This window comes from Streptomyces sp. NPDC001410, from assembly GCF_042895235.1.
GTDB lineage: Bacteria > Actinomycetota > Actinomycetes > Streptomycetales > Streptomycetaceae > Streptomyces.
This window is the reverse complement of sequence record NZ_JBIAWE010000018.1, coordinates 114,284-226,177: the sequence shown is the minus strand read 5'-3', so window position 1 is coordinate 226,177 and position 111,894 is coordinate 114,284. Positions and strand designations below refer to the sequence as shown.

105 protein-coding genes, 1 tRNA gene and 8 pseudogenes (2 of these 114 only partly in view) are annotated in these 111,894 nt (G+C 71.6%); 62 read left to right on the top strand and 52 right to left on the bottom strand.

The window, feature by feature from the left end:
* On the bottom strand, window positions 1-196 hold part of the coding region annotated (locus tag ACFY3C_RS34505) for a maltotransferase domain-containing protein (RefSeq protein WP_386578862.1) (this coding region is incomplete at its 3' end). 400 nt of the annotated region lie to the left of the window's left edge; 196 of 596 annotated nt are visible.
* Between the two features lie 108 nt (window positions 197-304).
* Window positions 305-601: a DUF5133 domain-containing protein gene (locus ACFY3C_RS34500; RefSeq protein WP_386578860.1), complete on the bottom strand. Its 297-nt coding sequence runs from the start codon at window positions 599-601 to the stop codon at window positions 305-307.
* A gap of 303 nt (window positions 602-904) precedes the next feature.
* Between ACFY3C_RS34500 and ACFY3C_RS34495 the strand changes: the two genes are divergently transcribed.
* The 3 genes from ACFY3C_RS34495 to ACFY3C_RS34485 are packed head-to-tail and all read left to right on the top strand — an operon-like array spanning window position 905 to window position 3,884.
* Window positions 905-1,417: a pep a2 gene (locus ACFY3C_RS34495; protein WP_386578858.1), complete on the top strand. Its 513-nt coding sequence runs from the start codon at window positions 905-907 to the stop codon at window positions 1,415-1,417.
* A 23-nt stretch (window positions 1,418-1,440) separates the two neighbouring features.
* Window positions 1,441-3,588, top strand: a complete 2,148-nt coding sequence (gene glgX / locus ACFY3C_RS34490; RefSeq protein ID WP_390773601.1) for a glycogen debranching protein GlgX — start codon at window positions 1,441-1,443, stop codon at window positions 3,586-3,588.
* Window positions 3,589-3,602: 14 nt separating this feature from the next.
* A complete protein-coding gene (locus ACFY3C_RS34485; RefSeq protein ID WP_390773593.1) occupies window positions 3,603-3,884 on the top strand; it encodes a hypothetical protein in 282 nt (93 codons plus the stop codon).
* A gap of 6 nt (window positions 3,885-3,890) precedes the next feature.
* On the opposite strand, the gene ACFY3C_RS34480 is transcribed toward ACFY3C_RS34485, so the two are convergent.
* Window positions 3,891-4,700, bottom strand: a complete 810-nt coding sequence (locus tag ACFY3C_RS34480) for a VOC family protein (protein WP_386578854.1) — start codon at window positions 4,698-4,700, stop codon at window positions 3,891-3,893.
* A gap of 127 nt (window positions 4,701-4,827) precedes the next feature.
* On the opposite strand from ACFY3C_RS34480, the gene ACFY3C_RS34475 reads away from it, so the two are divergent.
* Window positions 4,828-5,184 carry an ANTAR domain-containing protein gene (locus tag ACFY3C_RS34475; RefSeq protein WP_390773592.1) on the top strand — a complete coding sequence of 119 codons (357 nt, stop codon included), beginning with the start codon at window positions 4,828-4,830 and terminating at the stop codon, window positions 5,182-5,184.
* A 47-nt stretch (window positions 5,185-5,231) separates the two neighbouring features.
* On the opposite strand, the gene ACFY3C_RS34470 is transcribed toward ACFY3C_RS34475, so the two are convergent.
* Window positions 5,232-6,047 carry an RNA polymerase sigma factor SigF gene (locus ACFY3C_RS34470; protein ID WP_386578850.1) on the bottom strand — a complete coding sequence of 272 codons (816 nt, stop codon included), beginning with the start codon at window positions 6,045-6,047 and terminating at the stop codon, window positions 5,232-5,234.
* Window positions 6,048-6,197: 150 nt separating this feature from the next.
* Here ACFY3C_RS34470 and ACFY3C_RS34465 point away from each other — a divergent pair, with 150 nt between their 5' ends.
* The 4 genes from ACFY3C_RS34465 (at window position 6,198) to ACFY3C_RS34450 (ending at window position 9,031) form a co-directional block, all read left to right on the top strand.
* A complete protein-coding gene (locus ACFY3C_RS34465) occupies window positions 6,198-6,650 on the top strand; it encodes a MarR family winged helix-turn-helix transcriptional regulator (RefSeq protein WP_390773591.1) in 453 nt (150 codons plus the stop codon).
* Window positions 6,647-7,486: an ABC transporter ATP-binding protein gene (locus tag ACFY3C_RS34460; protein WP_390773590.1), complete on the top strand. Its 840-nt coding sequence runs from the start codon at window positions 6,647-6,649 to the stop codon at window positions 7,484-7,486. Before ACFY3C_RS34465 ends, ACFY3C_RS34460 begins: the two co-directional genes overlap by 4 nt.
* Window positions 7,446-8,303 carry an ABC transporter permease gene (locus ACFY3C_RS34455; RefSeq protein ID WP_386578845.1) on the top strand — a complete coding sequence of 286 codons (858 nt, stop codon included), beginning with the start codon at window positions 7,446-7,448 and terminating at the stop codon, window positions 8,301-8,303. Before ACFY3C_RS34460 ends, ACFY3C_RS34455 begins: the two co-directional genes overlap by 41 nt.
* A gap of 188 nt (window positions 8,304-8,491) precedes the next feature.
* Window positions 8,492-9,031: a hypothetical protein gene (locus ACFY3C_RS34450; protein ID WP_390773589.1), complete on the top strand. Its 540-nt coding sequence runs from the start codon at window positions 8,492-8,494 to the stop codon at window positions 9,029-9,031.
* A gap of 5 nt (window positions 9,032-9,036) precedes the next feature.
* Here the strand turns inward: ACFY3C_RS34450 and hemC are convergent, their stop codons facing one another.
* From hemC to ACFY3C_RS34425, 5 genes are all read right to left on the bottom strand, one after another.
* Entirely contained in the window at window positions 9,037-9,972 is a 936-nt protein-coding gene (gene hemC, locus ACFY3C_RS34445) for a hydroxymethylbilane synthase (protein ID WP_390773588.1), read from the bottom strand.
* Between the two features lie 73 nt (window positions 9,973-10,045).
* Window positions 10,046-10,822: an NPP1 family protein gene (locus ACFY3C_RS34440; RefSeq protein WP_390773587.1), complete on the bottom strand. Its 777-nt coding sequence runs from the start codon at window positions 10,820-10,822 to the stop codon at window positions 10,046-10,048.
* Between the two features lie 106 nt (window positions 10,823-10,928).
* The gene (locus ACFY3C_RS34435; RefSeq protein ID WP_386578867.1) at window positions 10,929-11,906 is read right to left on the bottom strand and encodes an ATP-dependent DNA ligase; all 978 of its coding nucleotides are present in this window, start codon (window positions 11,904-11,906) and stop codon (window positions 10,929-10,931) included.
* Between the two features lie 149 nt (window positions 11,907-12,055).
* On the bottom strand, window positions 12,056-12,700 hold the full coding sequence (locus tag ACFY3C_RS34430) for a LuxR C-terminal-related transcriptional regulator (protein WP_390773586.1): 645 nt from the start codon (window positions 12,698-12,700) through the stop codon (window positions 12,056-12,058).
* 394 nt (window positions 12,701-13,094) lie between these two features.
* Window positions 13,095-14,567: an MFS transporter gene (locus ACFY3C_RS34425; RefSeq protein WP_390773585.1), complete on the bottom strand. Its 1,473-nt coding sequence runs from the start codon at window positions 14,565-14,567 to the stop codon at window positions 13,095-13,097.
* 223 nt (window positions 14,568-14,790) lie between these two features.
* Between ACFY3C_RS34425 and ACFY3C_RS34420 the strand changes: the two genes are divergently transcribed.
* Complete coding sequence (locus tag ACFY3C_RS34420) at window positions 14,791-15,441, top strand: TetR/AcrR family transcriptional regulator (protein ID WP_390773584.1); 651 nt, start codon at window positions 14,791-14,793, stop codon at window positions 15,439-15,441.
* A 4-nt stretch (window positions 15,442-15,445) separates the two neighbouring features.
* Here the strand turns inward: ACFY3C_RS34420 and ACFY3C_RS34415 are convergent, their stop codons facing one another.
* Complete coding sequence (locus ACFY3C_RS34415; RefSeq protein WP_390773583.1) at window positions 15,446-16,489, bottom strand: zinc-binding dehydrogenase; 1,044 nt, start codon at window positions 16,487-16,489, stop codon at window positions 15,446-15,448.
* A gap of 102 nt (window positions 16,490-16,591) precedes the next feature.
* Here ACFY3C_RS34415 and ACFY3C_RS34410 point away from each other — a divergent pair.
* Window positions 16,592-17,152: pseudogene (locus ACFY3C_RS34410) on the top strand (FAD-dependent oxidoreductase); the annotation flags it as partial.
* A 372-nt stretch (window positions 17,153-17,524) separates the two neighbouring features.
* On the opposite strand, the gene ACFY3C_RS34405 reads toward ACFY3C_RS34410, so the two are convergent.
* Window positions 17,525-18,337 carry a DMT family transporter gene (locus ACFY3C_RS34405; RefSeq protein ID WP_390773600.1) on the bottom strand — a complete coding sequence of 271 codons (813 nt, stop codon included), beginning with the start codon at window positions 18,335-18,337 and terminating at the stop codon, window positions 17,525-17,527.
* Window positions 18,338-18,504: 167 nt separating this feature from the next.
* On the opposite strand from ACFY3C_RS34405, the gene ACFY3C_RS34400 reads away from it, so the two are divergent.
* From ACFY3C_RS34400 to ACFY3C_RS34370, 7 genes and pseudogenes are all read left to right on the top strand, one after another.
* Window positions 18,505-19,368, top strand: a complete 864-nt coding sequence (locus ACFY3C_RS34400) for a LysR family transcriptional regulator (RefSeq protein WP_390773582.1) — start codon at window positions 18,505-18,507, stop codon at window positions 19,366-19,368.
* Window positions 19,369-19,455: 87 nt separating this feature from the next.
* Window positions 19,456-20,106: a GntR family transcriptional regulator gene (locus ACFY3C_RS34395; protein WP_390773581.1), complete on the top strand. Its 651-nt coding sequence runs from the start codon at window positions 19,456-19,458 to the stop codon at window positions 20,104-20,106.
* A 128-nt stretch (window positions 20,107-20,234) separates the two neighbouring features.
* A complete protein-coding gene (locus tag ACFY3C_RS34390; protein WP_390773580.1) occupies window positions 20,235-20,972 on the top strand; it encodes a PIG-L deacetylase family protein in 738 nt (245 codons plus the stop codon).
* The gene (locus ACFY3C_RS34385; RefSeq protein ID WP_390773579.1) at window positions 20,969-21,715 is read left to right on the top strand and encodes a 4-carboxy-4-hydroxy-2-oxoadipate aldolase/oxaloacetate decarboxylase; all 747 of its coding nucleotides are present in this window, start codon (window positions 20,969-20,971) and stop codon (window positions 21,713-21,715) included. The genes ACFY3C_RS34390 and ACFY3C_RS34385 overlap by 4 nt, the downstream gene beginning before the upstream one ends.
* Window positions 21,712-22,827, top strand: a complete 1,116-nt coding sequence (locus ACFY3C_RS34380; protein ID WP_390773578.1) for a 4-oxalomesaconate tautomerase — start codon at window positions 21,712-21,714, stop codon at window positions 22,825-22,827. Before ACFY3C_RS34385 ends, ACFY3C_RS34380 begins: the two co-directional genes overlap by 4 nt.
* Window positions 22,808-23,758 carry a VOC family protein gene (locus tag ACFY3C_RS34375; protein ID WP_390773577.1) on the top strand — a complete coding sequence of 317 codons (951 nt, stop codon included), beginning with the start codon at window positions 22,808-22,810 and terminating at the stop codon, window positions 23,756-23,758. The genes ACFY3C_RS34380 and ACFY3C_RS34375 overlap by 20 nt, the downstream gene beginning before the upstream one ends.
* Window positions 23,759-23,907: 149 nt before the next feature.
* A pseudogene (locus tag ACFY3C_RS34370) lies at window positions 23,908-25,229 on the top strand (MFS transporter).
* A 47-nt stretch (window positions 25,230-25,276) separates the two neighbouring features.
* On the opposite strand, the gene ACFY3C_RS34365 reads toward ACFY3C_RS34370, so the two are convergent.
* Window positions 25,277-26,035 carry an XRE family transcriptional regulator gene (locus ACFY3C_RS34365; RefSeq protein ID WP_386578832.1) on the bottom strand — a complete coding sequence of 253 codons (759 nt, stop codon included), beginning with the start codon at window positions 26,033-26,035 and terminating at the stop codon, window positions 25,277-25,279.
* A gap of 195 nt (window positions 26,036-26,230) precedes the next feature.
* Window positions 26,231-26,773 carry a hypothetical protein gene (locus ACFY3C_RS34360; RefSeq protein WP_390773576.1) on the bottom strand — a complete coding sequence of 181 codons (543 nt, stop codon included), beginning with the start codon at window positions 26,771-26,773 and terminating at the stop codon, window positions 26,231-26,233.
* Window positions 26,774-27,045: 272 nt separating this feature from the next.
* On the opposite strand from ACFY3C_RS34360, the gene ACFY3C_RS34355 reads away from it, so the two are divergent.
* The 4 genes and pseudogenes from ACFY3C_RS34355 to ACFY3C_RS34340 form a co-directional block, all read left to right on the top strand.
* A complete protein-coding gene (locus ACFY3C_RS34355) occupies window positions 27,046-27,570 on the top strand; it encodes a MarR family winged helix-turn-helix transcriptional regulator (RefSeq protein ID WP_386578830.1) in 525 nt (174 codons plus the stop codon).
* A gap of 198 nt (window positions 27,571-27,768) precedes the next feature.
* Entirely contained in the window at window positions 27,769-28,149 is a 381-nt protein-coding gene (locus ACFY3C_RS34350; RefSeq protein WP_386578829.1) for a hypothetical protein, read from the top strand.
* The gene (locus ACFY3C_RS34345) at window positions 28,146-28,613 is read left to right on the top strand and encodes a peroxiredoxin (RefSeq protein WP_386578828.1); all 468 of its coding nucleotides are present in this window, start codon (window positions 28,146-28,148) and stop codon (window positions 28,611-28,613) included. The genes ACFY3C_RS34350 and ACFY3C_RS34345 overlap by 4 nt, the downstream gene beginning before the upstream one ends.
* Window positions 28,614-28,615: 2 nt before the next feature.
* Window positions 28,616-30,000 (top strand): annotated as a pseudogene (locus ACFY3C_RS34340) (SpoIIE family protein phosphatase); the annotation flags it as partial.
* Here the strand turns inward: ACFY3C_RS34340 and ACFY3C_RS34335 are convergent.
* The 4 genes from ACFY3C_RS34335 to ACFY3C_RS34320 form a co-directional block, all read right to left on the bottom strand.
* Window positions 30,001-30,435, bottom strand: coding sequence for a cupin domain-containing protein (locus tag ACFY3C_RS34335; RefSeq protein ID WP_386578827.1), 435 nt, complete (start codon window positions 30,433-30,435; stop codon window positions 30,001-30,003).
* 155 nt (window positions 30,436-30,590) lie between these two features.
* Window positions 30,591-31,367, bottom strand: coding sequence for a DUF6461 domain-containing protein (locus ACFY3C_RS34330; protein WP_390773575.1), 777 nt, complete (start codon window positions 31,365-31,367; stop codon window positions 30,591-30,593).
* Window positions 31,368-31,640: 273 nt separating this feature from the next.
* Window positions 31,641-31,713 (bottom strand) — tRNA-Gln (locus ACFY3C_RS34325).
* A 76-nt stretch (window positions 31,714-31,789) separates the two neighbouring features.
* Entirely contained in the window at window positions 31,790-33,163 is a 1,374-nt protein-coding gene (locus ACFY3C_RS34320) for a hypothetical protein (protein WP_390773574.1), read from the bottom strand.
* A gap of 245 nt (window positions 33,164-33,408) precedes the next feature.
* Between ACFY3C_RS34320 and ACFY3C_RS34315 the strand changes: the two genes are divergently transcribed.
* Window positions 33,409-33,552, top strand: coding sequence for a hypothetical protein (locus tag ACFY3C_RS34315; protein ID WP_386578824.1), 144 nt, complete (start codon window positions 33,409-33,411; stop codon window positions 33,550-33,552).
* A 51-nt stretch (window positions 33,553-33,603) separates the two neighbouring features.
* Here the strand turns inward: ACFY3C_RS34315 and ACFY3C_RS34310 are convergent, their stop codons facing one another.
* Entirely contained in the window at window positions 33,604-34,215 is a 612-nt protein-coding gene (locus tag ACFY3C_RS34310; protein ID WP_390773573.1) for a DNA polymerase ligase N-terminal domain-containing protein, read from the bottom strand.
* Window positions 34,216-34,269: 54 nt separating this feature from the next.
* On the bottom strand, window positions 34,270-35,133 hold the full coding sequence (locus ACFY3C_RS34305; protein ID WP_386578822.1) for an oxidoreductase: 864 nt from the start codon (window positions 35,131-35,133) through the stop codon (window positions 34,270-34,272).
* Between the two features lie 149 nt (window positions 35,134-35,282).
* Between ACFY3C_RS34305 and ACFY3C_RS34300 the strand changes: the two genes are divergently transcribed.
* Window positions 35,283-36,158: a helix-turn-helix domain-containing protein gene (locus ACFY3C_RS34300; RefSeq protein ID WP_390773572.1), complete on the top strand. Its 876-nt coding sequence runs from the start codon at window positions 35,283-35,285 to the stop codon at window positions 36,156-36,158.
* Window positions 36,159-36,208: 50 nt separating this feature from the next.
* Here ACFY3C_RS34300 and ACFY3C_RS34295 read toward each other — a convergent pair whose 3' ends face one another.
* From ACFY3C_RS34295 to ACFY3C_RS34285, 3 genes and pseudogenes are all read right to left on the bottom strand, one after another.
* Window positions 36,209-36,706: a DUF6083 domain-containing protein gene (locus tag ACFY3C_RS34295; protein WP_390773571.1), complete on the bottom strand. Its 498-nt coding sequence runs from the start codon at window positions 36,704-36,706 to the stop codon at window positions 36,209-36,211.
* A gap of 164 nt (window positions 36,707-36,870) precedes the next feature.
* Window positions 36,871-37,897: pseudogene (locus tag ACFY3C_RS34290) on the bottom strand (LLM class flavin-dependent oxidoreductase).
* Between the two features lie 113 nt (window positions 37,898-38,010).
* Entirely contained in the window at window positions 38,011-39,513 is a 1,503-nt protein-coding gene (locus ACFY3C_RS34285; protein ID WP_390773570.1) for a metallophosphoesterase family protein, read from the bottom strand.
* 111 nt (window positions 39,514-39,624) lie between these two features.
* On the opposite strand from ACFY3C_RS34285, the gene ACFY3C_RS34280 reads away from it, so the two are divergent.
* Complete coding sequence (locus tag ACFY3C_RS34280) at window positions 39,625-41,922, top strand: zinc-dependent metalloprotease (RefSeq protein WP_390773569.1); 2,298 nt, start codon at window positions 39,625-39,627, stop codon at window positions 41,920-41,922.
* Window positions 41,923-41,966: 44 nt separating this feature from the next.
* On the opposite strand, the gene ACFY3C_RS34275 is transcribed toward ACFY3C_RS34280, so the two are convergent.
* From ACFY3C_RS34275 to ACFY3C_RS34265, 3 genes are all read right to left on the bottom strand, one after another.
* Complete coding sequence (locus ACFY3C_RS34275) at window positions 41,967-43,769, bottom strand: alkaline phosphatase family protein (protein WP_390773568.1); 1,803 nt, start codon at window positions 43,767-43,769, stop codon at window positions 41,967-41,969.
* 150 nt (window positions 43,770-43,919) lie between these two features.
* Window positions 43,920-44,312, bottom strand: coding sequence for a MerR family transcriptional regulator (locus ACFY3C_RS34270; protein WP_390773567.1), 393 nt, complete (start codon window positions 44,310-44,312; stop codon window positions 43,920-43,922).
* A 24-nt stretch (window positions 44,313-44,336) separates the two neighbouring features.
* Window positions 44,337-45,410, bottom strand: a complete 1,074-nt coding sequence (locus ACFY3C_RS34265) for an NADP-dependent oxidoreductase (protein WP_390773566.1) — start codon at window positions 45,408-45,410, stop codon at window positions 44,337-44,339.
* A gap of 137 nt (window positions 45,411-45,547) precedes the next feature.
* Here ACFY3C_RS34265 and ACFY3C_RS34260 point away from each other — a divergent pair, with 137 nt between their 5' ends.
* The 3 genes from ACFY3C_RS34260 to ACFY3C_RS34250 all read left to right on the top strand — a co-directional run bounded on the left by ACFY3C_RS34260 (window position 45,548) and on the right by ACFY3C_RS34250 (window position 50,204).
* On the top strand, window positions 45,548-46,666 hold the full coding sequence (locus tag ACFY3C_RS34260) for a DPP IV N-terminal domain-containing protein (protein ID WP_390773565.1): 1,119 nt from the start codon (window positions 45,548-45,550) through the stop codon (window positions 46,664-46,666).
* A gap of 151 nt (window positions 46,667-46,817) precedes the next feature.
* Window positions 46,818-47,615 carry an alpha/beta hydrolase family protein gene (locus tag ACFY3C_RS34255; RefSeq protein ID WP_390773564.1) on the top strand — a complete coding sequence of 266 codons (798 nt, stop codon included), beginning with the start codon at window positions 46,818-46,820 and terminating at the stop codon, window positions 47,613-47,615.
* A gap of 192 nt (window positions 47,616-47,807) precedes the next feature.
* Window positions 47,808-50,204, top strand: a complete 2,397-nt coding sequence (locus tag ACFY3C_RS34250; protein WP_390773563.1) for a M4 family metallopeptidase — start codon at window positions 47,808-47,810, stop codon at window positions 50,202-50,204.
* 54 nt (window positions 50,205-50,258) lie between these two features.
* Here ACFY3C_RS34250 and ACFY3C_RS34245 read toward each other — a convergent pair whose 3' ends face one another.
* From ACFY3C_RS34245 to ACFY3C_RS34235, 3 genes are all read right to left on the bottom strand, one after another.
* The gene (locus tag ACFY3C_RS34245) at window positions 50,259-51,458 is read right to left on the bottom strand and encodes a glycoside hydrolase family 64 protein (RefSeq protein WP_390773562.1); all 1,200 of its coding nucleotides are present in this window, start codon (window positions 51,456-51,458) and stop codon (window positions 50,259-50,261) included.
* 148 nt (window positions 51,459-51,606) lie between these two features.
* Window positions 51,607-52,362: a dienelactone hydrolase family protein gene (locus tag ACFY3C_RS34240; RefSeq protein ID WP_390773561.1), complete on the bottom strand. Its 756-nt coding sequence runs from the start codon at window positions 52,360-52,362 to the stop codon at window positions 51,607-51,609.
* Window positions 52,363-52,482: 120 nt separating this feature from the next.
* On the bottom strand, window positions 52,483-53,103 hold the full coding sequence (locus ACFY3C_RS34235; protein WP_390773560.1) for an L-threonylcarbamoyladenylate synthase: 621 nt from the start codon (window positions 53,101-53,103) through the stop codon (window positions 52,483-52,485).
* 317 nt (window positions 53,104-53,420) lie between these two features.
* On the opposite strand from ACFY3C_RS34235, the gene ACFY3C_RS34230 reads away from it, so the two are divergent.
* Window positions 53,421-54,959, top strand: a complete 1,539-nt coding sequence (locus tag ACFY3C_RS34230; protein WP_390773559.1) for a helix-turn-helix domain-containing protein — start codon at window positions 53,421-53,423, stop codon at window positions 54,957-54,959.
* A gap of 118 nt (window positions 54,960-55,077) precedes the next feature.
* Here the strand turns inward: ACFY3C_RS34230 and ACFY3C_RS34225 are convergent.
* Together ACFY3C_RS34225 and ACFY3C_RS34220 are read right to left on the bottom strand one after the other, a co-directional pair.
* A pseudogene (locus ACFY3C_RS34225) lies at window positions 55,078-56,309 on the bottom strand (cytochrome P450).
* 116 nt (window positions 56,310-56,425) lie between these two features.
* Window positions 56,426-57,676: a serine hydrolase domain-containing protein gene (locus tag ACFY3C_RS34220; protein ID WP_390773558.1), complete on the bottom strand. Its 1,251-nt coding sequence runs from the start codon at window positions 57,674-57,676 to the stop codon at window positions 56,426-56,428.
* Window positions 57,677-57,923: 247 nt separating this feature from the next.
* Between ACFY3C_RS34220 and ACFY3C_RS34215 the strand changes: the two genes are divergently transcribed.
* Window positions 57,924-58,133, top strand: coding sequence for a hypothetical protein (locus tag ACFY3C_RS34215; protein WP_390773557.1), 210 nt, complete (start codon window positions 57,924-57,926; stop codon window positions 58,131-58,133).
* Window positions 58,134-58,137: 4 nt separating this feature from the next.
* Here ACFY3C_RS34215 and ACFY3C_RS34210 read toward each other — a convergent pair whose 3' ends face one another.
* A complete protein-coding gene (locus tag ACFY3C_RS34210) occupies window positions 58,138-58,605 on the bottom strand; it encodes a hypothetical protein (RefSeq protein ID WP_386578805.1) in 468 nt (155 codons plus the stop codon).
* 279 nt (window positions 58,606-58,884) lie between these two features.
* Between ACFY3C_RS34210 and ACFY3C_RS34205 the strand changes: the two genes are divergently transcribed.
* Entirely contained in the window at window positions 58,885-60,234 is a 1,350-nt protein-coding gene (locus ACFY3C_RS34205; RefSeq protein ID WP_386578804.1) for a transaminase, read from the top strand.
* A gap of 43 nt (window positions 60,235-60,277) precedes the next feature.
* Complete coding sequence (locus ACFY3C_RS34200; protein WP_145887395.1) at window positions 60,278-60,718, top strand: Lrp/AsnC family transcriptional regulator; 441 nt, start codon at window positions 60,278-60,280, stop codon at window positions 60,716-60,718.
* 34 nt (window positions 60,719-60,752) lie between these two features.
* Here ACFY3C_RS34200 and ACFY3C_RS34195 read toward each other — a convergent pair whose 3' ends face one another.
* A complete protein-coding gene (locus ACFY3C_RS34195; RefSeq protein WP_390773556.1) occupies window positions 60,753-61,859 on the bottom strand; it encodes a PP2C family protein-serine/threonine phosphatase in 1,107 nt (368 codons plus the stop codon).
* 228 nt (window positions 61,860-62,087) lie between these two features.
* On the opposite strand from ACFY3C_RS34195, the gene ACFY3C_RS34190 reads away from it, so the two are divergent.
* Both ACFY3C_RS34190 and ACFY3C_RS34185 read left to right on the top strand, forming a co-directional pair.
* Entirely contained in the window at window positions 62,088-62,996 is a 909-nt protein-coding gene (locus tag ACFY3C_RS34190; protein ID WP_390773555.1) for a GNAT family N-acetyltransferase, read from the top strand.
* Between the two features lie 44 nt (window positions 62,997-63,040).
* A pseudogene (locus ACFY3C_RS34185) lies at window positions 63,041-63,366 on the top strand (hypothetical protein).
* A gap of 9 nt (window positions 63,367-63,375) precedes the next feature.
* Here ACFY3C_RS34185 and ACFY3C_RS34180 read toward each other — a convergent pair.
* The 4 genes from ACFY3C_RS34180 to ACFY3C_RS34165 form a co-directional block, all read right to left on the bottom strand.
* The gene (locus ACFY3C_RS34180) at window positions 63,376-64,272 is read right to left on the bottom strand and encodes a Gfo/Idh/MocA family protein (protein ID WP_390773554.1); all 897 of its coding nucleotides are present in this window, start codon (window positions 64,270-64,272) and stop codon (window positions 63,376-63,378) included.
* 35 nt (window positions 64,273-64,307) lie between these two features.
* The gene (gene tgmB / locus ACFY3C_RS34175) at window positions 64,308-65,291 is read right to left on the bottom strand and encodes an ATP-grasp ribosomal peptide maturase (RefSeq protein ID WP_390773553.1); all 984 of its coding nucleotides are present in this window, start codon (window positions 65,289-65,291) and stop codon (window positions 64,308-64,310) included.
* A 17-nt stretch (window positions 65,292-65,308) separates the two neighbouring features.
* Window positions 65,309-65,500 (bottom strand): putative ATP-grasp-modified RiPP, encoded by a 192-nt coding sequence (gene tgmA, locus ACFY3C_RS34170; RefSeq protein WP_189893498.1) that lies wholly within the window; start codon window positions 65,498-65,500, stop codon window positions 65,309-65,311.
* Window positions 65,501-65,679: 179 nt separating this feature from the next.
* Window positions 65,680-66,546: a fructosamine kinase family protein gene (locus tag ACFY3C_RS34165; protein ID WP_390773552.1), complete on the bottom strand. Its 867-nt coding sequence runs from the start codon at window positions 66,544-66,546 to the stop codon at window positions 65,680-65,682.
* A 190-nt stretch (window positions 66,547-66,736) separates the two neighbouring features.
* On the opposite strand from ACFY3C_RS34165, the gene ACFY3C_RS34160 reads away from it, so the two are divergent.
* Together ACFY3C_RS34160 and ACFY3C_RS34155 are read left to right on the top strand one after the other, a co-directional pair.
* A complete protein-coding gene (locus ACFY3C_RS34160) occupies window positions 66,737-67,447 on the top strand; it encodes a tRNA-dependent cyclodipeptide synthase (protein WP_386578798.1) in 711 nt (236 codons plus the stop codon).
* A complete protein-coding gene (locus tag ACFY3C_RS34155; protein ID WP_390773551.1) occupies window positions 67,444-68,652 on the top strand; it encodes a cytochrome P450 in 1,209 nt (402 codons plus the stop codon). The genes ACFY3C_RS34160 and ACFY3C_RS34155 overlap by 4 nt, the downstream gene beginning before the upstream one ends.
* Before the next feature lie 75 nt (window positions 68,653-68,727).
* On the opposite strand, the gene ACFY3C_RS34150 is transcribed toward ACFY3C_RS34155, so the two are convergent.
* Together ACFY3C_RS34150 and ACFY3C_RS34145 are read right to left on the bottom strand one after the other, a co-directional pair.
* Complete coding sequence (locus ACFY3C_RS34150) at window positions 68,728-69,603, bottom strand: hypothetical protein (protein WP_390773550.1); 876 nt, start codon at window positions 69,601-69,603, stop codon at window positions 68,728-68,730.
* 101 nt (window positions 69,604-69,704) lie between these two features.
* On the bottom strand, window positions 69,705-70,706 hold the full coding sequence (locus tag ACFY3C_RS34145) for a hypothetical protein (RefSeq protein WP_390773549.1): 1,002 nt from the start codon (window positions 70,704-70,706) through the stop codon (window positions 69,705-69,707).
* Between the two features lie 278 nt (window positions 70,707-70,984).
* Here ACFY3C_RS34145 and ACFY3C_RS34140 point away from each other — a divergent pair, with 278 nt between their 5' ends.
* The 3 genes from ACFY3C_RS34140 (at window position 70,985) to ACFY3C_RS34130 (ending at window position 73,981) form a co-directional block, all read left to right on the top strand.
* Window positions 70,985-72,388 (top strand): glycoside hydrolase family 43 protein, encoded by a 1,404-nt coding sequence (locus ACFY3C_RS34140; RefSeq protein WP_390773548.1) that lies wholly within the window; start codon window positions 70,985-70,987, stop codon window positions 72,386-72,388.
* A 215-nt stretch (window positions 72,389-72,603) separates the two neighbouring features.
* Complete coding sequence (locus ACFY3C_RS34135; protein ID WP_390773547.1) at window positions 72,604-73,200, top strand: hypothetical protein; 597 nt, start codon at window positions 72,604-72,606, stop codon at window positions 73,198-73,200.
* Between the two features lie 109 nt (window positions 73,201-73,309).
* The gene (locus ACFY3C_RS34130; protein ID WP_390773546.1) at window positions 73,310-73,981 is read left to right on the top strand and encodes a class F sortase; all 672 of its coding nucleotides are present in this window, start codon (window positions 73,310-73,312) and stop codon (window positions 73,979-73,981) included.
* A gap of 22 nt (window positions 73,982-74,003) precedes the next feature.
* On the opposite strand, the gene ACFY3C_RS34125 is transcribed toward ACFY3C_RS34130, so the two are convergent.
* The 6 genes from ACFY3C_RS34125 to ACFY3C_RS34100 form a co-directional block, all read right to left on the bottom strand.
* The gene (locus tag ACFY3C_RS34125) at window positions 74,004-75,185 is read right to left on the bottom strand and encodes a GDSL-type esterase/lipase family protein (RefSeq protein ID WP_390773545.1); all 1,182 of its coding nucleotides are present in this window, start codon (window positions 75,183-75,185) and stop codon (window positions 74,004-74,006) included.
* 37 nt (window positions 75,186-75,222) lie between these two features.
* Window positions 75,223-75,792 carry a TetR/AcrR family transcriptional regulator gene (locus tag ACFY3C_RS34120; RefSeq protein WP_386578790.1) on the bottom strand — a complete coding sequence of 190 codons (570 nt, stop codon included), beginning with the start codon at window positions 75,790-75,792 and terminating at the stop codon, window positions 75,223-75,225.
* A gap of 100 nt (window positions 75,793-75,892) precedes the next feature.
* The gene (locus ACFY3C_RS34115; protein ID WP_390773544.1) at window positions 75,893-76,897 is read right to left on the bottom strand and encodes a LacI family DNA-binding transcriptional regulator; all 1,005 of its coding nucleotides are present in this window, start codon (window positions 76,895-76,897) and stop codon (window positions 75,893-75,895) included.
* A 2-nt stretch (window positions 76,898-76,899) separates the two neighbouring features.
* Window positions 76,900-78,192 (bottom strand): glycoside hydrolase family 27 protein, encoded by a 1,293-nt coding sequence (locus ACFY3C_RS34110; RefSeq protein ID WP_390773543.1) that lies wholly within the window; start codon window positions 78,190-78,192, stop codon window positions 76,900-76,902.
* Window positions 78,193-78,204: 12 nt separating this feature from the next.
* On the bottom strand, window positions 78,205-79,731 hold the full coding sequence (locus ACFY3C_RS34105) for an alpha-N-arabinofuranosidase (RefSeq protein ID WP_390773542.1): 1,527 nt from the start codon (window positions 79,729-79,731) through the stop codon (window positions 78,205-78,207).
* Between the two features lie 196 nt (window positions 79,732-79,927).
* Complete coding sequence (locus ACFY3C_RS34100) at window positions 79,928-80,278, bottom strand: winged helix-turn-helix transcriptional regulator (protein WP_386578786.1); 351 nt, start codon at window positions 80,276-80,278, stop codon at window positions 79,928-79,930.
* A 107-nt stretch (window positions 80,279-80,385) separates the two neighbouring features.
* Here ACFY3C_RS34100 and ACFY3C_RS34095 point away from each other — a divergent pair, with 107 nt between their 5' ends.
* The 3 genes from ACFY3C_RS34095 to ACFY3C_RS34085 all read left to right on the top strand — a co-directional run bounded on the left by ACFY3C_RS34095 (window position 80,386) and on the right by ACFY3C_RS34085 (window position 84,527).
* Window positions 80,386-81,282, top strand: a complete 897-nt coding sequence (locus ACFY3C_RS34095; RefSeq protein WP_386578785.1) for an NAD(P)-dependent oxidoreductase — start codon at window positions 80,386-80,388, stop codon at window positions 81,280-81,282.
* Between the two features lie 197 nt (window positions 81,283-81,479).
* Window positions 81,480-82,433, top strand: a complete 954-nt coding sequence (locus ACFY3C_RS34090; protein WP_390773541.1) for a LysR family transcriptional regulator — start codon at window positions 81,480-81,482, stop codon at window positions 82,431-82,433.
* A gap of 156 nt (window positions 82,434-82,589) precedes the next feature.
* Window positions 82,590-84,527, top strand: coding sequence for a collagenase (locus ACFY3C_RS34085; protein WP_390773540.1), 1,938 nt, complete (start codon window positions 82,590-82,592; stop codon window positions 84,525-84,527).
* A 76-nt stretch (window positions 84,528-84,603) separates the two neighbouring features.
* Here ACFY3C_RS34085 and ACFY3C_RS34080 read toward each other — a convergent pair whose 3' ends face one another.
* The gene (locus tag ACFY3C_RS34080; RefSeq protein WP_386578782.1) at window positions 84,604-86,049 is read right to left on the bottom strand and encodes a glyceraldehyde-3-phosphate dehydrogenase; all 1,446 of its coding nucleotides are present in this window, start codon (window positions 86,047-86,049) and stop codon (window positions 84,604-84,606) included.
* Between the two features lie 144 nt (window positions 86,050-86,193).
* Here ACFY3C_RS34080 and ACFY3C_RS34075 point away from each other — a divergent pair, with 144 nt between their 5' ends.
* The 7 genes from ACFY3C_RS34075 to ACFY3C_RS34045 all read left to right on the top strand — a co-directional run bounded on the left by ACFY3C_RS34075 (window position 86,194) and on the right by ACFY3C_RS34045 (window position 93,422).
* The gene (locus tag ACFY3C_RS34075; protein ID WP_390773539.1) at window positions 86,194-87,402 is read left to right on the top strand and encodes a hypothetical protein; all 1,209 of its coding nucleotides are present in this window, start codon (window positions 86,194-86,196) and stop codon (window positions 87,400-87,402) included.
* A gap of 136 nt (window positions 87,403-87,538) precedes the next feature.
* Window positions 87,539-88,231, top strand: coding sequence for an alpha/beta fold hydrolase (locus tag ACFY3C_RS34070; RefSeq protein WP_390773538.1), 693 nt, complete (start codon window positions 87,539-87,541; stop codon window positions 88,229-88,231).
* A 206-nt stretch (window positions 88,232-88,437) separates the two neighbouring features.
* Window positions 88,438-89,022 carry a DUF998 domain-containing protein gene (locus ACFY3C_RS34065; RefSeq protein ID WP_390773537.1) on the top strand — a complete coding sequence of 195 codons (585 nt, stop codon included), beginning with the start codon at window positions 88,438-88,440 and terminating at the stop codon, window positions 89,020-89,022.
* Between the two features lie 103 nt (window positions 89,023-89,125).
* Window positions 89,126-89,995 (top strand): PP2C family protein-serine/threonine phosphatase, encoded by an 870-nt coding sequence (locus tag ACFY3C_RS34060; RefSeq protein WP_390773536.1) that lies wholly within the window; start codon window positions 89,126-89,128, stop codon window positions 89,993-89,995.
* 59 nt (window positions 89,996-90,054) lie between these two features.
* Window positions 90,055-91,059, top strand: a complete 1,005-nt coding sequence (locus tag ACFY3C_RS34055; protein WP_390773535.1) for an MASE1 domain-containing protein — start codon at window positions 90,055-90,057, stop codon at window positions 91,057-91,059.
* Between the two features lie 84 nt (window positions 91,060-91,143).
* Window positions 91,144-91,629, top strand: coding sequence for a MarR family winged helix-turn-helix transcriptional regulator (locus ACFY3C_RS34050; protein ID WP_390773534.1), 486 nt, complete (start codon window positions 91,144-91,146; stop codon window positions 91,627-91,629).
* Window positions 91,630-91,784: 155 nt separating this feature from the next.
* Entirely contained in the window at window positions 91,785-93,422 is a 1,638-nt protein-coding gene (locus ACFY3C_RS34045; RefSeq protein ID WP_390773599.1) for an MFS transporter, read from the top strand.
* Here ACFY3C_RS34045 and sph read toward each other — a convergent pair.
* The 3 genes from sph to mgrA all read right to left on the bottom strand — a co-directional run bounded on the left by sph (window position 93,395) and on the right by mgrA (window position 96,023).
* A complete protein-coding gene (gene sph, locus ACFY3C_RS34040; protein WP_390773533.1) occupies window positions 93,395-94,378 on the bottom strand; it encodes a sphingomyelin phosphodiesterase in 984 nt (327 codons plus the stop codon). The two genes, ACFY3C_RS34045 and sph, sit on opposite strands and share 28 nt — an antisense overlap.
* Before the next feature lie 315 nt (window positions 94,379-94,693).
* Window positions 94,694-94,876, bottom strand: a complete 183-nt coding sequence (locus ACFY3C_RS34035) for a hypothetical protein (protein WP_386578774.1) — start codon at window positions 94,874-94,876, stop codon at window positions 94,694-94,696.
* 103 nt (window positions 94,877-94,979) lie between these two features.
* A complete protein-coding gene (gene mgrA / locus ACFY3C_RS34030) occupies window positions 94,980-96,023 on the bottom strand; it encodes an L-glyceraldehyde 3-phosphate reductase (protein WP_386578773.1) in 1,044 nt (347 codons plus the stop codon).
* A 268-nt stretch (window positions 96,024-96,291) separates the two neighbouring features.
* Between mgrA and ACFY3C_RS34025 the strand changes: the two genes are divergently transcribed.
* Window positions 96,292-97,131, top strand: a complete 840-nt coding sequence (locus tag ACFY3C_RS34025) for a chitosanase (protein WP_386578772.1) — start codon at window positions 96,292-96,294, stop codon at window positions 97,129-97,131.
* A gap of 4 nt (window positions 97,132-97,135) precedes the next feature.
* Here ACFY3C_RS34025 and ACFY3C_RS34020 read toward each other — a convergent pair whose 3' ends face one another.
* Window positions 97,136-97,753, bottom strand: a complete 618-nt coding sequence (locus ACFY3C_RS34020) for a DUF4328 domain-containing protein (RefSeq protein WP_390773532.1) — start codon at window positions 97,751-97,753, stop codon at window positions 97,136-97,138.
* Window positions 97,754-97,950: 197 nt separating this feature from the next.
* Here ACFY3C_RS34020 and pgm point away from each other — a divergent pair, with 197 nt between their 5' ends.
* Window positions 97,951-99,591, top strand: a complete 1,641-nt coding sequence (gene pgm / locus ACFY3C_RS34015) for a phosphoglucomutase (alpha-D-glucose-1,6-bisphosphate-dependent) (protein ID WP_390773531.1) — start codon at window positions 97,951-97,953, stop codon at window positions 99,589-99,591.
* Between the two features lie 109 nt (window positions 99,592-99,700).
* Here the strand turns inward: pgm and ACFY3C_RS34010 are convergent, their stop codons facing one another.
* Complete coding sequence (locus ACFY3C_RS34010; protein WP_386578769.1) at window positions 99,701-100,606, bottom strand: SGNH/GDSL hydrolase family protein; 906 nt, start codon at window positions 100,604-100,606, stop codon at window positions 99,701-99,703.
* A gap of 154 nt (window positions 100,607-100,760) precedes the next feature.
* Here ACFY3C_RS34010 and ACFY3C_RS34005 point away from each other — a divergent pair.
* The 6 genes and pseudogenes from ACFY3C_RS34005 to ACFY3C_RS33980 all read left to right on the top strand — a co-directional run.
* Window positions 100,761-101,171 (top strand): annotated as a pseudogene (locus tag ACFY3C_RS34005) (NAD-dependent epimerase/dehydratase family protein); the annotation flags it as partial.
* The gene (locus tag ACFY3C_RS34000; RefSeq protein ID WP_390773530.1) at window positions 101,168-101,830 is read left to right on the top strand and encodes a spherulation-specific family 4 protein; all 663 of its coding nucleotides are present in this window, start codon (window positions 101,168-101,170) and stop codon (window positions 101,828-101,830) included. The pseudogene ACFY3C_RS34005 and the gene ACFY3C_RS34000, both read left to right, overlap by 4 nt.
* A gap of 64 nt (window positions 101,831-101,894) precedes the next feature.
* On the top strand, window positions 101,895-102,551 hold the full coding sequence (locus ACFY3C_RS33995; protein ID WP_390773529.1) for a 1,4-alpha-glucan branching protein: 657 nt from the start codon (window positions 101,895-101,897) through the stop codon (window positions 102,549-102,551).
* Between the two features lie 75 nt (window positions 102,552-102,626).
* A complete protein-coding gene (locus ACFY3C_RS33990; RefSeq protein WP_390773528.1) occupies window positions 102,627-103,310 on the top strand; it encodes a YoaK family protein in 684 nt (227 codons plus the stop codon).
* A 240-nt stretch (window positions 103,311-103,550) separates the two neighbouring features.
* A complete protein-coding gene (locus tag ACFY3C_RS33985) occupies window positions 103,551-105,413 on the top strand; it encodes a M1 family aminopeptidase (protein WP_390773527.1) in 1,863 nt (620 codons plus the stop codon).
* A 152-nt stretch (window positions 105,414-105,565) separates the two neighbouring features.
* Window positions 105,566-106,417 (top strand): lysozyme, encoded by an 852-nt coding sequence (locus ACFY3C_RS33980; protein WP_386578764.1) that lies wholly within the window; start codon window positions 105,566-105,568, stop codon window positions 106,415-106,417.
* 113 nt (window positions 106,418-106,530) lie between these two features.
* Here ACFY3C_RS33980 and ACFY3C_RS33975 read toward each other — a convergent pair.
* Both ACFY3C_RS33975 and ACFY3C_RS33970 read right to left on the bottom strand, forming a co-directional pair.
* Window positions 106,531-106,623: pseudogene (locus ACFY3C_RS33975) on the bottom strand.
* 122 nt (window positions 106,624-106,745) lie between these two features.
* Window positions 106,746-107,300, bottom strand: a complete 555-nt coding sequence (locus ACFY3C_RS33970; RefSeq protein ID WP_390773526.1) for a DinB family protein — start codon at window positions 107,298-107,300, stop codon at window positions 106,746-106,748.
* A 91-nt stretch (window positions 107,301-107,391) separates the two neighbouring features.
* On the opposite strand from ACFY3C_RS33970, the gene ACFY3C_RS33965 reads away from it, so the two are divergent.
* The 6 genes from ACFY3C_RS33965 to ACFY3C_RS33940 form a co-directional block, all read left to right on the top strand.
* Window positions 107,392-108,138, top strand: coding sequence for a hypothetical protein (locus ACFY3C_RS33965; RefSeq protein WP_390773525.1), 747 nt, complete (start codon window positions 107,392-107,394; stop codon window positions 108,136-108,138).
* Window positions 108,135-108,473 (top strand): winged helix-turn-helix domain-containing protein, encoded by a 339-nt coding sequence (locus ACFY3C_RS33960; protein WP_390773524.1) that lies wholly within the window; start codon window positions 108,135-108,137, stop codon window positions 108,471-108,473. The genes ACFY3C_RS33965 and ACFY3C_RS33960 overlap by 4 nt, the downstream gene beginning before the upstream one ends.
* A 97-nt stretch (window positions 108,474-108,570) precedes the next feature.
* Window positions 108,571-109,782 carry an alpha/beta hydrolase family protein gene (locus tag ACFY3C_RS33955; RefSeq protein ID WP_390773523.1) on the top strand — a complete coding sequence of 404 codons (1,212 nt, stop codon included), beginning with the start codon at window positions 108,571-108,573 and terminating at the stop codon, window positions 109,780-109,782.
* A gap of 92 nt (window positions 109,783-109,874) precedes the next feature.
* Window positions 109,875-110,921 (top strand): CPBP family intramembrane glutamic endopeptidase, encoded by a 1,047-nt coding sequence (locus ACFY3C_RS33950; protein ID WP_390773522.1) that lies wholly within the window; start codon window positions 109,875-109,877, stop codon window positions 110,919-110,921.
* Window positions 110,918-111,535, top strand: a complete 618-nt coding sequence (locus tag ACFY3C_RS33945; RefSeq protein ID WP_390773521.1) for a condensation domain-containing protein — start codon at window positions 110,918-110,920, stop codon at window positions 111,533-111,535. Before ACFY3C_RS33950 ends, ACFY3C_RS33945 begins: the two co-directional genes overlap by 4 nt.
* 11 nt (window positions 111,536-111,546) lie before the next feature.
* A protein-coding gene (locus tag ACFY3C_RS33940) for a DUF5959 family protein (RefSeq protein ID WP_390773598.1) crosses the window boundary here: on the top strand, window positions 111,547-111,894 show its start. The gene runs 546 nt beyond the window's last position; only the first 348 of its 894 coding nucleotides appear in the window; it begins with the start codon at window positions 111,547-111,549; its stop codon lies off the right edge, out of view.

Genomic DNA, 111,894 nt, shown 5'->3' with positions numbered 1-111,894 from the left:
GGGTCCAGGGCCCACGGCGGCCCGTCGGATCGCGCAGGACGACATTGGCGCCGACGGCGTCGTGCCCCTCGCGGAACACGGTGGCCGTGACCTGGAACGTCTCTCCGGTCACCGCCTTCGCCGGGCGCTTGCCGCACTCCACGGCCGGCCGCACGTCACGTACCGGTACACGGCCGATGGCCGGGGTCCTGCGCATGGAACTCACCTCCGCCGTGCGCGAAGCCGGGCCTGAGGCCCGGCTTCTCGATCCGAGAAACGGTTCGGCTGCTGCCGCCCCGTGGGGATTGCCGAGTACGGTGCCACGTCAGGGGCTTGGCGCCGTGGAACGCCGCTCCGGTGGTGCCGGCCGGGCCGCCCGTCCCGACTGCGGCCGTCCGTCCTGGTCGCGCAGATAGCCGGCCAGGCTGGAGCGCAGATAGCGCTCCGCCGCGTCCGCTGCCTCCCGGGCGCAGCGCTTTCCCATCAGCACGCACAAGGTGTAGCCCGAGTCCTCGAAAGTGGCCCGGACCGTGCGGTCGTGGGGCTTGGCGAGCATCACGCGCTCCCACGCCCGGTAACGCCGCAACTGCCGGGCCACTTCGGCCTTGGCGGGTAGCAGCATGACCCTCTTCACCTTCCACGCTCTCGACTGGGCGCGTTCCCGACGGTCGGGTGGTGTCCGCGCAGGGGAGGGCACGGCACCGTTACGGCGATCGAGGCTTTCACTCATGGTGCACGTACGACCACGCAACGTCCTGTTGGATCTTCAACCATCCGCCGTTCGGGAGGCTCGTGTTGCACGAATGGCGTAGTGACCCCACTGTGGAGGTGACTCAGAAGCGATCGGCGCTCACGCTCGGTGTCCGGGGCACTCCCGGACACCGGCACGGGGAGCGGGAGCTTCGCGGGTGAGGAGCAAGCGACGATGAAGACCGCAGTGCCCTGCTACTACCACCTGGACGTGGAAGTCAGCCCGGAACGGGTGGGACAGGTCAGCCGCATCCTGGCCGCCCATCTCCGCTACTGGGACCTCGAGAACCTCGTGGTTCCCGTCTGTCATGGTGCCGAACTGCTGCTGCGCGCGATCGACGAGCACGCCTCGGACAAGGACACGTCGATCGAGATGTGGTGGAACGGCCAGCATCTCATCACGGCCGTCGGCGGCGACGACCGCGACCTTCGCCCGGACCAGGACCTGCGGGCGTGCCTGGCGGACATCGCCGCCATGAGCGACGGCTGGGGCTGCTGTGCCCCGGACGGCGGCGCCAAGATCATCTGGTTCTCGCAGCGCGCCCGCGCCGGGGAACGCGTCCCGCTGGTTCCGACCGCTCCGGCGCCGAGCCTGAGTCAGGGGCTCCAGGTGCCCCGCGAACTCCCGGTGCTCGCCCTGGCCGCCCCGGCGACCGCCGTGGACGGCGTCCTGGAGGGCGCCCGGTGACGGCACGGAAGTCCCGGAAAGGGGTGCCCGTCTGGAGCGGGCACCCCTACCCGTTGGGCGCCGCCTTCGACGGGCAGGGCACCAACTTCGCACTGTTCAGCGAGGTCGCCGAGCGCGTCGAGCTGATCCTGGTCGACGACGCCGGTACCCAGCGCCCCGTCCCCCTGAGTGAGGTCGACGGGTTCGTCTGGCACGCCTACCTGCCCGGCGTCGGCCCGGGGCAGCGCTACGGCTACCGCGTGCACGGCCCCTGGCAGCCCGGCCTCGGCCACCGGTGCAACCCGGCGAAGCTGCTGCTCGACCCGTACGCGCGAGCGGTGGACGGCCAGATCGACAACCACGCCTCGCTCTACGAGCGCGCGGCGGACGGCCCCTCCCCGGGGGACAGCGCCGGCCACTCGATGCTCGGCGTGGTCACCGACCCGTACTTCGACTGGGGCGACGACCGCCCGCCGCGGTACGCGTACGCCGACTCCGTCATCTACGAGGCCCACGTGCGGGGCCTGACCCGCACCCACCCGGACGTCCCCGAGCGGCTGCGCGGCACCTACGCGGGCCTCGCGCACCCCGCGGTCCTGGAGCATCTGACCTCGCTCGGCGTCACCGCGGTGGAGCTGATGCCGGTCCACCAGTTCGTGCAGGACGGCGTCCTGCAGGACCGGGGCCTCGCCAACTACTGGGGCTACAACACCATCGGCTTCTTCGCCCCGCACAACGCCTACGCCGCCTTCGGCAGCCTGGGCCAGCAGGTCGACGAGTTCAAGGCGATGGTGAAGGCGCTGCACGCGGCCGGCCTCGAAGTCATCCTCGACGTGGTCTACAACCACACCGCCGAGGGCAACGAGATGGGCCCCACGCTGTCCCTCCGGGGCATCGACAACGCCTCCTACTACCGCCTCGTCGACGGCGACTGGGGGCACTACTACGACACCACCGGCACCGGCAACAGCCTGCTGATGCGGCACCCCTACGTACTGCAGCTGATCATGGACTCGCTGCGCTACTGGGTCACCGAGATGCACGTCGACGGCTTCCGCTTCGATCTCGCGGCCACGCTGGCCCGGCAGTTCCACGAGGTGGACCGGCTCTCGGCGTTCTTCGACCTGATCCAGCAGGACCCGGTGATCAGCCGCGTCAAGCTCATCGCCGAACCCTGGGACGTGGGGGAGGGCGGCTACCAGGTGGGCAACTTCCCGCCGTTGTGGTCGGAGTGGAACGGCCGCTACCGGGACGCCGTACGGGACTTCTGGCGGGCGGAACCCGGCTCGCTCGGTGAGTTCGCCTCCCGGCTGACCGGCTCCTCCGACCTGTACCAGCACAGCCGGCGCCGGCCGCGCGCGAGCGTCAACTTCGTGACGGCACACGACGGTTTCACCCTCCGCGACCTCGTGTCGTACAACGACAAGCACAACGAGGCCAACGGCGAGGGCAACCGGGACGGCGAGAGCGCGAACCGGTCCTGGAACTGCGGTGCCGAGGGCGACACCGACGACCCGGCCGTCCTCGAACTCCGCGCCCGCCAGCAGCGCAACCTCCTCGCGACCCTGCTGCTGTCCCAGGGCATACCGATGCTCAGCCACGGCGACGAACTCGGCCGCACCCAGCGCGGCAACAACAACGCCTACTGCCAGGACAACGAAGTCTCCTGGGTCGACTGGAAGCTGACGGACGAGCAAAACACCCTCACGGACTTCACCCGGTACGTCATCGACCTGCGCGCCCGGCATCCCGTGCTGCGCAGGCGCCGCTTCTTCCACGGCGAGACCGCGACCAACGCCGCGCAGCCGCTGCCCGACCTGATGTGGCTGCGGCCCGACGCCCGCGAGATGACCGCCCGGGACTGGCAGCGCGAAGACGCCCACTCGGTCGGTGTGTTCCTCAACGGCGACGCGATCGCCGAACGCGACCCCTACGGCCGCCGCGTGCTCGACGACTCCTTCCTGCTGCTCCTGAACGGCTACTGGGAGCCGGTCGTCTTCCGCCTCCCCGACGAGTCCTACGGCGAGCGCTGGACGACCCTGATCGACACCGCCGAGCCGGACGGCATCCCCGACGAACGCGAACGCAAGGCAGGCACCCGACTCCGCGTGGAGTCCCGAAGCCTGATCGTGCTCTCGAGGCCGTCGCGCGGCGGGAGAAGGGGCCGACGGGGTTCGCCGCCGGTGACGTGATGTTGGATGGTCGTATGGCGAAACGGCGCAGGAAGCAGAGACCTCTGGTCAACGTGCCCGAGAGCGTCGTCCTGCTGGCGACACCGGACGGCTGGCGCCACAGCATCCGCACCGCGGACGGCGGGATGCTCTGCGGACGCCTCGACGGGGCGGGGGCCGAGGCGGAGGCCGAAGCGGCGCAGGCCGCTGTCGTCGCGCTGCTCAGGGACCTCGCCGGGGACGCAGGCGTCGAAGTGACCTGGGACCCCTCCCCGGATCAGGCCTCCTGGACCGGTCGGGTCGGGCCGGTCCGCTGAGGCTGCTCAGCGTGAGCGGCGGGACGTGACCGTGAACTGGGCGCCGTCCGGGTCCCGCAGGATCGCCTCGTCCTCCTGCTCGCTCAGGACGCTGCCGCCGTGCTTCTCGGCGGTCCGCGCGCAGCCCGCCACGTCGGCTACCGCGAAGTGGATCTGCCAGTGCGGCCGTACGGAGGGGTCGGGGGCCGACTCCGCCGCGCCCGAGTCGATGCGCGCCACCACGTCACCCCTGCTGCGCAGCACCACCTCGCCGCCCTCGTACTCGACCTCGCAGCAGCCCGGTTTGCCGGAGGCCCAGTCGAGGATCTCGCCGTAGAAGAGCGCCGAGTCGAAGGCGTTGCGGGTGTGCAGCCGGATGAAGGTGGGGGCGGCCCGCCGCCAGGCCTCCCAGTTGCCGACCAGCTCGCCCTCCCAGATCCCGAAGGTGGCCCCGTCCCGGTCCGCGAGCAGCGCCGCCCGCCCCGGCGGGAAGGACAAGGGCCCCACGGCCGCCGTACCGCCCCGCTCCCGGGCCCGGGACACCGCCTCGTCCGCGTCCGGCACGGCGAAGTACGGGGTCCAGGCCACCGCCATCTGCCACATGGCGGCGACCGCGGCGATCCCGGCGACCGGCACACCGTCGGCCAGCGCGATCCGGAAGTGCTCGCCGAGCTTGGCGCCGCGCCACCGCCAGCCGAGCAGCGCCGAGTAGAACTCCTGGGTGGCCGCCAGGTCGCGGCTGGTCAGGCTCACCCAGCACGGGGCACCGAAGACGGAGTGCGTGGAGATGATGTCCCTCGTCCTCGGTCCACTGCTGGCAGGCGTGTCATGGTTCATTGCAGTCGCGTCCTGGTCTCGGGGCCCGGCGCCTACCGGTCTGGCACCAGTGTCCAACCGGAACCGGGTGCGGTGCCTGTCGAGTACCCCGGTGGCGGGGGGCCAGGCGGGTGAGCACGATGGAGGCATGGGAGAGACGGAGCCCGACCGGATCGCCGAGCTGCAGGCCGAAGTGGACCAGTTGAAGGAGGCCGTGGCCTCCCACGCTGTCATCGACCAGGCCATCGGGATGATGGTCGCCCTCGGCCGGGTGACACCCGACCAGGGGTGGGAGGCGCTGAAGGACGTCTCCCAGCACACCAACATCAAGCTGCGCAACATCGCGGAGCTGATCCTGATCTGGGGCCGCCGGGGCGACATCCCGCCCGCGATCCGTGCCGCGCTGGAGGACGCCCTGGACCGGCACGGGCCCGTCCAGATCCCCGGGACCGCCGAGGCCATCCCCGCCGGCACGGAGGAGAGCCCGGGCAGCGTGGAGGACTGAGGGATCGGCCTGCGTCCGCGAGGTGCCGGACAGGCCCCGTCAGGTGCTCAGCCGGCCTCCGCGAGGTGCTCGGCCGGCGCCTCCGCGAGCAGCTCCTCCCGCAGTCGCTCGAAGCAGCCGCTGAGCAGCCGGGAGACGTGCATCTGCGAGATACCCAGCTGCTGGGCGATCCGGCTCTGCGTCATCCCGTCGAAGAACCGCAGGTAGAGGATGATGCGCTCACGCTCGGGCAGCGCCTGGAGACACGGCTTGACCGCGGCGCGGTCGACCACGAGGTCGAAGCCGGGGTCCGCCTCGCCGAGCGAGTCGCCGAGCGCGTACCCCTCCGTGCCGGACACCTCGGCGTCCAGCGACAGGGCCGAGAAGCACTCCAGGGCCTCCATGCCGGCGCGCACCTCGGCCTCGCTGAGCTTCGTGTGCGCGGCGATCTCGGCGACGGTGGGCGCCCGGCCGGGCGTGGTCTGCGCCAGCTCCTTGAGGGCGCCGCGGACCCGGTTGCGCAGATCCTGCACCCGGCGCGGCACATGCAGCGTCCACATGTGGTCGCGGAAGTGGCGCTTGATCTCACCGGTGACCGTCGGCACCGCGTACGCCTCGAAGGCACGGCCACGGTCAGGGTCGTAGTGGTCGACGGCCTTCACCAGGCCGAGGGCGGCCACCTGGTACAGGTCCTCCAGGGACTCCCCGCGGCCCCGGAACCGTACGGCGATCCGCTCGGCCATGGGCAGCCACAGGCGGACCAGCTCGTCCCGGAGCGCCTGGCGCTCGGGACCGTCCGGCAGCTGTGCGAGCCGCTCGAAGGACTCGGTCGTGTCGGGGGCGTCGTCATGGGGGTGAGGCTTCGTGCTGCCGGTGACAGGCATCGCGCGCACTTCCCTCAGCGGTCGCTGGATCCGGGCGTGCCTCCTGTCCGAAGCACTGTTGTGCGGATTCCCGCTGATGGGTAGATCAAACAATTCGGGTGATATCGGGCGTGAAGCGCGTTACCTCTGTAACAGAGGTAATCTTCAGGAGTGGAATCCGATTTCCCCCAGGAGCTGGCCGACGCGCTCGTACGGATCCAGCGGCTGATCCGGCGCCGGCTGCGCGGCGGGCTGACCCTGCCGCGGCTGAGCGGTGCCGAGGTGGAGCTGCTGCGGCTGGTCGAGGGCCGGCCCGGCATCGGCATCTCGGAGGCCGCCCGGGCCCTGCACCTGGCGGGCAACTCCGTGTCGACCCTGGTCAACCACCTCGTCCGGGACGGCTATCTGATCCGGGAGACGGACCCCGCCGACCGGCGGGCCGCCCGCCTGCTGCTCACCGAGGCCGCCGAGCAGCGGCTCGGGGACTGGCAGCGCCGCCGGGCCGAACTGGTCGGCCGGCACGTGGCCCGGCTGGACGAGGCCGACCGGGAGGCCCTGCGCGCGGCCCTGCCGGCGCTGCGCAAGCTGGCCCTCACCCTGCACGAGGAGGTCGAGGAGACATGACGAGCGACACCCCCGCCCCGCCCGCCGAAGCCGTCACCTGCACCCGTCTCGCCTACGCCTTCGGGGACACCAGGGCGGTCGACGAACTCGACCTGGCCGTCCGCGAGGGCGAGGTGTTCGGACTGCTCGGGCCCAACGGCGCCGGAAAGACCTCCGCGATCCGCTGCATCACCACGCTCCTCCCGGTGCCGGCCGGCATGGTCCGGGTCTTCGGGCACGACGTCGCCAAGGAGCGCATGGCGGTACGCCGCCTCCTCGGCTACGTCCCGCAGCAGCTGTCCGCCGACAGCGGGCTCACCGGACGGGAGAACATCGCCCTGTTCGCTCGGGTCTTCGACGTGCCGCGCCGCGAGCGGGGCGAGCGCGTCGCCCAGGCCCTGGCCGCCGTCGGCCTCGCCGAGGCCGCCGACCGGCTCGCCGGCACCTACTCCGGCGGCATGGTCCGCCGCCTCGAACTCGCCCAGGCCCTGGTCAGCGCGCCCCGACTGCTGATCCTGGACGAGCCCACCATCGGCCTGGACCCGATCGCCCGCACCGGCGTCTGGGAGCACATCAACGCCGTACGCGCCGCCACCGGCATGACCGTCCTGGTCACCACCCACTACATGGACGAGGCCGACCAGTACTGCGACCGGGTCGGCCTGATGCACCGCGGTCGCGTCCGCGCCCTGGGCACTCCGGCCGAGCTGCGCCGGGGACTCGCCGAACGCCGGGGCACGGACACCCTGCCCACGCTGGAGGACGTCTTCCGGGACGTCGCCGGCAGCGGCCTCGACTCCGCAGGAGGTTTCCGCGATGTCCGAAGCACCCGCCGCACCGCGCACCGCGTCGGCTGACCCCACCGCCGCCGGCACCGCCCTGCTGCTCACCCCGCCCCGGCCCCGCGCGGGCTGGCGCCTGCTGCCCGCCCGGGTCGCCGCGATGTGCGCCGTCGAACTGCAGAAGCTGCGCCACGACCGCACCGAGCTGTACACCCGCGCCGTCCAGCCCGCCCTGTGGCTGCTGATCTTCGGCCAGACCTTCACCCGGATCCGCGCGATACCCACCGGCGGCATCCCCTACGTCGACTACCTGGCGCCCGGCATCATCGCCCAGTCCGCGATGTTCATCGCCATCTTCTACGGCATCCAGATCATCTGGGAGCGGGACGCGGGCATCCTGAACAAGCTCCTCGTCACACCGACCCCGCGCTCGGCACTGATCACCGGCAAGGCGTTCGCGGCCGGAGTGAAGTCGCTGATCCAGGCCGTCGTGGTCGTCCTCATCGCCGCCCTGCTCGGCGTGGCCCTCACCTGGAACCCGCTGAAGCTGCTCGGCGTCGCCGCGGCCGTGGTCCTCGCCTCCGCGTTCTTCTCCTGCCTCTCGATGACCATCGCGGGCATCGTCCTCAGCCGCGACCGGCTGATGGGCTTCGGGCAGGCGATCACGATGCCGCTGTTCTTCGCCTCCAACGCCCTGTACCCCGTCTCGGTGATGCCGGGCTGGCTCCAGGCCGTCAGCAAGGCCAACCCGCTCAGTTACCAGGTCGACGCTCTGCGTGGCCTGCTGCTGGGCACGCCCGCCCACCTCGCCGCCGACTTCGGCGTCCTGGCGGTGGCCGCCGCCCTGGGCATCGCCGCGGCTTCCTCACTGCTCGGCCGGCTGGCCCGCTGATCTTGCCGCGGAGTGACATGCGGCACGCGGCCGCACCCCGCCCCGGGCCCCGTGACGGGATTCTTCCTGGGCAGCGCTTGATCACCGATCAAAGCGGGCGAACCCCCTGGCCACAGCGCATTCTGCTCATTTGACAGTGCGCTGAGCGCACAGATAGACAGCAGCTCTCTGAGGTCGAGAGGGGCACTGTGTACGAGCCGAACGTGGTCGGGGACTGGCACGAGTACGACGAGCATGCCGGTCTGCGGGTCCGCGTCCACCGCCTGGAGGCGGCCGAGCCGCCGCGCGGACGTGACGACGCCGCGGCCGGGCTGACGTACTTCAGTGTCCGGGTGACGGTCGAGAACCGCGGTGCGCAGCACTACGGCATCCATCTCGAGGACGGCCAGATGGACGTCCGGGTCGGCCCGGACGGGGAGGGCGCGTTCATCGACTGGCGCAACTCCCAGTTCATCGAGGGCTTCGACGTCTATCCGCTGCGCCGGGCCACCGCCGTGCTCTACGCGGCCGCCCCGGAGGCAGCCCTCACCCACGTGGACGTGCAGGTCCAGCTGCGGGTGGACGAGGAGTGGGCCGACCGCCGGCTGTGGACGGGCGGCATCGGCATCCTGGAGGCGACCACGGCCCCCGCCCCCGCGGGCGCCGCACAGGGCGGCCTGGCCCACCAGGTCAGCGCCTTCCTGAAGGACCAGACGGTGAAGGACCAGACGGAGCCCGGCACCGCCTGACCCGGTCAGTGCGGGATGCCGTCGATGATCTCCCGCGCCCCCTGCCGCAACAGCGCCACCGCGACCGAAGTGCCGAGCGTGGCCGCGTCCAGCCGGCCCGCCCACTCGTGGGCGTTCAGTCGCGTCTTGCCGTCCGGGGTGAACACGCAGGCCCGCAGGGAGAGTTCACCGCCGCGGTCCACGTGTGCGTAGCCGGCGATGGGGCTGTTGCAGTGCCCCTGCAGCACATGCAGGAACATCCGCTCGGCCGTGGCCTCCCGGTGCGTGGCCGGGTCGCCGAGCCCGCTGACCGCGTCGATCAGCTCGATGTCGCCCTCCCGGCACTGCAGGGCGAGGATGCCCGCACCGATCGGCGGCATCATCGTCTCCGGGGACAGCACCTCGCTGATCACGTCCTGGCGGCCGATCCGCTCCAGACCGGACACCGCGAGCAGCAGCGCGTCCGCCTCACCGGCGGCCAGCTTCTCCAGCCGGCGATTGGCGTTCCCGCGGAACGGCACGCACTCCAGGTGCGGGTGCGTGGCGGCCAGTTGGGCGACCCGGCGCACCGAGGAGGTGCCGATCCGGGTGCCGGCCGGCAGCTCGTCGAGGGTGAGCCCGCCCGGGTGCACCAGCGCGTCCCGGACGTCGTCCCGCTTCAGGAACGCGGCGAACACCGTGCCGGCGGGCAGTGGCCGGTCGGCGGGCACGTCCTTGACGCAGTGCACCGCGAGGTCCGCCTCGCCGGCCAGCAGGGCGGCGTCCACCTCCTTGGTGAACGCCCCCTTGCCCTCGACCTTGGACAGGTCGCCGAGCCACTTGTCACCCGTGGTCTTCACGGGTACGACCTCGGTGCGCACCCCTGGATGCAGCACGCCCAACTCGGCGCGCACGCGCTCGACTTGGGCGAGAGCCATCGGTGAGTCGCGGGACACGATGCGGATCAGTTCCGGGACGGACATGGGGGACACGATAGACCCTCGGGCGCCCTGCCCCGTCATGTCCCCCACCAAGAATCAGGCGTTCGAGAGCAGGTCAGGCGTTCGGGTCGAAGGGGATCCCGGGCGGCTCGGCCTTGGCCAGGTGGGAGGGGAAACTCGCGTCCTTCAGGCCGAAGTGGGCGCTGCCGAAGTCGTAGGTGCTCAGCTTGTCGCGCAGGCCCGCCGGATAGCCGTTCCAGCCGACCAGCGGCGGGTACTGCCAGGTGTGCTTGTGGTTCTCCGGCGGCTCGTCGTTCTCGTTGGCCAGCCGGAAGCAGTGCGTGCTGATGCCGTCCTTGTGGTACACGACCTTCGGGTGGCCGCCCTCGAAGCGGACCTTGGAGGCCGGGTGCACGGTGAACGAGCCGTGGTTGGACGTCGACACGTACCGCACCTGCCCGTCCTGCACCCACACCACCACGTGCTCCCAGTCGTGCCGGTGCCCGCCGATGCTGGTGCCGGGGAGCGCCTGGTCCTTCTCGAAGTACAGGCCGTACAGGTAGGCGCACCAGCCGTTGTTGCACTTGTAGCGCGAGTAGCTGTTGGTGTTGTCCAGGTCGGAGGCGTCGTGGCAGCTGCCGTTGAGGGCGCCCGTCGGCTTGAGGCCGCCGTTGATGGTGCCGTCCGGGCCGATCGCGGGCGTCGGGTAGCAGCCGTCGGTGTCGTAGTCGAAGGCCGGCTGGTACGTCAGCTCGGCGGGCTCGGCGTTCCTGGGCAGCGCGAGCGGCGGTGCGGCGAAGGCGACGGCCGGGAAGGCGACGACGAGTGCGGCGGCGCCGGCGAGCACGCCGAACCATCTGCCGGGCCGGACACGGGAGGTGAGCGACGGCACGAGGGTCCTCCAACAGCGGTGGGGGGCAAGGGAGTTCAGCATCCCGGGCAAAGGCTGCGCTGCCAAGAGATCACACGCGTCCCATGAGTGAAGCCCCGCAGAACACCTACTGCCCGCCCTCCGGGACGTCCGCCGCCGACTCCTCCGGGGTGAGGTCGGGGCGCAGCCGCAGCCACGACGGCTGGCGCAGCATCCCGGCCCGGGTCCGGGTGCTGTAGCTGACCTCGCCGACCAGCCGGGGCAGCACCCAGTGGGCGTCCGGGATCCGCGGCACCGGGTCGAAGGGGCACTCGGCGCTGGCGGCGGCCCGCAGCAGCGCCGCCAGCTCCGTCCGCTCCGCCTCGCTCCAGCCGGTGCCCACCCCGCCCACGTAGCGCAGCCGGCCGCCCGCCCGCTGGCCGACCAGCACCGCGCCGGGCAGCCCGGTCAGCCGCCCCTTGCCCGGCAGCCAGCCGCCGACGATCACGTCCTCGCTGCGCATGTTGCGGATCTTGATCCAGGCGCGGGAGCGCACCCCGGGCTCGTACACCGAGTCCAGCCGCTTGCACACCAGCCCTTCGAGACCGTGCTCCCGGGTCGCCCGGAGCGCCTGGGCGCCGTGCCCGGTCACCGCGGCCGGCGCCGACCAGTACGGCCCCGCCAGGCCCAGCTCCTCCAGCCGCGCCCGCCGCTCGGCGTAAGGGAGCCTGAGCAGTGGGCGCTCCAGATAGGGCACGTCGAACAGCACCAGGTGGACTGGTACCTGGGCGGCCCGGCGGGCCGCTCGCGCGGGGGAGTGGGCGAGACCCATCCGGCCCTGCAGCAACTGGAAGTCCGCCCGCCCCTGCTCGTCCAGGGCCAGCACCTCGCCGTCCAGGACGGCGGCCGTGCTGCCCAGGGCGCCGCCGAGCGGCCGGAGTTCGGGGTAGGCGCCGGTGATCTCCTCACCGGACCGGGCGCGCAGCAGCACGCTGCCGTCGCCGGGCAGGTAGACCATCACCCGCTGACCGTCCTGCTTGGTCTCGTACGCCCACCGTTCGTCCTGGGCGGCGGGCGGCAGCCTGCCCGGGGTGGCGAGCATCGGCGCAATCAACGGCAGGGTCACGGCGGTCACGGCAGAAGGTGTCGACCGCACCCGGCGCCGTCACGCGCCTTTCGTCACCAGTTCCCCTGAACGGGCCCGTCCGGTCGCCTCGGTGCCACCGGCGTCGACTGGCAGGCCGACGCCACGAGTTGGGTACGGTCCCGCGCAGCTCACGCGTGCTGCAGGTAGGCGAGTACGGCCAGCACCCGGCGGTGTCCGCTGTCGCTGGGCGGCAGCCCCAGCTTCAGGAAGACGTTGCCGATGTGCTTGCTGACCGAGCGTTCGGTGATGACGAGGGTCCTGGCGATGGTGGTGTTGTCGTGGCCCTCGGCCATCAGCTGCAGCACCTCCCGCTCGCGCGGGGTCAGCGCGTCCAGGGGCGAGTCCTCGCGCCGGGTCATCAGCTCCGTCACCACCTCCGGGTCGAGGGACGTGCCGCCGCCCGCGACCCGCTCCAGCGCGTCGAGGAACTCGTCGACCCGGCCCACACGGTCCTTGAGCAGGTAGCCCACTCCGCGGGCGCCACCGCTCAGCAACTCGGCCGCGTACGACTCCTCGACGTACTGCGAGAGCACCAGCACCGGCAGCCCGGGCAGGTACCGGCGCGCGTCGAGAGCCGCACGCAGCCCCTCGTCCCGGAAGAGCGGCGGCATCCGTACGTCCAGTACGGCGATGTCGGGGCGGTGGTCCAACAGTGCCGGAAGGATCTCCGGCCCACTGCCGACGACCGCGACCACCTCGTGCCCGACAGAGCTGAGCAGCAGCACCAGGCCCTCACGCAACAGCGCGTTGTCCTCGGCGATCACCACACGCACGGCAACTCCACCTTGGTCGCACCCTCGACGGGGCCGGCTGGTCATGGTCGTCGTAGAGCGCGGGGTCCGGCCCGGTGACGGACAGCGGGCCCCCAGGAGCGTTCGGCGGCTTCGCCGCGTTCCATTCGTCGGCCCGCCGCGTATTTCGTCCCGCACGCGCGGCCGTGGTGGCGATGCCCCGGCCGGGCGAGCCGCAGCGGCTGCCGCGGCCCGGCCCGGTCGAGCCCCCGCCGGGGCGAGCCGCGCCGCACGGTCTGCCCCGCCCGGGCAGCCCGCCGGTCCCCGGCCTGCCCTCGCCCTCCGGCGGATCGGCGGACCGGCGCCTCGTGACACCGCGGGACGGCCGGCCGCGCCAGTCGTGGTCGCCGCTCCACCAGAAGCACGCTCGCGCTTCCTAGCCCACCGTCTCGGCCGACGGCTCGGCCTGCGCCGGAGCCTCGGCCGTGCCGGCGGGGCGGTGGCGGGGGAGGAAGGAGGCGAGGACGAAGGCCAGGACTGCGGCGCCCGCGCCGATCGCCATGACGGCCTTGAAGCCGTTCTCGGACGGCAGCGCCTGGCCCCCGAGGCTGATCGTCAGCTGCGAGAGGATCACACCCGCGACCGCGCTGGCCACCGAGGTGCCGATGGACCGCATCAGGGTGTTGAGGCTGTTGGCGGCGGCCGTCTCCGACGCAGGCACGGCGCCCATGATCAGGGCCGGCATGGCGCCGTAGGCGAAGCCCACGCCCGCGCCGATGACGCAGGACACCAGGATCAGGTGCCAGACCTCGCTCATCAGCACGATGTCGAGGCCGTACCCGGCCGCCACGACGACCGCGCCGATCATCAGCGTGACCTTCGGGCCCCGCGACTTGGTGATCATGGCGGAGACGGGGGCCGTGGCCATCATCACCAGGCCCTGCGGCGCCATCACCAGACCCACGGTCAGCATGGACCTGCCCAGGCCGTAGCCGGTCTGCGTCGGCAGCTGCAGCAGCTGCGGCAGGACCAGGGACATCGCGAACATCGAGAAGCCGAACGCGATGGAGGCCAGGTTGGTGAACAGCACCTGGCGGCGGACGGTGGTGCGCAGGTCCACCAGCGGCTGCGCCGTACGCAGTTCGAAGAAGCCGAACGCCAGCAGGACCACGACCGCGAGGGCGAACAGGCCCAGCGTGGTGCCGCTGCCCCAGCCCCAGTCGGCGCCCTTCGAGATGGCGAGCAGCAGCGAGACCAGCCCGACCGCCATGCCGAGCGACCCGACGAGGTCGAAGCGGCCGCCGGTGCGCACGCGGGACTCCGGCACCAGGGTCAGCACCAGCGCGAAGGCGACGACACCGAGCGTGGCCGAGGTCCAGAACAGCACGTGCCAGTCGAAGTGGTCGGCGATGAAGGCGGCGGCGGGCAGACCGAGGGCGCCGCCGACCCCGAGCGAGGCGCTCATCAGCGCGGTCGAGCCGGCCAGCCGCTCCGGCGGGAGCTCGTCGCGCATGATGCTGATGCCCAGCGGCACCACGGCGGCCGCGAGACCCTGCAGGGTACGGCCGACGATCATCGGGACCAGCGCGTCGCTGAGCGCGCAGACCACCGAGCCGGCCACCAGCAGCACCAGGCTCACCAGCAGCAGGCGCCGCTTGCCGAACATGTCGCCGAGCCGGCCGGCCACCGGAGTGGCGACGGCGGCGGCCAGCAGCGTCGCCGTGACCGCCCAGGCCGCGTTGGACGCCGAGGCGTGCAGATAGACGGGCAGTTCCGGGACGATCGGTATCACCAGGGTCTGCATCAGCGACACGGTGATACCGGCCAGGGCGAGCACCGCGACCACGGCGTTCGAGCGTGACGGTGCGGATCTGCCGGCCTCGGCGGGCCGGACGGGAGCGTCGGACATGAGAGACGGGACCTTCCGTAGGGGGAGCGGTAGACTTTTTAAGTCAACTGCTTGACTTACTTTAGCGGCGTGAAAAGACGGTCCGGGCCGGGCCTGTCGGCCGAGGGTGCGGCGCGCCCCGTAGGCTGCCCTGGCTGGACCTCGCCGCCCCGGTCGAGGACCTGGGACGGTGCGCGGGACTGGCCGCCCCAGGGCGGTGCGCAGTCCCGGAGCGGTGGTGAGCATGGCGCGCAGGACGGTGCGGGCGGAACAGGTCAGCGCGACGCGGGAAGCGATCCTGGCCGCGGCGGAGCGGCTGTTCGCCGAGCACGGTGTGTACGCCGTGTCCAACCGCCAGGTCAGCGAGGCCGCCGGCCAGGGCAACAATGCGGCGGTCGGCTACCACTTCGGCACCAAGGCCGACCTGGTCCGCGCGGTGGCCCGCCGGCACGCCGCGCCCATCGAGGTGCTGCGGGAACGGGCCCTGACGGCCGCCGAGGGCTCCTCCGACGTGCGCGACTGGGTCGACTGCCTGGTGCGCCCGGTGACCGAGCACCTGGCCGGCCTCGGCAGCCCCACCTGGTACGCCCGGTTCTGCGCCCAGGTGATGACCGACCCGGCGCTGCACGAGATCATGGTCGAGGAGTCCCTGACCTCGCCGGCGCTGCGGGAGGCGATCGACAACCTGAACCGCACCCTGCCCGAGCTGCCCGCCGAGGTCCGGGCCGAACGCGGCCAGATGGTCCGGACGCTCATCCTGCACACCTGCGCCGAGCGGGAGCGGGCCGTCGCCGAGGGCACCCCGACCCCGCGTGCCACCTGGAGCGAGGTCGCCACGGGGCTCGCCGACGCGATCGTGGGGCTGTGGCTGGCGCCGGTCACTCGCGCCCGCTGACCCCTCAGGCACCGAAGGTCACCACGACCTTCTCCGCGGCCCCCGGCGTGAGCGCCAGTTCGAAGGCCCGGCCGGCAGCGGAGAACGGGACCCGGTGGCTGATGAGCTTCGCGAAGCGCTCGTGGTGCTCGACGAGCTGCGGCGTGACCTCGAAGATCTCCGTCGGGTAGCCCTGGGAGGCGACGAGCGTCAGCTCGCTGCGCAGCATGCCCCCGAGATCGATCTCGGACCCCTTCTTCTGTACGGCCACCATGACCAGCTTGGCGCCCCACTTCGCCGAGGCCACCACGGTGTTGAAGACAGCGGCGGCACCGGCGGCGTCGATGTGGACGTCGGTGCCGGGCCGGGGCTGGCCGAGCGCGTTGGCGGCCTCGCCGTGCAGCTCGGTCAGGCGCGCGATGACGTCCTCCTCGGCGGAGTTGATCACTGCGTCCGCGCCGACGTCGAGCGCCTTCTCCAGGCGTCCGGGCAGGACGTCGACCACCACCACGTGCTCGACCCCGCGCAGCTTCAGCCAGATGGTGGCCCCGAGCCCGATCGGCCCGGCGCCGAACACCACCACCTTGTCCCGCGGCCGGGCCTCGGACCGGTTGACGCAGTGCAGGGCGACCGCCATCGGCTCGTTGAGGGAGGCGACGTCGAAGGGCACGGTGTCGGGGAACACCGCGACACTCCGGCCGACCGTGGCGTTCTCCACCAGCAGGTACTCGCTCATGCCGCCGTACCGGCCGCCGCAGCCGATGATGCCGGTGGGCGCGTCCTGCGGATTGACGACCACACGGTCACCGGCCTTCAGCTCGGTGACCTCGGCGCCGACCTCGACGATCTCGCCGGCCGGCTCGTGCCCCAGGGCGACCGGGACCAGCTCGCCGCCCAGATGTGCGTGGGCCGGCATGCCGCCCATGTGCAGGAAGGTGACGTCGGTGCCGCAGATCCCACAGGCGCGGATCTTCACGAGCACGTCCTTCGGACCGGGCACGGGACGCTCGACGTCCACCACCTCGACCTTGCCGACGGCGCCGGTCTGTACGGACTTCATGGTGGCCATGGGGCGACTCGCTTTTCGGAGGTGAAGGGGGAGTGGGGTGGAGTGGGACCCTGAGCGGGCTTGCTTGAGTTAGGCAAGCATATGTGAGTTACTTGAGTCAAGCAATCTCATTACCATCGCGTCGACCTGCGCAACGGGGTCACGGTCACCGAAGTGACCGAGGAGGGCGTGCGGCTCGGGGACGGCCAGGAGGTCGAGGTCGACGAGATGCTTGTCGCCGTCGGCTCGCTGCCGAACACGGAGTGGCTGACGGGCAGCGGGCTCATCGTGGCCGACGGGGTGGTCTGCGACGAGTACTGCCAGGCGGCACCCGATGTGTACGCGGCCGGGGACGTGGCCCGCTGGCACCACCCGCACTTCGGGGTGTCGATGCGGCTCGAACACCGGACCAACGCGGCCGAACAGGGCATGGCCGCAGCCCGGAACCTGCTCAACCCCGAGGCATGCAAGCCGTTCGCGCCGGTGTCGTACTTCTGGTCGGACCGGTACGACCTGAAGATCCAGGCGTACGGGTACCTGCCCGGACACGACGAACTGGCCGTTGTCGACGGGGACTTGACCGACAGCCGCTTAGCCCTCGCCGTCGGTATGCCGCCCAGGGTGATCCGGAGATGGCGGCAGGCCGTCGCGGCGGGGGCGAGCTGGGGGGAGGTGGTGGGCTGACCGGCATGTGATGTGGGGTGGTGGGCTGGGTTCGCGGCGGGCGCGAGCCGGGTGGAGTTGGTGGCTGGGTCCGTTCCGGGCGCCGGCCGGCCGGAGTTGACGGGTCGATCCGCGGCCGGCGCGAGTTGAGAGCCCGCGGTGCGCTGGGCCCGCGTCGGGCGCGAGGCGGCTGGGTGCGGTGGGGGTGGGCTGTGCCGGGCGCGAGGCAAAGCGGTGGGGCCGAGTCCGTTGTGGGTGCGGCCGAGGTGCTCGGCGACGTCCTCAAGAAGGTCCTCGTCCGACGCGTCCGGCCGACGGCCCTGGACCACCCCCGCGTCGGCCGGATGAGTCGGCGTGGGCCGGTCTGCGTCCCGGCCCGCACCAGGGCGAGCGTCAGTTTCGTGTAGTCAGCATGCTGGTCGCGTTCGCGGCGACGACCGCGCCGATGCCTGCCCACTCCGGCGCGCCGAGCCCCTGGCCGAGGACGATCCAGCCGACCACGGCCGCGAGCACCGGATTGACGCTCATGAAGAGCCCGAAGGTCTGCGCGGGCACGGTTCGCAGGGTGAGCAGGTCGGCGAGGTACGGCACGGCCGAGGAGAGCACCCCGGCGGCCACGGCGCACAGCACGGCACCGCCCGTGGGCGTGTGTCGTACGGCGACGACGATGCCGACCGGCAGGAAGGCCAGCGCCGACACGCCCGCGGCGGCGGCCGCGCCCTGGGCGCCGGGGATGCGGCGGCCGACGACCCGGTTGAGCAGGATGTACGAGGCCCAGCAGCAGGCCGCCACCAGGCCGAGGCCCATACCCACGTAGTCGGTCGAGGGCTGTGGGCGCATCAGGACCACGACCCCGGCCGCCGCCAGCACCGCGCACCCCGCGTCCAGCCGGCGCCGTGATGCGGCCAGGGCGATGACGAGCGGGCCGAGGAACTCCAGGGTCACCGCGAGCCCCAGGCCGATCCGGTCGACCGCGCTGTACAGGGTGAGGTTCATCGTGCCGAAGACCGCAGCCAGCAGGAGCACCGGCCACCACTGGCTCCAGGCGAAGGACCGAAGGCGCGGTCGGGCGACGGCCAGCAGGACCAGTGCGGCGACGTACTGGCGCATCGCGACCACGCCGAGGGGGCCGAGCACGGGGAAGGCCAGCGCCCCGATGGCCGCGCCGGTCTGGTTGGACAGACCGCTGCCGAACATGGTGGCCACCCCGGCCGCCCGCCGGGCCTGCGGCGCGGAGCCGGACGCAGTGGTGGGCCCGGTCGCGGCGGCGGTCGCGGCGGCAGGGCGTTCGAGGGCTTGAGGCATGCCTGGATGGTGCGCCGCCAGGATGCTTACGCAAAATGCATACTCGGGCCCATCTATACGCTGAGCGTATGCATGAAGCCGACATCGACCTGCGCCAGCTCCGCTGCCTCGTGGCCATCGTCGACGAGGGCACCTTCACCGACGCGGCCATCGCCCTCGGCGTCTCCCAGGCCGCCGTCTCCCGCACCCTCGCCTCCCTCGAACGGGCCCTGGGCGTACGGCTGCTCAGGCGCACCTCGCGCGCGGTCACCCCGACCGCGACCGGGCTGCGCGTGGTGGCGCAGGCCCGGCGGGTGCTCGCGGACGTGACCGAGCTGGTCCTGGAGGCCACCTCGGGGCACGAGCGGGTGCGGATCGGCTACGCCTGGTCGGCGCTCGGCCGCCACACCGTGGCCTTTCAGCGGCGCTGGAGCGCCGCACACCCCGACACCGACCTGCATCTGGTGCGGGTCAACTCCCCGTCCGCGGGGCTGGCCGAGGGCGCCTGTGATCTCGCGGTCGTCCGCAGGCCGCTGGACGACCGGCGCTTCGACTCCGCCATCGTCGGCCTGGAACGGCGCCTGTGTGCGCTCGCCGCTGACGACCCCCTCGCCAGGCGCCGCTCGGTCCGGCTCGCCGACATCGCCGGGCGCACGCTCTTCATCGACCGCCGCACCGGCACGGCCACGCCGGAGCTGTGGCCGCCGGACGCCCGGCCGGCCGTGGAGGAGACGTACGACGTCGACGACTGGCTCACCGTCATCGCCGCCGGACGCGGCATCGGCGTGACGGCCGAGTCCACCGCGAACCAGTACCCGAGGCCCGGCATCGTCTACCGGCCGGTGCGCGACGCCGAACCCGTCGCCGTGCGCCTCGCCTGGTGGCGGGACGATCCGCACCCCGCCCACCCGGCCGTGCGCGAACTGCTCACCGAGCTGTACCGGGCGGGCTGAGGCGCCGACAGAAAGCGCGAACAAAATTGTTGACAATCTTGTTTGGCTAGATTTACGTTCGACAGGCACTCACTCAGGGAGGGCACGATGCCGAAGGAAGCCCGTCCGACCACCGGAGAGCAGGCCAAACAGCATGCGCTCGCGCAGCTGCGGCAGGCGATCCTGCACGGCGAGATGGCACCGGCCCAGCGGCTGGTGGAGAACGAACTCGCCGAGCAGTTCGGTGTGACGCGGGCCAGCATCCGGGCGGCACTGATCGATCTGGAGGCACAGGGACTGGTCGAACGGATCCGCAACCGCGGCTCGCGGGTGCGGGTGGTGACCGTGGAGGAAGCGGTCGCGATCACGGAGTGCCGCATGGTCCTGGAAGGACTGTGCGCGGCGAAGGCGGCCGTCGCGGCGAGCGACGAGCAGCTGGCCGGACTGACCGACCTCGGCACGGCGATGCAGAAGGCCGTCGCCGACGGCGAGCCGGTGACGTACTCCGAACTCAACCACCAACTCCACGACCGGATCCGGGAGATCTCCGGACAGCGGACCGCTGTCGAGCTGCTGGAGCGGCTGAATGCCCAACTGGTCCGCCATCGCTTCCAGTTGGCGCTCAGGCCGGGGCGTCCCCAACAATCCCTGAACGAGCACCTGGCGATGATCGAAGCGATCAGGGCCAGGGACCCGCAGGCGGCCGAAGCGGCCGTCCGCGCCCACCTCGCCAGCGTGATCGAGGCGCTCAGCGACTGACGCACCGCGCGCGGGACTCGGGGCGGGCGCACACCTGTCCATCGAGGCGAGGGCACCGCAGGGGCACACCCCTGCGCTGAACCGAGCCTGAAAAGGGAGATTTCCGCAATGACGCACGCCCATGCGCCGTGCCCCCCACCCCACCACGTTCGACCCTGGTCGTGACCGCGCACGCCGGGGACTTCGTGTGGCGCGCGGGCGGAGCCATCGCCCTGGCAGCCGCCCGCGGGGAGAGGGTCACCATCGCATGCCTCACCTTCGGCGAGCGCGGCGAGTCCGCCAAGGCGTGGCGCGAGGGGAGGACCCTGGCGGAGATCAAGGCGATACGCCGGGCCGAGGCCGAGGAGGCCGCCGCCACGCTCGGCGCCGAGGTCCGCTTCTTCGACGCCGGCGACTACCCGCTCGTCGCCGATGCCGAGTTGACCGACCGGCTCGTCGCCGTCTTCCGCGAGACCCAGCCCGACGTGGTGCTCACCCACCCGGTCGAGGACCCCTACAACGGTGACCACCCGGCGGCCAACCGCATGGCGCTTCAGGCGCGGGTCCTCGCCCAGGCCATCGGCTACCCCGGCCCCGGCGAGATCATCGGCGCCCCGCCCGTCTTCTACTTCGAGCCCCACCAGCCCGAGATGAGCGGCTTCCGGCCCGAGGTCCTGCTCGACATCACCGAGGTGTGGGACACCAAGCGCAAGGCCATGGAGTGCCTCGGCGCCCAGCAGCACCTGTGGGACTACTACACCGACCTGGCCGTCCGCCGCGGCGTCCAGCTCAAGCGCAACGCGGGCCCCAACCTCGGTCTGCCGCACAAGACCATGGCCGAGGCCTACATGCGCCCCTACCCGCAGGTCGCCAAGGAGCTGGTATGAGCGGCGTGATCGTCACCGGCCCGCCCAAGGCCGACGCCGAGGACGTCGAGGCCCTCGCCGGGTACGGCGTGGCCACCGTGCACGAGGCCATGGGCCGCACCGGACTCCTGCCGGCGCGGCTGCGCCCGGTTCAGCAGGGCACCCGGGTCGCGGGCACCGCGGTCACCGTGCTGTCCTGGCCCGGCGACAACCTCATGATCCACGCGGCCGTCGAGCAGTGCGGCGAGGGCGACCTGCTGGTCGTCACCACCACCTCGCCCTCCACCGACGGCATGTTCGGCGAACTGTTCGCCACCGCGCTGAAGCGGCGGGGCGTGCGCGGCCTGGTCATCGACGCAGGCATCCGCGACACCCGGGAACTGCGCGAACTCGGCTTCCCCGCCTGGTCGGCCGCCGTCTCGGCGCAGGGCACCGTGAAGGCGACCGGCGGCTCGGTCAACGTACCCGTGGCCGTCGGCGGTCAGCCGGTCCGGCCCGGTGACGTGATTCTCGCCGACGACGACGGAGTCGTGCTCGTGCCGCGCGAGAAGGCCCGCGAGGCCGTCGAGGCGTCCGCGGCCCGGGAGGCCAAGGAGGCCGCCTCCCGCACCGCCTTCGTCGAGGGCCAACTCGGCCTGGACCGCTACGGGTTGCGGGAGAAGCTCGCGCAACTGGGCGTCACGTACACCAGGTACGAGGAGTACGTCCGGGATGGGGCCTACGTCAGGGATGAGGACCACGCGCGGCGCGGAGCCGGGGCGTGAGCGGTCCCACCGAGGTGCGCTGCATGCTGATGCGCGGCGGCACCTCCAAGGGCGCCTACTTCCTGGCAGAGGACCTGCCCGCCGACCCGGAGGCCCGCGACGACCTGCTGCTGCGGATCATGGGCAGCCCCGACCCGCGCCAGATCGACGGACTCGGCGGCGCCCACCCGCTCACCAGCAAAGTGGCCGTCGTCTCCGCGTCCGGCGCCCCGGACGCCGACGTGGACTACCACTTCCTCCAAGTGGCCGTGGAGCGCAGCGAGGTGAGCGACCGTCAGAACTGCGGGAACATCCTCGCCGGAGTCGGCCCGTTCGCGGTCGAGCGGGGGCTCGTGGTCCCCGGTGACGGCGAGACCTCCGTCCGCATCCGCATGCTCAACACGGGGGAGCGGGCCGTCGCCGCCTTCCCCACCCCGGGCCGGCGCGTCGACTACACCGGTGACGCCGAGATCTCGGGCGTGCCCGGCACCGCGGCCCCCGTGGTGATCGAGTTCCCGGGCGGGGACACCCCGCTGCTGCCGACCGGCAGCGTCCGCGACACCGTCGCCGGTACCGAGGTGACCTGCGTGGACAACGGGATGCCGACCGTGCTCATCCCGGCGACCGCGCTGAACGTCACCGGATACGAGGAACCGAAGGACCTGGAGGAGGACCTGGTGCTCACCGAGCGCCTCCAGGAGATCCGGCTGGAGGCCGGGCGGCTGATGGGACTCGAGGACGTGGAGACCGCCACCGTCCCCAAGCTCACCCTGCTCGCCCCGCCCCGCAACGGCGGCGCAGTCACCACCCGCACCTTCATTCCCGTCCGCTGCCACACCTCCATCGGCGTTCTCGGCGCCGCGAGCGTGGCGGCCGGGCTGCGGCTGCCCGGCGGGGTGGGGGAGGGGATCGCCCGGCCGCCCGAGCGAGGCGACCGTGTCCGCATCGAGCACCCCACCGGCTTCCTGGACGTCGAGACGGCCGTCGACCCGGCCGCCTCCCCGCCCACGGCGCGTCGTACCGCCGTCGTCCGCACGGCCCGAAAGATCATCGACGGCATCGTCTTCGCACGTGCCGCCGCCCCTGCACCCGGACAACCCCTTGGAGGCAACGATGGCTCCGCCGCTCGGTGACATCGCCCATATCGGCCACGTCGAGCTGTTCACCCCCGACCTGGACGCCAGTGTCGCCTTCTTCACCGACTACCTGGGGCTCACGGTCAACGGGGAGGACGGCGACACCGTCTACCTGCGCACATTCGACGACTACGAGCACCACAGCCTCGTCCTCACCGCCCGGGACCGGCCCGGCCTGGGCCGGCTCGCGCTGCGCACCTCCGGCGAGGAGGCCCTCCACCGCCGTATCAGGGCGATCGAGGCGGCAGGCGGCAAGGGGCGCTGGGCCGAGGACGAACCCGGCCTCGGCGCGCTGTACGTCACGACCGACCCGGACGGCCACGAACACGCCCTGTACTGGGAGAGCGAGCACTACCAGGCTCCCGACGAGCTGAAACCGGCGCTGAAGAACCAGCCGCAGGCCAAGCCCAACCGGGGCGTGGGGGTGCGGCGACTCGACCACGTCAACTTCCTCGCCGCCGACGTGCTCGCCGGCGCCGAGTTCCAGGAAAACGTGCTCGGCGCCCGGCCCACCGAGCAGATCCGGCTCGACACCGGGCGCATCGCGGCCCGCTGGCTGACCTTCACGAACAAGTCCTACGACGTCGTGTACACGGAGGACTGGACCGGTTCGAGCGGCCGGCTGCACCACATCGCCTTCGCGACCGACACCCGTGAGGACATCCTGCGCGCCGCCGACCTCGCGATCGACACCGGCGTCTTCATCGAGACCGGCCCGCACAAGCACGCCATCCAGCAGACGTTCTTCCTCTACGTCTACGAGCCCGGCGGCAACCGCATCGAGCTGTGCAACCCGCTCACCCGACTCGTCCTGGCCCCGGACTGGCCGCTCATCACCTGGACCGAGGCCGATCGGGCCAAGGGAGAGGCCTGGGGGCTGAAGACCATCGAGTCCTTCCACACCCACGGCACACCGCCGGTGGGCTGACCGCCGACGCCCGGAGCCGCCACGCCGACGCCTCATTGCCGATGCGATTGCTGACAAAAATGTTGATGTTGTGCGTGGCGGGTCCTTAGCGTCTGGCACACTCACTGACCCCCTCCAGGGAACGCCTCCTGGACGAGAGGAAAACGAAGATGTCCTCCTCCCCCGCCCCCTCCGCTCGCGGCAGCGGACTCGCGCTGCTGGTCGTCGGTCTGTGCTGGCTCGCCGTCCTCTTCGACGGCCTCGACATGTTCATCTACGGCTCGGTGCTGCCCCACCTGCTGGCGACCAAGACCTTCGGCCTCACCCCCGACCGGGCCGGCGACCTCGGCAGCTACGCCACCTTCGGCATGCTGGTGGGCGCCCTGACGGCGGGCACGGTCGCGGACCGCATCGGCCGAGGCTGATGGTCGCCTGCGGCACACTGTTCTCGCTGGCCTCCGGCGTGTGCGCGATAGCCGACAGCGTCGCGGTCTTCGGCCTCGGCCGGACCCTGGCCGGTGTCGGCCTCGGCGGTCTGCTGCCCACCGCGATCAGCATGGTCTGCGACTACGCCAGGGGCGGCCGCGGCGCCCTGACCATCGGCCTGCTGATGACGGCCCACCACGCCGGCGGCATCCTGTCCGCCTACGTGGCCAAGTGGCTCGTGGAGCCCGTCGGCTGGCGCTCCGCGTTCTGGGTCTGCGTGCTCCCGCTGCTCTTCGTCCCGGTGCTCGCCAAGGTGCTGCCCGAGTCGCTGAGCTTCCTGGTCGCCAAGGGCCGCACCGAACAGGCCCGCGCGCTGGCCGACCGCTACGACGTCGAGCCGCCCGCCGCGGCCGACAGGAAGACGCCCGCCGACCGCTGGGACGCCCTGCTCGGCCTGTTCCGCGGCGGCGAGTGGCTCCAGACCCTGCTCTACTGGCTGGCCTCCTTCGGCGGACTCCTCCTCGTCTACGGCGTCGCCACCTGGCTGCCCACCCTGATGCGCGGCGAGGGCTACAACCTCGGCTCCGCGCTGACGTTCGTGGTCCTGTTCAACCTCGGCGGCATCGTCGGCATGCTGCTGGCGGGCCGCGCCGCCGACAGCTTCGGTGCCCCGCGCATCTCCGCGGTGTGGTTCGCGCTCACCGCGGCCGGTGTGTTCCTGCTCAGCGTCCGCATGCCGCTGGGCGTGACCTTCCTGGTCGTCTTCCTCGCCGGCGTGTTCCTCAACAGCGCCCAGACGATGATCTACGCGACCGTCTCCATCCGCTCCACCCCTGACAGCCGCGCCACCGCCGTCGGCTGGACTTCCGGCATGGGCCGCTTCGGTGCCGTCTTCGGCCCGTGGCTCGGCGGTCAGCTGCTCGCCGCGGGCAACGGCGACTGGGGCTTCACCGCCTTCGCCCTGGCCGGCGTGTCGTCGATGGTCTTCATCGGCCTCGCGGCCCTGCGTTCGGCCCGGGGGCCGCAGCGCAGCGGCGCGGAGCAGCAGCTCGTCGCCGCCCGGTGACCGGCACGGTGCCGCACCCGGATCCCGGGTGCGGCACCGCCGTCGCCTCACTCGCCGGGCGGCTCCACGTCCAGACCCGTGCACGCCAGCTTCCCGCCCACCTCGGCGCAGGCCTCCACGCCCTTGGGTGAACGGACGGCGAGCATCGGGCTGGTGTCCTGGGCGGAGTCGTCCGCCGGATAGCTCGCCGACAGCACGTCCTGTCCGGCCCGCACCGACACCTCCCGCGCCATCGGCGTGCGCACCCGCACCTGCGACCACGCGGTGCCGCAGGCGGGGGAGTAGCGCAGCCGGACGTCGTAGTCGGTGTCGGACACCATGCTCGTGGTCTGCGCGTCCCGGGCGCACACCGACGCGTCGGGCAACTGACCCTGACAGGACCGGGCGTGACAGCGGGGCGCGGTCAGGAGGGTCTGTGCGGCGGGAGCGGGGGAGCCCTGCCGGCCGGAGACGGTGACCGCGGCGGCCACCGCGGCGGCCGTGCCGAGCAGCGCGAGCGCCGACAGCGGAAGCCATCGGGGGCGGGACCGGCCCGCCTGCTCGGGCGGACTGGGTGCGGGTGGCTCCTCGGCCGCCTCCCACAGGGCCAGTACGGCTTCGGGATCGGCGCCGGCCAGTCGGCTCAGCGCCTCCACCGCGCCCCGCGGGGGCCGTTTGGTGCCGGTCAGATAGCGGTGCCAGGCCGACTTGCTGTACGGGGTGCGCGCCGCCAGTGCCGCCAGGCTCAGTCCCGTACCGTCCTTCAGTTCGCGCAGTCTCACCACCAGTGGCTCGTCCGGCGTGGTCGATCCTTGGGGATGCCGCATCGTGCGTCCCTCGACTCCCATTCCGCTATGGGCGCTTTCGCCCCTGTTGTCGGAATAGCTGCCCAGGAGATCGGGATCCGCAACACCGGCCGAGGTATGAGGACGGTGAGGCATATGCGCGCCGAAGGCCTGTTCGGGAGAAGGGAGTTCCCGAGCAGGCCTTCGACGGTCAGACGATGCGTGCGTGAGTGGTCGTCAGCACCACGGGACGGCGGTGCGTCCGGTGCGGACGTAGCGGGCGGAGACATAGCCCCGGTGGTGCGGGAGGCGGTACCAGGTGTGGTTGCCGTACACCCAGGAGCCGTGCGTCTTGCAGCTGAGCGTGAGCAGCCGGTGCGTGTGCCGGTGCCCGATCACACGGTAGTTGGTGCCCGGGCCGGAGCGTACGTTCAGCCGGGCGCCGTGCGTGGAGACCCGGCCGAGGGTCGGCATGGTGCGGCGGTACGACATGCCCTGCGCGACTGCCCGCGCCACTCCTGCGCCGACGAAGTGGTGCATGTGGCGCGTGCGGTACCGACGGTGGTGGACGCGGCGGACGGTGCGCTTGGCGTGGTGGCCGCGGTGCTTGGTGTGGTGCGTGCGCTGCTTCGCGTGGTGCGTGGTGTGCCGGGCCGCGACGCTGGGCACCGGGCGCGGGGTGGTGGTCGCGCTCGCCGAGGCGGCCCCGGCCGCCGTGGGCAGGAACGCGAGCACCGCGACCGTGGCCAGCACCCCGCTCTTGAGAGTCCGTCGGATCATGGAAACCTCCGGCTGTCGTTCTTGTGACCACGAACCGTGATCACAACAGCCAGCGTTGCCGTGACGGGCCGTCAGGATGCCGGTCCCGCGTCCCCTGGGACGCCGGGGACGTTCCCGGGGACGGGCACCGCCCCGCGTCTCGCCCCATCCGTTCCTGTGCCGAGAGGTGTTCCGGCTTCCTGCGTGTCCCCGTGAACGTCCGGGCACGGGCGCTTCGCTGGGCGCTTCACTAACTTACTTAAGTTACGCAACCACATGGTAAACTCGTGGATATGCCCACGGAACCGCTGCCCGACGTCCCGCCCGCCTCTGCCGAGGTCATCGAGATCGAGCGTGCCCTGACGCGCATCACGTACCTGGCCACGCGTGCCCGTCAGCACGAGCGGCTGATGGCGCTGGCCGGGGTGCCGCTGGACCGGGCCGCGGTGGCGCTGCTGCGGCAGATCGCCGACTCCGAGCCGCTCAGGCCGGGGGAGCTGGCGCAGCGGCTGGGCGTGGAGGCCTCCCATGTGACGCGGACCGTGCAGCAGCTGCAGCGGTCGGGGTACGTCACCCGGGTCCCCGACCCCGACGACCGCCGGGCCCAGCGGATCGAGCTGACCGACGCGGGCCGGGAGGCCGTCGCACGGGTCCGGGAGGCCGGGGCCCGCGGGATGCAGCTTGCCCTCTCCGACTGGCAGCCCGCGGAGCTGCGGCAGCTGGCCGGGCTGTTCCACCGCATGGTCGACGACTTCCTCGCCTACGCGGTGGACGACGAGTCCGGCCAGGAGACCGACGCCCGCGCGACGACGGCGTGACGGCAGCGGCTCTGGCTGTTCCTTCCGGAGCGGCGGTCCCGGCCGTTCCTCCCGGAGCGGCAGTCCCGATCGTTGCTCCCGGAGCGGCAGTCCCGATCGTTGCTCCCGAGGCAGCTGCCCCATCTGTTCATCCCGAAGCCACGGCCCCAGTGTCTACCGTCGAGTAATATCCGGCGGCAGGACACCAGAGGAGGATCCGTGCCCCGGTCCGAACGCTCACCCCTGCTGCTGGCCGGTCTGCTGGCCTCGGTCGGGGTCGCCCACTTCGCCGTCCCGCGGCAGTTCGACGCCACGATTCCGAAGGTGCTGCCGGGCTCGCCCAGGGCCTGGACCTACGGCAGCGGGGTCGTGGAACTGGCACTGGCGGCCGGTCTGGCATCGCCCCGCACCCGCGCCGTCGCCGCGAAGGCGGCCGCCGCCTTCTTCGTCGGGGTGTTCCCCGCCAACGTGAAGATGGCCGTCGACTGGCGGCACCGGCCCGCGCCGCAGCGGAACGCGGCCCTGGCCCGGCTGCCCCTCCAGGTGCCCCTCGTGTTGTGGGCCCGCAGTGTGGCAAGGAACGGAGAGGGACGGTCGTGAGCGAGCGTATCGAGGTCGGGGACAAGGTCGAGGACTTCGCCCTGCAGGACGAGACCGGCGCCACCCGGCGGCTCACCGAGCTGCTGGCCGAGGGCCCGGTGGTCCTCTTCTTCTATCCCGCCGCCCTGACGCCCGGCTGCACCGCCGAGGCCTGCCACTTCCGCGACCTCGCCGCGGAATTCGCCGCCGTCGGTGCCCGCCCGGTCGGAATCAGTGGTGACAGTGTCGAGCGGCAGCAGGAGTTCGCCGGCCGGCACACCCTCGGCATGCCGCTGCTCTCCGACGCCGACGGAGCGGTCCGCGAACGGTTCGGGGTCAAGCGGGGCTTCACACTCGCGCCCACCAAGCGGGTCACCTTCGTCATCGCCGAGGACCGCTCGGTCCTGGAGATCGTCCGCAGCGAGCTGCGGATGAACACCCACGCCGACCGGGCCCTGTCCGCACTGCGCGCCCACAAGGGCTGAAGCGCGCGGGACGTGCCGTGCTCGTCCACGCCGGTGAGCCGGACTTCGTCCAGTGGCTCGCCGAGCGCAATGAGCGTTCGCCCGACGGCCGCCCGTACCGGCAGGGCGTACACCCCGTGATCGCGGTGCCGCTCCGCGCCCGCGGCACCGCCCTGGGCGTCGCGGTGTGCATCCGGATGGCCCACCCGGACGACTACGGCCCCGACGACGCCGTCTTCGCCGAGGAGCTGGGTAGCCGCGCCGCCGTCTGCGTCGACAACTCCCGCCGCTTCACCCGCGAACGCAGCACCGCCCACGCCCTCCACCACAGCCTGCTGCCACGGGACTGCCCGGACAGGCCGCGGTCGACGTCGCCCACCGCTATCTGCCCTCCGGGTCGCTGGCCGGCATCGGCGGTGACTGGTTCGACGTGATCCCGCTCTCCGGCAGCCGGGTCGCACTGGTCGTCGGGGACGTGGTCGGCCACGGCATCCAGTCCTCGGCCACCATGGGCCGGCTGCGCACGGCCGTCCGCACCCTCGCCGACGTCGACCTGCCCCCGGACGAACTCCTCAACCGCCTCGACGACCTCGTCACCCACCTGGCCTCCGACGAGAGCGGTGAGGAGGTCGCCGAACTCGGCGCCACCTGCCTGTACGCCGTCTACGACCCCGTCTCCCGCCATCTGCCCATGGCGGCCGCCGGCCACCCGGCCCCCGCCGTCGTCCTGCCCGGCGACATCCCTGAGTTCGTCCCCATGACCGCAGGACCGCCCCTCGGGGTCGGCGGGCTGCCCTTCGAGGCGACGGAACTCGAACTACCCGAAGGCTCCATCATCGCCCTCTACACCGACGGACTGATCGAGGACCGCGACCGGGACTTCGACCGCGCCACCAACGAACTGCGCCCGCCCTCGGCACACCCGCCGACTCTCTGGAAGCGCTCAGCGACAACGTCCTCAAGGCCGTCATGCCCGAACACCCCACCGACGACGTCGCCCTCCTCATGGTCCGCACCCGCGCCCTCGGCGGCGACCGCGTGGCCACCTGGGACGTACCGCCCGACCCGGCCCGGGTGGCCGGCTTCCGGCAGGCGGCCACCGAACGACTGGCCGCCTGGGGGCTGGAGGAGGCCGCGTTCGTCACCGAACTCGTCGTCAGCGAACTCGTCACCAACGCCATCCGCTACGGCGAACCGCCCATCAAGCTGCACCTGATCCTCGACCGCGCGCTCATCTGCGAGGTCTCCGACGGCAGTTCCACCTCACCGCACCTGCGGCGGGCGCACGCCTACGACGAGGGCGGCCGCTGACTGCTGCCGGCTGCCCCAGCTCACCCAGCGCTGGGGCAGCCGGCAGACGGGCAGCGGCAAGACCATCTGGGCGGAACAGCCGTTGCCCGACGCCTGATCACTGGAACGGGCAGCCCGGGTTCGGCGCGTCCTCCGAGAACGGGGAGCCGTGCGGCAGTACGTAGAGCACATCGAGGACGAGCGGGGTGTCACCCAGGTTGCGGCCGAGGTGGACGTGGTCCGGGCCGGACGGCTCCTGGATCGTCGAGCCCTTCCGGTACACGCCGTCCGAGGCGCAGGTGGAGTCGAAGTGGCTGAGGGTGCCCTGCTTCACGAAGCCGTACAACGGACCGTCGTGGTAGTGCCATCCGGTGCTCTGACCGGGCGGGACCGTGATCTCCCGCAGGGTGTAGTCGGTGTCGCCGATGGTGGTCTGGCTGATGATCCGGGCCGTCACCCCGGGCCCCGGCGGGGTCGCCCCCGCGGTGCCGCAGGTCAGGACGGTGGCGACGGTCAACACGCCGGTGACGGCCAGGCGGAGTGCGGTGCGCATGCGGAGCCTCCATGGACGCGAGGGGGTACCGCCGTGAACATAGGCCCGGGGAAGGCGAGTCGGGGGCGGAACCGGGTAATCCGGATGCCCCGCCGGCCTCCAACACGCTTTGCACCGCCAGGAAGTCCAACCGTGCCGCCAGCACGGCGCCATGGCTATTCGCCTGGAGCATTGGCTTCGGCGCGGGCGCGCTCCACAGCGGCATCGACCTCCTCACGGGTGAATTCCTTGCGCAAGCGTTCCCCGTGAGCGTCGGTGATGTCGATGACGATGCCGGTCCACTCCTCGGCGGGCTCTTCCGGCACATGCCCGAGCTGGTACTCGGCATCCCGAAGGAGTTCCTCCGTCACCCGTACACCGGTCAGCCGCTCAGCAAGGGCGAAGACCGCCGCCTTGGTGTCGACGTGCGTCTCAGATGCGCTCTCTTCCTCGGAGAGGGCGAAACCAACCTCACGCATCACCGTGTTCAGGGCGTCGGGGGTGCTGCCGCCCCTTGCCGTGGCCCACTCGAAGGTGGTCCGGAGCTCTCCGTCCTCGTACCAATGGAAGAGGTGGATGGGTTTGCCTCCGTTGCTGGAGTGCGTCACTGCGCGCCCGCCTGCCGACAGGACCTCCAGAAAGCGTGGCTGTATCCCTACGCCGCCGTCGAAGTGCAGGACCAGTGTCCAGTCTTCGTCGGCGCCCGGCACGGTGAAGGCACCCGAGATGAAGGACTCTTCCCAGTAGTCCGTCGCATCGAGTAGTTCGTCCTGCTGCTCGATCAACGCGTCCACCCCTGTACACGTGCCCTGCGGCTCCGCCGCCATCACCCGCTGCACGTCCCCCGGCGTGACGCCCCGCACCAGGGTCAGGGTGTATCCGGTATCGAGCGCGTAGCGGAACCACGAGGACGAACGTATCCAGGCGTAATCATGTGCGGTTACCGAAGTCATGCAGCACAGTCTGCCTGCCACCGCTGACACGGACCCGTGAAGCAGGTTCGGTACTGCCGCAGCTCGTGCACATCTCGTGTCGGCTGCTGCCGGTGGACGCCGCTCGAACCAGCGCTCACGCGCCTCTCTTGCCTGCGCATGCGCCGAGTCCGGCAGGAATACGGCACGCATGGAACAAGTGTGCTGCGCCAGTAACCCGGGCGAAGTCGTGGATGTAACAGGGCCTTGAGCAATCCGCGCGTCGGGGCGTCTTCTGGGAAGTATGCGAAGAGGCGACGAGGGCAGGATTCGAACCTGCGTCCACCCGGGATCAGAGCCGGGCGCTCCTCCGCAGAGCTTCCTCGTCGCCACCGTGATCATTGCTTGGGCCACCGCGTGGGTCAACTGATTTGCAGGGGCGGACGCGCGGGGATTGCCGTCGATCACGTCCACTCTTGAGCGGCAGCACGCTTGTCCTTGCCGGAGAAGACCCCTGCCGACCGGAGAGCGCTGGCCATGAGTGGGTCGGCGACGGCGACTCCGTGTACCAGCTCGGGTGTCCGCCGGAAGGCGACGGCCTCAGTTGCCGGCCTGGGAGCGGTCCAGGCGCCAGCTATCGGGTCCACCCGATACCGGGCGCAGACGGCTTCGACGAGCGAGCGTGGGCATTCCTTCTCACCCCGGAGTACTTCCCAGGGCAGAGGGAGCTCTGCCCAGACGTAGGTGTCCGGGTGCAGCCCGCCCCCGCTCATGCGGTGCCAGTACGCCACGTCGGCCGCCATCAGGCGGGGCACCTTGCCAGGGCAAATCCGATCCAGGATCTCGCCCTGCCCCAACTCGGTCAGCAGCGCGAACCAGTGGGCCCGGGCCGTGTTCCATGCCTGTGCGGCCTGGTTCCACGTCGACGAGTCGTTGCCACGGCGCACGATCATCGTGTTGCGTTCCAGCGGATGCCGGTTCCAGGCGTCCTCCAGTAGACCTGCGACCTGGCGTAGGAATCCGTTCCATCGAACCAGCAGCTGTGTGAGGTCCTGGTCGGACACGTGGGCCAGCACTTCAGCTGTGGGGTGCACATGCGCGACCGCGTACCAGCAGGTCCGCTCGGGAAGGTTCCGCAGGCGCTGGAACAGGGCCTCGGCGACCTCGTCGTAGACCTGACGCTGCCGGCCGTTGGTGAAGACGCTGCGCATGTAGCCGCGTGCCGTGATGTAGGCGATGAAGGCTGCCGTGTCCGGGTCTGTGGCGAACAGCTCGTACGGGAGGGCGTGGGCGAGCGCGCCTTTGCCGGTGATGGTCACTTCGCGCAGGCGTTGCTCGTGGATGAGCCGGGCCAGTTTGGCTTCCATACGGCGCAGTAGTCGGAAGCGCTTGTTGTACTGGCGTTTGGAGATCTCACCGAGGCCCGCCGCCGTGCGCTCGGCCCGGTTGAAGCGGTCCGTACCGAAGTCGTTCTGCCCGTATGCGCGACCGATCTCCTCACCCGCTCGCCGGATCACCGCCTCGATCTGGGCGGGATCATCCCCGGCGTTGTCCGGGAGGTCCGGCACGCTCATGAACAGGCTTGCCGCTCGGGCGAGCTGGCGCTGTGCGCCAACCGGACGGGCGAATTCCTCCCGCATGGAGGTGTAGCCGTGCCAGAGGTTTCGCAGCGAGTGCTCAGCGGCCTTGGCGAGCGCTGCCTCGGTTGCTGCGTCGAGGTCAGAGCCCTGGGCGGCGTACAGATCCTGGATGAGCCGGGCCACATCTTCCGGACGCTTGCGCAGTGTGAGCGAGGCGTGCAGTTCACGGAGGAGCTGTTCGAATGTGGGCGACGGCATGAGCCTCACCTTGTCATCACCACGATCAGGTCTCCACTGCTTATCCGCACGTCGCAGTCACAGAGCGAGCTTCGGATGCCTGAACTGCAACATCGCCCGTCAGCCGGAGACAGAGGATCAGGTGCGGCTGATGTACCGGGCCGCACACGCCTGCCCCACCGGATCCGTCCACCCGCCCGCCTACTCGAACCCGTGCCCGCTGCCCCTGGACGCTGGCCGCGTCCGTGCAACGCGGTGCGCAGGAGATGAACTTCGAGTGGGTGCTGCCGGGACACGGGAGCTTCCACCATCTGCCCGCCGAGGAGATGCGGGAGCGGATGCGGACGGTCGGGCAGTGGGCCGTCACCCACCCCGAGCAGGAGGTCGACCACGGCAAGGTCCGCTGCTGACCGCCGTACCCGTCGACCCCGGCACCGCATGACGCCCACCGGCGCCCGCGGTCACTCCCGGCGGGCGTCGGCGGCGACCTGGGCCAGGGTGCGTCCCGTGCGGACCGAGCGGGCCCGGCGGGGATCCGGGGTGCCGTGTGCCTCTGCGCGGGCGGGACCCTTGCGGACCAGCAGCCACGCCTCCTCCCCGTCCTGGCCGGTGCGGAAGCGGGTGAGGGCGTACTCGCCGTGCAGCTTGGACCCGTGCAGCCGGAAGGTGGCGTGTCCCTGCTCCAGCGACTCCGCGAAGTCCACCGGACGGCCCCGGCGGTCGTGGCTGAGCGGCTCGTACGTCCCGTGGTCCCAGACGATCACGGTGCCGCCGCCGTACTCGCCCTTCGGGATCACGCCCTCGAAGTCCTCGTACTCCAGCGGATGGTCCTCGGTGGGCACGGCCAGCCGCTTGTCCCCGGGGTCCGTCGACGGACCCCGCGGGACGGACCAGGACTTCAGGACGTCCCCGACCTGCAGTCGGAAGTCGAAGTGCATCCGGCGTGCGTCATGGATCTGCACCACGAACCGGGGCCGCGCGCCCGCCGGGGCCGCCGCCTTGCCCGACGGCTCGCGGGTCCGCTCGAAGTCACGCTTGCCGCGATAGGTGCGCAGCCGGTCCTCCGTCGCCACGAGCGGCTCCTTCCACGCATGGGCCTCACACCCGAGTACCCCGGTACGGTTTGCTCAGCCGGCCATGCCGTCCAGCTCCGCTGCCGCGTCCTGCGGGAGGACCAGAGCGGCCGCGGCGATGTTCTCGCGCAGGTGGTCCGGGGACGACGTGCCGGGGATGAGCGCGATGTTCGGTGAGCGGCGCAGCAGCCAGGCCAGGGCGACCTGCTGCGGTGCGGCGCCCAGCCGCGCGGCCACCTTCGACAGCGTCTCGGACTGCAACGGCGTGAACCCGCCCAGCGGGAAGTACGGCACGAAGGCGATGTTCTCCGCCGCCGTACGCTCGACGAGCGGGTCGTCCTGCCGGTTGGCCAGGTTGTACAGGTTCTGCACGGTGACCACGGGCGCGATCGCCTGCGCCTCCCCCAGCTGCGCGACGGACGCGGCGCTGAGCCCCAGGTGCCGGATCAGACCCTGCTGCCGCAGCTCCGCCAGGGCGCCGAACTGGTCGGCGACGGAGTCCTCGTTCGGGGTGTCCATGTCGCCGAGCCGCAGATTGACGACGTCCAGCGTCTCCAGCCCCAGGTGCCGGAGGTTGTCGTGCACCTGCGCCTTCAGGTCCTCCGGATGCCGGGACACGGTCCAGCTGCCGTCGGCTCCCCGTCGCGCGCCGACCTTGGTCACGATGTGCAACTCGTCCGGGTAGGGGTGCAGGGCTTCCCTGATGATCTCGTTGACGACCACGGGGCCGTAGAAGTCGGCCGTGTCGATGTGGGTGATGCCCGCCGCCACCGCCGCACGGAGCACCGCCACGGCCCGCGCCCGGTCCTTCGGCGGGCCGAACACATGCGGCCCGGCCAGCTGCATGGCGCCGTAGCCCATGCGGGTCAGGGTCAGACCGTCGGCCGGGGTGACGGTGCCGCCGAGCTGTGCAGTCATGTCGTACCTCTCGTGCTGTGCGAGGGCCACCGGTACGTCCGGTGCCCTGTCTCCACGGTGCGCCGAACGCCGCCCGGGCGGCAGTGCCCCCGCGTTCCTGGGAGTGACAGGGACAGCCACGGCCACCGGTACGGCCGTACGGTGGTGTCATGGACGGTACGAACGCGCTCGGCGAGTTCCTGCGCGCCCGCCGGGCGCAGGTCCGGCCCGAGGACGTGGGGCTGCCCGGCTCGGGCCTGCGCCGGGTGCCGGGGCTGCGCCGCGAGGAGGTCGCGATGCTCTCCGGCATCAGCTCCGACTACTACCTGCGCCTGGAGCAGGGCCGCGACCGCAACCCGTCCGCGCAGGTCCTCGAGGCCATCGCCCGGGTGCTGCGGCTGGACGCCGACGCCACCTCCTACCTGCTCGGCCTGGTCCAGGAGCGGCCCACCGGCGCGCGGCCTGCGTCGCGCACCCGGGCGGCCCGCGGCCGGGAACCGGTGCCGTCCAGCCTGCTGCAGCTCATCGACGGCTGGCCCCGCAACCCCGCCTACATCCAGAACCGCTACACCGACGTCCTCGCCGCCAACGCCCTCGCCACGGCCCTCACCCCGAACTGCCGGCCCGGCGTCAACCTGCTGCGGGCCGTCTTCCTCGACCCGGCCGAGCGAGCACTGCGCCGGGACTGGGAGGACCTGACCGAGGAGGGCGTGGCCACCCTGCGCACCTACGCCGGGCCCGACGCCGACGACCCCCAACTGCGCGACCTGGTCGGCGATCTGTCCCTGCGCAGCGAGCGCTTCCGCATGCTCTGGGCCCGGCACGACGTACGGCCCCGGCGCGGCCGGGTCAGCCACCTGAGCCACCCACAGGTCGGCGACCTGGACCTGCACTCGAACAAACTCTCCGTGGACGGCACCGACGGACTCACCCTGGTCGTCTTCCACGCCGAACCCGGCAGCCGCAGCGCCGAACTCCTAGACATCCTCGGCAGCCTCACCGCACCCCACCCGGGCGCCCGGACCGAGCGCGTCGAGGAGCAGTAGACCGGCACCTGACTCGATGCCCTCCCTCGCGTAAAACTCCGGCAGCGCCTTCAGCCGACGTCCGGCAGCGTCTCGTGGAAGGCTTCGGCGTCGGCCTTTTGCTGCGCCAGTACGGTGTTGTACTCGCGGACCGCAGTCAGCCACCGCCACGGCCGGATCTCGTCCAGCGTGAGTCCCGGGCAGGCCAGTTGGTGGGGGATCCGGCATGTCGCCCCGGGCGGTGGTTCGTCCAGGCCTCCGTTCCAGGCGGTGCCGTTGCCGTCCGTGTGCCAACGGTGCCCACCTGGTACGAGGTGGGCGGGCAGGATGAGGCGGGGTTCGAGGAGGACGTGCTGCCCGGTGTACGTGGCCCGCCGGTCGCAGGTGAGCCCGCACTGTGGGCAGATCGGCGGATTCGGCGGTTCGGGTCCGGTGGCGCCGTCGTTGGCGGCTTGGGCGCGGTCGGCGGCTTCCCACGGCTGCGTTGTGCCGACGGGTGGCTGCCGGGATCCGTCCGGGCCCGGTCCGGGTAACGGAATGACGCTGTCCTCACGGTCGGTGTCCCCCATATCCCTGAGCGTGCGGGCTCCTGTCCGGGCGGGGAAGGGCGCGAACCGGGCGCAACGGGTGCAGACCGGCGGGGCACACAGGTGCCGGCCGCGGCTCCGGTGTTGCCGTTGCTGCTGGATCACGAACCGCGTGATGCTCGGCAAGATCCCGGCAACACGGGAGATCAGGGCATCGGCCGCCACCCCAGCGCCGGGCCCAGTCTTGTCGCCATGTCGGTCAGGATCTGGACGTAGTCCTCGTGCTCGAAGGTGAACGGCAGGGCGAACGCCACCTCGTCGATCTCGCGGAACGCGGCGTGCGCGTGCAGCCGCTCGGCGAGTTCGTCGGAGGTGCCGACCAGGTCCGGGGCGAAGAGGAGTCGCGCCGGGCCCTGCGGGGAGGCCGTCCGGAGGAGGCGCTTGGCCGCGTACGCCTCGTACTTGGCCCGCTGCTGGGGGCTCGCCGAGTCGGTGGGGATCACCACCAGACCCTGGGAGACGCGGGCCGCGTCCCCGTCGGGGTGGCTCGCACGGAAGGCGCGGATGTGGGACAGCTGGATCTGCGCGAAGTCCAGCGGTCCTTCCGGGCCCTCGGCCTTGACCACGCTGCTGGTCAGGAAGTTCATGCCGTGCTCGGCCGCCCAGCGGGCCGAGCCGAGGCTGCCGCCGCCGTACCAGAGGCGGTGGCCGAGGCCGGGGGAGTGAGGTTGGACCATGTCCGAGAACACCTCAATGCCCTACACCGCTGAAGCCGTCGGCCGGTTCGCCGCGCACGAAGTCGAGGAGGCGCCGCACCCGCTCGTAGCCGAAGTTCTCGGCGTCCGCGGTGTCCGGGTACAAGGCCTCCCTGACCTGCTCGTAGTGCATCGGCGGGCCCACGCTGACGCCGGGGTTCAGCCGGCCGCCGGACAGGATGTCCACGGTCGCCAGGTCCTCGGCGAGGCGAAGCGGGTTCTCCCAGCCCAACGGGATCACCGCGGTGCCCAGCTCGATGCGCCGGGTGCGCTGTGAGGCCGCCGCCAGCATCGCGACCGGGGACGAGATGCCGTGCTGCAGGTGCCGGTGGCGGACCCAGGCGCTGTCGAAGCCCAGCCGCTCGCCCAGCTCGATGATCTCGAGCGTGGCCTCGTGGCCCCGGCCCGGGTCGGCCGCGTCGAACAGACCGATGGTGAGGAAGCCCAGCTTGCGCAGCGGGCGGGCGGTGGACGGCACGGGCTCCTCCAACGGTCGTACGTCGGCTCCGCCCAGGTTCTGGCGTTGGCTCTGCCCCGGTTCTGGCGTCGGCCCCATCCCGATTCTGGCAGGCGAGTGTGACAACCGTGTGATCAGTTCAGCGGAATGGTGACCTCGTCCTCGACCGGCGGATCGAGTTCCTGGACGCGGTTGCCCGTCGCCGCGAAGCAGCGCAGCCGTACCGCCTCCGGGGTGACGTCCAGGCGCAGGAAGCACTTGAAGAACGGCGGGCTGTAGGTGGCCGAGCCGGGCGAGAACAGCTGGGTGTACAGCTTGCGCACCGGCAGCCGGAAGCGGGAGGCGCGGTCGGGGCGGCCGCCGGTGCCCAGCAGGCTCGCGACCAGGCGGGTGCGCCGGGTGACCCGGGTGTCCGGGCCGGGCGCCCGGCCCGGCTCGATGCCCAGGCGTTCGGCGATGACGGCCGTCGCCTCGGACTCGGTGAGCGTGAAGAAGCGGCGCAGGCGCAGGCGGCGGCCGTACAGGCGGCTGTAGAAGGCCAGCGAGTCGCCGCGCAGCGGATAGCAGCGGAAGTCGCGTTCGGTGACTCCCGCGACCGACACCCGCGCAATGGTGTGGGTGGCGTGCATGAACGCGCCGCCGCCGCCCGAGACCACGTACTGGATGGTCCGGCCGTCCACGTCGACCGGATAGCGCTGGTAGTTGTGGATGTCGCCGCCGATCGCGGCCACGTAGTGGTGCGCCGGGTCGCGGACGATGTCGTCGACCGTGCCGCCGCCCTCGATGGCACAGGGGTGGTGCTCGCCGTCCACGTACAGCGGCGAGCCGGTGATCAGGATCTTCGGCTTCGGCCCGCGGGAGACCTCCCGTAGCCACGCGCCCTGTTCGGCGTCGATCGTGCCGAGTAGCCCGGTGTCGATGCCCACGATCCGCACCGGACCGGCGTCGATCGCCCAGTACGGCCCCGGCTGTACGGCCTGTTGCCCGGGCGCCGACCGCAACTTCCGTGCGTCGGCCAGGCGTTGCCCGTCACCCGGGCGCGGGCGGTGCCAGAGCAGGTTCTGCCACCAGGCGCCGGTGAGCGGGCGGGGCGTGGGCTCGGGGGCCGGCGGCGGGGCGTCGGCGCAGAAGACGCGCATGAACGCGCCGAGGTCCTCGTACCAGTCGTGGTTGCCCGGTATCGCGTATATGGGTGCCGGGTAGTACTGGTACGGCTGGAAGAACTTGGTGCCGTAGTCGTCCGCGCTGCCGACGGGGTAGATGACATCGCTCGCGATCACCGCGAACTCCGAGTCCTGACCCGCCTTCAGAAAGCCCGGTACGACGGCGTACTGGGAGTCGTCGCCCTCTCCGGTGTCCCCGATGACCATGAAGGAGAACCGGTCCGGCACCTCCCGCCGGATCACCTTGTCGACGGGTGCCCCCGCCTCGGCCTGCCGGGCCACCAGGCGGCTGCGGGTACGGCCCGTCGGGTCGCCGAACCAGGACGCCAGCACGCCGTTGCGGGCGGCCCACAGGGTCCTCGGGTTCAGCCACGACAGCTTCTCGACGTGGTCGGGCATCAGCCGCTGGTAGGCGCCGCGTTCGGCCGCGCCCCAGCCGGCGCCCTGTGCGGTATCGCGTGAGGAGTCAGACACGCGGTGCACGGTAACAACGTGCCGATCACGGCCCGCAGGGCGGGGCCTGACACGATGCGTCCCCGGACCCGCACCGAGCGTTCCCGGAGCCGCACCGACCGAGAGGCCCGTATGACAGGCGACGACACCTCCGCCCTCGACTTCCTCGACCTGGTACCCGACCTCGAAAGCGGCCCGGAGCGGCTGCTGTTGGGGATCCGTCACTTCGACGAGCCGTTCCTGCTCACCGTCTCCCTCTCTCAGGGCGTCGGCTCCAGCGAGCTGCAGCTGGACCGGGGCCGGGCGGGCAAGGCCCGCCTCGCGGAGTTCCGCCGGGCGGGCGGCCGGGTGCTGCTCCTCGTACGCAACAAGCACTTCCTGACCAGCGGCGAGCCGGCCGCCGTGCGGGCGGGCCAGGAGTCCTTCGCCGTGTCCGTGGTGTGGAGCGGACCGGTGCTGCGAGAGGAGGCGGGAGCGGTCGTCGTGGACGCCACCGGGCTCGTCCTGTACGACCACGACCGTGTCACCGAGCACCTGGAGGACGAGGGACAGGGCGAGTACGCCCTCGACACCGCCACGAGTCTCCCGCTTGTCGCCGACGGCCGCACCGGGCCGGACGCCACCCGCCTGCCCGCCCTGCTCACCTTCCGGGGACCGGGTCGTGGTCCGGCCCTCCGGGCGGTAGCCGCCGACCCGCGCGCGGTGACCGTCGTCCAGCAGTTGGTCCTCCTGCGCCTGCCCAAGGCCCCGCTGCCCGCCCGCCGTTACCATCCGGCCTCCGGCAGCTACGGTGTCGGGTGGGCCGACCACGGCCTGGCCGGCCGTGCGGACACCCAGGTGAAGGTCCAGCCCCGGTTCCGTGCCGAGCCCGGTGGCGCGCCCATCGTCTTCCGCGTCGACCCTGCCGTCCCCGAGCCCTTCCGTACGGCGGTCGTCGAGGGCGGCAACTGGTGGCGGGAGGCCTTCGCCCGGATCGGCCTGCCCGACGCCTACCGGGTGGAGGCCGCAGGCGACGACTTCGACCCGCACGAACCGGCGGTCAACTCCGTGGTGTGGGTGCACCGTTCCGGCCGCGGCTGGTCCCTGGGGCAGGGCCTGACGGACCCGCGCACCGGTGAGATCCTGCACGCCCGGGTCCGGCTCGGCTCCCAGCGCCTCGACCAGGTCCGCGCCCTCGGCGAGGCGCTGCTCGCCCCGTACGGCCGCCCCGACGAGGCCGAACGCCTGGCCACCGTCGAGGAGTTGGTGCTGGCCCGGCTCCGTCTGCTTGCCGCGCACGAGATCGGCCACGCCCTCGGGTTCATGCACAACTTCGCCAGCACACGGCACCCGGCACCGTCCGTCATGGACTACCCGCACGCCCGCGTCACCGTGACCGACACCGGCGACCTCGACCTCGGCCACGCCTACCCCATCGGCCTGGGCCCCTGGGACCACTTCCTCGTCGCCCATGGCTACGGCCACCTCGCCGACGAGGAACGCGAGTTGGCCGGGCTGCGCCGCGAGGTGGCGGAGGCGGGCCTGATGTATGTGAGCGACGTGGACGCCCAGGGCACCGCAGCCGCCCACCCGGACGGCGTGCCCTGGGCGACCGAGGGAGACGCGCTCCGCGCCCTGGAGACCGTACTCCGGGTACGCCGCATCGCCCTGGAGGGCTTCTCACGCGGGGTGCTGCCGCCCGACCGGCAGACCGGTGAACTGGAGGAACGGGCGGTGCTGCTGCACCTGCTCCACCGCCACGAGGTCACCGCCGTCGCCCGCCTCGTCGGCGGGGTCCGGTACGGCTATGCGCAGGCCGGGGACGACTCCCCGGGCGCGGAGGCCGTCGACGCGGCCGCCCAGCGTACGGCCCTGACCCGTCTGGCCGAGCTGCTCCGAACCGATCAACTCGGTCTGCCGGAGGCCGTGTTGGAGGCCCTCACCCCGCCCGCCATCCGGTACGGGCGGACCGACCAGTACTTCGACACCCGCACCGGACGGCTCCCCGATCCCTTCGAGGCCGTACGCACCGCCGTCACCCTCGTCACCGCCGAACTGCTCGACCCCGCCCGGCTCGGCCGCGTGGCCTGGCAGCACGCCAAGGACCCGGCCGTGCCGGGCGTCGAGGATGTCGTGGACGCCCTGCTGGACACGACCTGGCTGAGCGACGAGGAGGACGGCGACGCGCAGGTGCCGGGTGGGGAGGGTGTGCGGCACACGGCCGACTGGACCGTCCTGAACCATCTGCTCACCGTCCTCGAATCGCCCGGCCTGCACGCCCCGGTCAGGGCCACCCTCCGGAACGCCCTGCGACGGCTCGCCGACACCCTGCGCGTGCAGGTCGGGGAACAGCGGCGTGAGGCGGCCAGGTCGATCGGTGCCTACCTGGCCGACCCACGCACGGTGAGGCTCGACCCACTGCCCCGGGTACCGCCCGGGGCGCCGAACTGAGGGCGTCTGATCAGCCCACAGTCCTGGTCAGTCCACAGTCCCGATCAGTCCACGGCCAGCGAGAACGGCCCGGCCAGCACCGAGTAGCCGTCATTGGCGAGGTAGTACACGTCGTACCTGCCGGCGCCGCCCAGCTTGCCGGTGGAGAAGGTGGCCGCGCCGCTCGCGTTGGGCGTGTAGGCCCAGGTCAGTGCGGACCGCTGGCCCGGGGTGACACCGGCCGGGTAGATGCCGATCCAGTTCTTCGCGCTGACCTGCGCGGCGGACGGAACCGAGTACCGGAAGGTGACGTTGCCGCCGTTCGCGACCGCGTTCAGGTCACCGGTGAGCGTCGGCGTCGTCGCGCGGGACGGTGCGAAGGCGGCGTTCAGCGGCGTCGCGTAGGTGTCGTTGGCGGTCAGGCCGGGCAGGCCGAGGGCCGACTCGATGGTGCGGGCGATGCCGTAGTGGTCGTAGTGGGCCGGGCTGCTGGTGCCGGCCGGGACGGTGCCCTGCGAGCCGACGACCGTGGTGACGATGTGGTTGTAGGCCTCGCTGTTGCTCTCGTCCCAGGTCAGGACGAGCAGCGAGCGCTGCTGGGTCCAGGCGGGGGAGGACAGCACCGGGGCGAGGGTCTGCCTCAGCCAGCCGTCCTGCGTCTTCAGGCTGGTGGCGCTGCCGTTGCCGGAGGCCTCGCCGTCGTAGTAGTCGTCGGCGGCGATCCAGGAGAAGTTCGGCGTGGTCGCGGCCGACTGCAGGTCGGTGGTCAGCTGCGTGGTGTCGAACAGGTGGGCGGCGCAGCGCGACGCGTTGCCGCTGATGTCGGTGTAGTTGATGAACGGGGCGTCGTCGGGCTCGTAGTAACTGTCGTAGTTGTTCTTGGTGTTGCAGGGCGTGCCCATGCCCTGCTCGTAGGCCTTCCAGGTCTTCCCGGCGTCCTCCAGGGTGTCGCCCAGGTTGCGCTGCGGGGAGTTGATGTTGGGCCAGTACGTGGCGCCCTTGGCGTAGGTGTCACCGCCCGCGACGGCGAGGTAGTTCTCGTCGCTCGGATGGTAGACGCCGTGGAAGTCGGTCAGGGTCGCGCCCTGGTTCATCAGACTGTGCATGTAGGGCGTGTCGGCCGGGTCGTTCATGACCGCGGAGTAGTCGGTGTTCTCCATCATGACCATGAACACGTGGTCGTAGCCGGGCACTTGGGACACGGGCGGGGTGAGCGGCGCCGGCGCGGCGACCGGGGTGTCCAGGGTGAGGGAGAGGTTGTCGAGGTAGCCGGTCTCGTGCGACGTCGACAGGAACTGCACCTCGACCTGGATCGACCGGGTCCCGGCGGGCACCGGGCCGGTGGTGCTGCGGGACAGGAACTCGGTGGCCAGACCCCGGTCGGACGCGGAGACCGTCGGCAGCTTGGCCGTCGCACCCAGCGGGCGGCCGCTCGCGTCCTGGAAGTGCAGGCCGACGGCGACGTAACCACCGTAGACCGTCCAGCCGCCGAGCCAGCCGGAGAGGTTGTAGCTCACACCGCCGCCGTCGATGGCCGTGGCCGCCGAGGAGACGTTCACGGTCTGCGACATCGAGCCGTCACCGAAGTTGCCGGGTCCGAAGAAGGCCTTGCCGGGGGCCTTGCCGTCGCCGGGCAGCCCGAAGGACCCGGCGGTGTGGCACATGACGTCAGGGCCGCCGGCCTGGGTGGTCCAGCCGGGCACCGTGGTGGCCGCGGACCAGTCGTCGGTGCAGTAACCACCGGCCTCCGCATCGCCGTTGACGATCAGATTGCCGCTGCTCCCGGCCGCGTGGGCCGGGGGAGCGGAGACGATCAGTGCGCCGAGGAGGGCCAGGAGCCCGCCGAGGGATCTCCAGCGCAGTCGCATGCGTGTACCTCGTCCCGTTCAAGAGGGTGTGGTGAGGGTGAGGGCCGTAGGGCCCGGCTGTGCACGATGAACGGGACATGGGTATCGGTCTGCGCTGTCGAACGGAAGAACCGAGACCAAACTTGACCAGACAAGTTGGCATGGTGCCGGTCAGGTGGCGCCCTGCTCCGGGGCGTCGCCGGGCGCCGCCAGCCAGGGCATCCGACGGACGAGGATGTCCCGTACCCGGGTGAGGGTCGCGATCCTCTCCTCCAGCTCGGCCACCCGGTGTGCGCCCACGGCATAGGCGTCGGCGCACGCCTGCGAGTAGGTGAAGACCTCGGGCAGACCGGTGTCGAGGTAGCCGACGAACGACTTCACGTCCTCGACGGTGAACCCGGAGGCCAGCAGGTCGCGGACGTTGCGGACCCGGGTCACCGCGGCCGGACCGTAGACGCGGTACCCCGCCGACGTCCGGGCGGACTCCAGCAGGCCCTGCTCCTCGTAGTAGCGCAGGGCGCGGGTCGTGGTGCCGGTGCGTTCCGCCAGCTCGCCGATCAGCATCGCGTCTCCCCCGTGAAGTCCCCGTCAGGCTACCGGCGTTGACACGGGGGCTCCGGTGAGGCGGACCACGGTCCGTCCGGTGTACCGGCCGCCGACCAGGTCGAGGAGTGCCTGCGGGGCGCTCGCCAGCCCTTCGACCACCGTCTCGTCGTAGACGACGGAGCCCTCCCGCAGCCAGCCGCGGAACTGCTCACCGAACTCCGCGGCCCGGTCCAGATGGTCGAACAGGGTGAAGCCCCGGATCGTCAGACGCTTGCCGACGACGCTCAGCAGATCGCCGGGCCCGTCGTCGGGACGGCCCGTGCGCTGCCGGTTGAGTGCCCCGCACACCGCGACACGGCCGTGCACGTTCATGACCTCGATCGCGGCCCGCAACTGCTCGCCGCCCACGTTGTCGAAGTACACGTCGATGCCGTCCGGCGCCGCCGCGCGCAACCGGTCCAGAACGGGGCCGTCGTGGTAGTCGAAGGCGGCGTCGAACCCGAGGGCGCCGGTCAGGTGGGCCGCCTTCTCCGGCGAACCGGCGCTGCAGATCACCCGGGCCGCGCCCTTGAGCCGGGCGATCTGCCCGGCCAGGCTCCCGGTGGCCCCGGCCGCGCTGGAGACGAAGACGGTGTCCCCGGGCCGCAGCCGCGCCACCTCCATGAGCCCGACGTAGGCGACAAGACCGAATCCCAGGTGCATGGACGGGCTCGGGTAGGCGCTCGCGTCCACACGGCGGAACGCATCCACGCCGGCCACCGCGTACTCCCGCCAGCCCAGCCGGTGCACCACCAGGTCGCCCACGCCGAGCGCCGGATCCCCCGAGGCGACCACCTCGCCGACGGCGTCCCCGTACATCACCTCTCCCACCTCGTAGGCGGGCATGGGCAGTCGGGAGCCGCCCGACATCAGCAGGAGCATGCCGGGGTCGAGCGACATGAACAGGTTGCGTACCAGCACCTGGCCCGGGGCCGGGTCGGGGACCGTGGTAGTGACGATCTCGAAGTGGTCCGGAGTGGGGAACCCGTCGGGCCGCGCGGTGAGTCGGGCCTCAAGACCTGTACGGGGCGGGCGGGAGGAGGCGGGCGTCGATGCGCTCGTCGTGAAGGGCTTCATGCGGGCGACGCTAGGCATTGACCCATACGTGAAGGTCAACCCCGGTTCGCGGTGCCGGGTGCGGCGAGCGTGTCGGGATGGGCAGCAGCCGCCCACATAATCGAATAACTGTGTGGCGACTGGGGAGCCTCCCACCCGTGGCCTCCCTCTCCCTCCCCGCCCAACTCGTCCGCACCGCCCGCTACACCCGCGGCGCCCCCGCCCAGTTCACTGTTTCCGGTGACGGCGCAGCGCTCCTGTACCTGCGGGGCCGTACGGGCGACGAGCCGGCTCCGGGTCTGTGGCTGCTCGACCTCGACACCGGTGCGGAACGGCTGCTCGCCGATCCGGTCCGGCTCACCGGGGATGCGGCGAGGCCCCGCGGCATCGAGGCGTACGGCACCGACCGCGCGGCCCGGCTGGTCGCCTTCGCCCTCGCCGGCGCGTTGTGGACCGTACGGGTGGGCGGCGGTGAGACCCGGCGGCTTCCCGCCCGCCGCCCGGTAGCCGATCCGCGCCCGGACCCCACCGGCCGGCGGATCGCCTACCTCCGCAAGGGCGCGCTGTGCGTGATCCGGGCGGACGGCACGGAAGAGCGGGTGCTCGCCGAACCGTCCGATCCCGACGTCGAGTTCGGTGCGGCCGAGCACACGTCGGCCACCCTCCCCGACGGCCCGCGCGGCCACTGGTGGTCGCCCGACGGCACCGCGTTGCTGTGCGCCCGCACGGACAACCGCCGCGTCCGGCGCTGGTACAGCACCGACCCCGCCACCCCGGACAGCCCGCCCGAGGTCCACCGTTACGCCACCGCCGGGACCCCGAACCCGGACGTCACCCTGTGGCTCGCCCCTCTCGACCGACCGCTCATTTCCGCCCGTTGGGACCGGGGTGCCTTCGAGTACGTGGTCGGAGCGGGCTGGGACGTCCACGGGCCCTTCGCGGTCGTGCAGTCCCGCGACCAGTGCACGGTCCGCTTCCTCGCCATCGACCCCGCGGACGGCCGTACCACGGTCCTGCACGAACAACGGGGCGCCCACTGGGTGCAGTTGGTGACCGGGCTCCCCGTCCGTACCGCCTCCGGCGCCCTGTTGTCGCACGCCGACCTGCGCGGCACCCGTCACCTGGCCGTGGACGGTGAGTCGGTCACCCCGGGGCGGGCCTCCAACTCCGCGCCGTCCTCGGTGTCGACGGGGACGACGTGCTGTTCACCGGCTCCGACGAGCCCACCGAGACCCACCTGTGGTCCTGGAGCCGAGCGGCGGGCCCGCGGCGGCTGAGTGCGGGAGCGGGGCTGCACGGGGGAGTGCGGCGCGGCGGCACCCTCGTACGGACCACCCTGGACGCGGAGGGCCCGGGCGGGCACGCCGAGGTGCTGCGTGCCCAGCGACCGGCGCTGCCCGTGCCGTCGTACGCCGGCCTGTGCTGGACGTGCGCCGGACCCCGCTGCGGCTGGGCCCACGGGAGCTGCGCGCCGACCTGTACCTGCCTTCCTGGCACCGACCCGAGCACGGCCGGCTGCCCGTGCTGCTCGACCCGTACGGCGGCGCGGCGACTCAGCGGGTGACCGCCGCGCACGACTGGAAGGACCTGCTGTCCCAGTGGTTCGCCGAACAGGGCTTCGCGGTGCTGGTCGCCGACGGCCGCGGCACCCCGGGGCGCGGTCCCGACTGGGAACGGGCGGTGCACGGCGACCTGCTCGGGCCGGTGCTGGACGACCAGGTGACCGCACTGCACGCGGCGGCCCGCCGCCATCCCGTCCTCGACCTGGACCGGGTCGGCATCCGCGGCTGGTCGTTCGGCGGCTCGCTCGCCGCGCCGGCCGTCCTGCGCCGCCCGGACGTCTTCCACGCGGCCGTCGCCGGCGCGGGCGTCACCGACCAGCGGCTCTACCACGCCCATTGGCGCGAGCGCTTCCTCGGCCACCCGGACGAGTACCCCGAGCGGTACGACGCCTGCTCGTTGCTCGGCGAGGCGCACCGGCTCACCCGCCCGCTGCTGCTCCACGGCCTCGCCGACACCAACGTGCGGCCCGTCCACACGCTGTGCCTGTCCGAGGCGCTGCTCGCGGCGGGCCGTCCGCACGAGGTGCTGCTCCTGCCCGGCACGGGGCACCAGCCGTTCGGCACCGACCTGACCGAGGGCCTGCTGGGCCATCAGGTCCGGTTCCTGCGGGAGCACTTGGGGGCCATAACTACGGGAGTGTCCCGAGCTGTCCCGCCCGCATAGGGAAAACCCTCGATTGCCCCCGACGTGGCTGACATGCGCGGGTCAAAGTGAAATCCTCCCCCCGCACACGAATCCTCCAAGGTGTGTGCACGGATCACGGTCCCCGCACAGCTCAGCTCGTCCCGGGCAGCACACCCGTCTGTCCGGTCTGTCACCGGCCGCGACCCGGCGGCCGCAGCAGGAGGAGTACGAGTGAGACGTCTTCCCCACAGACGGGCCACGGTCGGAGCCGCACTGGTCTCCACCGCCGCCTTCCTCGCCGTCGGCATCCAGTCGGTCCCGGCGACCGCCAAGCCCGCAGGCCCCCACCCGAGCCCCCTTCGCACCGGAGGCCTGGAGGCCAAGCTCAGCCCCGCCCAGCACTCCGCGCTCATCAAGAGCGCCAAGGAGAAGACCGCCGCGACCGCCCGCACCCTCGGGCTCGGCGCCAAGGAGAAGCTGGTCGTCAAGGACGTCGTCAAGGACAACGACGGCACCCTGCACACGCGTTACGAACGCACCTACGCCGGCCTGCCGGTCCTCGGTGGCGACCTCGTCGTGCACACCCCGCCGGCCTCCCTGGCCGCGGGCACCGTGAGCACGACCTTCAACAACAAGCACAGGATCAAGGTCGCCTCCACCGCCGCGACCTTCACCAAGTCCGCCGCCGAGAGCAAGGCCCTCAAGGCCGCGAAGGCCCTCGACGGGAAGAAGGCCACCGCAGACAGCGCCCGCAAGGTGATCTGGGCCGGCACCGGCACCCCGAAGCTCGCCTGGGAGACGGTGGTCGGCGGCTTCCAGGACGACGGCACGCCCAGCCGGCTCCACGTCATCACCGACGCCTCCACCGGCAAGGAGCTGTACCGCTTCCAGGCCGTCAAGACGGGCACCGGCAACACCCAGTACAGCGGCACGGTCAGCCTCACCACCACGCTGTCCGGTTCGACGTACCAGCTGTACGACACCACGCGCGGCGGTCACAAGACCTACAGCCTCAACCGCGGCACCTCGGGCACCGGCACCCTGATGACCGACTCCGACGACGTCTGGGGCGACGGAACCGGGTCCAACACCCAGACCGCGGGCGCCGACGCCCACTACGGTGCCCAGGAGACCTGGGACTTCTACAAGAACACCTTCGGCCGCAGCGGCATCCGCAACGACGGCGTCGCCGCCTACTCGCGCGTCCACTACAGCAACGCGTACGTCAACGCGTTCTGGGACGACAGCTGCTTCTGCATGACCTACGGCGACGGCACGAGCAACACGCACGCCCTGACCTCGCTGGACGTCGCCGGCCACGAGATGACCCACGGCGTCACCTCCAACACCGCCGGTCTGGAGTACAGCGGTGAGTCCGGTGGCCTGAACGAGGCGACCTCCGACATCTTCGGCACGGCGGGCGTGGAGTTCTACGCCAACAACAGCTCGGACGTCGGCGACTACCTCATCGGCGAGAAGATCGACATCAACGGCGACGGCTCGCCGCTGCGCTACATGGACAAGCCCAGCAAGGACGGCGGATCCGCCGACAGCTGGTACTCCGGCGTCGGCAACCTCGACGTGCACTACTCCTCGGGCCCCGCGAACCACATGTTCTACCTGCTGTCCGAGGGCAGCGGCACCAAGGTCATCAACGGCGTCACCTACAACAGCCCGACCTCCGACGGCGTCGCCGTCACCGGCATCGGCCGGGCCGCGGCCCTGCAGATCTGGTACAAGGCGCTGACGTCGTACATGACGTCCAGCACCGACTACGCCGCCGCCCGCACCGCGGCCCTCAACGCGGCCGCCGCGCTCTACGGCACCAACTCCACCCAGTACGCGGGGGTGGGCAACGCCTTCGCCGGCATCAACGTCGGCGGCCACATCAACCCGCCCAGCAGCGGAGTGACGGTCACCAACCCGGGCAGCCAGACCGCCACCGTCGGCACCGCGGTCAGCCTGCAGATCCAGGCGAGCAGCACCAACAGCGGTGCCCTCACCTACAGCGCCTCCGGGCTGCCGGCCGGCCTGTCGATCAACAGCTCGACCGGCCTGATCTCCGGCACGCCCACCACCGCGGGCAGCTCCAGCACCACGGTCACGGTGACCGACTCCACCGGCGCGACCGGTACCGCGACCTTCGGCTGGACGGTCAACCCCACCGGCGGCGGCTGCTCCTCGACCCAGCTGCTCAGCAACCCCGGCTTCGAGTCGGGCAGCACCGGCTGGACGGCGACCAGCGGGGTCATCGGCACCGACAGCGGTGAGGCGGCCCACAGCGGCTCCTACAAGGCCTGGCTCGACGGCTACGGCTCCTCGCACACCGACACCCTGTCCCAGTCGGTGACGATCCCCGCGGGCTGCAAGGCGACCCTGACCTTCTACCTGCACATCGACAGCGACGAGACCACCAGCAGCACTCAGTACGACAAGCTGACGGTGACCGCCGGTTCGAAGACCCTGGCGACCTACTCGAACCTCAACAAGGCCGCCGGCTACAGCCAGAAGTCCTTCGACCTGTCCTCGCTGGCGGGCTCGACGGTCACGCTGAAGTTCAACGGAGTCGAGGACTACTCGCTCCAGACCAGCTTCGTCGTGGACGACACCGCCCTGACGACGGGCTGAGTCCCACGTCGCGGTCCCGCACCCGGAGGCTTCCGGGTGCGGGACCGTGGCATGTCAGGACAGCGGATCCAGCGTCAGATAAGCCTGCTGCGGACCGCCGTCGTGGACCAGCGACTCCTGGTTGCCGACGTCGTCGAAGGCGAACGCGTACGCCTTGCCGTCGGCCATCTGTGCGTGGATCTTGCGCGCGTAGTGGTTGGTCACCGCATCCTGGTAGAAGTTCGCCGCCGAGGTGTCCGGCTGGTTGGGGTTCACCAGCAGGGTGGAGCGGTTGAAACCGGCGCACAGCGTGCGGGAGATGGGGCCGCGCACGGCGTCGTTGGGTGCGTCCAGCAGCTTGTGGCAGCCGAAGATGCTGGACGCGTCCGGCTTCTGGAAGCTGGTGACGACCGCGCCGGAGGAGTTGGTGAAGTTCATGACGTTCCCCGAGACCCGGCCGTAGTACTTGGTGCCCGGCTGGTCGGCGAACGGCGTGACCGTGAGGGTCGACGTCGAGTACTTCTGCCAGACCCGGTTGACGTAGTCGTCCATCACGTTCGCCGGCAGCGCCCCGGTCTCCACCCCGTACAGCGGTGACAGCGCGCGCAGCACGGTGCCGTCCGAGCGCGTCTGGATCAGGTTCGCCCAGCCGCCCGGCTGCCCGCGCAGCGCGTTCAAGAAGCCGGTGTAGCCACCGGACTTGAGGTGCCCGGTGCTGCTCACGCTGCCGTCGGCCCGCTGCACGCCGACCGCGTACGGCGCCGAGAACATGTCCACCTGGGTGCTGTTGAGCCACAGTCCGGAGTCGTTCAGCGTGTACTCCGACCAGTTGAACAGGATGTTCCGGTTGGGGTCGGACGGGTTCTGCACGGCCGGCTGCACCAGCCCGCCGGTGGTTAGCCGGAAGTCGAGCTTCTGGCCGTAGGAGAAGTAGATCCGGCCGGAGAACTTCGGGATGCGGATCGTCTTCGACTGCCCGGCGGCGGGTCCGGCGATCGCCGCGTCCGGTGCGGGAGTCGGCGGGTTGCCACCCGCCGGCCAGGCGTGGAAGGTGCCGTTCGCATCGGCCCAGCCCTGCCGTCCCGAGGACAGCTGGGTGCCGAGGTCGTAGACGTACACCGGGTCGGAGCGGCCCGAGTTGTTGGTGATCTTCAGCGGGACGGTGTCCGGTACGGCGGCACCGGCGTGGTCCGGTGCGACCAGCGTGAGCAGGCCGCCGACCAGGGCCGCCGCGGCCGCCAGGGGCAGCGCGGGGCGTTTGATGCTGGGGGGCACTCTCCACCTCCGTGTGGGGTCGGGGTCGTACGGACCTTGGTCCGTACCTGCTTGAGAGCGCTCTCAGATTTGCGGTAAGGCGGGTGCATGTCAATGAGTTGGACGGGATCCGGGCGGCGCCCGCCGCGTGGCGGGCGCCGCGCGGACCTCAGAAGGTGCGCTTCAGCAGGCCGAGAAGAGTCGCCCAGTGCCGCTCGTCGGCCTCCCGGTCGTAGGCGGGAGTGTCGGCCTGCGTGTAGCCGTGCCGCGCCCCCGCGTAGACCTCGCAGGTGTTCCGTACACCGGCGGCGGTGAGCGTGTCCGCCAGGAGCCGGATCTGCTCCTCGGGCATGGACCGGTCCTGGTCGGCGTGGCCGAAGTACAGCTCCGCGGTGATGTGCTCGGCACCGCGGTGCGGGCTGTCCGGGGCGTCGGTGGCCAGCCGGCCGCCGTGGAAGCCGGCCGCCGCGGCCACCCGCCCGGGATGGGTGGCCGCCGTGCGCAGCGCCAGGCGGGCGCCCATGCAGTACCCCGTCAGCGCGACCGGGCCGTCGGCGACCAGCGGGCTGTCGGCCAGCCAGCCCAGGTAGGCGTCCGCGTCCCGCTTGATCTGCTCGGGGGTGTGAGAGGCCATGACCGGGCCGATCCGCTCCCAGATGCTCGGGTCGGCAGCGGGGTCGATGAACTCCGGAAGCTCTCCGATCGGGGTGCGGCCGTGCCGGTAGAAGACGTTCGGTACCAGGACCGTGTAGCCGGCGCCGGCGAGCCGGTCGGCCATCGCCCTCAGCTGCGGGCGCAGGCCGTAGGCGTCCTGGTAGAGCAGGACGCCCGGATGCGGGTTCCCGTCCGCGGGGTGGGCGAGGTAGGCGTCGGCGGTGCCGTCCTCGGTCGGGATGTCGACGGCTGTTCCCTGTACGGCGGTCATGCTGAGGAGCCTCCTGAGGAATCAGCGGCGGGAGGCGGACGCCCCTCGGCGCTGCGGGTACCTCTCATGCTGCCATGCAAGATCCACTCCGCCGGGACCGGATTTCCGCACTTCCGCCCTCTATTCGAACCGGGAGGTGTCCCCGGCGCCCCGCCGTACGATCTCCGCCTCGCCGCTGGAGAAGTCCACGACCGTGGTCGGCTCCGTGCCGCAGTCCCCGGAGTCCACCACCGCGTCCACCGCGTGGTCGAGCCGGTCCTTGATCTCCCAGCCCTGGGTCATCGGCTCCTCCTCGTCCGGCAGCAGCAGCGTGCTGGACAGCAGCGGTTCGCCCAGCTCGGCCAGCAGGGCCTGGGTCACCACGTGGTCGGGGATGCGCACGCCCACGGTCTTCTTCTTCGGGTGCTGCAGCATGCGCGGCACCTCGCGGGTGGCCGGCAGGATGAAGGTGTAGCTGCCGGGAGTCGACGCCTTGACGGCCCGGAACACGTCGTTGTCGACACGGACGAACTGGCCGAGCTGCGCGAAGTCCCGGCACATCAGCGTGAAGTGGTGCCGGTCGTCGAGTTGGCGGATGGAACGGATCCGGTCGATGCCGTCCCGGCTGCCCAGCTGGCAGCCGAGCGCGTAGCAGGAGTCGGTGGGGTATGCGATGAGCGCACCCGAGCGGACCGCGTCGGCGACCTGAGTGATGCTGCGCGGCTGGGGGTTCTCGGGGTGCACGTCGAAGTACTTCGCCATCCGCCGAGCTTATGCCGTCCCCGGGCGCCGCGCGCGGCTCCGGCGCGCTGCGCCCCGATGCCCGCACGGGCCGGGGTGCTCCGTGTGCCGGGCGCGCTCTCGCGGCCGTCCGGACGCGGGCCGGGAGGCCGACTGGCGAACTGCCGTCGGGGGTAGTGGAGTTGTGAGGCAGGCGGCGGATGTCCGGGCCCCGGCCCGGGGTGCCGTGTCTTCGCCGCCGCATTCGCGCTCGCCACCGTCGGGGGCGTGCGGCCCCGCTTGGGGTAACGTCCACGTTCGAAAGCCGAGGTCAAACCGACGACGAGGAGAAGGGCGACGTGGCCGGCCGAGCCGACGAGGGCCCTCACGCCCAGCAGCCGCGGGACTCCGACACCGCGTGGGCGGAGCAGCTGCTCGACCATCTGCGTCCCGCCGGCCGTGACCCGCGCCGGGTCGTCACCTGGCTCGGGCGGACCGTCGGGGCCACGGCCTGCCTCCAGGACGACCAGGGAAGCCTCCTCGCCGGTGAACGCCTGCCGCTCGACGCCGCCGTGCTCGGCGACGTGGTCACCGGCCGGATCTCCGCAGCCGCCCTGGAGGACGGCGAGCACCATGTCCGCCTGGTCGGGATACGGCACCCCGAACGGGGCCCGGCGGCGGGAGCGGTGCTCGCCGTGGCCCGCCGCGACCCCTTCGACCGGCGTGCCGCCGACATCGTGAACCGCACCGCGTCCGTCCTCGAACTCCTCCTGACGGAACGGAAGCTGACGGACGACGGGCGCCGGCTGCGCCGGGCCACGGCCGACCTGCGGCTGGCCATCCTGCAGCTGCTGATGGTGGAGGACACCGTCTCCGCCCGCCGGGTCGCGGCAGGACTGTGGCCGGGCCTGCTGGAGGAGGACACCGCGTGTGTCTACGTCGTCGAGGTCTCGCCCGCCGAGCGGGACGCGGTCGCCGACGCCTGCGCGCACCTCACCGAGGGCCTGGCACTCGTCGTGCGCTGCCCCGCGATGGACGGGCACGTCATTGTCGTCGGCCCCCGGCCGGCGGCGGGGGACCGGCTGCGCTCCCTCGTCGACGGCCGGCCGGGCACCTTCCTCGGCGGCAGCCTGCGCCAGCGCCTCGCCCGGACCGCCACCGCCTACGGGCAGGCCATCAGTGCCCTCGCCGTCGCCCGCTTCCGCCCGGACCAGACGGCCGTCTTCGCCGAACGCACCGACCCCGAACGGCTCATGGACCCCGTCGCCCTGCGCGCCTGGTCCGCGGGCGTGCTGCGCCCCCTCGACACGCTGCCCCACCACATCCGCGCCGAACTGCTCGCCACGACCCGGCTGGGCCTGGAGTTCACCGCCGTCAACGCGGCCAAGGTCCTCGGCGTCAGCCGCAACACCGTCCGTGCCCGCATGGACCGCGTCGAGGCGCTGCTCGGCACCGACTTCTCCCACCTCACCACCCGCGCCGTCGTCCGCCTCGCGCTCAACACCGAGGCGGTGCAGGGCCCGTACGACCCCGACGGCACGGCCCCGCACCCGCGCGCCGACAGGCTCGGCGATCTGCTCACCTCGGCCGCGCTGCGGTTGTGGGCGCAGGACCTCCTCGGCCGCCTGGACGGCGACGGCCGCGACCTGCGCGGCACCCTGCGCGCCTGGATCGCCGCGGATTCGAACGCCGAACGCACGGCCAAGGACCTGGGCATGCACGCCCAGACCGTACGCGACCACGTCCGGGCCGCCGAACCGGTTCTGGAACGCCAGCTGCTGGCCATGGGCAGCGACCTGTACGAGGTCGTCCTCGCCCACCTGGCGGCCGGTGCTCTTGCCGCACCCGCCGTCGGCGGGGCGAACCGGGGCCAACCGGACTCCCCTGTGCACGAGTGAGTCCTCGCCGCCCCGGAAAGGGCACCGGCGCGGTACCCACCGCCGTGTCCCCGCACGTAGGTTCAGCAGTCGCGGGGCACGACCGGAACGGGGGACCGGTCGGAGCCCCGCACGTGTCTCAGGCGCCGAGCAGGACCGGCACCTCCTGCCAGCCGTGGGCGATGAACGACGGCACCTGCCGCAGCTCGTCGGTGCCGACGGCCAGGCGCAGCTCCGGGAAGCGGGCGAACAGCGCGGCAGTGCGGTCAGTGCCTCCATGCGGGCCAGCGGAGCGCCGATGCAGCGGTGCACGCCGATCCCGAACGCCAGATGGTCGTCGGCGCCGCGCCCCGCGTCGAAGTCGGCCGCGTCCGGCCCGTAGCGCGCCGGGTCCAGTCCGGCGGCCGCGTACGTCGTGATGATCGCGTCCCCGGCCGGGATCGTCACGCCCCCGACCGACAGGTCCGCGACCGCGAACCGCAGCGGCAGCGCGGCGACCGACGGATGCACCCGCAGCGTCTCCTCGACCACCCCCTTCCAGCCGGCCTCCCCGGAGCGCACCGCCGCCGGCCGCGCCGGATGCGTCAGCAGGGCGACGACCGCGTTGCCGATGAGATTGACGGTGGTCTCGAACCCGGCGCCGACCACCAGCAGCAGCGTGTGCAGCAGCTCCTCGTCGGAGAGCCGGTCGCCGTCCTCGTCCCGGACCCGGATCAGCTCCGTGGTGAGATCGTCGCCCGGTTCCTGCCGCCGGTGCGCGAGCAGCGCCCCCAGCACCGTGCCGATCCGCTCCTGCACGGACGCCGCCCGCTCCGGGCTCGGGTCGGAGGTGTCGAAGATGTCGGTGATGAGACGTGCGGCATCCGCGCGCAACCCGTCGGGCACTCCGAGGAGTTCGCAGATCAGGCGCAGGGGCAGCTGATGGGCGAACCCGGCCCGCAGGTCGACCGCGCGGCCGTCGACGCCCTCGGCCGCCAGCGCGTCCAGCAGCTCGGCGGTGATGGCCGCCACGCGCGGGCGAAGCGCCTCGGTGCGCCGGAGCGTGAAGCTCGGCGCCACCAGCTTGCGCAGTCTGGCATGGTCGGGACCGTAGGTGGTCAGCATGTTGACCACGCCCACCCAGGTCACGATCCAGCTCCAGTCGGGGCGCTCACCGGTCTGCGGCCACAGCCGCCAGTGCCGGCGCGCGTCCTTGCTCACCAGGGGATCGAGGATCAGTTCCCTGAGGACGTCGTACCCGGTGGGCGCCCAGGCGGGGATGCCGCCGGGCAGCTCCACGGGGACGACGGGGCCGAGGGCGCGCAGCCGGGCGCTCTCCGCGACGATGTCGGTGCCGAACGGGTCGAGCGGGATGCGGTCGGTGACGGTCACGACGGCTCTCCTGGCTGGTCGGCTCTCGCGAGGCAGGCGCGGTCCAGTACACACCGTCGTCGTCCGGCGGCGAACAGGGCGTCCTCGACTCGACCGGAAACCGCCCAGGCCGGGACCTACCTGGCCGCGGGTTGGGCCGGCAGGTCGAAGACGTGGTCCGGGGAGATGATCTGCGTGATCGCCTCGCCGAACAGGGTGCTCGGTTCCTGTCCGTTGTGGTCGATGTCGGTGTTGAGCAGCACCACTAGGGTCGCCTGTGCCGCCGGGAGATAGACGGTCAGGGACTCGTAGCCCGGCAGGGAGCCGTTGTGGCCGATCCAGCCCTGCACGTTGAAGATGCCCAGCCCGTACCCCGCCCCCGGGATGGCTGTGGGCGGTGTGGTGAGCCGCTGCCTCTGTGTGACCGGGCTGATCATCCAGTTGCCGTCCGGGAATTGGCCGGTCGCCACCGTGCGCGCCCACACCCGCATGTCGTCCTGTTTCGAGACCATCGCACCGGCCGCCCACGCCCAGGACGGGTTCCAGGAGGCCGTGTCCGCGATCTTGCCGTCGGCCGTCTGGTTCGTGTAGCCCTGCGCGTGCGGGGCGGGGAACTCGGAGCCGGCCGGGAACAGGGTGTTCTTCATCCCGGCGGGCTCCAGGATGTGCTGACGGATGTAGTCGCCGAGGCGCTGTCCGCTCCGCTGCTCGACGACCAGGCCGAGCAGGATGAGATTGGTGTTGCTGTAGTCGAACTTCTGTCCCGGCGGGAACAGCACCGGGTGCTTGAAGGAGTAGGCGAGCAACTGGTGGGGCGTGAAGGGGCGTTGCGGATCGGACGTGAGCGCCTTGAAGAAGTCGTCGTCCTCGGAGTAGTTGAAGAGACCGCTGCGCATCCCGGCGAGCTGCCGCAGCGTGATCTCGTTCCCGTTCGGCACCCCGGCGATGTACTTGCCGATCGGATCGTCCAGACCGACCTTGCCCTGGTCGACCAGCTGCAGCAGCGCGGTCACGGTGAACGTCTTGGTCTCGCTGCCGATCCGCATGTACAGGTCGGGTGTCATCGGCCGGCCGCTGCTCTTGTCGGCGACACCGAACGAGCTGACGTAGCTGCCCTGGTGCGGCGTCCAGATGCCGACCAGCACGCCGGGCACGTTCGCCTCGGTCATCACCTTCTGCACGGCTGCGTCGAGTTGGCGGGCCACGTCCGGCGTGATCGTGCGGACCTCCGCCCCCGAAGGGGAGGGGGTGGGCTGGGCGGCGGCGAACGCGGTGGGCACGGAGGCCAGCGCCGCCCCTGCGGAAGCGCCGCCGAGCGGCACCATCACTGTCCCCACCACGACGGCGACCGCGGCCCCCCGGCGCAGGCGTGCGGATGAATGCGACATGGGCTGACTCCAAGCACGTGAGAGCAGTACGTGCGGCGGGCGAGACGTCGGAGCCCTGGCTCCCCAGCATAGGAGCGCGCACCCGGCGGCGCCTGTCGGCCAAGTGGGCCCCTCGACGGCCCGAGCCGCCCTGTTCCGGGATGCTTGTCGGACGGGCGGAAGGCCCCGTTCGAGGGGTGTGGTCACCCGACCCGGTGAGCGGGCGGAGCGGAGCGTACCGGTGGCGCCGCCCGGGCGTTGCCCGGGCATGGACGTCATCGACCGCGCGGACCGGACGGTTCGGACGGACCGAAGCAGCCGCAGGGCCCCGGTGGACCGGGCCCACGAGCCGATCTACGCCCAACTCGTGGCGGAGTGGCGGGCCCAGGGGCGCACCGTCCCCGCGGAACCCTACGTGCTCTGGGTCACCCTCGCCGGGCTTGCGCTGCGCGTCCTGCCCGAGCCCGAACGCTCCTGATCCGCTACTGCCCGAGCGACGGCGCGAGGACCGCCAGCGTGCCGTTGGCCTCCTGCAGCGCCGCCTCCAGCGTGCCGGGCCGGTGCAGGGTGCCGGTGCCGTCCGGCGGGACCAGCCACTCCAGGGAGCGGGCGGGCCGGTACGGCGGCGGTACGGAGACCCAGGATCCCTTGGTCGCGTACCGCAGGCCGGCGCCGACCCAGCCCCCGGACGGGTCCGGCGGCAGGAAGAACCCGACCCGCCCCGCGGCGGTGTCCACCAGTGTCGGCCCCGGCACGGGCAGCGAGGGCCGCCACAGCAGGTCCAGGGTGAGCAGACCGAGCCGCTCGGGGACGCTCAGGACGTCCCAGAAGCGGCCCGCCTCCAGCAGCGCGATGCCCTCCCCGTGGTCCCACTCCCATTTGCACGATCGTGGATCGGCCGCCGCCGCGGCGAGCCACTCCACGCCCCGCATCCACATCCTGTTCGCCATGCACCGCTCCGCGTGATCCTGCACCCCAACCCGGCATATGCATGCTGATAGATATTTCTACCTGGCGGAAGGGGTGGCGAACCCTGGCGTTTAAGACATCGCGTTCGAACACAGTGCAATGGTTCGCCGGTCGGGGCATCCCTGGCATGGCCGCCAAGTGCCCGGGTGGCGCTCGATTCGAGCGTCACGGCAATGGATTCGAGCGTCAACTCTTGAAGTCGTCACGTTTTCACTCGTATGCTCGGACCGTTCCGTCCCCGGTAGGCATCGAGGTACCCCATGGACCGCACGCGTCTGCACGCCCTCCTGGCCAGCGAGAGCGCCGAGGCCGAACGCCGCAACCCGCGCTCCAAGGCGGCCTACGAGAAGGCCGACCACCTCTTCGGCCGGGTGCCGATGACCTGGATGAACAAGACGGCCGGTGCCTTCCCGCGCTACCTGGCCGGGGCGCGCGGCGCACGGATCACCGACGTGGACGGGCACGAGTACATCGACTTCTGCCTCGGTGACACCGGCGCGATGGCCGGTCACTCGCCCGCCGCGGTCACCGAGGCGGTCGAGCGCCGGTACGCCGTCCTGGGCGGGGCCACCGCCATGCTGCCCACGGAGGACGCCGAGTGGGTCGGCGCCGAGCTGACCCGCCGCTTCGGCCTGGCCCGCTGGAGCTTCTCGCTGACCGCGACCGACGCCAACCGATGGGCGATCCGGCTCGCCCGGGCCGTCACCGGGCGCCCGAAGATCCTGGTCAACAGCTACTGCTACCACGGCAGCGTCGACGAATCGCTGATCGTCGTCGGCCCGGACGGCCGGGGCGCCGCCCGCCCCGGCAACGTCGGAGCCCCCTGTGACGTCACCCTGACCAGCAGGGTCGCCGAGTTCAACGACCTGGCCGGGCTGGAGCGCGAGCTGGCCCACGGGGACGTCGCCGCCGTCCTCATGGAGCCCGCGCTCACCAACATCGGCATCGTCCTGCCCGAGCCCGGCTACCTCGCGGGCGTACGCGACCTGACCAGGCGGTACGGCACCCTGCTCATCAACGACGAGACCCACACGTTCTCGGCGGGCCCCGGCGGCTGCACGGCCGCCTGGGACCTGGAGCCGGACCTGCTCACCATCGGCAAGGCGATCGGCGGCGGCATCCCGGCCGGCGCCTACGGCCTCTCCGCGGACCTCGCCGAGCGGCTCCTGGACCGCGGCGACCTGGACCTCGTCGACATGGGCGGCGTCGGCGGCACCCTCGCAGGCAACGCGCTGTCGGTCGCCGCGACCCGGGCCACCCTGGAGCACGTGCTCACCGACGAGGCCTTCGCCCGGATGACGAAGCTCTCCGAGCGCTTCGAGGCGGGTGTCCGGGCCGGCATCGAGGCCCACCGGCTGCCCTGGTCCGTCAGCCGCCTCGGCGCCCGCACCGAGTACCGCTTCACCTCGCCGGCGCCCCGCACGGGCACCGAGTCCGCCGCGGCCGCCGACCCGGAGCTGGAGGACTTCCTGCACCTCTACCTCGCCAACCGGGGCATCCTGCTGACCCCGTTCCACAACATGGCGCTCATGTGCCCCGACACCACCGAGCAGGACGTCGACACGCACACCGAGGTGTTCGCCGCGGCCCTCGCCGCACTCGCCGACTGAGCCGGGACGTTCCCCCCCCCCCGAACAGCACGAAGGGAGAGTTGTGGACGAGATCGACCGGGCCATCCTGCGCGAGCTGCAGACCGACGGCCGTATCGCCTACGCCGACCTCGGCCCGAAGGTCGGGCTGTCCGCCTCGGCGGCCCGCCAGCGCCTGCAACGCCTGCTGGACTCCAGGGCCGTTCAGGTCGTCGGCGTCACCGACCCGATGGCCATGGGCGGCCAGGCCATGGCCCTGCTCGGCATCGGCGTCGACGGCGACCCGCGCGTCGTCGCCGACGCCCTCGCCGAACGCCCCGAGGTGGTCTACTCCGTGCTCACCTCCGGCGGGTTCGACCTGTTCGCGGAGGTGGTCGCGCCGGGCCCCAAGGACCTGCTGGACTTCGTCAACGACGTGGTCCGGCCGATCGAAGGCGTCCGCGAGATCCAGTCCTTCCCGTACTTCGGCATCCACACCCACCGCTTCCTGTGGGACGTGGGCTGACCCGCCTGTCCCGCACGGGCACGGGATGCCGAGGTCAGGTGCCCGGCGGCTGGGGCGTCAGGACCAGCAGGGTGGCGTCGTCGCGCACCTCGTAGTGCCGTAGGCCGAGGTCCGTCCACACGGCGTCGGCCAGGTCGCCGGAGACGGTGTCCGCGATGTCGGACAGCCGCTCGGGCAGCGGATAGAAGGTGCCGGAGGCGTTCCGGGCCTCCCAGACGCCGTCGGAGGCCAGCAGCAGGCGGTCGCCAGGCCCGAGCGCCACGGTGACCTCCTTCGGGGGATCGGCGCCGATCAGTCCGAGGCCCAGCGGGGGAGCCGACGTGACGGTCACCTCGCGGGCCCGGCCTTCGTGCAGCAGCACCGGGGCCGGATGCCCGTAGGCGACCATCCGCACCGCCCGCGCGTCGGGCGTGAACTCCAGCAGCACCGCCGTCGCGAACAGCTCCGCGTGCCGCACACCCGCCGAGTCCACCCCCAGCCTGCGGTCCATGCGGGCCGCGACCGACGCCAGGTCCGGCTGGTCCAGCACCGCCTCCCGGAACGCGCCCAGCAGCGACACCACCGTCGCCATCGCCGCCAGCCCGTGCCCCTGCACGTCCCCCATCACCGCCCGGACGCCGTGCGGCCCCGCCCGCACGTCGAAGAAGTCCCCGCCCACCAACGTCCCGTCCTGGGCGGCCCGGTAGAAGCCCGTGCACCCCACCCGCCCCACGCGCTCCGGCAGCGGCGGCATCACGGCCTGCTGCACGGCCTCCCCGATCGCCCGCTCCATGACCAGCTGGGCGTCCCGGAGCCTGCGCACGTAGGAGAGGAACACACTCAGCAGGGCGACGAACACGATGGTGAGCAGATCGGTGTTGCCGGGACGGTTCAGGTGCGTCGACGGGAGGTGCAGCACCACGACGACCAGGGCGCCCATGACGGCCGTTGCCACCGGCCCGTACGACAGGACGGCGAGCGGCGGGATCGCGCCCAGCAGGAAGCCGAGATCGGCTGCGTGCGGGGTGACGAGCGTGGCCGTGGTCACCCCCACCAGCAGCGCCACCGGCAGCACCCGGACAGATCGCGGCGGTGGCGCGCCCCGCAGCCAGCCGCGCTCCTCCCGGTTCCGCCGCGACGACGAGCCGCGCACCGATCTCACATCCCCACGCTACGCCGTCGCCGGGAGGCGGGTGCACCGCGAAAAAAGCCGTCGACACCCGGCCGTCCGTCCTCCTAGCGTGTGCGGCACGCCCGAGACGGCACCGGAAGGAGGCGAGCGCCATGCAGTCCGCAGTCACCCAGCGCTCCCGCCTTCCCGTTCCTCGGGCGTGACACGTCTGACCGGGAGCGCGCCCCGCTGTACGCAGCACGCATCCCGGAGGAATCCATGACCGCTGTGGTCATCCGCACGCTCGACGAGAGCAGTGCTCACCTTTTCGACACCCTGCCCGACCCGCTGGGCTTCCGTGCGAAGCACCGGCAGACCCGGTACCGGCCCGACTGGAAGCGGGTCGCCCTGCGTGACGGCCGGGTCGTGGCCCGCGCCGCCTGGTGGGCGCGGCCGGAGGACCCCGAGCCGCTCGTCATCAACTGGTTCGACGTGGCCGAGGGCGAACAGGACGCGGGAGCCGAACTCCTGCGGACGGCACCCTGGCGCACCGAGGAACTCGAACTCGACCTGCCCGCCGGCTGGCGGGACGTCCCCGGTCTGCCAGCCGCCGTCACCACCCGAACCGCCGCCGCCCGCAAAGCAGGATACGAACCGCTCGTGGAACGCTTCATCTACCGCTGGACCCCGGACAACGGCCTGCCCGAGCGCCCCGGACGCCTCGTCTTCTCCGCCGAACCGGACGACACCGTCTTCTTCGACGCCCTGCGCCGCATCCACTCCGTCACCCTGGACGCCCACGCCCGGCGGGCCATCGAGCAGGGCGGAATCGACCAGGCCGCCCAGGAGGAACTCGACATCTTCCACTGGTTCCCGTCACCGCGCGCGTGGTGGCAGCTCGCCCGCACGCCCGAGGGTGAACCGGTCGGCATCCACATCCCGGCCCGCAATCCGAACGGACCGTGCATCGGCTTCATCGGCGTCCTCCCGGAGCACCGCGGCCGTGGCTACGCCTACGACCTGCTCGCCGAGTGCACCCACTTCCTCGTCGAACGCGACGCCGAGTTCATCGCCGCCGCCACCGACCAGGACAACTTCCCGATGGCCGCACACTTCACCAGGGCCGGCTACCCCGTCGTACGGGAGCGTCTCAACTTCTGGTCCGAGCGCGTTGTCAGTGCCGGGTGACAAGCTGACGGGGTGATCGGCGGCGGCGGAACGGGGGAGGGGCCATGGCCTTCGACGGTGAGGTGTGGCGGGTGCGTGCCGGGGAGGACTCCGTCGGCGAGATCCGGATCGACGAGGCCGACTTCCCCTGGCTGTCGGGGAGCTTCACCACCGGCCCGGCTTCGCCGCCGTACAGGACCTCTTCGCCCGTGAGCTGGCCCTGCTGGAGGACGAGCGCTGGGAGGAGTGGGAGTCCGCCTACGACGAGATACGGCGCCGTGTCTCGCTGTCCTCGCCGGACGGCCCGGTCTCCGAGTTCCTGCTGCACATCGAGGGGGACCGGGCCTGGTTCCGGTGGAGCGACGAACCGTTCGAGGAGGACCAGCCCTAGGACTGGGCGCTAGGCGAGGGAGGCCGGTTCCCCGGCCAGCTTTGCCTCTGCCGCCGCCAGGATCTCGGTGACCCGCAGGCCGAACGCGGCGTCGCAGGGGTGCGGGCGGCCGGTGCGGGTGGAGGTGAGCAGGGCGTCGGCGGCGCGGGTGAGGGCGGGAACGGCGCCCTCGGAGCTTCTCGGCAGGAGCGACACGCCGGCCTCGCCCCGCAGTTCGAGGTCGGCCCCGGCCGCCGCGGGCGGTGCCGTCAGGCTCAGCGTGAGCGTGCTGGACGTGCCCGTGGCGTGGTCGAGAACCAGGTGCACGGTGTCGGTGGGGCCGTACGCCGCCGCCAGGACCTGCCGTACGTCGCCGAGGACCGGGAGCAGAACGGACAGGGCATGCGGTCCCACGTCCCACAGCGCGCCCTTCTCCCGTCGCCAGGGAGAGGCCGCGAACGGGCTGTCGCTCGTGAACACCGCTCCAAGCCACTGCGCCCGCGCCGTGAACCAGCCCGCCGCCGTGGCCTGTTCGTCGATCCAGGCCTCCGGTTCCTTCTGGAAGCGTGTGGTGAAGAACACCACCGAGGCCACCCCGGCCCGCTCCGCGGCCTCGGCCACCGCCCGGGCCTCGGCGACCCCCACCGCCAATGGCTTGTCCAGGAGGAGATGACGGCCCGCCTGCGCAGCCCGTACCGCCAACTCGGCCTGCACGGACGGCGGAAGAGCCACCGCCACCGCGTCCACGTCGGCCAGCAGCGCGTCCACGTCGTCGTACGCCCCGACGCCGTACTGCTCAGCCAGCGCGGTGGCCGCCTCCGGGCGGCGGCCCCACACCCCGGCGAAGTCCAGGCCGGTGTGCCGGGCGAGCGCGGGGGCGTAGGCCGCCCGGGCCCACGGGCCCGTTCCCAGCAGTCCGATGCGCATCTCGCGTTCCTTTCCGCTGACCGGTCGCCACGGCCTCACGATGCCGTGTCCCGGCCGCCGTTGACGTACGGCACCGCATGGTCCCCGTGCCCGGCCAGCCACTGCGCGATGGTCTCGGCGATCGGCTGGCCGGTGTCCATCTCCACGAAGCCGAACTGGCCCGACTGGTTGCACTCCAGGAACCACCAGATCCCGTCCGAGTCCTCCGCGAAGTCGAAGGCACCGTACGCGAGTTCGGCGTCCTTCAGGTAGCGCAGGACGGCTTCGGCGACGCGCGGGGGCACTTCAGCCGGGAGCCAGGGGGAGACCGACGGGGCGAAGCGGACGTCGATGTCGTCGGGGTGGCCGTCCGGGTCGGCCGGCTTGCGCGCGGCCAGCAGCCGCTCGCCGACGACCGTGAGCCGGATGTCGGCCCGCTTGGGGATCCGCCGCTGCAGCAGGGTCGGACCGAAGGCGACGGCCGCGAAGTCGGCGTCCGGCGCGACCCGGCTGGTGGGCACCGCCCGCGGCGGCTCCTGGGGATGCGCGCCGGAGACGGGCTTGACCACCAGGTCCGGGAAACGCTCGGCGAACTCCCGGGCCGCCTGCGGAAACGTGGTGATCAGCGTGGCCGGCACGGCGAGCCCGCTGAGCTGGGCGAGTCGCAACTGCCAGGGCTTGTGGCGGGCCCGGCGGGCCGCATCCGGATGGTTCATCCAGCGCGCGCCGGTACAGCGCAGCATGCCGTACAGCGCCTGGGCGGACTCCTCGGTCAGCCAGGCGGAGGGCTGGCCGGCGCGCAGGGCCGCGGCCCCCGGCCTGCGCACCCAGATGGAGCGCAGGCCGTTCATGCTCACCAGGCGCCCGCCGACGGACAGGTGTCCGCGGCAGGCGCCCTGCACGTACTCGCCCGACAGCGCCACGCCGTTGGTGAGGTCGGCGGGATCGAGCCGGACCACGGGCACGCCGGCCCGGCCCAACTGGAGGACCACCATGTCCGCCGTCACGTCCTCTTCACTGGTCAGGATGAGCACGGTCATCTTGCACCGGCCCGCGTTCAGTCGTCGAAGTGCGTTTTGGAGCCTGCCGTGGAGGTCGTTGTCCCCAGTGCTCTCAGGGTCGCGTGATCGGTGGCGGCGATCCGCCCGTCCGGGAGGACGTTCAACTGCAGTCCGGAGTCGTACGCGTACGGAGCGATGACGTCCAACTGCACAGCGGGGCGCGCGTAGTTGAGCGTGAACGGTTGCATGGTCTCTCCCTGATTCGGCTTTCACGTCCTTATACGAATCGAACGGGTGGTTGGTTTCCTTACACTCCGTAACCGGGGTCCGCAGAGGGGGCGTTCGGGGTGTCGGATAGGAGGACGTCACACCGGTCGAGGGGAGTTGCGCGGTCCGCCCGCGGGCGTGCGGTGCCTTACGTTCCGTTTCATTCCGTGAGGGCGCCGCGAGCCGCCGCGAGGGCCTGCTCGGCATAGCCGCGTCCGAACAGCACCACGTGCACCAGCAGCGGGAACAGCTGATGCAGGCCGACGCGCCGCCGCCAGCCGTCGGCCAGCGGCGCCGCCTCCTGATACCCGGCCAGCACCCGGTCCAGGTGCGGGCAGCCGAACAGCTGGAGCATCGCCAGGTCGGTCTCCCGGTGCCCGCCGTGCGCGGCCGGGTCGATGATCCGGACCGCCCCGTCTGTGGCCCACAGCACATTCCCGTTCCACAGGTCGCCGTGCAGCCGGGCGGGCGGCTCGGCCGGCCCGGCGAGTTCCGGCAGCCGCTCGCAGACCCGCTCGATCACGGCGGCCTCTGCGGGTCGGATCGTGCCGGCGTCGACCGCACCGCGCAGATACGGCAGCACGCGATGCTCGGCGTACCAGCCGGGCCAGTCCGACGCGGGCGTGTTGCGCATGGGGGCGAGGCCGATGTACGCCTCCTCCGGCCCGCCCGGCGGCGGCGCGCCGAACGCCGGTGCCCCGGCGGCGTGCAGGGCCACGAGGGCATGGCCGAAACGCAGCGCCGCCGCGGCGTCGGGCCGCCCGGTCGGCACGCGCTCGGTGACCATCCACCGCTCGTCGTGGCCGAGCACCTCCGGCACCCGGACCGCTCCCGCCGCGCCGAGCCAGCGCAGCCCGGTCACCTCGGCGCGTACCGCGCCGGGGGCGTCGCCACGCTTGACCATCACCGCCGTTCCCCCCTCCAGCGTCACCTCCGCGGGCGACCCGGACGGCGTCCGCGCGGCCGTGACCCGGCGCCCGGTGAGCCGGGACGCCGCCTGTCCCGGATCCTCGTCTCGTTTGACCACGGGCCCCAGCGTACGACCCGCAAATGAGGTTCCTCTGAGGGCACTTCGACCATTGATACGACTGATTTCGGCCAAACCCAGGCAGTAACTACCCGTGTTGGCGTCGTACGGCTAGCGTGAGGGCGCCGCGTCGCCACACCAGGGGCACAGGGCCCTGACGGGACTAGCGCGCGGCGGAGGGTTATCCCCCTTGACCACAGCATCCGTGCTGATGGCCGACGTCTTCGAGGTTCAGCCCTACACCTCCCACTGCGAAGTCATCTTCGGCGAGGGCGCACATGCCGTGATCGGCGTGTCGCCGGGCAACAGCTACTTCTCCGCCCAACGCCTGCATGACCTCGCCCGCTGGGGGCTGGACCACTTCGACAGGGTCGACTTCGTCTACACCGACCTGTACGTGGCCGAGATGTACGAGGCGTCCGGCTACGCGCCGGACGAGGCCCGCCGCAAGGCCGTGAAGAACCTGCGGGGCGTGCGCGCGAAGGTCCGCGACGCGGTGACGGAGGCCGACCCGGACGGCACCCGGCTCGACTGGCACCCGATGTCGGCCTTCCGCACCAACCCCGCCTACCAGGAGATCCACCGGCAGCTGCAGCACCGGCTGCACTCCGACAGCGACTTCCGGCGCGTCTGCGACGCCCTGGTGAGCCGCTTCCTGTCCGCCCGCGGCGAGCAGGCCAGCGAGCGGCAGCGCGAGGTGTGCCTGGAGTACGTGTGCGCCGAGGCGCCCCTGTTCCTGGACACCCCCGCCATCCTCAAGGTGCCCTCGTCGCTCAACTGCTACCACCAACTGCTGCCGATGGCCGAGCTGTTGTACTCCCGCGGCGCCGGACTGCGCGCCTCCCGCAACCAGGGCCACGCCATCGTGACGCCCGCCGACCGGCAAGGAGCCGCGGCATGACCACCGCCCCCGACATCCGCACCGAAGCGCCGCTGCCGGCCTTCCCGTTCTCCTGGGACGGCACCCGCGTGCCCGCCGAGGTCGAGGACCTGCGCGCCGCCACCCCCGTACGGCGCGTGCGGACCATCGCCGGCGACGAGGCGTGGCTGGTCTCCTCCTACGACCTGTGCCGGCAGGTCCTCATGGACGACCGCTTCTCCCTCAAGTACACCTCCGCGCCCGGCGTCCCCCGCCAGTACGCGCTCACGATCCCGCCCGAGGTCGTGAACAACATGGGCAACATCACCGGGGCGGGGCTGCGCCGGGCGGTGATGAAGGCGCTCAACCCCAAGGCGCCCGGCCTGCTGGACCGGCTGCGCGAGGACGCCCACCGCCTGGTGGACCTGATGGAGGCCGAAGGGCCGACGGCGGACCTGCGCGACGCGTTCTGCGAGCCGTACTCGGCGGGCATGCACTGCCGCATCCTCGGCATCCCGCAGACCGAGGCCCCGGCCTTCCTGCGCAGCCTCGACATCGCCTTCATGAACTCGGCGTGCCCGATCACCGGCGCGAAGATCAACTGGGACCGGGACATCACCCGGATGACCGCCCTGCTCGACGACCCGGCCACCCACGGGCTGATGGGCGAACTCGCCGCCCTGCGCGACGACCCCGACTATGCCCACCTGACCGACGAGATGCTGGCCACCGTCGGCGTCACCATGTTCGGCGCCGGCACCATCTCCACCTCGGGCTTCCTCGCCATGGCCCTGGTCTACCTGCTCACCCACCCCATGGCCACGGACCTGCTCAGGGACCGCCCCGACCTGATCGGTCCGGGGGTGGAGGAGCTGCTGCGGGTGAACCTCTCCATCGGCGACGCCCTGCCGCGCCTCGCGCTGGAGGACGTCCGGCTCGGCGACGTGCAGGTCCGCCGGGGCGAACTCGTCCTGGTCCTGGTGGAGGGCGCCAACCTCGACCCGGAGAAGTTCCCCGACCCGCACCGCTTCGACGTCCACCGCGACAACACCGCCGACCACCTCTCCTTCGGCGGCGGCGCCCACTACTGCCCCGCCACCGCACTCGGCCGCGCGCACGCCCGGATCGCCCTGGAGGTCCTGCTCGAACGCCTGCCGGACCTCATGCTCGCCGTGCCGCCGAGTCAATTGGTGTGGCGCACCGGCTTCATGAAGCGGATCCCTGAACGGCTCCCGGTGGCCTGGTAACCCAGGGGCTCCCCGTACGTCCTGTACGGCGTCCCGGTCCGGCACCCCGGACGGGGACGCCGACATGCGCCACCGTCACCGGCGCGCGGACTCCCGTCGCGTCAGCCCCACCGGATTGCCGGGCGGCAGCAGCCCCGAGTCCTCGACGGTGCGGGCCAGCGGCTCCAACAGCTCGGCCAGGCGTGCGGTGCGCTCCGCACCGAGCGCGCTCCACGGGCGCTCGGCGGCCTGGTCGGTCCGCATCTCGATGTGCGCGCGCCCGGCGACACCCGCGCGGGTCAGCGATCCGTCCTCGGCGAGGAAGCCGCGCTCCCGCAGGGCGGCCTCGGCCGCCGCCCAGTCCTCCGGCTCCCACCTGCGGGTCTCCCGCAGGAACGCCCCGTCCGACTCCCCGGCGGCCGCCTTGAGCACCATGGCCTCGACCGGCCCGAGCCCCAGGCCCACCAGGACGGCGACATGCCCGTCGCCCCGGTGCTCGCGCAGGGTCGTCAGGGCCTGCCACAGCCGCACCGTCGGCCGCTCGGGCCGCTCCAGCGCCTGGTTGGCCGCGGCCAGCACCCGTCCTGGAACGTCCGCCGCGGCCGCCGCCTCCCACGCGAGATCGGCCGCCTCCGCCAGCTCCGCCGAGCCCGTCACATCCGGCCCGAACAGACGGGTCATGGCCGCGTCCATGGCGTCCCCGCGGGCCGCCAGCACTTCCTCCGGAGCCGCGTACCCCCAGGCGTCGGGCAGCGCACGGGCCACCCGGGCGGGGTGGAAGACATAGAAGGAGCCGGTGACCACGGACGGCGACACCGCGCCCAACGGGGCCGCCCGCAGCGCGAAGTACCCCATCCAGAACCCGCGCAACCCCAGCCGGTCCGCCGCCTGCCTCGCCTCGGGCGCGAAGTACACGAGATCGTGCACCGGCTCGTACCGCTCCCACATCGTCCGTGCCGTCCCGCCCGCCACTGCTTCCTCCCACCGCGTCGGCCTGCCGTGCTGTCGGCACCAGCCTGCGCTATGACTGCTGTCATAACAAGCGGGTTCGGGTCGGTTTCCGGCCAGTGTGATCACTCGGGCAGGGCCTGGACGCGCCCGATGACATTGCCGAGCAGCCCCGTGAACCACACCCTGTGGTCGGGACCGGCGGCGATGCGGAACGGCACCTTGTCCGGGCCGCCCGGCACCGGGAAGGCGGTGATCCTGCCGGTCGCCTCGACGCGACCGATCCGGCCGGACTGATCGGCGTACCACACCTGCCCGTCCGGCCCGAGGGTGATGCCGCTGGGGCTGCTGTCCGGGTCGGGCAGTGGGATCCCGGTGACGCGTCCGGTGGAGTCGATCCGGTCGACCGAGTTCGAACCGGACGTGGTGAACCACATGCCGCCGGGGCCGGTGACGATGTCGTCGGGAAAGCCGGACGCGGGAGGCAGCGCGAACTCGGTGATCCGGCCGGAGCCGTCGATCCGCCCGATCTTCCCGCCGGTCAGTTCGGTGAACCACAGCGCTCCGTCGCCGCCCGCCGCGATGGAGTTCGGGGAGGCGCTCGGGGTCGGGACCGGGTACTCGGTGATCCGGCCGGAGGTGGTGATGCGGCCGATCCTGTTGCCGTCCGCCTCGGTGAACCAGAGGGCACCGTCCGGTCCGGGCGCGATGCCGGTCGGGAAGCCGCCGGCCGTCGGCACCGGGAACTCCGTGAGCTGCCCGGAGGTGGTGATGCGGCCGATCCTGTTCGCCGTCCCCTCGGTGAACCACAGCGCCTGGTCCCGGCCCGTGGTGATGGCGAGCGGGAAGCTGTCCGGACTGGAGGTGGGGAAGTCGGTGACCCTGCCTTCGACGGTGACCCGCCCGATCCGGCCGACTCCGGATGCCGCGAACCACATGGCCCCGTCCGGTCCCGTGGTGAGGCCGGCGGGGAGGGCGCCGGCCGTGGTCGTGATCGGAAACTCCGTCACATCGCCGACGTGGGCCCGGGCCGGTGCGGCGACGGCGGCGACCCCGGCCAGGGCACCCAGCGACGCCGTGAACAGTCGGCGGATGCCGCGCCCGAGCACGGCTGCGGCGGCGGTCATGGCTCGGCCCCTTCTCGTTCTCGGCGGGGCGAGCGACAGGGAGGCACCGCCGTGCCGTGATGGTTCGTCGGACTCAGGCTAGGGGCGCCCGCACGGCCGTACGACCGCGCTGGCCCGGACGGGGGACGGCACGGACGCCCCCGGTGGAGCGCTCCCTGCCTCACGGCCCCCTTGCCTGTCACAAGCATTGACGCGCCCCTCCCGCACCTCTACTTTCTGACCGGCTTACCGAACTCCGTTCGAAATACCGGAAGTTGAAGAGTCCCGGGAGAGACCACATGAGCGCAACCCCCCACCGCCAAGGCCTGCCCTCACGCCGGCTGTTCCTCGGCATGGCCGCCGCCGTGCCGCTGGCCACGGCCACCGACCTGACCCTGGGCGCCCGCCCCGCCCACGCCGCGGACTCCGCCTATGTCATGGGGTACTTCACCGAGTCACCGAACGGCACCGGCACCGACTACGGCCTGCACCTCGCCGTCAGCACGGACGCGCTGCGCTGGATGCCGCTCAACCAGAACAACCCCGTCGTCACCCCGACCGAAGGTGCCGGCGGGCTGCGCGACCCGTTCGTCCTGCGCAAGCAGAACGGCGCCTTCGTCGTCCTCGCCACCGACCTCAAGGGCACCGACTGGAGCTACGTCAGCCAGTACATCCACGTCTGGGACTCCGCCGACCTGCGCACCTTCACCCACTACCGCCGCCTCAAGCTGCACGACATGAACACCCATAGCTGGGCCCCGGAGGCATTCTGGGACGCGGGCCGCGGCCAGTACGGCATCATCTACTCGTCCGTGAACTCCAGCGGACACAACGTGATCATGGTGAACTACACCAGCGACTTCCAGACCGTCTCCGCCCCGCAGGTCTTCTTCGACCCCGGCTACGACGTCATCGACGGAGACCTCGCCGTAGCCGTCAACGGTGTCAACTACCTCTACTTCAAGAGCAGTTCGGCCCAGGCGCTGGTCGGCGCCAGATCCACCTCGCTGGACCCCGGGAGCTTCACCGTCTTCAGCGCGCCGACCGCCCATGGAGGCACCGAGGCCCCCATCCTCGTCAAGTCCCAGACCTCGGGCACCTGGTGGCTGTGGGGAGACACGTACACACCGAACGGCGTCTTCTACGCCTGGCAGAGCACCGACCTGGCCGCGGGCACCTGGACCGCCCTCGACCAGCGCACCTACACCCAGCCGGTCAACTCCAAGCACGGCACCATCCAGCCCATCACCACCACCGAGTACACCGACCTCGTGGCCAAGTGGGGCGCACCCGCCTGGAACCGGATCAAGTCCTACAACCACCCGGACCGCTACATCCGCCACGCCGACTACGTGGGCCGCATCGACGCCTACCCCTTCGACCCGTACGCCGACTCCCAGTGGAAGCTCGTCCCCGGCCTGGCCGACGGATCCGGTGTCTCCTTCCAGTCGGTGAACTACCCGACCCGCTATCTGCGGCACTACGCGTACCAGCTGCGCCTCGACGTGAACGACGGCACCTCGACCTTCGCCCAGGACGCCACCTTCCACCGGACCGCGGGCCTCGCCGACGCCGGCTGGACGTCGTTCCGCTCGCACAACTACCCCACCCGTTATCTCAGGCATTCGGACTATGTCCTGCGCATCGACCCGATCTCCACGGCCACGGACCAGGCGGACGCGACGTTCCTCGTGGGCTACTGACGGCGCCGGCCGAGCGGCGGGCGGACGGGTGACGGGGGCTGGTCCGAACGAGGGGTGTTCCGGCGTGTCGCTGGGACAGACGGGTGGAGTGATGACCCGGCTGGGCGGCCCGGATGGTGCGGGGCAACCGCCTGACTGACGGTGGTTCATGTCGAGGCCGGGTTCATTCAGCCGATGTCGAATCCGCTGCCCGGCCACGGCGGAAGGATCTCGACATGCGTTCTGCCCGCATCCTGCTCGCCACGGCGGCCGCCGCGGCCGCCCTCTCCTTTGTCACACCCGGCGCCGTGTTCGCCGTATCGACCGGGGACGACGGCGGCCGTGACGACTCCTCGTACAGCAGGGACAAAGACAGCGATTCCGGCGGCGGCCGCGACAAGGGCTCCGGCGGCGACCACGACAACGACTACAGCACGGACCGCGACAGCGGTGGCAGCCACGACTCACCGCGCGGCGGAATGCACACGGGCGGCGGCGCCCTCGCCGCGGTGCGGGGTGACGACGACTGGAGCTCGAGCAGCGACGACAGCAGGTTCGACCCCGAGACCTACAAGAACAAGGACGAGGACAAGGGAGACAACGGCGACAAGGGAGATAAGGGGGACAAGGGTGACAGTGGCAAGGGGGACAAGGAGGACAGCGACTGGGGCGGCGGGGGTGACGACCAGGACAAGCCGCGCGGCGGCATGCACACCGGAGGCGGCGCCCTCGCCACGCCCGGTGTGACCGCGGGCGGGCTCGCCGTGCTCGCGGTAGGCGCCACCGGCATGTACGCACTGCGCCGGAAGAAGGCCACCGAGCCGGCGTCCTGACCGGACTCCCCCATGCCAGGGATGCGGCCGCCGTCGGCGCACACCGCGCCGGCGGCCCGCCCCCGGGCCCAGATCCGCGTGCTGCCGTGCCCGAGTGAGGTGGTGTCCGATGGCAGCAGATCCCTCCTCCCCGCCCCCCGCCGAACCGGCGAAGGACCAGCCGACCCCCGGCCTCGGCGGCCGGCTGACCCTGTGGGGCGTGGCGATCGCCGTCCTCGCCGTCAGCCTGTTCGGCGGCCATCACGGTGCGAACGACACCCCGGACGTTTCCCGTACCGCGGGCGCGACCGGCGCCGCCACGGGCGACTCCCTCCAGGCCGGCCGGCCGCTGCCCCATTCCGTGCCGATCCGGCTCCTCATCCCGAAGATCTCCGTGGACGCACCCTTCGCCGCCCTCTCCCTCGACCCCTCCGGGCAGCTCGAGCCCCCACCGGCGGCCAACACCAACCTGGTCGGCTGGTACTCCGAAGGCGCCTCGCCCGGCGAGGCGGGCACATCGGTCATCGCCGGACACGTCGACACGCCGACCTCCGCGGCCGTCTTCGCCAACCTCGACCAGCTGGAGACCGGCGACCGGTTCTCCGTCGACCGGGCCGACGGGCAGCGGGCGAACTTCGTCGTGGACGACACGGAGACCTTCGCCAAGGACGACTTCCCGAGCAAGCGCGTGTACGCCGACACGGCGCGCCCCGAGGTCCGGCTCATCACCTGTGCGGGGGACTACGACCACTCGGTGGAGGACTACACCGACAACCTGGTGGTCTTCGCCCACCTCGTGTGACGCCCCGGCGGACCGGTACGGGTCAGGCGGCGCCGTCCGCGAAGGGACCGCCCGGGGCGAAGGCCCGCGCGGCGAAGCGCTCGCCGATCCTGCGGTGCGTGGCGGCGTCCGGGTGGAGGTCGTCGGGCAGCGGGAGTTCGACGCTGTCGGCCTCTCCGTACAGCTCACGGCCGTCGAGGTGGTAGAGGTGCGGGTCCTCGGCCGCCCGCTGCCGCACGATCCGGTCCAGCTCCTCCCGGATGACTCCCAGGGTGAGCTTGCCGTACGCCCGCTCCGCCGGATCGCCGGTGGCCCGGAACCGCAACTGCCCCGAACTCAGGGAGCCGAAGTCCAGGGCGCACGGGCCCGGCGTGTCCTCGTGGATGGGGCACAGGATCGGCGAGATCACGAGGAGAGGGGTGTCCGGCCGGCCCTCGCGGATGGTGTCGAGGAAGCCGTGGACGGCGGGGCCGAAGGCACGCAGCCGCATCAGGTCGGTGTTGACCACGTTGATGCCGAGCTTGACGCTGATCAGGTCGGCGGGAGTGTCGCGCAGGGTGCGTGCGGTGAACGGGTCGAGGAGGGCGCTGCCGCTCAGGCCGAGGTTGATCAGTTCCACCCCGCCGAGCGCGGCGGCGAGCGCCGGCCAGGTGGTGGTGGGGCTCGCGGCGTCGGAGCCGTGGCTGATGGAACTGCCGTGGTGCAGCCACACCTTGCGGCCCTCGTCCGGCACCGGCTCGACGGGCGCGTCGGTGCGCAGGGCGACCAGTTCGGTGGTCTCGTTGTGCGGCAGCCAGATCTCGACGTCCTTCACCGCGGCGGGCAGGCCGGTGAAGCGTACGGTGCCGACCGGGCCGGGCCGCTGCTCGGTGGTGCCGGCGGCCATGTCGATCGTCAGGGTGTTGCCGCCGGTGACGGACGCGCTGCCGGCCGGGTGCCCGTCGACGAGCAGGTCGTACAGGCCGTCCGGGCGTGGCGGGGCGCCGACGTAGACCCGTTTGGTCGGCAGCGTGTCCAGCTCGACGGCGGTGGCGCGCGTGCGGAACACCAGCCGCACGCCCGACGGCTGGGACTCCACCATGTGCAGCTGCGGGTCGGCGCACTGGGCCCGGGCCCGGGCCGGAAGCCGGTGCGGCAGCAGTCCGTGCTCGGTGCGTTCCAGGTCGAGGGCGCCGCGTATGAGGCCGGCGGTCAGGGGGATGGTGAGCCAGTCGTACGAGGGCATCGGTGCGAGCCTGTCGCTAGAAGGGGAAGAGGGGGAGTCAGGGCGTCGGCCAGTTGCGCAGCAGTACGTCGAGGGCGTCCAGGATCCGGGTCCAGGACTCCTGCGAGTCGGGGGCGCTGTGGCTGAACCCGCCGGCCGACTCGAGGCTGACGTAGCCGTGGAAGACGCTGCCGAGCAGCCGGACCGCATGGGTCTGGTCGGGCTCGGCCAGGTCGTAGCCGCGCAGGATCGCCCGGGTCATCTGGGCATGCCGGCCGCCGGCGCTCGCGGCGGCGGCCTCCGGGTCGAGCCGGAACCGGGCCGCCTCGTAGCGGCCGGGGTGCTCGCGGGCGTAGTCGCGGTAGACGTTCGCGAAGGCCTGGAGGGCGTCCTTGCCGGCCCGGCCGGCCAGCGCGTCGGCGGCGCGGTCGGCGAGTTCCTCCAGTGCGAGCAGGGCGATCCCGGTCTTGAGCTCCTGGGAGTTCTTCAGGTGCGAGTACAGGCTGGCGGCCTTGACGTCGAAACGCCGGGCCAGCGCGGACACCGTCACCTGCCCGAAGCCGACCTCGTCGGCCAGCTCCGCTCCCGCACGGACGAGACGCTCCGCGGTCAGTCCTGCGCGTGCCATGAGCTTCCTCCCATTTGCCGACATCGATTATGCAGCTGCCTAAAATGTTTAGGCAAGTGGCATAGTGCTGTAGTGAGGCTCGGCGTCCGAGAAAGGTGTGTCAGCCCGTCGACTCGCGGACGACCAGGGAGAAACGGCTGACGAACTCCTCCTGGTCCAGCGGCGGCCCCGCCCGCCCGATCCGTGCGGCCAGCAGCGCGACCGCCCGCTCGGCCATCCGGTCGTGGTCCGGGTCCACGGTCGACAGTGAGGGAACGAGGAACGCGCTCTCGTCGACGTTGTCGAAGCCGATCACCTTGACCTGCCCGGGCACCCGCACCCCGGAATCGGCCAGGCCGCGCAGCGCGCCCATCGCCACGGTGTCCGTCACACAGAACACGCCGTCGAAGCGCAGTCCCTCCGCCGCCATCGCCCGGGTCCGCCGGGCGGCGGCGTCCATGGTGAGCGACGGCAGGCTCTGCACCAGCTCCGGATCCACGGGCAGGCCCGCCGCCTCCAGCGCCTGCCGGTAGCCGGCGTGGCGCAGGCTCGACACGTCGACCTCGCCGCGCAGCTCCCCGCACAGGATGGCTATGCGCCGGCAGTCGCGCTCGATCAGGTGCCCCGTCGCGGCCGCGGCCGCCGCCACGTTGGGCATCGCGACGTGGTCGACGGGGCCGCCGAAGATCCGCTCGCCCAGGATGACCACGGGGGGGTCGACCCTGAGGGAGCCGACGTCGGCGGGGCCCATGCCGACGGTGGCCAGGATGAGCCCGTCGTAGAGCCGGTTGCGGGACAGGGCGAGCGCCGCCAGCTCGTTCTCCCGCCGGGCGCCGGTCTGTTCGATGCTCACCCGCAGGCCGTGCCGGGCCGCCGCCGTGATGATGGCGGCGGCCAGCCGGCCGTAGTACGGGCGGTTCACCTCGGGGACGGCGAGACCGATGGTTCCGGTACGGCCCTTGCGCAGATTGCGGGCGGCCACGTTGACGCGGTAGTCGAGCCGGGCCATCGCCTCCAGGACGCGCTGCCGGGTGGCGGGGCGGACGTTGGGGTGGTCGTTGATGACGTTGGACACGGTCATCGCCGACACCCCGGCCGCCTTCGCCACGTCCTGGATCGTCGCCACGCTCACTCCCGCCCGGTGTCCTCCGCAAGACGATAGAGGGCGGCACCGTGGGCGGGCAGGCCGACGGTCAGGTGGCGGCCGTCGTGCGGGGTGTCGGTACGGGTCCACAGTTCGCGGACGCGGTCGCCGCGGAGGGCGTCGACCGAGCCGAGCGGCACCTGGAACCGGCGGGGTTCGCCGGCCAGGGAGAACACGGCCGCGTAGCGGGTGGTGCCGTCGGTGTCGCGGGCGGTCCACAGGACGAGGTCGCCCTCGCGGAGCACCTCGCGGTTGCCGGTGCTGTGCCACAGGACGGCCAACGCCTCGTCGTTGGTGAGCAGTTCGAGCGTCTCCGGCGGGCTGCCGGGCAGGTCGCCGCCCATCATCAGCGGCGAGCGGGAGATCAGCCACAGGGTGAGCAGGCTGATCTGTTCCGGGCGGGTGAGCCGGCACAGCCGGTCCTCGCCGCGCTCGGCGCGGATGCCGATCCGGCCCAGGGGCAGCATGTCGGCGTCCGCCCAGCTGCCTTCGTCCTGCCAGGGAGCCCAGCGTGCCATCCGGGCGAACTGGGCCTCGACGTCCTCCCAACGGTCCCACAGGTCGTCGCAGACCCGCCACATGGTGGCGTTCGCCCGCAGATGGTCCAGGCGGGCGAGGGAGACGTCGGTGCCGGGGGAGAGGCTCAGCTCGATCGGCCGGCCGCTGCGCTCGACGGCCCGGGCGTACGCGGCGATCTCCCGCTCGTGGTAAGGGAAGAGCATGTCGTCGGCCTTGACGAAGTCCACGCCCCAGCGGGCGAACTGGGCGACCTGGGAGTCGTAGTACGCCTGGGCGCCCGGATGGTCGTGGTTCAGGCCGTAGTTGTCGGAGTTCCAGGGGCAGACGGAGCCGGTGTCGGCGATCTCGTCGGCGGTGAAGCCGGTGCCGGCGACGGGCAGCCGGGCGGCGACGGCCCGGCGCGGGATGCCGCGCATGATGTGCAGGCCGAAGCGCAGGCCGAGGTCGTGCACCCGCCGCGCGAGCGGGCCGAATCCGGCCCCGCCGGCGGCGGACGGGAACCGGTTCGGGGCGGGGAGCTGGCGGCCGTGGGCGTCGAGGACCAGCGGCGCGTCCGGGTTGTAGCCGTGGGCGCGGGCCGTCGGCTCGTACCACTGGATGTCCACCACCACGGTGTCCCAGCCGTGCGCGAGCAGGTGGTCCCGCAGGAACCCGGCGTTGGCGAGCACCTCGTCCTCGGTGACCGTGGTGCCGTAGCAGTCCCAGCTGTTCCAGCCCATCGGAGGGCGCAGGTGCCGGGCGGGCATCGGTCGGTCCATGCTCGACTCCGCTCAGTCCGCGAGGGTCACGGGCGCCTGGACCGTGACGAACGAGTGCGGCGGGAGGGTGAGGGACAGTCCCCGGCCGGTGACGGTCACGTCGTCGAAGGGGCGGGGTGTCACGGCCGTGGGCGACTGCTGGGTGTTGTGCGCCTGCAGCTTGTCGGCCGTCAGGACGCGGGCGTACGGCTCACCGATGCGGCCGCCGCGCAGGTCCAGGCTCACCTCGGCGGGCTCCTCGGCGTCCAGATTGCTCAGCGAGAGAAGCAGCGATCCGTCCTTGACGCTGGCGGAGGCCGACACCGTCTCCAGCTCGGCATCCCCGACCCGGCGCAGGGCGGACTCGGTCCGCAGGTGAACGGGGAGCGAAGTGGCGTCCTGATGGCCCTTGTTCATCTCGAACACGTGGTACGTCGGGGTCAGCACCAGCGCGTCCCCGTCGGTGAGGAGCATCGCCTGCAGGACGTTGACCGTCTGGGCGATGTTGGCCATGTACAGGCGGGCCGCGTGCCGGTGGAACACGTCGAAGTGGGTGCTCGCCACGAGCGCGTCCCGCATGGTGTTCTGCTGGAACAGGAAGCCGGGGTCGGTGCCGGGCTCCACGTCCCACCACGTGCCCCACTCGTCCAGGACGAGACCGACCGTGCGTCGTGGATCGTAGATGTCCATGACGGTGGAGTGGCCGGTGAGGATCCGGTCCACGCGCCGTGCGGACAGCATCGTGCGGTAGTGGTCGTCGACGCCGAACCCGGTGGCGCTGCCCTTCGCCTCCCAGGGGCCGGCCAGCGTGTAGTGGTGGACGGAGATGCCCTGGAAGTATGTGCGCGGGGTGGCCTCGCAGCCGAAGCAGCTGATCTGCTGCATCAGCGTCTCGGTCCACTTGTAGTCGTCGTCGGAGGCGCCCGAGGCGATGCGGTACAGCCTGTTGTCGCCGTGGTCGCGGCAGTACGTGGCGTACTGCCGGGCCAGGTCGGCGGAGTACTCGGCGCGCATGTTGCCGCCGCAGCCCCAGGTCTCGTTGCCGATGCCCCAGAACCTGACCCGCCACGGCTCCTCGCGGCCGTTGGCCTTCCTGAGCCGCACCATGGGGCTGTCACCGTCGCGGGTCAGGTACTCGACCCACTCGCTCATCTCACGGACGGTGCCGCTGCCGACGTTGCCGCTGATGTACGGCTCCGCGCCCAGCAGTTCGCACAGGGCCATGAACTCGTGGGTGCCGAAGTGGTTGTTCTCCTCGACGTTGCCCCAGTGCGTGTTGACCATCCGCGGCCGCTGCTCACGCGGGCCGATGCCGTCCCGCCAGTGGTACTCGTCGGCGAAACAGCCGCCCGGCCAGCGGAGGTTGGGGATGTGCAGGGCGCGCAGCGCCTCGACGACGTCGAGCCGGATGCCGCCCTCGTTCGGGATCGGGGAGTCCTCACCGACCCAGAAACCGCCGTACACACACCGCCCGAGATGCTCGGCGAAGTGGCCGTAGAGATGACGGCTGATCGTCGGACCCTCGATGTCGAGGTTGATGATCGCGGTGGCGGTGGGCACGACGGCACTCCAATCCGAGATCGTTTGTATCGATAAAAAAGCTGGCACCAAGGTGCGGTCGCGTCAAGAGAGCGGAGGGCGGCCGCGAACACCCACTTTTTTGTGGGTACTTGGCAGCCCCGCCCCACCGGGAGAGGCTGTTCTCCGAGGTCAGGGGCTGCCGGACAGGGGGTGGAGAGGTGAACGTGACAGGGCTTCAGGAAGCCGGCCGCGGCGCGACGAGCCGCTCCAGGCGGCGGTGGCCCCAGTCGGACAGGGGTCCCAGGGCCTCGGCCAGGTCGCGGCCGAACCCGGTCAGCGAGTACACGGTCTTCGGCGGCAGCACGTCGTGCACCTCCCGGTGCACCAGCCCGTCCGACTCCATCTCGCGCAGCGCCTGAGTCAGCACCTTCTCGCTCAGCCCCGGCAGCAGGCGCCGCAGTTCGCCCGGCCGGTGCGGACCGGACTCCAGCAGCCACAGCAGCGAGGTCTTCCACTTGCCGTCGATCACCGCGATCGCGGCGGTCACTCCGCACACGTTCGGATCCTGGGCACGGCTGCGCGTCATGCTCGTCCTTTTCCCTCGTCCGCTCGTCCGCTCGTCCGCTCGTCCGCTCGTCCGCTCGTCCGCCTGGCCGTTCGGCCACTTTTCTTTACTTATACGGGAGTTGAATCATGCCTGCACCCTCTGCGTCCTCCGCACGCTCCACGGTCACCGTGCTCGGTCTGGGCCCGATGGGCCGTTCGCTGGCCGGCGCCTTCCTGACGGCCGGGCTGCGGACCACGGTCTGGAACCGCACGCCGGGCAGGGACCGCGAGCTGATCGCACAGGGCGCCGTCGGCGCCGCGACCGCCGAGGAGGCCGTCGCCGCGAGCGACCTGATCGTCGTCTGCCTGGTGAACTACGACGCGGCCGACGCCGTCCTGCGCCAGGGCGCCGTCACCCGGGCACTGAAGGGCCGTACCGTCGTCAATCTCACCGCCGACACCCCCGGTCGCGCGCGGGACACGGCCGACTGGGCCGCAGCCCACGGCATCCGCTACCTGGACGGCGCGATCATGACCCCCGCACCGAGCATCGGCACGCCCGGCGCCGTGTTCCTGCACAGCGGCCCGCGGGACCTCTTCCAGAAGCAGCTGCCCCTGCTGGAGGCCCTGGGCGGCACGCACACCCACCTCGGCGAGGAGATCGGGCGCGCCGCCACGTTCGACATCGCGCTGCTCGACCTCTTCTGGACCGCGATGGCGGGCTACGCGCACGCCGTGGCGATCGCCAGGGCGGAGGGTGTCACCGCCCGGGAACTGGCACCCTTCGCCCAGGGCATCGGCGCCATCCTGCCGCCGCTCTTCGCGGAGTTCGCGGAGGACGCCGACACCGGCACCTACTCCGGGGCGATCAACCCCATCACCTCGGCCGTCTCCACCATGGCCCATGTCGTCGCCCACTCCGAGGCCCACGGCATCGACGCGGGCGTGATGCGCGCGGCGGAGGGCATGGCCCGCCGGGTCATCGGCCTGGGTCACGGCACGGACGGGTTCATCCGGGTCGCGGAGGTGCTCGGCCGGCACTGACGCCGGGCTGCGACTCCCCGTGCAGGCGGGCGGACGGAACGTAACGGACGCGGACCTGCGACTTGTGCGCGCGTCCGTGCGATGGAACGCTTCCGTCCGCCGGTCGCGACCACGGCCGGCGGAGCTGTGAGCATGGGCTTCCCGGGAGACGGACGGTCTCCCGGGGCCGGCCGTGGGACGAAACGGGGAGTGGACCGATGGAGCTGGAGCTTCGGCACCTGCGTGTGCTGTGCGCGATCGCCGACGCGGGCAGCGTGGGCCGTGCCGCAGCGCAGCTCGGGTACTCGCAGCCCGCCGTGAGCACCCAGCTCAGACGTATCGAGCGGCACCTGGGCGAGCCGCTCTTCGAACGCAGCGCGAGCGGAGTGCGGCCCACCCGGTACGGCGCCGAGGTCGTCGCCCAGGCCCGGGACGTGCTGGCCCGCGCCGACGCCATCGGCCACCGCCCCGCCTCCGCCCGGCCGCGCCGTACGCTGCGCGTGGCCGCGACCAACTCGCCCATGCTCTCCGGCACGGTGTCCCGCGTCCGCACCCGGCTGCCGGATCTGTCCCTCGCCGTGACCAGCGTCTACGCCTCCTCGCGGATCGTCGAACTGCTGGAGGAGGGCACGGTGGACGCGGCCATCGCCGCCGACTACCCGGGCATGGAGCTGCGGCACTCGACCGCCGTGCAACACCGCGGGATCGTCACCGAGCCGACGTTCGTCGCCCTGCCCTCGCGTCACCGCCTGCGCCAGTGCGCCCAGGTGCAGCTGGCCGACCTGGCCGAGGACGACTGGTTCGTGACCCCGGACGACGGCGCCGGCTGGCCCGGGGTGTTCTACGACGCCTGTGCCGCGGCCGGGTTCGCCCCCGTCGCCGTGCACGAGTTCCTCGGCGACCAGACCCAGCTGCAGAGCATGATCGCCGACGGTCTCGGTGTCTCCATGGTGCAGCCGACGCTGCGCCCGATCCCGCACGTCACGGTCAAGCCGCTGGCCGGCTCGCCGCTGTGGTGCCGTTATGTGCTGGCCTGGCGCCCCGACGCCGTCACCGCCGACGTCGTGGAGACGCTCTTCCAGTCGGCCCTCGGCGCCTACCGCGATCTGGTCGCCCAGGCACCGCACTTGAGGACCTGGGCTTCGCGCACCTGGAGCATCGCCGGGGCGTAGCGGCCGCCGTCGTCGCGTCGCAGCGGGCCGCGATGTTATGGGCCCGTAGTGCCATGTGCTATGTCACACGCCATTGTTGTGCGGGTGGCGCGCTGAGAGAGTGCCACACACGCCTCAACACCCCACCGAGGCGCATCCCTTCGTGGAGGAATCCCGATGCGCTATCGCTTCGCGCTGCCCAGACGCATGGCCGGTGCCGCCGCCGTCTGCGTCACCGTGGCCGGCCTGCTGTCCACGCCGGCGCTGGCAGCACCCCAGCCGCGGTCCGGTACCACCGCGCACACACCCGGCAGGCACACCCCGGCGCCACCCCCCACCGGCCCGACCACCGGTGGCACCGAACGCCCCGCGACCCAGGTGAAGAGCCTCAGTCCCGCCCAACTCCCTCCCCATGCACCGACGTTCACCCGCAGCATGGAGACCGCCCCGCACGGTGTGACCAAGGCGGCCTCCTGCACTCCGGCCGACTTCGGCAGCCGTACCGGATCCGCCCTCGTCTCGTTCGTGAAGGCGTCCTCCTCGGAGTGCGTGAACACCCTCTTCTCGGTCACCGGCAGGGACGCGCACGACATCTTCCGCCAGGCGCAGATGCTGAGCGTGGCGAACGCGTTCACACGTACGGCCGGGCAGTACCAGGGCGACAACTCCGGCAGCCTGCTGCAGCTCGTCCTCTTCCTGCGCGCGGGCTACTACGTGCAGTTCAACCACCCCGGTGACGTGGGCTCGTACACCTCCCGGCTCACCACCGCCGTCACGGGCGGCCTGGACACCTTCTTCGCCCGCTCCCACTCCCGGGACGTGACGGCCGCGAACGGTGACATCCTCGGCGAGACCGTCATCCTCACCGACAGCGCCGACCAGCAGGGCCGCTATCTGTACGTCTACCGGCGGCTGCTGGGTGACTACGACAGCTCCTACGACACCGTCGACAGCATGGTCAGGGCTGTCAACGACGTCTACACGCCGCTGTGGCGCGGCAACTGGAACCCGGCGTACGTGCAGGCGGTCGACGCCGACCCGCGCATCATCGACACCCTGTACGACTTCGCGCTGGCCAACACCGACCAGCTCGGCACCGATCTGGCCTTCCTGGACTCCAACGCCGGGATGAACCTGGCCCGTTACGTCGAGCACCCTGAACTGCGCGAGACCGTCCAGCCGTTGACCAAGGATCTGCTCGACCAGACCGAGATCACCGGTCCCACGGCCGGGCTCTGGGTGGCCGTCGCCACGCAGGCCAACTACTACGACAGCGCCAACTGCGCCTACTACGACGTCTGCGACCTGCCGGCGAAGCTCACCAAGGCCGTCCTGCCGATCAGCCACCAGTGCGACGCGAACGTCACGATCCTCGCCCAGTCCCTGACCGCCGACGACCTCGACGCCGCCTGCGCCAGTGTGCTGAACCAGAGCACCTACTTCCGCGGCGTGGTCAAGGCCGGCGGAGCGATACCCGGACAGTACGTGTCCACGATCCAGCTCGTGGTCTTCGCCAGCCGGACCGACTACCAGACCTACGCCGGCCCGATCTACGGCATCAGCACCGACAACGGCGGTATGACCCTCGACGGCGACCCGTCCGACCCGGCCAACCACGTCACGTCGATCATGTACCAGAAGAACTACGACGACGGCTTCGTGGCCCGGATCTGGAACCTCAACCACGAGTACACGCACTTCCTCGACGGCCGCGACGACATGAAGGGCGACTTCACTCATCAGATCTCGGTGCCGGACGTGTGGTGGATCGAAGGTGTCGCGGAGTACGTGTCCTACAGCTACCGGGGTCTCGCCGACGACCAGGCGATCCAGGAGGCCGGCAAGCACACGTACAAGCTGAGCACCCTGTTCGAGAACACGTACGACAACAGCGACGTGACCCGCACCTATCCGTGGGGCTACCTCGCCGTGCGCTACATGACCGAGCGGCACCCCGACGACGTCCAGCGCATGCTCGACCGCTTCCGCGCCGGTGACTACGCCGGCGGATACGCCGTCTACCACGACGGCATCGGCACCCGCTACGACGCCGACTTCGACCAGTGGCTCACGGCGTGCGCCGCGGGCGCCTGCGCCAGGCCTTCGGCGGCCTGACCGCCCGCGCCCGAGCAGAACGGCCGCCGACCGGAACCCCGGTCGGCGGCCGCACGTGTCGCGTGGTTCCCCGGCGTCAGACCGCCGTCGCCGGGTATGTCGGGTACTCGACGCCCGTGACGTGCTGGACGACCCGGACGACCTGGCAGGAGTAGCCGAACTCGTTGTCGTACCAGAGGTAGAGGATGGCGTTGTCGCCGTCGACCTTGGTCGCGCCGGCGTCGACGATCGAGGCGTGGCGCGAGCCGACGAAGTCCATGGAGACGGCGTCGGGAGCGGTGGTGAAGTCGATCTGGCGCTTCAGCGGCGAGTTCAGCGAGACGTCGCGGAGGTAGTCGAGGACCTCGTCGCGGGTGGTCTCACGGCCCAGGCGCAGGCTCAGGATGGCGATCGAGACGTCCGGGACGGGGACGCGGATCGAGCTGCCGGTGATCGGGGCCTTGAGGTCCGGCAGCGCCTTGGCGACGGCGGAGGCGGCACCGGTCTCGGTGATGACCATGTTGAGCGGCGCGGAGCGGCCGCGGCGGTCGGCCTTGTGGTAGTTGTCCAGCAGGTTCTGGTCGTTCGTGAACGAGTGGACGGTCTCCACGTGACCGCGCAGGACGCCGAATTCGTCGTCCATCGCCTTCAGCGGCGGGACGATCGCGTTGGTGGTGCAGGAGGCGCAGGACAGGATCTGCTCGTCCGGCTTGATCGTGTCGTGGTTGACGCCGTGGACGATGTTCGGGACGTCGCCCTTGCCCGGGGCGGTCAGGACGACCTTGTCGATACCGGGGCGCAGATGCTTGGAGAGGCCCTCGCGGTCGCGCCACTTGCCGGTGTTGTCGATGAGGATGGCGTCCTTGATGCCGTGCGCCGTGTAGTCGACCTCGGAGGGGTCGTTGGCGTAGATCACCTTGATCGCGTTGCCGTTGGCGACGATCGTGCTGGTCGCCTCGTCGACGGTGATGGTGCCGTTGAACTGGCCGTGGATCGAGTCGCGGCGCAGCAGCGAGGCGCGCTTGACGAGGTCCGCCTCACCGCCACCGCGGACGACGATGGCGCGCAGGCGCAGGCCGTTGCCGGAGCCGGCCTTCTCGATCAGCAGGCGGGCGACGAGGCGGCCGATGCGGCCGAAGCCGTACAGGACGACGTCGCGGCCGGCACCGCGCTCGATCTTGCCGGCACCCGTGGCGCCGGCGACGGCCTCGGCGGTGAACTCGGCCACCGACAGACCGCGGTCGTCGGTCCTGTACGTGGCGGCGAGCATGCCGATGTCGATCTGGGACGGACCGAGATCGAGGGTGGTGAGGGTCTGCAGGAAGGGCATGGTCTCGGTGACCGAGAGCTCCTCGCCGGCGATCTGCCGGGCGAAGCGGTGCGTCTTCAGGATGCTGACCACCGACTTGTTCACCAAGGAGCGGCTGTGCAGCAGGACTGTCACGTCCCGCTCGCGGTGCAGCTTCCCGATGATCGGGATCATCGACTCCGCGATCTCCTCGCGGTTCTTCCAGTTGGTGAACGAGTCGTCGTTGACAGTCACAGATCCATCTTTCGAGCTAGGCAGCGCTCAGATGATAACAACAACCGGTTCTGGGCTTTACGGGGGTCCTGAATCAGGGTGGAAGACCGTAAGAAAGCCGGGTCGCGGATTGCACGCCCGCACCGCCGTGACCATGGTCTGAGGGTGAGCACGTCCTCCGTACCCCGGCCCGAGCCGGCCGCCCCGTCCCGTCCCTTCCGCGGCCCCGCCCTGCCCCTCGTCGCCCGGCACCGGATCCCCGAAGGCGCCCTGCCGACCCTCGCGCTGTTCGCGGCGGTCCGGTCCGCCGGGATCCTCGTCGTGATCGTCGCCAACCACCTCACCGGACACCCGTTGGTCAGGAGCCTGGCCCACTCCTGGGACTCCCGCTGGTACCTGCACATCGCCACCCAGGGCTACGGGCACCTCATCTGGATCACCCCGAGCGGCGGGGTGCAGGCCGACTGGGCGTTCTTCCCGCTCTACCCCGGGCTCATCCGGGCCCTGACCACCGTCCTCCCGCTCACCCCCGGCCAGGCCGGGCTGTTCGTCGCCTGGGCCGCCGCGGGCGCGGCCGCCTACGGCATCTACGTCCTCGCCCACCACCTGTACGGACGTGCCGTCGCCACCGCCCTCGTCGGACTGTGGGCCGTCCTGCCGCACGCCGTCGAGCTGACCATCGCCTACACCGAGTCCCTCTTCGCCGCGCTCGCCGTCTGGTCCCTGTACTGCGTGCTCAAGGGCCGCTGGATGTGGGCCGGTTCGCTGGCCGCGCTGGCGGGTCTGTCCCGGCCGACCGGATTCGCGGTGGCCGCGGCCGTCGGCCTCGCCTCCGCGCAGGAGGTGCTGCGGCGGCGCGGCCGGGTGCCCGCGACCCTGTGGGCCGGCGCCCTGATCGCCCCGCTGGGCTGGCTCGCCTATGTCCTGTGGGTGGGGCAGCAGACCGGCGACCCGCTCGGGGGCTACTTCAAGATCCAGAGCGCCTGGGACTCGCGCTTCGACTTCGGCGCCGGTGCCCTGCGCTTCCTCAGAGCGCTGTTCCTGCACGGCGGCGGCTTCGTCTACCCGGCCGCCCTGATGATCGTCGCGGTCTCCGTCGTCCTCTTCGGGCTGCTCTGCCTGGATCGCGCCCCGCTCGCCCTGGTCGTCTTCGCGGGGGTGCTGGTGCTGCTGGTCGTCGGCGGCTCCGGCTCGTTCTCGTCCAAGCCCCGCTTCCTGCTGCCGGTCTTCCCCCTGTTGATCCCTCCGGCGCGTGCCCTCGCCCGCACCTGGCGGGTACGCCCCGCCCAGGCCTTGCTCGTCGGCGGCGCCCTGGCCGTCGTGTCCCTGCTGTACGGCGCCTACGTGACGGTGGTGGCCCACTCCCCGCTGTGAGCCACCGGGCGACCCGGGCACGGGCGGAAGCCGGCCGTCTTTCACGGGAAGAGTGGCTGCCACACCCGGAATCGGCTGGATCCGGGGTCGGTTCACCGAAAAGATCGTGCTGAGTCCCGACGAGAGAGGCGTGTTGATGAAGCTGCACACCCGTGAGTGGGGTGACGGGGACCGGATCGCCGTCCTGGTCCACGGGATCATGTCCGACCACAGGACCTGGCGCCGGGTCGCGCCGGCCCTGGCGGACAAGGGCTACCGGGTCATCGGCGTGGATCTGCGCGGGCACGGCGCGAGCGGTCGCGGGGAGTACGGCGCCGAGATCTGGGCCGACGATCTGGTGGAAACCCTCCCCAAGGGCCCGGAGTTGGCGATCGGCCACTCGCTCGGCGCCATGGCGCTGGCCCTGGCCGTCGAGCGCCTCGCACCGGACCGGGCCGTCTACTGTGACCCGGCCTGGGAGCTGGGCCAGAACGCCACCGCGGCCGCCTCCGCCTTCCCGACCTTCAAGAACGCGCCCCGTGCGATGATCACCGGCTTCAACCCGCGGTGGGAAGAGGCCGACGTGGAGATCGAATTGGCCACACTCGCCGTCTGGGACCCCGCGACCGCCCATGCGCTCCCCGACGCCTACGCGGTCAGCCGGACCCCGGCCCGCCCGGTGGTGCCCTCACTGGTCATGCTGGCCGACCCCAGTCGTCTCGTGTCCCCGGAGGCGGCGGGGGAGTTGGCGCGGAGGGGCTTCGAGATCCGCACCGTCCCGGGGGCGGGGCACACCCTCTACCGGGACGACTTCGAGGGGTTCATGTCGGCGCTGGACGGATGGATGTGAGCGTCCGTCCGCCGCTCGGGCGGCCGGCCCGGTACGGCTGAGCCGCACACCTGGGGAAATCCTCACCCGCCTTCCGGGGGTCTGCCGCAGTGCCCCGGGTGCCTGCCGCGTGATCGGCTGTGGGCACCGGAGTCGATCGAGGGCAGCCGAGGGGTGGCGGACAGGTGCGGTATCGGTGGGGGTGTGCGGCGTGGATCGTCGGTGTGGTGCAGTTCTTCGTCCTGCACGGCGTCGTCGAGTCGGCGTGGGCGGGGCCGTACAGCTGGGCGCGGAACAACATCAGTGATCTGGGCAACGCCCACTGCGCCTGGCAGCCGGACCCCGAACCGCGCTACGTCTGCTCGCCCGAGCACGCGCTGATGAACGTCTCGTTCGTCACCCTCGGTGTGCTGTTCGTCGCCGGTGTCCTGCTGACCGGTGCCCTGTGGCGGCGCGGCGCGGCCGCGACCGCCTCCCGGCTGCTGCTGGCGGGTGTCGGTGCCGGGTTCGTGCTGGCCGGGCTCGCGCCCGCGGACGTGCACGAGAACCAGCACGTCCTGGGCGCCCTGCTGATCATGGCGACCGGCAACGTCGGCCTGCTGCTTTCGGGAGCCGCTCTGGACGTGCCGCGTCCCCTACGCTGGGGGAGCGGACTGCTCGGCGCCCTGGCACTCACCGCCTTCGGGCTCTTCCTCTCCCGCCACTACCTCGGGCTCGGCATGGGCGGCATGGAACGCGTCGCGGCGTTCCCGCTGCTGGTGTGGGCGGCGGCCCTGGGCGCCCGGGGCCTGGCCGTGAGGGACGCTCGGTGACTATCGGTCTCAGAGCGGATGATCCCCCCTGAGGCGGGATCATCCCATAACGGTAAAATCTAGACGTTTACCTGACGGGCCACCGCCCATCCGGAAGTGATCGATGCCCCGCAAGCGCTCCACGGACGACGGCGACGAGCTGCTGGCCAGACTCGGCTCGCTCACCGCCCAGGCACGCGAGCGCGCGGAGCTGCAGCGCAGCCAGGTCGAGCTGGCCATCGCGCTGCAGCGCGGCATGCTGCCCCGGGACCTGCCCTCCGCCCCGGGCCTGCACCTCGCGGTGCGGTACGCGCCCGCCTGCTACGGCCTCAACGTGGGCGGCGACTGGTACGACGCCTTCGCCATGCCCGACGGCCGCATCGGGCTGTGCATCGGCGACGTACAGGGCCACAACATCGAGGCCGCCGCCTTCATGGGCCAGGTCCGGGCCGGGCTGCGCGCCCTCGCCTCGGTCACCGGCGAGCCGGGCGAACTCCTCGCCCGGACCAATGAGCTGCTGCTCTCCCTGGGCAGCGACCTGTTCGCCACCTGCACCTTCATGCGCCTCGACCCGGCCACGGGCGTCCTGGAGAGCGCGCGGGCCGGGCACATCCCCTTCATCTGGGCCACGGCGGACGGAAAGTCCGGCGTGGTGGACGACCGGGGCGGGCCCCCGCTCGGTATCGAGCCGGACATGGAGTACCCGGTGACCCGGCACCGGCTCACCACGGGCGGAGTGTTCGTGCTGCTCACCGACGGTGTCGTGGAGGGCCCGTCGCTGAGCATCGAGGACGGCCTCGACCAGGTGGTGCGGCTCGCGGGCATCGCGGCCGTCGCGGGGCTGGAGGCGCACGCGCTGGCCGCGGCCGTGATCAAGGGCGCGGACAGCGTGGGGCACGAGGACGACGCCGCCGTGCTCGTCGTGGGCCTCGACGGGCCGGGAGCGTGGCTCTCCGACCGCTGGGGCGCGCTGAGGCCAGGCTTTCAGCCATAGAGCGGGACCGGACGGCTCTCGCCTCGCCGACGGCGGGCCATCGGTGTGAGATTGCTGCTGTGGTGGGTTTCGAGGATCTGCGCCGACCGGGCGGCTACGCCGTCCGGGTGCTGGCCGTCGCGGCCTGCTACTACGGTGCGGCGCGGCTCGGGCTGCTGCGTCGGCTCGTCGTCGAGGGCTCCGTGTTCACCCCCATCTATCCGCCCACCGGCGTCGCCGTCGCCGCCCTGCTGATCTTCGGGCTGGGCTGCTGGCCCGGCGTCGCACTCGGGGCCCTCTTCACCATCCTGTACCTGACCACCCCCAGCCCCGACGTGCTCGGCTTCCTGGTCGGCAACACCGCCGCGCCCGTGTGTGCGGTGCTGCTGCTGCGCCGGGCCGGCTTCCGTATGGACCTCGGCCGGCTACGCGACGGCCTCTCCCTGGTGTTCCTCGGCGCGCTGACCGCCATGCTGATCAGCTCGACCATCGGCGTCGGCCTTCTCGTGCTCACGGGCAAGCTGGCCGAGCACAGTTTCTGGGCTGTCTGGCTGGCGTGGTGGGTGGGCGACGCGATGGGCGTCCTGATCGTCACCCCGCTCCTGCTGCTGCTGTTCAGGGCCCGCTGGCCGCCGCCGCTCGTGCGCTGGAAGGAGGCCACCGCACTGACGATCGTGGCGTTCTGCGTCGTACCGCTGGCCGCCTACAGCTCGATCAGCCTGCTCTTCCTCGTCTATCCGCTCATCATCTGGGCCGCCCTGCGCTTCGAGCTCGTGGGCAGCATGCTCTGCGCGCTCGTGACGTCCGTGCTGGCCACCATCGCCGCGACGGACGGCGTCGGGGCGTTCGCGGGGCTGACCCGGATCGAGGTCATGGCGAAACTCCAGGCCTTCAACGGGGCGATGGCTCTCACCGCGCTGCTGCTGTCGGCCGTCATCACCGAGCAGCGCAACACCCGCCGCTCCGTCGAACAGGCATGCCAGGAATTGGTGCAGGTCCTGGAACACCTCACCGCGGGCGAGCCCCGGCCACCCCACCCGCCTCCGCCACCCCACCCGCCTCCGAAACCCGACGACCGGCCGTGACCCGAGGCGTAGCCACCCCGGCCCGGCTTCGATTATTCACATTTGATTGAACAGTCCAGACTGATAAACCTATAGTTAGTAATCGTGGACGTGGACAACAGGGTGGAAAACAGGACCGGGAACGGCACCCGCCCCCCGAGCCCGCCGCAGGACAACACGGCGCTCGCCGCCGCGTTGCGGCTGGCCATGGGCCGGACCGTCCGCAGGCTGCGCCAGGCCCACGCCGTGGGGGACCTGACCCTCTCCGGCGTGTCCGTGCTGTCCCGGCTGGCCACCGCCGGACCGGACTCGCCCGGCTCGCTCGCCGAGCTGGAGCGCGTCCGCCCTCAGGCGATGGGCACCACGCTCACCGGACTCGAACAGCGCGGACTGGTCAGCCGTACCCCCGACGCGGCCGACGGGCGGCGGGCCATCGTGTCGATCACCGACGCGGGCCGCACCGTGCTGGAGGAGCGCCGCTCCGAGTCCGTGGCCCGGCTCGCCCGCGCCCTGGACGAGTTCACTCCGGAGGAACGCGACGCACTGCGCGCCACGCTGCCCCTCCTCGACAGGCTGGCGGAACAGCTGTGAGCGGGCAGGTGCCCGGCAGCGCCCCGGGCGGGTCCGCCGAGAGCCCGCGCGGCCGGCTGCGCGCCCGCACCGCCCGCCTCCGGGACACCCCGCCAGGACCCGGCTACAAGTGGGTCGCCCTGTCCAACACCACACTCGGCGTCCTGATCGCCACGATGGACGCCTCCATCGTGATCATCTCGCTGCCCGCGATCTTCCGCGGGATCGGCCTGGACCCGCTCGCCGCGGGCAACATCGGCTACCTGCTGTGGATGATCCTCGGCTATCTGCTGGTCTCGGCCGTGCTGGTCGTCGTCCTCGGCCGGCTCGGCGACATGTTCGGCCGGGTCCGCATCTACAACCTCGGCTTCCTGGTCTTCGCCTGTGCCTCCGTCGCGCTGTCCCTCGACCCGTTCCGGGCGGGAGCGGGTGCCCTGTGGCTGATCCTGTGGCGCATCGTGCAGGCCTTCGGCGGTTCCATGCTCACCGCCAACTCGGCCGCCATCCTCACCGACGCCTTCCCGGCCCGGCAGCGCGGCATGGCCCTCGGCATCAACCAGATCACCGCGCTCGCCGGGCAGTTCCTCGGCCTGCTCGCCGGCGGTCTGCTGGCGGCAGTCGACTGGCGTGCGGTCTTCTGGGTCAGCGTCCCGGTCAGTGTGACCGGCACGATCTGGTCGTACCTCAGCCTGCGCGAGACCGCGGCCGGCGGACGCGGCCGGATCGACTGGCTCGGCAACATCACCTTCGCCACGGGCGCCGGAATCCTCCTCGCCGGCATCACCTACGGCATCCAGCCCTACGGCGGCCACGCCACCGGATGGACCAACCCCTGGGTGCTCGCGGGCCTGATCGGCGGCGTCCTCCTGCTGCTCGGCTTCTGCGTGGCCGAGACCCGGGTCGCCGAGCCGATGTTCCGGCTGTCCCTGTTCCGGGTGCGGGCCTTCGCCGCGGGCAACCTGGCCGCCCTGCTGACCGCGATCGCCCGCGGAGGGCTGCAGTTCATGCTCATCATCTGGCTGCAGGGCATCTGGCTTCCGCTGCACGGCTACGACTTCGAGGACACCCCGCTGTGGGCCGGCATCTTCATGCTGCCGCTGACCCTCGGTTTCCTGATCGCCGGCCCCGTCTCCGGCTACCTCTCGGACCGGTTCGGCGCCCGCCTGTTCTCCACGGCCGGCCTGATCGTGGTCGCCGGCTCCTTCCTGGGCCTGCTGGCGCTCCCCGTGAACTTCACGTACGGCCCGTTCGCCGCGCTGCTGTTCCTCAACGGCTTCGGCCAGGGTATGTTCTCCGCGCCCAACACCTCGTCCGTGATGGGCAGCGTCCCCGCCCGCTACCGGGGCGTGGCCTCCGGAATGCGCTCCACCTTCCAGAACTCGGGCACCGCGCTGTCCATCGGCGTCTTCTTCTCGCTGATGGTCTCCGGGCTGGCCTCCTTGCTGCCGTCCACGCTCAGCAGCGGACTCCAGGCGCACGGCGTGCCCGCCGGCACCGCCCACGAGGTGGCCTCACTGCCCCCGGTCAGCACCCTCTTCGCGACCTTCCTGGGCAACAACCCCATCGGCCATCTGCTCGGTTCCGGGGACACCCTGGACCACCTGACGGCAGCCCAGCGCGCCACCCTGACCGGTCACACGTTCTTCCCGCAGCTGGTCTCCGGTCCCTTCCACCACGGCCTGACCGTCGTCTTCGGTGTCGCCGCCGGCATGGCCCTGGTCTCGGCCCTCGCCTCCGCCCTGCGCGGAGGCCACGAGCCCGTCGGCGACGACACCCCGAAGGGCTCCTATCCGGCGTACGCCCGCAAGGGGTAGTGGTCCGAGAGGTTCGTGTACGTGTACGACGTCCCCCAGCTGGTCACCGTCCAGGGCGCCGACTGCTCCTTGACGACCTCGTTGCGCCACCCCGACGGGCGGGCGTGACCGGCGCGGGCGAGGACGTAGTCGAGGTCCTCGCGCGGGTCGTTCGGGTAGCGGTCGTGGGCGATGGAGTTCTCCTGGGTGTCGAAGGAGTACGGGTGCCCGGTGCGCGCGTCGGCGCCGACGACACCGGCGTCGGAGAGCATCGACGCGTACTCGCCGCTGCGTGAGTCGACGTTGAGGTCGCCCGCGAGCAGCACTTCCTCGTCGGCGGGGATGTTCTTGGCGTCCAGGAACGCGTCGATGGCCTTGAACTGCCGGCTGCGCATCGCCGCCGCCTCACCCGCACCGCACCCGGGATCCGTGGACTGCGCGTGCGTGCCGACCACGTGCACCTCGGTGCCGTTCACGTCCAGGACGACGTACGCGAAGCCCTTGTTGGACCACCAGTCCGCGCCGCACGCGTCCTTGTAGACGTACTGCTCCTTGTGCACGATCGGCCACTTGCTCAGCACGGTGACCCCGCCGTCCTCGGGCGTGGTGGACGAGTACGCGCCTCCTGTCGCGTCCCAGCCGTCCTTGCTGCGGCCCACCACCGGTGTCTGGTACGGGTATTCGGCCGCGGCCGCGCTCTTCAGCGCGTTCGAGGCGGAGTTGTCGAACGCCTCCTGGAGGACGACCACGTCGTTGCCGTGGAAGAAGGCCGTCTTCGGGATCTCCGCGGCCCGGTGGTCCTGGCCCCAGTTCGGGTACAGGTTCTTGCTCATGAGGAAGACGTTGTACGTCAGGACCTTCAGCGCCGGTGCCTGCCCGGCTGCCGACGCGGGTGCGGAACCGGCGAGCGCCGCCGCGGGCAGGGCGAGGGCGAGCACGGCCGCGCCGAGGGCACGGCGAGGTGCGAAGAGCGTCACTGGATCTCCCTGTGGGTGAAGGGGGGTTGAGTGGCGCCGCACATCAAATCACCTGGGATTACCCATAGGTAACACCCATGCGGGCAACAGATGGCACACAGGGGAGGAGGTGGGGAGTCCGGTTGGGCGGAGACCGCGACCTCGTCGAGTGAGGGGTGTCCCACCGGGGCAGCCCCAGCACGACCAGCAGCCCGAGGGCCGGGATGATCGTGCCCGGGAGCGCCGCCGCCTGCCACAGCTGCCCCTCGGAGGCCCAAGCGGACAGCCGACGGCCGTGCGAAGGGCTCCGGGGGCAGGGGGGAGTGGCCGAGCGGGTTACGAGGCGGAGCGGAGGCCGCTCTCGCCGTCGCCCTGGTCGGGCTGGCAGGTGCGGCACAGTTCGTGATCCCCGTCGCGGGTGACGACGGTTCCCCATCCGAGGCACTGCGTGCAGTCGCGGGCGAGACGCACGTCGGGGTGGGGAGAGGGGAAGGGGCTGTGGTGGGCTCCGTAAGCCATACGGGAAGCGGCTCCTTGATTTCGCGGGGTCGCGGGCCGGATAGCTTCGATTATGTCCTATTTTTCCCCTATGTCAGTGACGGGTGTCACTGCGTGCCACCTTTCAGCCCAGATTTCCCAGCCGAGCGTCCCGCCACAGGTCCACACCACCGTCGGTGGCGTACTTGTCGATCTCGGCCAGTTCCTCGGCGCTGAAGTCGAGGTTCTCCAGCGCGACCACGTTCTGCTCCAGCTGCTCGACCCGGGACGCGCCGATGACCAGCGAGGTGACCCGCTCGTCCCGCAGTGCCCAGGCCAGCGCCATCTGGGCCAGGGTCTGCCCGCGCCGGGCGGCGATGTCGTTCAGGGAGCGCAGCCGCTGCCGCATGTCGTCGGTCAGCCACGCCGGGTCGAACGACGTGCCGGCCGCGGCCCGCGACCCCTCGGGCACGCCTTCGAGGTAGCGGCCGGTCAGCAGGCCCTGGGCGAGCGCCGTGAACCCGATGACGCCGAAGCCCTCCTCCTCGGCCGCGTCCAGCAGGCCGTCGGTCTCGATCCAGCGGTTGACCATGCTGTACGACGGCTGGTGGATCAGCAGCGGGGTGCCCAGCTCGCGCAGGATCGCGACCGCCTGCCGACTGCGCTCGGCGTCGTAGGAGGAGATGCCGACGTACAGGGCCTTGCCCTGGCGGACGGCCGTGTCGAGCGCGCCCATCGTCTCCTCCAGTGGCGTGCTCGCGTCCAGCCGGTGTGAGTAGAAGATGTCCACGTAGTCCAGGCCCATGCGGCGCAGCGACTGGTCCAGCGAGGCCAGCACGTACTTGCGGGAGCCGCCGCCCTGTCCGTAGGGGCCGGGCCACATGTCCCAGCCGGCCTTGGTGGAGACCACCAGCTCGTCCCGGTACGGCGCGAGGTCCTGCTTCAACAGCCGGCCGAAGTTGATCTCGGCCGCCCCGTACGGCGGACCGTAGTTGTTGGCCAGGTCGTGGTGGGTGATCCCGAGGTCGAAGGCGCGCAGGGCGATCTCGCGCTGGGTCTCGAAGGGGCGGTCGTCGCCGAAGTTGTGCCAGTAGCCCAGCGACAGGAGCGGGAGGTCCAGTCCCGAGCGGCCGGTGCGGCGGTAGCGCATGGTGCCGTTGTAGCGATCGGGGTCCGCGACGTGGTTCATCGGGTCGTCTCCGGGTGGTGCCGTAGGGGTGCCCATTGTGTGCGAAGGTGCTTGTCCACCCTGCGCCTTCATGATTCGTAAGTCCAACCGCTGCCTCGCATGGCATTGAGCGGTCCGGTTTCTGAATCGGGCACGGTACGGCCGCGCTGTTCGATCCTACGAACTTTTCCCGAGACGGGTTACCAGCCTCCTCCGTATTTGATAGGAAACTTTCCTACCAGTGCCGTACGAACCAACTTCCCACCCCCCACCCCTACTTGGAGTCCTAGTGGAGCACACAGAGCGCGAATCGGCAGTCTCCGCCCGTCTCTCCCGCCGGACCGTCGTCGCCGTCCTCGGCGCCGTCGCCTCCGGCGCCCTGCTCGGCGTCGAGCGCGTCGCGGCGGCACCGGCTGCCGCGCCCGGCCTCGACGACCCGGCGAAGAAGGAGACAGCCATGCAGCTGGTCTCCAGCGCGGAGAACTCCTCGCTCGACTGGAAGGCCCAGTACAAGTACATCGAGGACATCGACGACGGCCGCGGCTACACCGCCGGCATCATCGGCTTCTGCTCCGGCACCGGCGACATGCTCGACCTCGTCCAGCTCTACACCGACCGCAAGCCCGGCAACGTCCTGGCCAAGTACCTGCCGGCCCTGCGCCGGGTCAACGGCAGCGACTCGCACAGCGGCCTGGACCCCAACTACCCCAAGGACTGGCGCAAGGCCGCCCAGGACTCCGCGTTCCAGCAGGCGCAGAACGACGAACGCGACCGCGTCTACTTCAACCCCGCGGTCGCCCAGGGCAAGGCGGACGGGCTGCGCGCCCTCGGCCAGTTCACCTACTACGACGCCATCGTGATGCACGGCGACGGCGACGACCCCACCAGCTTCCGCAACATCCGCAAGCGAGCCCTGCGCAGCGCCAAGCCGCCGGCGCAGGGCGGGAACGAGACGACGTATCTCAACGCCTTCCTCGACGCCCGGGTGTGGGCCATGAAGCAGGAGGAGGCGCACAGCGACACCAGCAGGGTCGACACCGAACAGCGGGTCTTCCTGCGCAAGGGCAACCTCGACCTGAACACCCCGCTGGACTGGAAGGTGTACGGGGACAGCTACCACATCGGCTGACGGCCTAGGCCGGACGCGGCAGGTCCACGGCACCGGCCACCGGAAGCGTCGCTTCCAGTGCCGTGGCCTGCCGTGCTGTGAGGCGCTGGACCACGGCGATCGCCAGGGCACCCGCGGCCAGGTTCAGGGCTATGGACACGAGGAGGAGGGCGAGCGAAGTCCCTCGTTCCACCCGGGTGCCCACGGTGACGACCAGCGCGTGCCCGACCCAGGTCGCCCACCAGACGTTCACCAGCACCCGGTCCCGCCCCTCGGGCGTTCCGGGTCCGCTCGCCCGCTGCACGTCGAGGACCAGCCCGCGCGGAGCCCAGAGGTTCAGCACCGGGATCAGCCAGGCGGCCACGGCCCAGGCGGCGGATCCGCGGACGGTCCCGGGGGAGAGGAGGACGGCGTTGCGCCGGCAGCGGCTGAACCACACCAGGAACAGCACGATCGCGGCCGTCATCACGTACACGTGCACCATCGAGGCGCGCCCCGACGCGCTCAGGGACGTGTCCCGCGGATGAAGGAGGTTCGCTCGTACGGTCACCGCCCGGTAGGCGTCCGTCGCGACAGCCGCGGCCACGGCGGCCTGGGCGCAACGGGCAAGCGGCCATGGGGCCTTGACGATGGGTGCGGACACGGTGGGACACCTGTCTGTCGGAGGCGGCACGCGGGCGCGTGCGCGGTGGCGGTCGGGTCGGAAGATCGGCGGACCGGATCATAGGGCAGACGGCCCAGGTCCGCTCCCCGGGTCGGTGGCGCACTCGCCTGCCCGACCCCTGACGAGGAAAGATGGGGCCCGAGCCATCGATCACACCGATGCGGAGGAGCGGACTCATGCCGCACGAGCGAGCCGGCCGGCCGGCCGGTCCCGAGGACCTTGTCGACGTGGCCCGGCTGGTCACGGCGTACTACGCGCTGCACCCCGACCCCACCGACCCGGGGCAACGGGTGGCATTCGGCACCTCGGGGCACCGGGGTTCGTCCCTGGCGACCGCCTTCAACGAGGACCACATCGCCGCCACCAGCCAGGCCATCTGCGAGTACCGCGCCGCCGAGGGCGTGGACGGGCCCCTGTTCCTCGGCGCCGACACGCACGCCCTGTCCGAACCCGCGAAGGTCACCGCCCTGGAGGTGTTCGCGGCGGGCGGCGTGACCGTGCTCATCGACAGCGCGGACGGTTACACCCCCACGCCCGCGATCTCGCACGCGATCCTCACCCACAACCGGGGCCGCACCTCAGGCCTCGCCGACGGCGTGGTGGTCACCCCCTCGCACAACCCGCCCGCCGACGGCGGCTTCAAGTACAACCCGCCCAGCGGCGGCCCGGCGGCCTCCGAGGCGACCTCCTGGATCCAGGACCGGGCCAACCAGATCATCGCCGGCGGCCTGAAGGACGTACAGCGCCTGCCCTACACCCGTGCGCTCGCGGCCGACACGACCCAGAGGTACGACTTCCTCGGCGCCTACGTCGGGGACCTGCCGAACGTCCTCGACCTCGACGCGATCCGCGCGGCCGGCGTGCGCATCGGCGCGGACCCGCTCGGCGGAGCGTCCGTGGCCTACTGGGGCCGGATCGCCGAGGAGCACGGCATCGACCTGACCGTGGTCAACCCGCACACCGACCCCACCTGGCGGTTCATGACGCTGGACTGGGACGGCCAGATCCGCATGGACTGCTCCTCGCCCTACGCGATGGCTTCCCTCATCGAGCAGCGCGACCGCTTCCGCATCGCCACCGGCAACGACGCCGACGCCGACCGGCACGGCATCGTCACCCCCGACGCGGGCCTGATGAACCCCAACCACTACCTCGCGGTCGCGATCTCCTACCTCTACCGGCACCGCGAGCAGTGGCCCGCCGACGCGGGAGTAGGCAAGACGCTCGTCTCCTCCACGATGATCGACCGCGTCGCCGCCGACCTGAACCGTCAACTGGTCGAGGTGCCCGTCGGGTTCAAGTGGTTCGTGGACGGACTGGCCGGCGGCACCATCGGGTTCGGCGGCGAGGAATCGGCCGGCGCGTCCTTCCTGCGCCGCGACGGCTCGGTGTGGACCACCGACAAGGACGGCATCCTCCTCGCGCTGCTCGCCTCCGAGATCACGGCGGTCACGGACAGGACGCCGTCCGAGCACTACGCCGACCTGACCGCCCGCTTCGGCGAACCCGCCTACGCCCGCATCGACGCCCCCGCCACACGCGAGCAGAAGGCGCTGCTGGCGAAGCTGTCCCCGGCCCAGGTCACCGCCGACACCCTCGCCGGAGAGGCGGTCACCGGCGTCCTCACCGAGGCACCGGGCAACGGCGCCGCCATCGGCGGGATCAAGGTCACCACCGCCAACGCCTGGTTCGCGGCCCGCCCTTCGGGCACCGAGGACGTCTACAAGGTCTACGCCGAGTCGTTCCTCGGCCCCGACCACCTCGCCCGGGTGCAGGAGGAGGCCAAGGGCGTGGTCCTGACCGCGCTCGGCGGCTGAGCCCCCAGGGCCGTACGACGACGACACGACGACGACACGACGGCCTCCGCGACCGGTGCGACCGATGCGACCGGTGCGCGGAGGCCGATACCGCCGATCCTGCGTCTGCTCAGCCGCGTCCGCGACCCCGCTCCAGCCGGTCCAGCACGGCCTGTGCCATGGCGGCCTCGCCCTTGGCGTTGGGGTGTGCGGGGGCCGCGGGCGAGGCCGGCTGCAGCGGCTCGATCCAGCGGTCCGCGGGCGCCTTGCACATGTCGTGGCCGACCGTGGGGCCGTAGGTGTCGACGTACTCGGCCCGGTTCCACGCGGCGACCAGACGCAGCATCAGGTTCAGCCGCTTCTCGGTGTCCCGCAGATAGGGGAAGTCCCGCTGCGCGAACGGCACCGAGGGGAAGCAGCCGCTGCCGTCGTCCGGCAGCAGGTCCGGATAGCCGACGAGGACCACCCGCGCGTGCGGCGCCCGGGCGTGCACGGCCCGCAGCACCCGGTCGATCTTCGGCGCGGTCTCCAGGACGGTGAGCGCCAACTGGTCGTAGCCCCCGGCCCTGTACGAGCGCTCGCAGGGGTTGCCCGTCGGGTCCTGGGCGCCGAGGCGGGCACAGGTGCCGATGATCGAGCCGAAACCGACGTCGTTGCCGCCGATCTGCACCGTCACCAGGTCGGTGTCCCGTCCCAGCGCGTCGAGCTGGGGTGCGTTGGTGCCCTGCGGCTTCCACATCTCGTTCGTCGTGGCCCCGGCGCAGCTCACGTCCTTGAACACGGTCGCCTCGCGCTGCGCGGCCACGAGCGAGGGGTAGTTGTGGTCGGAGCGGGCGCAGTTGGCGTCCGTCTGGCGCGGGATGAGCGGGCCCGAGGTGTAGGAGTCCCCGAGGGAGACGTAGGTGAGATCGCGGCCGTGTGCCGCCGCGGGCACCGTCGACGCGGCGACGAGGGCGCAGCCCCCCAGCGCCGCCCCCAGCACGGCGGTTCGCCGCCGGCCTCTCGCCCCGTCCGTCACATGCGTGTCGTTCGCCATGGATTCCTCCCCCTGAGGACGTGACATCGCACGGCCCCGCCGTAAGGGCGGTCCGCGCGTTCAACTGGGTCTGTATACCGTCCGGTAGGTCTCACGGACCAGAAGCGGGAAGCAACATTCGCGCCGGGTAGGGGGGTGAGTGCGGCGTGGGTGTGGCGGCATGGCGGCGCAGTTGCGCGCCGCCGACCGTGACCCCGCGGCGGTCCTCAGGCTCGGCGACCTGTCCGCCCACCGCGACTTCGTGGACGTACGCGACCTCGCCCGGGCGGTCGCCCTCGCGGCCATCGCTCCCGGTCCGCTCCCGCCCGTGCTCAACGTCGGCGGCGGACGGGCCGTGCCGGTACGGGAGTTGGTGCGGGGCCTGGCCCGGCGGGCGGACTTCCGGGGGCGGCTGGAGGAAAACGTCGATCGCACGGCCGGTTCGGCCCGCTCCGCCCGGGTGTCGTGGCAGTGCTCCGGCATCACGGCCGCCGACCGCGCCCCCGGCCGGCGGCCCGTCCACGGGCTGGACGACGCCCTCGACGCCCTGTGGGCGGCCACGGCCGAGAACGGGCAGGTGCCATGAGCCTGTTGATACCGCTGTACGTGCACCCGGCCGAGGACCCCGGCGCCTGGCGCCGGCTGATCACCCCGGCCGCCCGCACCCACGCGGTCGTGCTCAACCCCGCCAACGGACCGGGCGCCGCTCCCGACCCCGCCTTCACGGCGGCAGCCCGGGCGCTCCGAGCGGCGGGCGCCCGTCTGCTCGGGTACGTCGACACCGACTACGGCGTCCGGGACCGTGCCGAGGTCGTCGAGGACGTGCGCCGGCACCAAAAGTGGTACGCGGTCGAGGGCTGTTTCCTCGACCGCGTCACCGCGACCGCGGAGGGCCTGCCGGCCTGCCGGCGCCTGGTCCGGGAGTTACGACGCCTCGGCGCGGGGACGGTCGTCCTCACCCCGGGGGTGCACCCGGCCTCCGGCTACATCCGTCTCGCCGACCTGACCGTCACCTTCGAGGGTCCCTGGCCCACGTACGTCTCGGCGTTCACCCGGCCCGTCTGGACGGCACGCCACCCGCCGGAGCGGTTCTGCCACCTCGTCCACGGCGTACCCGAGGCCCTGGTCCCGCTCGCCGTCCGCACCGCGCACGAGCGAGGCGCGGCGGTCTGCGGACCGGTCACGGGCGAACCTCCCGACCCCTGGGCCGAGTTGACGCCGGCGTCAACCGGGGCGGTGGGATGACCAGCGGAGACGGTGTGGAAAGCTGCGAGGGTCCGCACCAGCGCAACGGAGGAGAGCCACCGGCATGGCCATCATCCACCACACCACCGTGAAGCCGACCAAGGTCGAACTCCTCGCCACCTGGCTGCCCACCCGGCCCTGGTACCGAGGCGGTCCGGACGCCCCCGTGCTGACGAAGTCCGGCGGCTTCCGGCTGGACGACCCGGAGGGCGAGGTCGGGATCGAGCTCATGGTGGCCACCGACACCTCCACCCCCGAGTCGACCGCCTACCTGGTCCCGCTCACCTATCGCGGCGCGCCACTGGAGGGGGCGGAGCACGCGCTCGTCGGCACGATGGAGCACGGCGTGCTGGGCAAGCGCTGGGCCTACGACGGCTGCCACGACCCGGTGCTGGTCACCGAACTGCTCTCGCTGATCGAGGGCAAGGCGCAGGCGATGGCCCAGTCCATCAGCGACACCCCCGACCGCGAGGTGACCCGCTCCTACGAGGGCGAGCCGTTCTCCCTGGATGACTTCACCCCGCGGCCCACCGACGACGAGCAGGGCACCCACCTTTCCGCACCGCACGGCACGACCCTCCACCTCCACCGCGTCCTGCAGCCCGTCCCCGACAACCCGCCGCTGCCCGCGCAGGGAGTGCTCGGCCATGTCGCGAGCGGCTGGCCGGGACCGGACGGCACCCGGCTGCGGGCGGTGTTCATGGTCCTGGACACCCACTGATCCCACCGCCTTCGGGGAGATCGACATGCCGGGGGCCGGCGGCCGGGGTGTAGTGGGGCGGAGGAAGGTGAGCCCATGCCCGGACGCCCCGGCCGCCCCGATCCGCTCCCGAAGGCGCTCCTCGTCGTGACCGCCGCCACGGGCATGGTCGACGCGGTGGCCTACCTGGGGCTCGGGCAGGTCTTCACCGCCTTCATGACCGGCAACATCCTCTTCCTCGGCTTCTCCCTCGCCGGCGCGGCAGGGCTCTCGCCGATCGGATCCGGTACGGCGCTCACGGCGTTCAGCGTCGGCGCCGTCGCCGGCAGCCGTCTGGGCGCCGCCACATCCGAGCGGCGCCGCCGCTGGCTGCTCACCTCGGCCGCCGCCGCGGCCACCCTTCTCGTGGCAGCGGCGCTGACCGCGATCGGCCTGCGCCCCGTCGGCCAGGACCCCGAACCACGCCACTACGCCGTGACCGCGCTGACGGCGCTGGCCATGGGGCTGCGCAGCGCGACGATGTGGCGCCTCGGAGCGGTCCTGAACACCACGCTCGTCACCGGCACCCTCATCACCCTGATCAGACGGTCGCCCCTGGGCGGCGGAACCGGAGACAGCGCCCAGCGCTACCGCGTCGGCGGCCTGCTGGCGGTCCTGGTGGGCGCGGTCATCGGCGCCCTGCTGCTGCGGGTGAGCATGACCGTGGTCCTGCTGCTCGCCGCGGCGGGCGTGTTCTCCGGCATCGGGGGATACGTGGCGCATCCGGCGTCGCGGTCCTGACCCTCACCGCACCACCGCACGGCATCAGGAGCACCGCCACCCACTTTCCGTGGCCTTCTGGCATGCCCTGGTCAAATCTGTCACCCTTTCGGCAGTCCTCGCCCTGACCCCATGAGGGCGCGGCGCCCCACCCCGCACAGCGATCGCGCAACCCCAACCCCGCGGCCGCCCCGGCGCACCCCAGCCGGCCGGGCGGCCATCGAGCAGGCCGGAATCCCGGCCGCCGCAAAGGAGTAGCGTGTGAGATCGACCCCCCACAAGGCCCTCGGCGCCGGTGCCCTCACCGTCGCCGCGCTGGCCGCCCTCTCCCTCCCCGTCACCCCCGCCGCCGCCCAGCCCGCCGAACAGCCGGTGGCCGCCGCCTGCACTCCGACGCAGACGGTCACCAACGGCGGCTTCGAAAGCGGTACCTCGCCCTGGACCCAGTCCTCGTCCAGTGTGATCACCAGCCGCACCGGCGAGAGCGCCCACGGCGGTTCCTCCTTCGCCTGGCTGAACGGTGTCGGCAGCACCCACACCGACACGCTCTCCCAGAGCGTCACCATCCCGAGCGGCTGCAGCACCGCCACCCTCACCTTCTGGCTGCACATCGACACCGACGAGACGACCTCGTCCACCGCGTACGACAAGCTGACGGCCAAGATCGGCAGCACCACGCTGGCGACCTACTCGAACCTCGACGACAACACCGGCTACGTGCAGAAGTCGTTCGACGTGTCGTCGTTCGCGGGCCAGACCGTGAACGTGTCCTTCACCGGAACCGAGGACTACAGCCTCCAGACGAGCTTCGTCCTGGACGACATCGCCCTCGCCACCTCCGGCGACACCACCCCGCCCCCGGCGGACTCGACCCGCACCCCGGCCGCGCCCTCCTACACCGTCAGCCTCAGCAGCGACACGAGCGGCACCGTCTGGAACGGGCACGAGAGCGTGTCCTTCACCAACGCCTCCGCCACCGCGCTCAGCGAGGTGTACCTGAGGCTGTGGGACAACTACCACGGCACCTGCTCGGCGATGCCGATCACGGTCACCAACGTCACCGGCGGCACCGCGGGCGCCCTCTCGGTGGACTGCACCGCCCTGAAGGTCACCCTGCCGACGCCGCTGAACCAGGGTCAGACCGCCACCATCGGCTTCGACCTGGGCATCACCGTGCCCAGCGGCGCCGACCGGTTCGGTCACGACGGCGCCTTCAGCTTCATCGGCAACGCCCTGCCCGTCCTCGCGGTCCGCGACAGCGCGGGCTGGCACCTGGACCCGTACACCAACAACGGCGAGTCCTTCTACTCCCTGGCCGCCGACTTCAAGGTGACCCTCGACCACCCCAGCACCCTGCTGGTCCCGGCCACCGGCGCCTCCACCGACACCCCCGGCTCCAGCGGCCGTACGGTCACCACCGCCACCGCGTCCAAGGTCCGTGACTTCGCCTGGGCCGCCGGGCCCTTCACCAAGATCTCCGGCACCTCGCCCGGCGGCGTACCGGTGAACATCTACTCCGTCTCGGGGATCAGCTCCTCCAGCGCCCAGTCGATGCTCAGCACCGCCAAGACCGCCGTCGACGCCCACGCGGCACGCTTCGGCGCCTACCCCTACGGCGAGCTGGACGCGGTCATCGACAACAACTACTGGTTCGGCGGAATGGAGTACCCCGGCTTCGTCCTCGACCTGGTCAGCACCACGGCGCTCACCCATGAGATCGGCCACCAGTGGTGGTACGGCATCGTCGGCGACGACGAGTACACCAGCCCGTGGCTGGACGAGGCCTTCACCGACTACGCCACCGACCTGGCCCTCGGCAAGACCGGCAGCAACTGCTGGAGCAGCGTCTCCTGGGCCTCCAGCGCGGAGAAGATCACCAACTCGATGGCCTACTGGGACGCGCACTCGTCCCGGTACTCCACCGTGGTCTACGGCTACGGCAAGTGCGCCCTGCACGACTTGCGGCGCGTCCTCGGCGACACGGCGATGACCAAGCTGCTGAAGGACTACGCGGCCGCGCACTGGTACGGCGTCTCGACCACGGCCGAGTTCAAGGCGGCCGCCCAGGCCGCCACCAGCACCGACCTGACCTCCTTCTGGACCCAGCACCGCATCGACGGCTGACCCGCACCGGCCGGTCATGGGCGGCGCCGTGCCCGGCGCCGCCCATGACCATGCGGGTAGGACGACCCAGCCACTCACTTGGCGTAAATACCCGGCCGATATGGCGTAGTTGGACGGGATCCGGAGTGCGGGGCGGCCCGCCTGCGGGTCTGATGGATCCCGTGACGAGCCAAATATGCCGAAACCGCCGCCGCTCGCGCTGGTCCGTGGCCAGCGCCCTGACCGGCCTCCTGCTGACCCTGTCGATCCCCGCGGCCGTGCCCTCGGCGGCCGAGTCCACAGTCGAGCGCGGCAGCGCCTACATGGGCATGGGGGTACTCGCCCACGACGGCGAAGCCGCCACCGACGACGACGCCCCCGTGTCGGTCCCCCGGGCGACCCAGACCGAGGGCGTGGACGTCGCCAGCTACCAGGGCGACGTCGCCTGGAGCACCCTGTGGAACAGTGGCGTGCGCTGGGCCTACACCAAGGCCACGGAGGGCACGTACTACTCGAACCCCTACTTCGCGCAGCAGTACGACGGCTCCTACGACGCCGGCATGATCCGCGGCGCCTACCACTTCGCGACCCCGGACACCACCAGTGGGGCCGAGCAGGCCGACTACTTCGTCGACCAGGGCGGCGGCTGGTCCAGGGACGCCAAGACCCTGCCCGGCGCGCTCGACATCGAGTGGAACCCGTACGGAGACGCCTGCTACGGCAAGTCCAGGAGCGGCATGGTCAGCTGGATCCGCGACTTCCTGGACCGCTACAAGGAGCGCACCGGCCGCGAAGCCGTCATCTACACCGCCACCAGCTGGTGGAGCGACTGCACCGGCAACTACGCGGGCTTCGGTGACACCAACCCGCTCTGGATCGCCCGATACGCCTCGTCGGCGGGGACGCTGCCGGCGGGCTGGTCGTCGTACACCATGTGGCAGTACACCTCCTCCGGCCCGACCGTCGGGGACCACGACCGGTTCAACGGCTCCCTGGACAAGGTGAAGAACTTCGCCACCGGCTGACGCGCCGCCGGCACCGCCGACAACCCCGCCCGCACCAGAGCCTCGGCGATGGTGCGGGCGGGGTTGTCCGGCAGGTCCTGTGACAACGACCGTCCCGCCCCGGTCGAGCCGAGCGGAGAGGGCAGGATTTGAACCTGCGTGGGCCGTGAGGCCCGACCTCGAGACGTGCTCGCCGGTCCCCGATAAGCCACTCCGGGCACCTCTCCTCGCTCCCGGCCCGGTCGCCCGTGCCGTTCACGAGAACAACAGTGACAGGGACCGCTGACGGCACGCTGACACTCCGGGCCGGGACCGGCCTGCCGTCAGGTCACGTCCGAGGCGGCCCTCGTCACTGGCCCACCCGTCCGTCGACGCACTCGCGCAACAGGTCGGCGTGCCCGCAGTGCCGGGCGTACTCCTCGATCCTGTGCACCAGCAGCTCCCGGACCGAGATCGCGTCCTTGCCCAACCGCTCGCCCAGATCCGGGTGCTCGGCCAGCGCGGCGTCGGTCGCGGCCTGCTCGCGCTCCAGATCGGCGTACGCGGCGTCGACCACGGCCTGCTCGGCGACGGCTCCGTCGAAGTCCCCGTCACGCACGCCGTACAGCTTCGGCAGCGGGTCGCCGTCGGTGATCCAGCCGCGCCAGTCCCGCTCCACCTCGGCGAGGTGCCGCACCAGGCCGAGCAGCGACATCGTGGACGGCGGAACCGACCGGCGGGCCAGCTGCTCCGCGTCCAGGCCCTCGCACTTCATCCGCAGGGTCAGGCGGTAGCTCGTCAGGTAGTCCTCCAGCGTCGCCAACTCGCCCTCCGGAACGGGTCCTTCGCGGGGATCGTCGTCCGGGTCGGTCCACATGTCGGGATAGACGGTTGCCTGGGTCCACCGCGCGGGTTCTTCACTCATGAGTCGCATGGTCGTCTGTCGGGGCCCGGCCTCGCCATCGAGTTATCGCTCGTTTCTTGCCACAACTGGTTTGTGATGCAAAGCTGATTGCATGACAGAAGCTTCGGTGCCGTCGTCGGGCACTCCTCACGAAGTCCTCGCCGGCCTGGGCGAGTTGACCCGCAAGGTCCGCACTGCCCAACGCGGCGCCTGGTTCCCCCTCCTGCTGCTCGGCGCGCTCACACTGGGCGGAATCCTGGTCAGCCGCTTCACCTTCAAGGTCGAGACCGTTCCCTGCCCGGCGAACGCCCCCGCGACAGGCGGCGGCTGCACCCTGATCACGCAGGGCTCGCCGGTCTACTGGCCTCTCGGACTCGCCCTCGCCTACGCCGCGACGGCGTTCTTCTACATCCGCCGCTCCCGCAACCGCGGAATCGGCACCCCGGTCCGGCCGTACATCCTCACCGGGATCGCCCTGGTCGGCCTGGTGACCGTCATCGAGATCTGGAGCATCCGTCAGGGGATGCCCAGGCCCGGCGCCCCGGTCGACCTGTTGGGCCTGCGGCTCGATCCCACCTCCGGGGTGACGAAGTTCCTCGTGCGACTCACCGGGAGCCCCGCAACCGTCGGGCTGCCGCTGCTGGTGCTGTCCTGGGTGGAACGCAGCCGCACCCTGCTGCTGCTCACCATGGTGTACCTGGCCGTCCTGCTGGTGCCGCTCACCGACGGCTGGGCGGGGATCCCCTTCACCTCGCACTGGTCCGCCCTGCCCCACTTCGGCGTCCCCGGTGTGCTGCTCCTGCTCGGCGCCCTCGGTTTCGGCCTGGCCGAGCTGTTCCGCCGGCGCGACGTCTCATGACCACCGAGCCGGATCAGCACCCGGTCAACAGCCTCGACGACGTCGTCCACCAGCGCGTCCGCCTCGGCATCCTCACCGTTGCGCACCAGGCGCGCCGTGTCGAGTTCGGTTTCCTGCGCACGGCCCTCGGCCTCACCGCCGGAAACCTCAGCCAGCACCTGGCCGTTCTGGAGAAGGCCGGACTGATCCACATCGAGAAGGGCTACGAGGGCAAACGCGCCCGCACCTGGCTCTCCCTCACCCCCGCCGGCGACCGCGCCCTGAAGGACGAGGTCACCCAGCTCAAGCGACTCATCCACCAGATCGAACAAGGCGGTTCAGCGCAGGAGTCCTAGCCCGGACACAGGGGAAGCACGGCCGTCACGATCAACTCCCGTCGCAGCTCGGCGGGACAGCATGCCGAACACCGTCCAAGAAACCTGGGGAGGGTACGTGACCATCAAACCGGTCACCGCCAAGAAGGACATGACACGCCGTCACATGCTCGGAGCGGTGCTGGGCATCGGTGCCGGGGTCGCCCTACCCCTCGGCGTCGCAGGTCAGGCCTGGGCGGCTGCGACCGCCCCTGGCCCGGTGCAGCCCACGCTGCCGGCACCCTCCGGACCGCACCCCGTCGGCACGGTACCGCTGCACCTCGTCGATGCCTCACGCACGGATCCCGTGGCCGGCCCCGGGCATTACCGGGAGTTGATGGCGAGCGTCTGGTACCCCGCCCGGGACGTCCACCGGTATCCGCTCGCCCCCTGGACGTCCCCCGCCGTGCTGCGCGCACTGCTCACCTCCGCGGACTTCCCGGCCGACATCGCGGTGCCACCGCTCACGGCCGGCCACCAGAGCGCCCCGGTGTTGCGAACCGGCCGACGGTTGCCCGTCGTCGTCTTCTCGCACGGCGCGCACGATCACCGTGCGGACACCACCATCGTGGTCCAGGAGCTGGCCAGCCATGGGTATGTGGTGGTCACGGTGGATCACACGTACGACGCGTTCAGCGAGTTCCCCGACGGCCGGCTCATCGTCCCGCTCGAAGACCCGAAGTACGGGCTGGGACCCCGGGACTTCGCCAGGGACATCCGGTTCGTGCTCGACTGCGTCGAGGACCTCGCCTCCGGGTGCAACCCCGACGCCGACCGGCGGCCGCTGCCGGAGGGGCTGCTCCACGCCCTCGACCGGCATCGGATCGGCATGTTCGGCTGGTCGAAGGGCGGAACGGCGACCGCATGGGTCATGAGCCAGGACCAGCGCGTCCGGGCGGGGCTCAGCATCGACGGCCCGATGCAGCCCGTGGTCACCACCGACCTGGATCGGCCGTTCATGATGATGACGGCCGAGTTCCCCCGGGCCACGCAGCCGAGCGTCGCCGAGTTCTGGTCGCACCTGCGGGGCCGGCGGCTCAACATCCAGGCGGAGGGGGCAGCTCACTCGTCGTACTGCGACGTCCAGGTCCTGATCCCGCAGCTGGCCCAAGCCGTCGGGATGAGCGACGAGGACCTTCGGGGCTGGATCGGCACCCTCGATCCCGCCCGGGCGGTGCGGATCCAGCAGGCCTACCCGCTCGCGTTCTTCGACCTGCACCTGCGGCACCACCGGCAACACCTGCTGGACGGCCCGAGTGCGGGCTTCCCGGAGGTGAAGTTCATTCCGTGAAGCGGCCGTCGTGCGCGCGTAGTCGGCGGGGCCGGCGTTCCATGGCCGGAAAGCGACGGCTGACGCCGTGACTCCGCCGCTAGCCTCCCTCCGTGACGCAACGGTGGAAGGCTCACGTCATACGCCATCCCCTCTGGGGCGCGGCCGAGTTGACGCTCGCCTGGCATGCGGTGCTGCTGCTGTTCGCCAAGGTGGTGCTGCCTCCGCTGGCGCCCTCCTGGTTCCCGGACCTCGGTGCCGCCCTGGTGAACCTGGTCTGCGCGGTCGCGGTGGGATGCGTGCTGTGGCGGTGGGGCTGGCTGCGTCTGTCCGGGGTGTTCAGGCTGGGCCGTGTGCGGCGCTGGTGGCTGGCCGCGCCGATGCTCCTGATCGCCTGCTCCTACGTCACCCAGGGGCTCGACGGCAGCGCCACGGTCGTCGTCAGTTCGCTGCTCTCCCTGCTCCTGGTCGGCGCCAACGAGGAGGTGTACAGCCGCGGTCTGATCCAGCAGACCCTCACCCCGCTAGGTCCGCTCCGTGCCGCCCTCGGGGTGGCGGTGCTCTTCGGCGTCGGTCACCTGCAGAACTACCTGTTCTTCGGCGCTTCGTTGGGCGACACGCTGTGGCAGATGCTCTCCGCGGCCTTCTTCGGCTTCACCTGCGCCGGCCTGCGCTACGCCATCGGCTCGGTGTGGCCGATGGCCTTGGTCCACGCCTGGACGACTTCTTCCAGATCCGCTCACCGGGCGCGGCCCCGGACGCGTGGGAGGCGGTCGTGTACGTCTTCCACGCCGGGTACGGGCTGTGGCTGGTGCGCCGGTACGGTGCCGAGGCCGCCCCCGTGCCGGAGCGTGTCGGCGGTCCGGATCCCGAGGAGAGCGCGGCCGGGGCCGGCGCGCACGGCTGAGCGCGCCGGCCGTCGAGGCGCCCCGCCCACCCCACCCGGTCCCGGCGGTCATGCCGAGCCGATCGGCCAAAACGAACCCGTCCCCGGCCGGTACGCGGGGGCACGGAGCGGGCGCGGCCGGTGGATTCCGGCGACCCGGGCGGAAGGTCAGCCGGGCAGTCCGGTCTGCGTCCGGTGCTGTGTCTTCTTCCCTATGGGCCCTCGTGCGGCGGCGGCAGTCTGCTGGAAAACACGGCTTGGAGGCGCACAGTGACAGCAGGCCCGGCCCCCGCGGGGGCACCGACCGACGGCGACACCCTCACGGCATCCTTCGCGCAGCGCCTGCTGTGGTTCCTGGACCAGCTGGCCGGACATTCGACCGGGTCGATGCTTCCGCTGGTCCTCAGGCTGCGCGGGAGCCTCGACGTGCCGCGCCTGGAGCGGGCCCTGTCCGGGATCGTGGACCGGCACGAGGTGCTGCGCACCCGGTTCACCTTGGTCGGCGGGGAGCCGGTGCCGGTCGTGGACGCCCCCGGCGGGATCACTTTGATCTGCGGTGACGACCGCGTCACCTACGCCGACCTGGACGGCATGACGGGTGGGCTCGCCGCTGCGCTCAAGGCCGCCGGGATCGGCTCCGGCAGCCCGGTGGGCGTGCTGCTGCGCCGCAGAAGGAGCACCGCGCCCGCCTCTCGGCCAGGGTCCGCCACACCCTCGTACGACCCGAGGACCATCAGGTGGCCCTGGCCGACTTCACGGCGGACCCGGCCCGGCCCCGCACCGTCCGCAGCGCGGACGCCACGATCGAGGAGCGCGACGGCCGACTGCTCGTCCGGCTCCCGGGCGGCTCGGCATTCCCCGCGACGGACGTCTTCTCCCACGTGCTGACGACCCTGGCGATGGACCTGTTCCGGCTCCTCCCGGAGACGGACCACTCGCCCCGGGTGAGCGTGGACCGCCTGGTGATCGCCCGGGAGACGTGGCGGGTGGCCGCCGCCCGGGCGGAGTTCGCCGACGACAAGGACGAGGCCCGCCGTTTCGTCCGCGCCCGCCACTGGCGTACCGAACTCGGCCTGCCCCGCTTCGTGTTCGTCGTCTCCCCGACCGAGTCCCGGCCGTTCTACGTCGACTTCGGCAGCCCCGTCTACGTCACCATCCTCGCCAAGGCCCTGCGCCGCCTCGCCGGCAAGGACCCGGAGGGCACGGTCACGATCACCGAGATGCTGCCCCCCGGAACAGACCTGGCT

Coding starts and splice junctions, on each gene's coding strand:
- ACFY3C_RS34500 (WP_386578860.1), bottom strand. CDS start 601: ATGCTGCTACCCGCCAAGGCCGAAGTGGCCCGGCAGTTGCGGCGTTAC.
- ACFY3C_RS34495 (WP_386578858.1), top strand. CDS start 905: ATGAAGACCGCAGTGCCCTGCTACTACCACCTGGACGTGGAAGTCAGC.
- ACFY3C_RS34485 (WP_390773593.1), top strand. CDS start 3,603: ATGGCGAAACGGCGCAGGAAGCAGAGACCTCTGGTCAACGTGCCCGAG.
- ACFY3C_RS34480 (WP_386578854.1), bottom strand. CDS start 4,700: ATGAACCATGACACGCCTGCCAGCAGTGGACCGAGGACGAGGGACATC.
- ACFY3C_RS34475 (WP_390773592.1), top strand. CDS start 4,828: ATGGGAGAGACGGAGCCCGACCGGATCGCCGAGCTGCAGGCCGAAGTG.
- ACFY3C_RS34470 (WP_386578850.1), bottom strand. CDS start 6,047: ATGCCTGTCACCGGCAGCACGAAGCCTCACCCCCATGACGACGCCCCC.
- ACFY3C_RS34460 (WP_390773590.1), top strand. CDS start 6,647: ATGACGAGCGACACCCCCGCCCCGCCCGCCGAAGCCGTCACCTGCACC.
- ACFY3C_RS34455 (WP_386578845.1), top strand. CDS start 7,446: ATGTCCGAAGCACCCGCCGCACCGCGCACCGCGTCGGCTGACCCCACC.
- hemC (WP_390773588.1), bottom strand. CDS start 9,972: ATGTCCGTCCCGGAACTGATCCGCATCGTGTCCCGCGACTCACCGATG.
- ACFY3C_RS34425 (WP_390773585.1), bottom strand. CDS start 14,567: ATGTCCGACGCTCCCGTCCGGCCCGCCGAGGCCGGCAGATCCGCACCG.
- ACFY3C_RS34420 (WP_390773584.1), top strand. CDS start 14,791: ATGGCGCGCAGGACGGTGCGGGCGGAACAGGTCAGCGCGACGCGGGAA.
- ACFY3C_RS34415 (WP_390773583.1), bottom strand. CDS start 16,489: ATGGCCACCATGAAGTCCGTACAGACCGGCGCCGTCGGCAAGGTCGAG.
- ACFY3C_RS34400 (WP_390773582.1), top strand. CDS start 18,505: ATGCATGAAGCCGACATCGACCTGCGCCAGCTCCGCTGCCTCGTGGCC.
- ACFY3C_RS34395 (WP_390773581.1), top strand. CDS start 19,456: ATGCCGAAGGAAGCCCGTCCGACCACCGGAGAGCAGGCCAAACAGCAT.
- ACFY3C_RS34385 (WP_390773579.1), top strand. CDS start 20,969: ATGAGCGGCGTGATCGTCACCGGCCCGCCCAAGGCCGACGCCGAGGAC.
- ACFY3C_RS34375 (WP_390773577.1), top strand. CDS start 22,808: ATGGCTCCGCCGCTCGGTGACATCGCCCATATCGGCCACGTCGAGCTG.
- ACFY3C_RS34365 (WP_386578832.1), bottom strand. CDS start 26,035: ATGCGGCATCCCCAAGGATCGACCACGCCGGACGAGCCACTGGTGGTG.
- ACFY3C_RS34360 (WP_390773576.1), bottom strand. CDS start 26,773: ATGATCCGACGGACTCTCAAGAGCGGGGTGCTGGCCACGGTCGCGGTG.
- ACFY3C_RS34355 (WP_386578830.1), top strand. CDS start 27,046: ATGCCCACGGAACCGCTGCCCGACGTCCCGCCCGCCTCTGCCGAGGTC.
- ACFY3C_RS34335 (WP_386578827.1), bottom strand. CDS start 30,435: ATGCGCACCGCACTCCGCCTGGCCGTCACCGGCGTGTTGACCGTCGCC.
- ACFY3C_RS34330 (WP_390773575.1), bottom strand. CDS start 31,367: ATGACTTCGGTAACCGCACATGATTACGCCTGGATACGTTCGTCCTCG.
- ACFY3C_RS34320 (WP_390773574.1), bottom strand. CDS start 33,163: ATGCCGTCGCCCACATTCGAACAGCTCCTCCGTGAACTGCACGCCTCG.
- ACFY3C_RS34315 (WP_386578824.1), top strand. CDS start 33,409: ATGAACTTCGAGTGGGTGCTGCCGGGACACGGGAGCTTCCACCATCTG.
- ACFY3C_RS34305 (WP_386578822.1), bottom strand. CDS start 35,133: ATGACTGCACAGCTCGGCGGCACCGTCACCCCGGCCGACGGTCTGACC.
- ACFY3C_RS34300 (WP_390773572.1), top strand. CDS start 35,283: ATGGACGGTACGAACGCGCTCGGCGAGTTCCTGCGCGCCCGCCGGGCG.
- ACFY3C_RS34295 (WP_390773571.1), bottom strand. CDS start 36,706: ATGGGGGACACCGACCGTGAGGACAGCGTCATTCCGTTACCCGGACCG.
- ACFY3C_RS34280 (WP_390773569.1), top strand. CDS start 39,625: ATGACAGGCGACGACACCTCCGCCCTCGACTTCCTCGACCTGGTACCC.
- ACFY3C_RS34275 (WP_390773568.1), bottom strand. CDS start 43,769: ATGCGACTGCGCTGGAGATCCCTCGGCGGGCTCCTGGCCCTCCTCGGC.
- ACFY3C_RS34270 (WP_390773567.1), bottom strand. CDS start 44,312: ATGCTGATCGGCGAGCTGGCGGAACGCACCGGCACCACGACCCGCGCC.
- ACFY3C_RS34265 (WP_390773566.1), bottom strand. CDS start 45,410: ATGAAGCCCTTCACGACGAGCGCATCGACGCCCGCCTCCTCCCGCCCG.
- ACFY3C_RS34240 (WP_390773561.1), bottom strand. CDS start 52,362: ATGACCGCCGTACAGGGAACAGCCGTCGACATCCCGACCGAGGACGGC.
- ACFY3C_RS34235 (WP_390773560.1), bottom strand. CDS start 53,103: ATGGCGAAGTACTTCGACGTGCACCCCGAGAACCCCCAGCCGCGCAGC.
- ACFY3C_RS34220 (WP_390773558.1), bottom strand. CDS start 57,676: ATGTCGCATTCATCCGCACGCCTGCGCCGGGGGGCCGCGGTCGCCGTC.
- ACFY3C_RS34215 (WP_390773557.1), top strand. CDS start 57,924: ATGGACGTCATCGACCGCGCGGACCGGACGGTTCGGACGGACCGAAGC.
- ACFY3C_RS34210 (WP_386578805.1), bottom strand. CDS start 58,605: ATGGCGAACAGGATGTGGATGCGGGGCGTGGAGTGGCTCGCCGCGGCG.
- ACFY3C_RS34205 (WP_386578804.1), top strand. CDS start 58,885: ATGGACCGCACGCGTCTGCACGCCCTCCTGGCCAGCGAGAGCGCCGAG.
- ACFY3C_RS34190 (WP_390773555.1), top strand. CDS start 62,088: ATGACCGCTGTGGTCATCCGCACGCTCGACGAGAGCAGTGCTCACCTT.
- ACFY3C_RS34180 (WP_390773554.1), bottom strand. CDS start 64,272: ATGCGCATCGGACTGCTGGGAACGGGCCCGTGGGCCCGGGCGGCCTAC.
- tgmB (WP_390773553.1), bottom strand. CDS start 65,291: ATGACCGTGCTCATCCTGACCAGTGAAGAGGACGTGACGGCGGACATG.
- tgmA (WP_189893498.1), bottom strand. CDS start 65,500: ATGCAACCGTTCACGCTCAACTACGCGCGCCCCGCTGTGCAGTTGGAC.
- ACFY3C_RS34155 (WP_390773551.1), top strand. CDS start 67,444: ATGACCACCGCCCCCGACATCCGCACCGAAGCGCCGCTGCCGGCCTTC.
- ACFY3C_RS34145 (WP_390773549.1), bottom strand. CDS start 70,706: ATGACCGCCGCCGCAGCCGTGCTCGGGCGCGGCATCCGCCGACTGTTC.
- ACFY3C_RS34140 (WP_390773548.1), top strand. CDS start 70,985: ATGAGCGCAACCCCCCACCGCCAAGGCCTGCCCTCACGCCGGCTGTTC.
- ACFY3C_RS34135 (WP_390773547.1), top strand. CDS start 72,604: ATGCGTTCTGCCCGCATCCTGCTCGCCACGGCGGCCGCCGCGGCCGCC.
- ACFY3C_RS34130 (WP_390773546.1), top strand. CDS start 73,310: ATGGCAGCAGATCCCTCCTCCCCGCCCCCCGCCGAACCGGCGAAGGAC.
- ACFY3C_RS34125 (WP_390773545.1), bottom strand. CDS start 75,185: ATGCCCTCGTACGACTGGCTCACCATCCCCCTGACCGCCGGCCTCATA.
- ACFY3C_RS34120 (WP_386578790.1), bottom strand. CDS start 75,792: ATGGCACGCGCAGGACTGACCGCGGAGCGTCTCGTCCGTGCGGGAGCG.
- ACFY3C_RS34110 (WP_390773543.1), bottom strand. CDS start 78,192: ATGGACCGACCGATGCCCGCCCGGCACCTGCGCCCTCCGATGGGCTGG.
- ACFY3C_RS34100 (WP_386578786.1), bottom strand. CDS start 80,278: ATGACGCGCAGCCGTGCCCAGGATCCGAACGTGTGCGGAGTGACCGCC.
- ACFY3C_RS34095 (WP_386578785.1), top strand. CDS start 80,386: ATGCCTGCACCCTCTGCGTCCTCCGCACGCTCCACGGTCACCGTGCTC.
- ACFY3C_RS34090 (WP_390773541.1), top strand. CDS start 81,480: ATGGAGCTGGAGCTTCGGCACCTGCGTGTGCTGTGCGCGATCGCCGAC.
- ACFY3C_RS34085 (WP_390773540.1), top strand. CDS start 82,590: ATGCGCTATCGCTTCGCGCTGCCCAGACGCATGGCCGGTGCCGCCGCC.
- ACFY3C_RS34070 (WP_390773538.1), top strand. CDS start 87,539: ATGAAGCTGCACACCCGTGAGTGGGGTGACGGGGACCGGATCGCCGTC.
- ACFY3C_RS34060 (WP_390773536.1), top strand. CDS start 89,126: ATGCCCCGCAAGCGCTCCACGGACGACGGCGACGAGCTGCTGGCCAGA.
- ACFY3C_RS34045 (WP_390773599.1), top strand. CDS start 91,785: ATGGACGCCTCCATCGTGATCATCTCGCTGCCCGCGATCTTCCGCGGG.
- ACFY3C_RS34035 (WP_386578774.1), bottom strand. CDS start 94,876: ATGGCTTACGGAGCCCACCACAGCCCCTTCCCCTCTCCCCACCCCGAC.
- mgrA (WP_386578773.1), bottom strand. CDS start 96,023: ATGAACCACGTCGCGGACCCCGATCGCTACAACGGCACCATGCGCTAC.
- pgm (WP_390773531.1), top strand. CDS start 97,951: ATGCCGCACGAGCGAGCCGGCCGGCCGGCCGGTCCCGAGGACCTTGTC.
- ACFY3C_RS34010 (WP_386578769.1), bottom strand. CDS start 100,606: ATGGCGAACGACACGCATGTGACGGACGGGGCGAGAGGCCGGCGGCGA.
- ACFY3C_RS34000 (WP_390773530.1), top strand. CDS start 101,168: ATGAGCCTGTTGATACCGCTGTACGTGCACCCGGCCGAGGACCCCGGC.
- ACFY3C_RS33995 (WP_390773529.1), top strand. CDS start 101,895: ATGGCCATCATCCACCACACCACCGTGAAGCCGACCAAGGTCGAACTC.
- ACFY3C_RS33990 (WP_390773528.1), top strand. CDS start 102,627: ATGCCCGGACGCCCCGGCCGCCCCGATCCGCTCCCGAAGGCGCTCCTC.
- ACFY3C_RS33980 (WP_386578764.1), top strand. CDS start 105,566: ATGGATCCCGTGACGAGCCAAATATGCCGAAACCGCCGCCGCTCGCGC.
- ACFY3C_RS33970 (WP_390773526.1), bottom strand. CDS start 107,300: ATGAGTGAAGAACCCGCGCGGTGGACCCAGGCAACCGTCTATCCCGAC.
- ACFY3C_RS33965 (WP_390773525.1), top strand. CDS start 107,392: ATGACAGAAGCTTCGGTGCCGTCGTCGGGCACTCCTCACGAAGTCCTC.
- ACFY3C_RS33960 (WP_390773524.1), top strand. CDS start 108,135: ATGACCACCGAGCCGGATCAGCACCCGGTCAACAGCCTCGACGACGTC.